Source organism: Staphylococcus massiliensis CCUG 55927, from assembly GCF_000298075.1.
In the GTDB taxonomy this organism is placed as follows: domain Bacteria; phylum Bacillota; class Bacilli; order Staphylococcales; family Staphylococcaceae; genus Staphylococcus; species Staphylococcus massiliensis.
On sequence record NZ_JH815593.1, the window covers coordinates 1 to 99,785 of the forward strand.

General features: G+C 35.8%; 91 protein-coding genes, 33 tRNA genes, 3 pseudogenes and 2 riboswitches. Of the genes and pseudogenes, 95 read left to right on the plus strand and 32 right to left on the minus strand.

What is annotated here, in order from left to right; genetic code table 11:
• The first annotated feature begins 13 nt into the window (after nt 1-13).
• The 37 genes and pseudogenes from A33S_RS0100270 to A33S_RS12390 all read left to right on the plus strand — a co-directional run bounded on the left by A33S_RS0100270 (nt 14) and on the right by A33S_RS12390 (nt 13,450).
• A tRNA-Val gene (locus A33S_RS0100270) sits at nt 14-89 on the plus strand.
• An 11-nt stretch (nt 90-100) separates the two neighbouring features.
• Nucleotides 101-176: transfer RNA gene (locus A33S_RS0100275), tRNA-Thr, on the plus strand.
• A gap of 8 nt (nt 177-184) precedes the next feature.
• A tRNA-Thr gene (locus tag A33S_RS0100280) sits at nt 185-258 on the plus strand.
• A 6-nt stretch (nt 259-264) separates the two neighbouring features.
• Nucleotides 265-340, plus strand: a tRNA-Lys gene (locus A33S_RS0100285).
• Nucleotides 341-345: 5 nt separating this feature from the next.
• Nucleotides 346-427 (plus strand) — tRNA-Leu (locus A33S_RS0100290).
• Between the two features lie 3 nt (nt 428-430).
• Nucleotides 431-505 (plus strand) — tRNA-Gly (locus tag A33S_RS0100295).
• A gap of 7 nt (nt 506-512) precedes the next feature.
• Nucleotides 513-601, plus strand: a tRNA-Leu gene (locus A33S_RS0100300).
• 18 nt (nt 602-619) lie between these two features.
• A tRNA-Arg gene (locus tag A33S_RS0100305) sits at nt 620-693 on the plus strand.
• Between the two features lie 10 nt (nt 694-703).
• A tRNA-Pro gene (locus A33S_RS0100310) sits at nt 704-777 on the plus strand.
• An 18-nt stretch (nt 778-795) separates the two neighbouring features.
• Nucleotides 796-871 (plus strand) — tRNA-Ala (locus tag A33S_RS0100315).
• Between the two features lie 32 nt (nt 872-903).
• Nucleotides 904-977, plus strand: a tRNA-Met gene (locus A33S_RS0100320).
• Nucleotides 978-1,003: 26 nt separating this feature from the next.
• A tRNA-Ile gene (locus A33S_RS0100325) sits at nt 1,004-1,077 on the plus strand.
• Between the two features lie 10 nt (nt 1,078-1,087).
• A tRNA-Ser gene (locus tag A33S_RS0100330) sits at nt 1,088-1,180 on the plus strand.
• Nucleotides 1,181-1,201: 21 nt separating this feature from the next.
• A tRNA-Met gene (locus A33S_RS0100335) sits at nt 1,202-1,275 on the plus strand.
• 11 nt (nt 1,276-1,286) lie between these two features.
• Nucleotides 1,287-1,362, plus strand: a tRNA-Asp gene (locus tag A33S_RS0100340).
• Between the two features lie 10 nt (nt 1,363-1,372).
• Nucleotides 1,373-1,445 (plus strand) — tRNA-Phe (locus tag A33S_RS0100345).
• A gap of 5 nt (nt 1,446-1,450) precedes the next feature.
• Nucleotides 1,451-1,526, plus strand: a tRNA-Thr gene (locus A33S_RS0100350).
• Nucleotides 1,527-1,530: 4 nt separating this feature from the next.
• Nucleotides 1,531-1,611, plus strand: a tRNA-Tyr gene (locus tag A33S_RS0100355).
• 11 nt (nt 1,612-1,622) lie between these two features.
• Nucleotides 1,623-1,696 (plus strand) — tRNA-Trp (locus A33S_RS0100360).
• A gap of 2 nt (nt 1,697-1,698) precedes the next feature.
• Nucleotides 1,699-1,771, plus strand: a tRNA-His gene (locus A33S_RS0100365).
• Nucleotides 1,772-1,783: 12 nt separating this feature from the next.
• A tRNA-Gln gene (locus tag A33S_RS0100375) sits at nt 1,784-1,855 on the plus strand.
• 5 nt (nt 1,856-1,860) lie between these two features.
• A tRNA-Cys gene (locus A33S_RS0100380) sits at nt 1,861-1,935 on the plus strand.
• Nucleotides 1,936-1,946: 11 nt separating this feature from the next.
• Nucleotides 1,947-2,021, plus strand: a tRNA-Gly gene (locus tag A33S_RS12145).
• Between the two features lie 291 nt (nt 2,022-2,312).
• Nucleotides 2,313-2,780, plus strand: coding sequence for a hypothetical protein (locus A33S_RS0100385; RefSeq protein WP_009384174.1), 468 nt, complete (start codon nt 2,313-2,315; stop codon nt 2,778-2,780).
• Nucleotides 2,781-2,952: 172 nt separating this feature from the next.
• Nucleotides 2,953-4,113, plus strand: coding sequence for an MFS transporter (locus tag A33S_RS0100390; protein ID WP_081502227.1), 1,161 nt, complete (start codon nt 2,953-2,955; stop codon nt 4,111-4,113).
• Nucleotides 4,114-4,302: 189 nt separating this feature from the next.
• Complete coding sequence (locus tag A33S_RS0100395; protein ID WP_009384170.1) at nt 4,303-4,566, plus strand: hypothetical protein; 264 nt, start codon at nt 4,303-4,305, stop codon at nt 4,564-4,566.
• 202 nt (nt 4,567-4,768) lie between these two features.
• A complete protein-coding gene (locus tag A33S_RS0100400; protein ID WP_009384169.1) occupies nt 4,769-5,035 on the plus strand; it encodes a hypothetical protein in 267 nt (88 codons plus the stop codon).
• 496 nt (nt 5,036-5,531) lie between these two features.
• Nucleotides 5,532-5,614 (plus strand) — tRNA-Leu (locus A33S_RS0100410).
• A gap of 85 nt (nt 5,615-5,699) precedes the next feature.
• A complete protein-coding gene (locus A33S_RS0100415) occupies nt 5,700-5,963 on the plus strand; it encodes a hypothetical protein (protein ID WP_009384165.1) in 264 nt (87 codons plus the stop codon).
• 100 nt (nt 5,964-6,063) lie between these two features.
• Nucleotides 6,064-7,119, plus strand: coding sequence for a PTS sugar transporter subunit IIC (locus A33S_RS0100420; RefSeq protein ID WP_009384163.1), 1,056 nt, complete (start codon nt 6,064-6,066; stop codon nt 7,117-7,119).
• 191 nt (nt 7,120-7,310) lie between these two features.
• Nucleotides 7,311-8,776, plus strand: a pseudogene (locus A33S_RS11490) (ABC transporter substrate-binding protein/permease).
• A complete protein-coding gene (locus A33S_RS0100430; RefSeq protein ID WP_009384161.1) occupies nt 8,769-9,491 on the plus strand; it encodes an amino acid ABC transporter ATP-binding protein in 723 nt (240 codons plus the stop codon). Before A33S_RS11490 ends, A33S_RS0100430 begins: the two are co-directional and overlap by 8 nt.
• Nucleotides 9,492-9,851: 360 nt before the next feature.
• Entirely contained in the window at nt 9,852-10,979 is a 1,128-nt protein-coding gene (queG, locus tag A33S_RS0100435; RefSeq protein ID WP_017176439.1) for a tRNA epoxyqueuosine(34) reductase QueG, read from the plus strand.
• A gap of 4 nt (nt 10,980-10,983) precedes the next feature.
• Nucleotides 10,984-11,454: a tRNA (uridine(34)/cytosine(34)/5-carboxymethylaminomethyluridine(34)-2'-O)-methyltransferase TrmL gene (gene trmL, locus A33S_RS0100440; protein WP_009384159.1), complete on the plus strand. Its 471-nt coding sequence runs from the start codon at nt 10,984-10,986 to the stop codon at nt 11,452-11,454.
• A 12-nt stretch (nt 11,455-11,466) separates the two neighbouring features.
• Nucleotides 11,467-12,621: an N-acetylglucosamine-6-phosphate deacetylase gene (nagA, locus tag A33S_RS0100445; RefSeq protein ID WP_009384157.1), complete on the plus strand. Its 1,155-nt coding sequence runs from the start codon at nt 11,467-11,469 to the stop codon at nt 12,619-12,621.
• 38 nt (nt 12,622-12,659) lie between these two features.
• Nucleotides 12,660-13,256, plus strand: coding sequence for a 6-phosphogluconolactonase (locus A33S_RS0100450; RefSeq protein ID WP_009384156.1), 597 nt, complete (start codon nt 12,660-12,662; stop codon nt 13,254-13,256).
• 17 nt (nt 13,257-13,273) lie between these two features.
• Nucleotides 13,274-13,450 carry an SAS053 family DNA gyrase inhibitor gene (locus tag A33S_RS12390; RefSeq protein WP_009384155.1) on the plus strand — a complete coding sequence of 59 codons (177 nt, stop codon included), beginning with the start codon at nt 13,274-13,276 and terminating at the stop codon, nt 13,448-13,450.
• A gap of 387 nt (nt 13,451-13,837) precedes the next feature.
• On the opposite strand, the gene A33S_RS0100460 is transcribed toward A33S_RS12390, so the two are convergent.
• Nucleotides 13,838-15,400 carry a M4 family metallopeptidase gene (locus tag A33S_RS0100460; RefSeq protein ID WP_009384154.1) on the minus strand — a complete coding sequence of 521 codons (1,563 nt, stop codon included), beginning with the start codon at nt 15,398-15,400 and terminating at the stop codon, nt 13,838-13,840.
• Between the two features lie 244 nt (nt 15,401-15,644).
• Here A33S_RS0100460 and A33S_RS0100465 point away from each other — a divergent pair, with 244 nt between their 5' ends.
• The 4 genes from A33S_RS0100465 (at nt 15,645) to A33S_RS0100480 (ending at nt 21,351) form a co-directional block, all read left to right on the plus strand.
• The gene (locus tag A33S_RS0100465; RefSeq protein WP_009384152.1) at nt 15,645-16,052 is read left to right on the plus strand and encodes a hypothetical protein; all 408 of its coding nucleotides are present in this window, start codon (nt 15,645-15,647) and stop codon (nt 16,050-16,052) included.
• 108 nt (nt 16,053-16,160) lie between these two features.
• Nucleotides 16,161-17,546 (plus strand): class II fumarate hydratase, encoded by a 1,386-nt coding sequence (gene fumC, locus A33S_RS0100470; RefSeq protein WP_009384150.1) that lies wholly within the window; start codon nt 16,161-16,163, stop codon nt 17,544-17,546.
• A 10-nt stretch (nt 17,547-17,556) separates the two neighbouring features.
• Nucleotides 17,557-19,089 (plus strand): exopolyphosphatase, encoded by a 1,533-nt coding sequence (ppx, locus tag A33S_RS0100475; RefSeq protein WP_009384148.1) that lies wholly within the window; start codon nt 17,557-17,559, stop codon nt 19,087-19,089.
• Nucleotides 19,090-19,173: 84 nt separating this feature from the next.
• The gene (locus A33S_RS0100480) at nt 19,174-21,351 is read left to right on the plus strand and encodes an RNA degradosome polyphosphate kinase (protein WP_009384147.1); all 2,178 of its coding nucleotides are present in this window, start codon (nt 19,174-19,176) and stop codon (nt 21,349-21,351) included.
• A 346-nt stretch (nt 21,352-21,697) separates the two neighbouring features.
• Here the strand turns inward: A33S_RS0100480 and A33S_RS0100485 are convergent, their stop codons facing one another.
• The gene (locus A33S_RS0100485) at nt 21,698-22,528 is read right to left on the minus strand and encodes an RluA family pseudouridine synthase (RefSeq protein WP_017176440.1); all 831 of its coding nucleotides are present in this window, start codon (nt 22,526-22,528) and stop codon (nt 21,698-21,700) included.
• A 137-nt stretch (nt 22,529-22,665) separates the two neighbouring features.
• Between A33S_RS0100485 and A33S_RS0100490 the strand changes: the two genes are divergently transcribed.
• From A33S_RS0100490 to yhaM, 9 genes and pseudogenes are all read left to right on the plus strand, one after another.
• The gene (locus tag A33S_RS0100490) at nt 22,666-23,787 is read left to right on the plus strand and encodes a GAF domain-containing sensor histidine kinase (protein ID WP_009384143.1); all 1,122 of its coding nucleotides are present in this window, start codon (nt 22,666-22,668) and stop codon (nt 23,785-23,787) included.
• A gap of 1 nt (nt 23,788) precedes the next feature.
• The gene (locus A33S_RS0100495) at nt 23,789-24,412 is read left to right on the plus strand and encodes a response regulator (protein ID WP_009384142.1); all 624 of its coding nucleotides are present in this window, start codon (nt 23,789-23,791) and stop codon (nt 24,410-24,412) included.
• 212 nt (nt 24,413-24,624) lie between these two features.
• Nucleotides 24,625-25,896 (plus strand): annotated as a pseudogene (locus tag A33S_RS11495) (dicarboxylate/amino acid:cation symporter).
• 335 nt (nt 25,897-26,231) lie between these two features.
• Complete coding sequence (xdrA, locus tag A33S_RS0100505; protein ID WP_009384141.1) at nt 26,232-26,696, plus strand: XRE family transcriptional regulator XdrA; 465 nt, start codon at nt 26,232-26,234, stop codon at nt 26,694-26,696.
• 174 nt (nt 26,697-26,870) lie between these two features.
• Nucleotides 26,871-28,001 carry a DUF445 domain-containing protein gene (locus tag A33S_RS0100510; protein WP_009384139.1) on the plus strand — a complete coding sequence of 377 codons (1,131 nt, stop codon included), beginning with the start codon at nt 26,871-26,873 and terminating at the stop codon, nt 27,999-28,001.
• 71 nt (nt 28,002-28,072) lie between these two features.
• Complete coding sequence (locus A33S_RS0100515) at nt 28,073-28,417, plus strand: YlbF/YmcA family competence regulator (RefSeq protein ID WP_009384137.1); 345 nt, start codon at nt 28,073-28,075, stop codon at nt 28,415-28,417.
• 679 nt (nt 28,418-29,096) lie between these two features.
• Nucleotides 29,097-30,287, plus strand: coding sequence for a metallophosphoesterase family protein (locus A33S_RS0100520; protein ID WP_009384135.1), 1,191 nt, complete (start codon nt 29,097-29,099; stop codon nt 30,285-30,287).
• On the plus strand, nt 30,284-33,220 hold the full coding sequence (locus A33S_RS0100525; protein ID WP_009384134.1) for an ATP-binding protein: 2,937 nt from the start codon (nt 30,284-30,286) through the stop codon (nt 33,218-33,220). The genes A33S_RS0100520 and A33S_RS0100525 overlap by 4 nt, the downstream gene beginning before the upstream one ends.
• A complete protein-coding gene (yhaM, locus tag A33S_RS0100530; protein ID WP_009384132.1) occupies nt 33,217-34,155 on the plus strand; it encodes a 3'-5' exoribonuclease YhaM in 939 nt (312 codons plus the stop codon). Before A33S_RS0100525 ends, yhaM begins: the two co-directional genes overlap by 4 nt.
• 780 nt (nt 34,156-34,935) lie before the next feature.
• Here yhaM and A33S_RS0100535 read toward each other — a convergent pair.
• From A33S_RS0100535 to A33S_RS0100555, 5 genes are all read right to left on the minus strand, one after another.
• Nucleotides 34,936-35,958, minus strand: coding sequence for a foldase protein PrsA (locus tag A33S_RS0100535; RefSeq protein WP_009384131.1), 1,023 nt, complete (start codon nt 35,956-35,958; stop codon nt 34,936-34,938).
• A gap of 147 nt (nt 35,959-36,105) precedes the next feature.
• Nucleotides 36,106-36,645: a DUF3267 domain-containing protein gene (locus tag A33S_RS0100540; protein WP_009384129.1), complete on the minus strand. Its 540-nt coding sequence runs from the start codon at nt 36,643-36,645 to the stop codon at nt 36,106-36,108.
• Nucleotides 36,646-36,699: 54 nt separating this feature from the next.
• Nucleotides 36,700-37,233: an HTH-type transcriptional regulator Hpr gene (locus A33S_RS0100545; RefSeq protein WP_009384128.1), complete on the minus strand. Its 534-nt coding sequence runs from the start codon at nt 37,231-37,233 to the stop codon at nt 36,700-36,702.
• A gap of 195 nt (nt 37,234-37,428) precedes the next feature.
• Nucleotides 37,429-37,815 (minus strand): hypothetical protein, encoded by a 387-nt coding sequence (locus A33S_RS0100550; RefSeq protein WP_009384127.1) that lies wholly within the window; start codon nt 37,813-37,815, stop codon nt 37,429-37,431.
• 56 nt (nt 37,816-37,871) lie between these two features.
• On the minus strand, nt 37,872-38,294 hold the full coding sequence (locus A33S_RS0100555) for an HIT family protein (RefSeq protein WP_009384126.1): 423 nt from the start codon (nt 38,292-38,294) through the stop codon (nt 37,872-37,874).
• Between the two features lie 127 nt (nt 38,295-38,421).
• Here A33S_RS0100555 and ecsA point away from each other — a divergent pair, with 127 nt between their 5' ends.
• Both ecsA and ecsB read left to right on the plus strand, forming a co-directional pair.
• The gene (ecsA, locus tag A33S_RS0100560; RefSeq protein ID WP_017176443.1) at nt 38,422-39,159 is read left to right on the plus strand and encodes an ABC transporter ATP-binding protein EcsA; all 738 of its coding nucleotides are present in this window, start codon (nt 38,422-38,424) and stop codon (nt 39,157-39,159) included.
• Nucleotides 39,156-40,370 carry an ABC transporter permease EcsB gene (gene ecsB / locus A33S_RS0100565; protein ID WP_009384123.1) on the plus strand — a complete coding sequence of 405 codons (1,215 nt, stop codon included), beginning with the start codon at nt 39,156-39,158 and terminating at the stop codon, nt 40,368-40,370. Before ecsA ends, ecsB begins: the two co-directional genes overlap by 4 nt.
• Before the next feature lie 73 nt (nt 40,371-40,443).
• Here ecsB and A33S_RS0100570 read toward each other — a convergent pair whose 3' ends face one another.
• The gene (locus tag A33S_RS0100570; protein ID WP_009384121.1) at nt 40,444-40,947 is read right to left on the minus strand and encodes a hypothetical protein; all 504 of its coding nucleotides are present in this window, start codon (nt 40,945-40,947) and stop codon (nt 40,444-40,446) included.
• A gap of 260 nt (nt 40,948-41,207) precedes the next feature.
• On the opposite strand from A33S_RS0100570, the gene hemE reads away from it, so the two are divergent.
• From hemE to A33S_RS0100590, 4 genes are read left to right on the plus strand one after another with little or no spacing between them, the layout of a single operon-like run.
• On the plus strand, nt 41,208-42,242 hold the full coding sequence (gene hemE / locus A33S_RS0100575; protein ID WP_009384119.1) for a uroporphyrinogen decarboxylase: 1,035 nt from the start codon (nt 41,208-41,210) through the stop codon (nt 42,240-42,242).
• Nucleotides 42,243-42,266: 24 nt separating this feature from the next.
• Complete coding sequence (gene hemH / locus A33S_RS0100580; RefSeq protein ID WP_009384118.1) at nt 42,267-43,190, plus strand: ferrochelatase; 924 nt, start codon at nt 42,267-42,269, stop codon at nt 43,188-43,190.
• Between the two features lie 16 nt (nt 43,191-43,206).
• Complete coding sequence (gene hemY, locus A33S_RS0100585; protein ID WP_009384116.1) at nt 43,207-44,607, plus strand: protoporphyrinogen oxidase; 1,401 nt, start codon at nt 43,207-43,209, stop codon at nt 44,605-44,607.
• Between the two features lie 59 nt (nt 44,608-44,666).
• Nucleotides 44,667-45,218 (plus strand): RBBP9/YdeN family alpha/beta hydrolase, encoded by a 552-nt coding sequence (locus A33S_RS0100590; protein WP_009384115.1) that lies wholly within the window; start codon nt 44,667-44,669, stop codon nt 45,216-45,218.
• A 42-nt stretch (nt 45,219-45,260) separates the two neighbouring features.
• Here A33S_RS0100590 and A33S_RS0100595 read toward each other — a convergent pair whose 3' ends face one another.
• The 10 genes from A33S_RS0100595 to A33S_RS0100640 all read right to left on the minus strand — a co-directional run bounded on the left by A33S_RS0100595 (nt 45,261) and on the right by A33S_RS0100640 (nt 47,992).
• Nucleotides 45,261-46,565 (minus strand): TrkH family potassium uptake protein, encoded by a 1,305-nt coding sequence (locus A33S_RS0100595; RefSeq protein ID WP_009384114.1) that lies wholly within the window; start codon nt 46,563-46,565, stop codon nt 45,261-45,263.
• Between the two features lie 557 nt (nt 46,566-47,122).
• Nucleotides 47,123-47,212 (minus strand) — tRNA-Ser (locus A33S_RS0100600).
• A gap of 43 nt (nt 47,213-47,255) precedes the next feature.
• Nucleotides 47,256-47,327, minus strand: a tRNA-Glu gene (locus A33S_RS0100605).
• Nucleotide 47,328: 1 nt separating this feature from the next.
• Nucleotides 47,329-47,403, minus strand: a tRNA-Asn gene (locus tag A33S_RS0100610).
• A gap of 11 nt (nt 47,404-47,414) precedes the next feature.
• Nucleotides 47,415-47,488 (minus strand) — tRNA-Gly (locus tag A33S_RS0100615).
• A gap of 17 nt (nt 47,489-47,505) precedes the next feature.
• A tRNA-His gene (locus A33S_RS0100620) sits at nt 47,506-47,581 on the minus strand.
• A 14-nt stretch (nt 47,582-47,595) separates the two neighbouring features.
• Nucleotides 47,596-47,668 (minus strand) — tRNA-Phe (locus tag A33S_RS0100625).
• A gap of 10 nt (nt 47,669-47,678) precedes the next feature.
• Nucleotides 47,679-47,754, minus strand: a tRNA-Asp gene (locus A33S_RS0100630).
• A gap of 10 nt (nt 47,755-47,764) precedes the next feature.
• A tRNA-Met gene (locus A33S_RS0100635) sits at nt 47,765-47,838 on the minus strand.
• 82 nt (nt 47,839-47,920) lie between these two features.
• Nucleotides 47,921-47,992 (minus strand) — tRNA-Glu (locus tag A33S_RS0100640).
• Between the two features lie 223 nt (nt 47,993-48,215).
• On the opposite strand from A33S_RS0100640, the gene menE reads away from it, so the two are divergent.
• Both menE and menC read left to right on the plus strand, forming a co-directional pair.
• A complete protein-coding gene (gene menE, locus A33S_RS0100645; protein WP_009382062.1) occupies nt 48,216-49,619 on the plus strand; it encodes an o-succinylbenzoate--CoA ligase in 1,404 nt (467 codons plus the stop codon).
• Nucleotides 49,609-50,604 (plus strand): o-succinylbenzoate synthase, encoded by a 996-nt coding sequence (gene menC, locus A33S_RS0100650; protein ID WP_017176445.1) that lies wholly within the window; start codon nt 49,609-49,611, stop codon nt 50,602-50,604. Before menE ends, menC begins: the two co-directional genes overlap by 11 nt.
• Here the strand turns inward: menC and yidD are convergent.
• A complete protein-coding gene (gene yidD / locus A33S_RS0100655; RefSeq protein ID WP_009382059.1) occupies nt 50,601-50,834 on the minus strand; it encodes a membrane protein insertion efficiency factor YidD in 234 nt (77 codons plus the stop codon). The genes menC and yidD overlap by 4 nt on opposite strands.
• Nucleotides 50,835-50,898: 64 nt before the next feature.
• Between yidD and ytkD the strand changes: the two genes are divergently transcribed.
• Together ytkD and A33S_RS0100665 are read left to right on the plus strand one after the other, a co-directional pair.
• Nucleotides 50,899-51,366, plus strand: a complete 468-nt coding sequence (gene ytkD / locus A33S_RS0100660; RefSeq protein WP_009382058.1) for an RNA deprotection pyrophosphohydrolase — start codon at nt 50,899-50,901, stop codon at nt 51,364-51,366.
• A complete protein-coding gene (locus A33S_RS0100665; protein WP_009382057.1) occupies nt 51,347-52,117 on the plus strand; it encodes an alpha/beta hydrolase family protein in 771 nt (256 codons plus the stop codon). The genes ytkD and A33S_RS0100665 overlap by 20 nt, the downstream gene beginning before the upstream one ends.
• A gap of 44 nt (nt 52,118-52,161) precedes the next feature.
• Here the strand turns inward: A33S_RS0100665 and pckA are convergent, their stop codons facing one another.
• The gene (gene pckA, locus A33S_RS0100670) at nt 52,162-53,751 is read right to left on the minus strand and encodes a phosphoenolpyruvate carboxykinase (ATP) (protein ID WP_009382056.1); all 1,590 of its coding nucleotides are present in this window, start codon (nt 53,749-53,751) and stop codon (nt 52,162-52,164) included.
• A gap of 157 nt (nt 53,752-53,908) precedes the next feature.
• A riboswitch (SAM riboswitch) is annotated at nt 53,909-54,022 on the plus strand.
• Between the two features lie 111 nt (nt 54,023-54,133).
• Between pckA and metK the strand changes: the two genes are divergently transcribed.
• Together metK and A33S_RS0100680 are read left to right on the plus strand one after the other, a co-directional pair.
• Nucleotides 54,134-55,336, plus strand: a complete 1,203-nt coding sequence (gene metK, locus A33S_RS0100675; RefSeq protein ID WP_009382055.1) for a methionine adenosyltransferase — start codon at nt 54,134-54,136, stop codon at nt 55,334-55,336.
• 176 nt (nt 55,337-55,512) lie between these two features.
• Nucleotides 55,513-56,418: an NERD domain-containing protein gene (locus A33S_RS0100680; RefSeq protein WP_009382054.1), complete on the plus strand. Its 906-nt coding sequence runs from the start codon at nt 55,513-55,515 to the stop codon at nt 56,416-56,418.
• Nucleotides 56,419-56,477: 59 nt separating this feature from the next.
• Here A33S_RS0100680 and A33S_RS0100685 read toward each other — a convergent pair whose 3' ends face one another.
• The 3 genes from A33S_RS0100685 to A33S_RS0100695 form a co-directional block, all read right to left on the minus strand.
• Nucleotides 56,478-56,834 (minus strand): fluoride efflux transporter FluC, encoded by a 357-nt coding sequence (locus A33S_RS0100685; RefSeq protein WP_009382053.1) that lies wholly within the window; start codon nt 56,832-56,834, stop codon nt 56,478-56,480.
• Complete coding sequence (gene crcB / locus A33S_RS0100690; RefSeq protein WP_009382031.1) at nt 56,827-57,198, minus strand: fluoride efflux transporter CrcB; 372 nt, start codon at nt 57,196-57,198, stop codon at nt 56,827-56,829. Before crcB ends, A33S_RS0100685 begins: the two co-directional genes overlap by 8 nt.
• 164 nt (nt 57,199-57,362) lie before the next feature.
• Nucleotides 57,363-57,668, minus strand: coding sequence for a hypothetical protein (locus A33S_RS0100695; protein WP_009382007.1), 306 nt, complete (start codon nt 57,666-57,668; stop codon nt 57,363-57,365).
• A 195-nt stretch (nt 57,669-57,863) separates the two neighbouring features.
• Here A33S_RS0100695 and A33S_RS0100700 point away from each other — a divergent pair, with 195 nt between their 5' ends.
• Nucleotides 57,864-58,574, plus strand: coding sequence for a transaldolase (locus A33S_RS0100700; RefSeq protein ID WP_009382006.1), 711 nt, complete (start codon nt 57,864-57,866; stop codon nt 58,572-58,574).
• Between the two features lie 73 nt (nt 58,575-58,647).
• Here A33S_RS0100700 and A33S_RS0100705 read toward each other — a convergent pair whose 3' ends face one another.
• A complete protein-coding gene (locus A33S_RS0100705) occupies nt 58,648-58,992 on the minus strand; it encodes a hypothetical protein (RefSeq protein ID WP_009382005.1) in 345 nt (114 codons plus the stop codon).
• Nucleotides 58,993-59,125: 133 nt separating this feature from the next.
• Nucleotides 59,126-59,536 (minus strand): YolD-like family protein, encoded by a 411-nt coding sequence (locus A33S_RS0100710; protein ID WP_009382004.1) that lies wholly within the window; start codon nt 59,534-59,536, stop codon nt 59,126-59,128.
• A 147-nt stretch (nt 59,537-59,683) separates the two neighbouring features.
• Between A33S_RS0100710 and A33S_RS0100715 the strand changes: the two genes are divergently transcribed.
• On the plus strand, nt 59,684-60,124 hold the full coding sequence (locus A33S_RS0100715; RefSeq protein WP_009382003.1) for a hypothetical protein: 441 nt from the start codon (nt 59,684-59,686) through the stop codon (nt 60,122-60,124).
• On the opposite strand, the gene A33S_RS0100720 is transcribed toward A33S_RS0100715, so the two are convergent.
• Complete coding sequence (locus A33S_RS0100720; RefSeq protein WP_009382002.1) at nt 60,114-60,557, minus strand: competence protein ComK; 444 nt, start codon at nt 60,555-60,557, stop codon at nt 60,114-60,116. The genes A33S_RS0100715 and A33S_RS0100720 overlap by 11 nt on opposite strands.
• 5 nt (nt 60,558-60,562) lie before the next feature.
• Nucleotides 60,563-61,033: a sigma-70 family RNA polymerase sigma factor gene (locus A33S_RS0100725; protein WP_009382001.1), complete on the minus strand. Its 471-nt coding sequence runs from the start codon at nt 61,031-61,033 to the stop codon at nt 60,563-60,565.
• A gap of 339 nt (nt 61,034-61,372) precedes the next feature.
• On the opposite strand from A33S_RS0100725, the gene A33S_RS0100730 reads away from it, so the two are divergent.
• From A33S_RS0100730 to ribH, 8 genes are all read left to right on the plus strand, one after another.
• Nucleotides 61,373-61,612 (plus strand): hypothetical protein, encoded by a 240-nt coding sequence (locus tag A33S_RS0100730; RefSeq protein ID WP_009382000.1) that lies wholly within the window; start codon nt 61,373-61,375, stop codon nt 61,610-61,612.
• Nucleotides 61,613-61,836: 224 nt separating this feature from the next.
• Nucleotides 61,837-62,058: a hypothetical protein gene (locus A33S_RS0100735; RefSeq protein ID WP_009381999.1), complete on the plus strand. Its 222-nt coding sequence runs from the start codon at nt 61,837-61,839 to the stop codon at nt 62,056-62,058.
• A 183-nt stretch (nt 62,059-62,241) separates the two neighbouring features.
• Nucleotides 62,242-63,120 carry a peptidoglycan release complex glucosaminidase SagB gene (gene sagB / locus A33S_RS0100740; RefSeq protein WP_009381998.1) on the plus strand — a complete coding sequence of 293 codons (879 nt, stop codon included), beginning with the start codon at nt 62,242-62,244 and terminating at the stop codon, nt 63,118-63,120.
• 354 nt (nt 63,121-63,474) lie between these two features.
• Complete coding sequence (locus A33S_RS0100745; RefSeq protein WP_009381997.1) at nt 63,475-65,199, plus strand: FAD/NAD(P)-binding protein; 1,725 nt, start codon at nt 63,475-63,477, stop codon at nt 65,197-65,199.
• 163 nt (nt 65,200-65,362) lie between these two features.
• A riboswitch (FMN riboswitch) is annotated at nt 65,363-65,492 on the plus strand.
• Nucleotides 65,493-65,610: 118 nt separating this feature from the next.
• Nucleotides 65,611-66,654 carry a bifunctional diaminohydroxyphosphoribosylaminopyrimidine deaminase/5-amino-6-(5-phosphoribosylamino)uracil reductase RibD gene (ribD, locus tag A33S_RS0100750; protein ID WP_009381996.1) on the plus strand — a complete coding sequence of 348 codons (1,044 nt, stop codon included), beginning with the start codon at nt 65,611-65,613 and terminating at the stop codon, nt 66,652-66,654.
• Nucleotides 66,655-66,659: 5 nt separating this feature from the next.
• Nucleotides 66,660-67,292 carry a riboflavin synthase gene (gene ribE / locus A33S_RS0100755; protein ID WP_009381995.1) on the plus strand — a complete coding sequence of 211 codons (633 nt, stop codon included), beginning with the start codon at nt 66,660-66,662 and terminating at the stop codon, nt 67,290-67,292.
• Between the two features lie 11 nt (nt 67,293-67,303).
• Nucleotides 67,304-68,485 carry a bifunctional 3,4-dihydroxy-2-butanone-4-phosphate synthase/GTP cyclohydrolase II gene (locus A33S_RS0100760; protein ID WP_009381994.1) on the plus strand — a complete coding sequence of 394 codons (1,182 nt, stop codon included), beginning with the start codon at nt 67,304-67,306 and terminating at the stop codon, nt 68,483-68,485.
• 12 nt (nt 68,486-68,497) lie between these two features.
• Nucleotides 68,498-68,965: a 6,7-dimethyl-8-ribityllumazine synthase gene (gene ribH, locus A33S_RS0100765; protein ID WP_009381993.1), complete on the plus strand. Its 468-nt coding sequence runs from the start codon at nt 68,498-68,500 to the stop codon at nt 68,963-68,965.
• A gap of 429 nt (nt 68,966-69,394) precedes the next feature.
• Here the strand turns inward: ribH and A33S_RS0100770 are convergent, their stop codons facing one another.
• On the minus strand, nt 69,395-70,528 hold the full coding sequence (locus A33S_RS0100770) for a proline dehydrogenase family protein (RefSeq protein ID WP_009381992.1): 1,134 nt from the start codon (nt 70,526-70,528) through the stop codon (nt 69,395-69,397).
• 533 nt (nt 70,529-71,061) lie between these two features.
• On the opposite strand from A33S_RS0100770, the gene A33S_RS0100780 reads away from it, so the two are divergent.
• The 4 genes from A33S_RS0100780 to A33S_RS0100795 all read left to right on the plus strand — a co-directional run bounded on the left by A33S_RS0100780 (nt 71,062) and on the right by A33S_RS0100795 (nt 74,069).
• Nucleotides 71,062-71,397, plus strand: coding sequence for a hypothetical protein (locus A33S_RS0100780; protein WP_009381991.1), 336 nt, complete (start codon nt 71,062-71,064; stop codon nt 71,395-71,397).
• A 212-nt stretch (nt 71,398-71,609) separates the two neighbouring features.
• Nucleotides 71,610-72,425 (plus strand): alpha/beta fold hydrolase, encoded by an 816-nt coding sequence (locus A33S_RS0100785; RefSeq protein WP_009381990.1) that lies wholly within the window; start codon nt 71,610-71,612, stop codon nt 72,423-72,425.
• 156 nt (nt 72,426-72,581) lie between these two features.
• Complete coding sequence (locus tag A33S_RS0100790) at nt 72,582-73,535, plus strand: L-lactate dehydrogenase (protein ID WP_017176447.1); 954 nt, start codon at nt 72,582-72,584, stop codon at nt 73,533-73,535.
• Nucleotides 73,536-73,658: 123 nt separating this feature from the next.
• Nucleotides 73,659-74,069, plus strand: coding sequence for a transcriptional regulator, SarA/Rot family (locus A33S_RS0100795; RefSeq protein WP_009381988.1), 411 nt, complete (start codon nt 73,659-73,661; stop codon nt 74,067-74,069).
• Between the two features lie 65 nt (nt 74,070-74,134).
• Here A33S_RS0100795 and mnmM read toward each other — a convergent pair whose 3' ends face one another.
• Both mnmM and mnmL read right to left on the minus strand, forming a co-directional pair.
• Nucleotides 74,135-74,695, minus strand: a complete 561-nt coding sequence (gene mnmM / locus A33S_RS0100800) for a tRNA 5-(aminomethyl)-2-thiouridylate-methyltransferase MnmM (RefSeq protein ID WP_009381987.1) — start codon at nt 74,693-74,695, stop codon at nt 74,135-74,137.
• Nucleotides 74,692-75,645 carry a tRNA modification radical SAM protein MnmL/YtqA gene (mnmL, locus tag A33S_RS0100805; RefSeq protein WP_009381986.1) on the minus strand — a complete coding sequence of 318 codons (954 nt, stop codon included), beginning with the start codon at nt 75,643-75,645 and terminating at the stop codon, nt 74,692-74,694. The genes mnmM and mnmL overlap by 4 nt, the downstream gene beginning before the upstream one ends.
• 99 nt (nt 75,646-75,744) lie before the next feature.
• On the opposite strand from mnmL, the gene A33S_RS0100810 reads away from it, so the two are divergent.
• The 6 genes from A33S_RS0100810 (at nt 75,745) to A33S_RS0100835 (ending at nt 85,013) form a co-directional block, all read left to right on the plus strand.
• The gene (locus A33S_RS0100810; RefSeq protein WP_009381985.1) at nt 75,745-76,929 is read left to right on the plus strand and encodes an MDR family MFS transporter; all 1,185 of its coding nucleotides are present in this window, start codon (nt 75,745-75,747) and stop codon (nt 76,927-76,929) included.
• A 268-nt stretch (nt 76,930-77,197) separates the two neighbouring features.
• On the plus strand, nt 77,198-79,615 hold the full coding sequence (gene leuS / locus A33S_RS0100815; RefSeq protein WP_026048941.1) for a leucine--tRNA ligase: 2,418 nt from the start codon (nt 77,198-77,200) through the stop codon (nt 79,613-79,615).
• A gap of 18 nt (nt 79,616-79,633) precedes the next feature.
• Nucleotides 79,634-79,945 (plus strand): rhodanese-like domain-containing protein, encoded by a 312-nt coding sequence (locus A33S_RS0100820; RefSeq protein ID WP_009381983.1) that lies wholly within the window; start codon nt 79,634-79,636, stop codon nt 79,943-79,945.
• Between the two features lie 301 nt (nt 79,946-80,246).
• Complete coding sequence (locus A33S_RS0100825) at nt 80,247-81,521, plus strand: putative Ig domain-containing protein (RefSeq protein WP_017176448.1); 1,275 nt, start codon at nt 80,247-80,249, stop codon at nt 81,519-81,521.
• 121 nt (nt 81,522-81,642) lie between these two features.
• Complete coding sequence (locus A33S_RS0100830; protein ID WP_017176449.1) at nt 81,643-83,493, plus strand: Rib/alpha-like domain-containing protein; 1,851 nt, start codon at nt 81,643-81,645, stop codon at nt 83,491-83,493.
• A 341-nt stretch (nt 83,494-83,834) separates the two neighbouring features.
• The gene (locus A33S_RS0100835) at nt 83,835-85,013 is read left to right on the plus strand and encodes a DUF418 domain-containing protein (protein WP_009381980.1); all 1,179 of its coding nucleotides are present in this window, start codon (nt 83,835-83,837) and stop codon (nt 85,011-85,013) included.
• Nucleotides 85,014-85,058: 45 nt separating this feature from the next.
• Here the strand turns inward: A33S_RS0100835 and A33S_RS0100840 are convergent, their stop codons facing one another.
• Nucleotides 85,059-86,318, minus strand: a complete 1,260-nt coding sequence (locus A33S_RS0100840; RefSeq protein ID WP_009381979.1) for a BaiN/RdsA family NAD(P)/FAD-dependent oxidoreductase — start codon at nt 86,316-86,318, stop codon at nt 85,059-85,061.
• Between the two features lie 122 nt (nt 86,319-86,440).
• Between A33S_RS0100840 and A33S_RS0100845 the strand changes: the two genes are divergently transcribed.
• The 8 genes from A33S_RS0100845 to A33S_RS0100880 all read left to right on the plus strand — a co-directional run bounded on the left by A33S_RS0100845 (nt 86,441) and on the right by A33S_RS0100880 (nt 94,635).
• On the plus strand, nt 86,441-88,075 hold the full coding sequence (locus tag A33S_RS0100845) for a putative polysaccharide biosynthesis protein (protein WP_017176450.1): 1,635 nt from the start codon (nt 86,441-86,443) through the stop codon (nt 88,073-88,075).
• Nucleotides 88,075-88,776, plus strand: a complete 702-nt coding sequence (locus tag A33S_RS0100850) for a pseudouridine synthase (RefSeq protein ID WP_009381977.1) — start codon at nt 88,075-88,077, stop codon at nt 88,774-88,776. The genes A33S_RS0100845 and A33S_RS0100850 overlap by 1 nt, the downstream gene beginning before the upstream one ends.
• 192 nt (nt 88,777-88,968) lie before the next feature.
• Nucleotides 88,969-89,379, plus strand: a complete 411-nt coding sequence (locus tag A33S_RS0100855; protein WP_009381976.1) for a YtxH domain-containing protein — start codon at nt 88,969-88,971, stop codon at nt 89,377-89,379.
• A 315-nt stretch (nt 89,380-89,694) separates the two neighbouring features.
• Nucleotides 89,695-91,104 (plus strand): dipeptidase PepV, encoded by a 1,410-nt coding sequence (gene pepV / locus A33S_RS0100860; protein ID WP_009381975.1) that lies wholly within the window; start codon nt 89,695-89,697, stop codon nt 91,102-91,104.
• A 2-nt stretch (nt 91,105-91,106) separates the two neighbouring features.
• The gene (dat, locus tag A33S_RS0100865) at nt 91,107-91,955 is read left to right on the plus strand and encodes a D-amino-acid transaminase (protein WP_009381974.1); all 849 of its coding nucleotides are present in this window, start codon (nt 91,107-91,109) and stop codon (nt 91,953-91,955) included.
• A gap of 227 nt (nt 91,956-92,182) precedes the next feature.
• Complete coding sequence (locus A33S_RS0100870) at nt 92,183-92,974, plus strand: phosphotransferase family protein (protein ID WP_009381973.1); 792 nt, start codon at nt 92,183-92,185, stop codon at nt 92,972-92,974.
• Nucleotides 92,975-92,986: 12 nt separating this feature from the next.
• Complete coding sequence (gene trmB, locus A33S_RS0100875) at nt 92,987-93,628, plus strand: tRNA (guanosine(46)-N7)-methyltransferase TrmB (protein WP_009381972.1); 642 nt, start codon at nt 92,987-92,989, stop codon at nt 93,626-93,628.
• Nucleotides 93,629-93,801: 173 nt separating this feature from the next.
• A complete protein-coding gene (locus A33S_RS0100880) occupies nt 93,802-94,635 on the plus strand; it encodes a YtnP family quorum-quenching lactonase (protein ID WP_017176452.1) in 834 nt (277 codons plus the stop codon).
• Between the two features lie 50 nt (nt 94,636-94,685).
• Here the strand turns inward: A33S_RS0100880 and A33S_RS0100885 are convergent, their stop codons facing one another.
• Complete coding sequence (locus tag A33S_RS0100885) at nt 94,686-95,003, minus strand: hypothetical protein (protein WP_009381970.1); 318 nt, start codon at nt 95,001-95,003, stop codon at nt 94,686-94,688.
• Nucleotides 95,004-95,085: 82 nt separating this feature from the next.
• On the opposite strand from A33S_RS0100885, the gene A33S_RS0100890 reads away from it, so the two are divergent.
• The 5 genes and pseudogenes from A33S_RS0100890 to A33S_RS11500 form a co-directional block, all read left to right on the plus strand.
• On the plus strand, nt 95,086-96,165 hold the full coding sequence (locus tag A33S_RS0100890; protein WP_009381969.1) for a M42 family metallopeptidase: 1,080 nt from the start codon (nt 95,086-95,088) through the stop codon (nt 96,163-96,165).
• An 8-nt stretch (nt 96,166-96,173) separates the two neighbouring features.
• Entirely contained in the window at nt 96,174-96,485 is a 312-nt protein-coding gene (locus tag A33S_RS0100895) for a thioredoxin family protein (protein ID WP_009381968.1), read from the plus strand.
• A gap of 191 nt (nt 96,486-96,676) precedes the next feature.
• Complete coding sequence (locus A33S_RS0100900; protein WP_009381967.1) at nt 96,677-97,543, plus strand: DUF1444 domain-containing protein; 867 nt, start codon at nt 96,677-96,679, stop codon at nt 97,541-97,543.
• A gap of 12 nt (nt 97,544-97,555) precedes the next feature.
• Complete coding sequence (gene ytpR / locus A33S_RS0100905) at nt 97,556-98,155, plus strand: YtpR family tRNA-binding protein (protein WP_017176453.1); 600 nt, start codon at nt 97,556-97,558, stop codon at nt 98,153-98,155.
• Between the two features lie 17 nt (nt 98,156-98,172).
• A pseudogene (locus A33S_RS11500) lies at nt 98,173-99,785 on the plus strand (hypothetical protein); the annotation flags it as partial.

Here is a 99,785-nt window from a genome sequence, read left to right on the forward strand (position 1 = left end):
GCTATTACATATAGGAGAATTAGCTCAGCTGGGAGAGCATCTGCCTTACAAGCAGAGGGTCGGCGGTTCGAACCCGTCATTCTCCACCATTTAAATATTAGCCGGCCTAGCTCAACTGGTAGAGCAACTGACTTGTAATCAGTAGGTTGGGGGTTCAAGTCCTCTGGCCGGCACCATCTCAAGAGCCATTAGCTCAGTTGGTAGAGCAACTGACTTGTAATCAGTAGGTTGGGGGTTCAAGTCCTCTGGCCGGCACCATCTCAAGAGCCATTAGCTCAGTTGGTAGAGCATCTGACTTTTAATCAGAGGGTCAGAGGTTCGAATCCTCTATGGCTCACCATTTAAGCGGGTGTGGCGGAATTGGCAGACGCACTAGACTTAGGATCTAGCGCCTCACGGCGTGGGGGTTCGACTCCCTTCACCCGCATATGCAGAAGTAGTTCAGCGGTAGAATACAACCTTGCCAAGGTTGGGGTCGCGGGTTCGAATCCCGTCTTCTGCTCCATTATTTTGCCGGGGTGGCGGAACTGGCAGACGCACAGGACTTAAAATCCTGCGGTAAGAGATTACCGTACCGGTTCGATTCCGGTCCTCGGCACCATTATTCATTAAAATATATGCGCCCGTAGCTCAACTGGATAGAGCGTTTGACTACGGATCAAAAGGCTATGGGTTCGACTCCTATCGGGCGCGTTCATTTATACGGGAAGTAGCTCAGCTTGGTAGAGCACTTGGTTTGGGACCAAGGGGTCGTAGGTTCGAATCCTGTCTTCCCGACTACTAAGTTTTAGTAATGGGGGATTAGCTCAGCTGGGAGAGCGCCTGCTTTGCACGCAGGAGGTCAGCGGTTCGAACCCGCTATTCTCCACCATTTAAATGAAAATAAAGAGAAATAGATAATAGGGCGGCGTAGCTCAGCTGGCTAGAGCGTACGGTTCATACCCGTGAGGTCGGGGGTTCGATCCCCTCCGCCGCCACTAATATTAATTACGGATTATATTTAGGACCTTTAGCTCAGTTGGTTAGAGCTAACGGCTCATAACCGTTCGGTCGCAGGTTCGAATCCTGCAAGGTCCATATAATTTTTGGAGGAATACCCAAGTCCGGCTGAAGGGATCGGTCTTGAAAACCGACAGGGGCTTAACGGCCCGCGGGGGTTCGAATCCCTCTTCCTCCGCCATTTTTATTTAAATACTATTATCGCGGGATGGAGCAGTTCGGTAGCTCGTCGGGCTCATAACCCGAAGGTCGGTGGTTCGAATCCGCCTCCCGCAATTTTATATTTAGGTCCCGTAGTGTAGCGGTTAACACGCCTGCCTGTCACGCAGGAGATCGCGGGTTCGATTCCCGTCGGGACCGCCATTGTTATTATGGTTCAGTAGCTCAGTCGGTAGAGCAAAGGACTGAAAATCCTTGTGTCGGCAGTTCGATTCTGTCCTGAACCATATTAGCCGGCCTAGCTCAACTGGTAGAGCAACTGACTTGTAATCAGTAGGTTGGGGGTTCAAGTCCTCTGGCCGGCACCATCTTGGAGGGGTAGCGAAGTGGCTAAACGCGGCGGACTGTAAATCCGCTCCTTCGGGTTCGGCAGTTCGAATCTGCCCCCCTCCACTCATATCAATAGGGGCATAGTTCAACGGTAGAATAGAGGTCTCCAAAACCTTTGATGTGGGTTCGATTCCTACTGTCCCTGCCATGGCGGTTGTGGCGAAGTGGTTAACGCACCGGATTGTGGTTCCGGCATTCGTGGGTTCGATTCCCATCAACCGCCCTTTATTATTAATGGGCTATAGCCAAGCGGTAAGGCAACGGACTTTGACTCCGTCACGCGCTGGTTCGAATCCAGCTAGCCCAGTTATTGGCGGCATAGCCAAGTGGTAAGGCCGAGGTCTGCAAAACCTCTATTCACCGGTTCAAATCCGGTTGCCGCCTCCATTGATATTTATGCGGGAGTAGTTCAACTCTTAGAACACATTCCTTCCCGGAATGAGATATAGGTGTAAGTCCTATCTTCCGCTCCAATTATTACTTCCAGAATGGAAGCTTTTTTTATGCCTTTTTTTAGAAATCTACCATTCAAGTTAACAAACCTTCTTTTTCAAATCTCAATAGTTTAATTCAACCAGTTATTTTAAATGTTAAAATTATATGTATCAGTTATAACTATAAATACTCTATATTCAAGATGTTTATTAACTCATAGTTAAATTAATATGAATATTTGATTAAGTGTATTAAATTTCTTCAATTTTACTAATTAAGTATGCTATAATTAATTTGCAAGACAACATAATTGAATAGGAGGGTTATAGATGAAACTTAAAGCGCTGAGCTCTTTAATCTTTTCTGTAATTATAGCCGGCATGTTCTTCTTAATGAGTAATTCATCTGCTCAAGCAGCTGAACTTCCTTATGCCGATTCTATAAATGAGTTGAAAAGTAGTGTAAGTGATCATCAAGTTGTTCAACACATCGATTCAGCAGTGAATTCTAATCAACAACGCGTTGAACTTGTACGCTTAACGAATTCAGTAGACCAAGGTCAACCTACTGACAACTACAGTGTTAAACAGTCTACTAATTTTCAAACTCAAATTTCAGAGCAGCAAAACGCTTCAGGGCAAGTCAGTCAACAAGCTACACACAACAAAGCCAATCCAACTAATTTAAACAAGACTGGACAAGCTAATCCTTCTCAACAACAAGCAGTTAACCACTATGGTGATAACGAAACTGCCGTTACATCTGTTAACGTAACGAATAACAATTATTACTATTAATATCATCATTTAACATAGATTAAAAGCACTGGACATCGCGTCCAGTGCTTTTTGTTTATCCCCTAATTAAAAGAAAATTACTAATATTACATATTTTAGAATATATATTTACAAATATTAACTTTAAAACTAATATAGAGGATATTGAATTCTATAAGAAAGAAGGTTAATCATGTCATTAAGATATAACAGGATAACTACTATCCTTTTCTTTATAGGGCTTTTCGTGATGATTAGTCTTTATTGTGCGATTCCTATAGAGCAACAAGTTGCTGAAGGTTTGCACGTAGACAAGGGTAGTATCGCGCTTTCAAGTGTATGTTTCTCACTGTCATTTGCGATAGGTTGTTTATTCTATGGTATTCTTTCTGATAAATTCGGACGAAAAGTTGTCATTTCAGCTGGTTTACTTATTTTAACTATTATGACGCTCGCGATTACATTCGCGCAATCATTCCAATACTTCATTATTTTAAGATCATTACAAGGACTATTTGCAGCGACATTCTCACCAGTCGCTTTAACATATGTCACAGAGATGTTTCCTGCACGTAAACGTGTTACAGCAATTAGTTTTATTAGTACTGGTTTCCTTTTAGCAGGTGTCATCGGACAAATTTTTAGTGAGCTTATCGCTTCTTCACTAGGTTGGCAATATGTCTTTCTTATTTTAAGTGTAATTTACTTAGTATCATTAATCGCAGTAATCTTTTTTATACCTAAAAGTCCATACAAACAAGCTGACATTGATATCATTAGCTTCTTTAGTAATTTTAAATCAATTAGTAAAAATAAAAGCATCATTTTAGCGTATATTATAGCATTTCTATTATTGATGAGTTTCGTTAATATGTATGCCGTTTTAAATCTTTACTTAAACTCACCTCAGATTAATGCAGGTACTGAAGTCGCATATATCATTAAATTATTAGGTGTCATTGGTATGATACTATCATTAACTTCAGGTAGATTAAGTGACCGTTACAGTGTTAAAACAGTTTTATTCTTTGCCTTATTATTTGGTAGTGTCTTCTTAATTCTACTAGGACTTTCTGAAAACATTCTTATAATAGGGACATTAAGTGTCTTATTCGTTACATGTGTTTCATTCGCTGTTCCAAGCTTAATTTCTAAGATTGGTTTATTAACTAAAGAAAACAAAGGATTCTTCCTTTCAGTTAATACCTTCTTATTATTCTTAGGTACAGCAGTATCTCCAATTATCATTGGTTACATCCAAGCGATTGGCAATTATACAATCATGTTTACGTCGATAGGGGCACTACTATTCATAGGCTTTATCGCGTCAACTTGCTTACCTAAAATTAGATAATAAATTCAAGAACTAGATATGATCTAGTTCTTTTTTATATGCAATTATTTCATAAATTATGTTATCGTATTTAAGTATGCTTATTTACTAAAAGAAACTTATATAAAATATATCATTATGTTATGTTAAATGAAACGTTTTTGGCGTTCTAATCATAGTTTATAAACGAAACGCTCAAGAGATGATTATATGGAACGTATCGTAGGAATTGGTATCAATATACTTAACTACTTACCTTTATTCGTACTCATCATCTTATTTAATAGCTTAAGCAACTTATTCGCTGGAATGTTTGTGTTAGCGATAACGTCAGTCGTTTTACTATTCGTTTCAGTACTTATGCATAGCTATACAACGAACCACAAACGCTTGTGGTTGGTAAGCATGATCCTAAATGGTTTAAATGTCCTAGTTACGCTTACAACTACGTTCGTCATGTTTGCTTTACAATAACGTCTATTCAAATTGAGTGCTTTTTTACATTATTATCAAGACATCACAGTTAAGACCTTTATTTACCTTTGAAAAGCCCTTTAGAAAAGTTTTACGAAATGAGTTGAATTTCGATTAATGCTTAATTGCAAGGCATTTAAAAAAAGTTCAATAAACACTTAAAAACTTACTTAGTTTATCAAATTAGAAAGGAGTGTCGACGATGAAAAACGTAATGCGATTACTGCAAATATTAAATTACATCTTTCTTATACTATTAATTGTCGCAAGTTACAACAAGGTCGTTGATGGCTTTAGCCTTGTGGCTCTATTCGCCGGTACGTCAATCATCATTTTAATTGTAGATGTTATACTTAGACGCGCTAAGAAAATCTCGGATAGTAGCTTTGTAAGAAACATTCTACTTTGTGTATTAAATTTAGTTATTATTATCCCAATTATTTTTTATTTCATGTGGGTAGGCTTTTAAATTTTATAAAGGTTAATTCATACATTCATACTAAGTTAGAAATGTATAGATTAAAGTGGTCACTTTCAACAATGTAAGAGCAAACATTGAATATCTTTAGCAATTGCTTAGGAAGGTGATGTTATGAATCGTCATATATGCTGGATATTAAATATTTTGAATTATACGCAACTCTCGTTTACGATGGTTATTTTTCAAGATGCGTTTTGGCGTTTGATTGGGGTACCGCTATTCGTAGCAACATCCTTCACATTAGCCTTAGTTTCATCGGGTCTATCAAAGACGTTAAAAAGCCATCATAAGATATGGAAAATTAGTGCGATCTTAAATATAGTTAATATCGTATTAGCCTATATACTCGCTCGATTTTTTATCATGTAGTTTGATTACTAAGCAATCGCACCATATTGACGAAACGTCTAACTAATAGTATAATATATTAAATCAATAAAATATTAATCGATACAAGATTAATATTTTGAACTTCTAAAGGTTAGCCAGTGTGGTGGAATTGGCAGACACGCTAGACTCAAAATCTAGTTCTGAATAAGAGTGCCGGTTCGAGCCCGGCCACTGGTATCAAGAGACGTTTCCTCATTTAATGGGGAAACGTCTTTTTTTGTTAAAACTATTATCAATAGCCATAAAGAGAAAGGAAGGCATTATGAAACCGTTTTTCACGATTATCAGTTTGCTTAATTATATTTACTTTATCATTTCACAAAGTACGCACTTTATATTAGATACGCACAAAGCACTCATACCTATGACTATTTTCCCGGCGATATGCTTAATTTTAATCCTTTTAACGTTTATACCTATGCTTCATAATCGTAGCTGGAAACCAATCGTTATGCTTAATGCGATAGGCTTTGCGATACTAACACCGCTTGTATGGATCATCGCTTGGAACGGACTTCCGTTCTAAGTGCAATAAGATACCGAAATATGCAATCTCCTATTGTAGTTTTACCTGCCTTATACTATGATTATAGATATTGTAAACAAATAGAAGGAGATTATTAACAATGGAAGAATCGAAGTTTTCCTTCAAAAGTTTCTTCAACAATTTACTAAACGCCATTGGTGCTGGGGTAGTAATCGCATTATTACCAAATGCTTTGCTAGGTGAATTGCTGAAGTTCTTTAAGGAAGGGCAACCTTTTTTAGAATTAATTTACCAAATCGTTACAGTTATTCAATTCTTTATGTCATTCATTATTGGTGTGCTTGCTGCGAATGCGCTTAAATTCGGTGGTCCAGGTTCAGCAATGGTAGGAACTGCTTGTATGATTGGTTCTGGTGCGCTTCATTTTCAAGATGGGGCGATTGTTTTAAAAGGTATAGGCGATATTATTAACTTAATTATCGTACTTACGATTGCTTGTTTATTATATATGTTCTTAAATGGAAAGTTCGGCTCATTTGATATGATTATCTTGCCTGTCTTAATACCAGTTGTCAGTGCTGTAATAGGGCTGCTTACGTTGCCACATGTTTCAAAGGTAACGAAAGCGCTAGGTCAACTGATCAATGGTTTCACAGAACTTAATCCGTTATTAATGAGTATTCTAATCGCTGTATTCTACTCATTATTTATGGTGACACCGATTTCTTTAGTCGCTATCGCAACTGCGATTAGTTTAACAGGGCTAGGCAGTGGTGCTGCCAATATGGGTATTGTTGCAGCCTGCGTAACGTTTATATTCGGTTCACTACGTATTAATGCTACAGGTATTAACCTGATCCTTATTGTCGGTGCAGCTAAGATGATGATTCCTGTTTACTTTAAACATCCAATTATCGCGGTGCCATTATTTATAAATGGTGTCATCGCCGGTATCATCACCTATTTAATCGGCATTAAAGGAACGCCAATGTCAGCTGGCTTTGGTTATACTGGATTAGTCGGTCCACTCAATGCATTAAATCGCATGGACGGGGATACGATTATGAATATCATCTTACTCATTTTTGGTTATTTCATTATACCTTTCGTGTGCGGCTTTATTGTCCACCAGGTTTGTAAGAAGTGGTTACCAGGCTACGATGACAAGATATTTAAATTCGAAACAGTTAAATAACCTACATGCACCATCGATTTTCCCTTTTGAAAAGCCACGTGCGTTTAATAAGTCTGATTTAGATGACCTGAGATCTTAGCATCTCAGGTCTTTTTCTATATGAAAAGGGAATTTAAAAAAATATGAATTAAATATTGCATAATAATTCATGTGATTGTATAATCATTAATCATAATAGAGGAGGGGCTGCCATGACAACATCACGAATTTACACCAAGATTATGTCAGTCATATTAATGTTACTGCTCATCGTGAGTTCATTAACAAGTCAAGCTTTAGGAAAAGAAACGGACAAAACATGGGAAGATATAAAGAAACGAGGGGTCTTACGTGTCGGATTATCCGCTGATTACGCGCCATATGAATTTGAGAAACAAATTAATGGTAAACGTGAATATGTAGGTATTGATATTGAAGTAGCGAAACGTATCGCAAAGGATTTAGGTGTTGAACTTCAAATCGTGAATATGCAATTCGATACGTTACTCGGCGCACTTAAAACAGGCAAGGTAGATTTATTAATTTCAGCATTAACGCCTACAGCCGAACGTAAGAAGGAAGTGGACTTTTCCATAGATTATATGGAAGTTCCACAGAAGATGATCATGAAAAAGAAAGATAAGGATACGTTCAAAGATATCAAAGACTTTAATGGCAAGAAGGTAGGTGCGCAAAAGCAATCGACCCAAGAAGAACTTGTTAAGAATGAGTTACCTGACTCAGACCTTCAAGCTCTAGCTCGTGTACCTGAACTTATACTGTCATTAAAGACAGGGAAAATTGACGGTTTAGCAATTGAAGGGCCTGTAGCAGAAGCATATTTAATGAAGAATCCAGAATTAACCTTCGCACCAGGGGAATTTGATACGAAAGATAAAGGAACGGCGATCGCGATGCCTAAATCATCTCCAATCTTAATGGCAAAAGTGAATACAGTTCTAAAAGATATTATGGATAAAGGCCTCATTGATCAATATAAGGAAAAGGCTGGTAAAGCAATGTTAGATGATGGTTCGTTCTTGGCGAAGTACGGCGGGTTCTTAGCAACAGGTTTAAAGAACACGATCATCGTTTCTATAATAGGTGTACTTGCAGGTGCAATATTAGGTGGGCTCATTGCCTAATGAAATTAAGTCCTTTCATACCTTTAAAATGGCTAGCAGTCGTATACATCGAATTTATTCGAGGGACACCGTTACTCGTTCAAGTATTCTTAGTGTTCTTCGGAACGACAGCGGTACTTGGTTTAGATATTTCAGCACTCGTATGTGGGATTATCGCATTAATTATCAATAGTGCCGCATATATCGCGGAAATTATACGTGCTGGTATTAACGCAGTTGATAAAGGTCAAATGGAAGCGGCACGTAGTTTAGGGCTCAATTATAAACAATCTATGAAAGCGGTCATCATGCCACAAGCAATCAAGAATATCTTACCTGCACTTGGTAATGAATTCGTCACAGTCATTAAAGAATCATCCATTGTTTCAATTATAGGTGTGAGCGAAATTATGTATAACGCCCAAGTCATTCAAGGTGCCTCGTTTGATCCTTTCACACCACTCATAATTGCGGCATTATTCTACTTTGTACTAACGTTCACACTATCTCGATTACTAGCTTATATTGAAGGGAGAATGAGTGTCAGTGATTAAAATTAACCAATTATACAAATCATTTCAAACGAACGCGATTTTAAAGGGGATTGATTTAGATATTCATCAAGGGGAAGTCGTAGCGATTATAGGACCTTCAGGTAGTGGTAAAAGTACGCTATTACGCTGCATGAATCTACTCGAAACACCGACTAAAGGTCAGGTCATTATAAATGGTCAAGATGTAACGTTAAAGGGGACGAACATCGATAAGCTCCGTCAGAAGCTCGGTATGGTATTCCAGAACTTTAATCTCTTCCCACATAAGACCGTGGTTGAAAATCTTGTATTAGCACCAACATTATTGAATCAGGCTTCAACGTCAGAACTTAAGACGAAGGCACTCGCACTTCTTGAGAAGGTCGGCTTAGAAGATAAGGCGGATAGTTATCCTTCTACACTTTCCGGTGGGCAAAAGCAACGTGTCGCAATCGCACGAGCGTTAATGATGAATCCTGAGGTACTTCTATTTGATGAACCAACTTCAGCACTTGACCCTGAAGTCGTAGGCGAAGTTTTAGCCGTTATGAAGCAACTTGCGAAAGAAGGTATGACGATGGTTATTGTAACCCATGAGATGACATTCGCGCGAGAGGTTAGTGACAAAGTAATCTTTATGGCAGATGGCCAAATTGTTGAAGCGGGTGAACCAGAGTCGCTATTTATGAAACCGAGTCATGAACGAACGAAGCAATTTCTAAATCGCGTTTTATAAGCATATGAAAACCGTTAGGGTAGTTAAACTATTCGAACGGTTCTTCTTTTTGAAAAGGGCTTGAGACTTATTAAACAATTCTCTTAAACAGCATGCTTTCCTGGGGCATGGCCGGAGCCTGTAGTCTCCGGTCTCATGCTATTCCCCTAGGAGTCAGCTGATTTGAGAATTGCAAACAATAAAGTTTAAATGCTCTATTTCACAACTTATGTCTCAAGCTAAACAAATTATTTAGATTCGAAAGGGCATCAATTTCTTAAAGGGCTTTTCAAGTGGGGATGGAGAAAAAGTCTGTAACGATACATACGCTCACTGTAAAATATGATAAAATTAATACGTCAATTTCTACGGAGGGATAAGATGGATACTCGTGTATTGAAGGATGAAATCATTGCATATGCACATGAAATCGGGATCGATGAGATTGGTTTTACGACTGCGGATCCATTTGATGAGCTGAAACAACGGTTAAAGGCATATCATGAAAAAGGGTACGCTTCAGGATTTGAAGCAACGGATGATATTGAGTTAAGAACGAATCCTAAGTTTAGTCTACCAACTGCACGTTCAATTATCGCGATTGCGGTAGGCTATCCGAATAAATTACCGAACGCACCACGTAGTAAGCGTGGTGATCGTCGTGGTATGTTTGCGCGTGCGTCTTGGGGTATGGACTATCATAGTATCATGCGTATTCGCTTAAATAAGTTAGCTGACTTTATTAAAGCGCGCGTGCCTGATGTTGATATTCAGTCTATGGTTGATACGGGTGTGTTATCCGACAGAGCTGTTGCTGAACGTGCTGGACTTGGTTATGCCGCTAAAAATGGTTTCATTCTAAATCAGAAATTAGGTACATGGACGTATCTCGGTGAAATGCTCGTGAGTATTCCGTTTGAACCGGATGATCCTATTATGGATAGTTGCGGTGACTGTACGATTTGTATCGACCGATGTCCGACAGGTGCTTTAGTAGGTGACGGGTCATTAAACAGTCAGAAGTGCATCAGCTTTCTAACGCAAACGAAAGGTTACATGCCTGATGAATATCGTTACAAGATCGGTAACCGTCTTTATGGTTGCGACACGTGTCAGCAAGTGTGTCCGAAGAATAGAGGTATTAATACGACGCAAGAAGATATTGTGCTTGAGCCTGAAACATTGAAACCCCGTCTTGTTCCGTTACTTCAAATGTCTAATCGCGAATTCAAGGAGACGTATGGTCATTTAGCAGGTGCGTGGCGCGGTAAGAAACCGATTCAGCGTAATGCGATCTTAGCGCTCGCGCATTTTAAAGAAGTGGACGCGGTTCCTACTTTAAAGGGCGTGGCAGAAAACGATGCACGTCCAATGATACGCGCTACCGCTTACTGGGCGATTGGACAAATACTAGGTGATGATGCGAAAGGTTACATCGATTCACAGTATGATAATGAAATTGAAGAAGTTCAAACTGAAATGTTAAAAGGATTACAAAAAAGGAGTTAGTTTTATGACAAATCATGTAGTACTCTATCAACCTGAAATTCCAGCGAATACAGGTAATATCGCGAGAACGTGTGCGGCGACGAATACGAAACTACATTTAATTAAGCCACTCGGTTTTAGTACGGATGATAAAATGTTACGTCGTGCAGGGTTAGACTATTGGAAATTTGTTGATATTACGTATTATGATAGTATTGAAGCATTTTTTGAACAAACAGATGGCGACTATTTCTTATTAACGAAATTTGGTTCTAAGCCACATACGACTCAAGACTTTGGTGACGTATCAAAGGATTATTACTTTATCTTTGGTAAGGAAACGACAGGTCTTCCAAGTTGGGTGAAAGAGAAGTATGAAAATACTGCTTTACGTCTACCGATGACAGACAATGTACGAGCATTAAACTTATCGAATACTGCAGCTATTCTAATCTATGAAGCTTTACGCCAACAAGACTATCCAGAAATTCAATAAGGAGTCCTATTTATGAATCATTATGTCATTGCCAATGCGCGTATTTACACAGAATATAAGACGATCCATCACGGTTACATCGAAATTGCACAAGGTACTATTAAACGTATCGCAGAAGGTGACTACAACGGTGACTTAGAGGTCGTGGATGCTAAAGGTCACCACGTGTTGCCTGGCTTTATCGATATTCATATTCATGGTGGCTATGGTCACGATGCGATGGATGCCGACGCGGCTGGTTTAAAGCATTTGTCTCAACAGTTACTTTCAGAAGGGACAACAAGTTATTTACCGACTACCATGACGCAATCGTTTGATGCCATTGAAAAGGCCTTAACGGCCATTGCTAGTTATCACGAGCAAGCACCAGTGGATCATGCAGAAATATTAGGTGTTCACTTAGAAGGTCCGTTCATTTCAGAACATAAAGTTGGTGCACAAAATCCTAAATTCGTCAGACGACCAAGTGTTAATGATTTAGAACATTTATATGATGTGTCGAAACAAATGATTAAGATTGTAACGATTGCACCTGAGGTTGAAGGTGCGATTGAAACGATTGAACATTTAAGTGATCGTATCATCTTTTCATTAGGACATTCTGTAGCGACGTTTGAAGAGACGAATACTGCGATTGCGAAAGGTGCAAGACATATCACGCATTTATACAATGCAGGCCAAGGATTCAATCATAGAGCGCCAGGGCTTTTCGGGGCGGCTTGGACGAATCCTCTAGCACATACGGAATTAATCGTTGATGGTGTACATTCCCATCCTGAAGCGGTGAACATTGCGTATCAAATGAAAACGAACCGTCGCTTTTATTTAATTACCGATGCGATGCGCGCAAAAGGCATGCCAGATGGAGAATATGACTTAGGCGGTCAAAACGTGATCGTGAAAAATAACGAAGCACGCTTAGAAAGCGGTTCATTAGCCGGTAGTATCTTAAAGATGAATGAAGGATTAGCGAATTTAATGCGTTTCACACATGCATCTTTAGAAGATTTATGGCGCGTAACAAGTTATAATCAAGCCAAGGCATTAAATATTCATCATCAAAAGGGTAGTATTGAAGTAGGTAAAGATGCAGACCTTGTCATATTAGATGATGAGATTAATGTTTTAAAAACTATTAAAAATGGGTATATAGCTTATAATAAGTGACAAAACTGAAACTGATTGAAATAAGAGGAGTGTATATCATGGCAATGAACTTTAAAGTCTTTGGAAACAAAGAATTAACAACAGCATACGTAGCTGACATTATGAGAAAACAATTTAATAATAATCCAACTTCTATCGTAGGTGTGCACATTCAAGAAGAAGATATGCATATTTTAGACGAATTAAAAAAAGATGTTGATAGACATCCAGTTGATTTCAGCCAAATCGAAATTTTAGATTACGACAATAATGGTTCATTCTACAAAGCACTAGGTGTACCGAATAAACAAATTCACTCACTTCAATATAATGAAAACGTTGAAAATTATATTAAGGACAAAGTTAAGACTAAAGACAACAAAGGTAAATTAATATTTCAAGTTGTTTCAGTTGATGCAAAAGGCAGTTTAAACCTAAAAGTTGATTCTAACTTAATGAATGCGCGCGAGGTTATGGTTGTTGCAACTGGTGCAAACAAAGCTGACTTCATTAAGAAATTATATGAAGAGAATGGTAGTAGCTTCGAACCAGCTGGCCTTAATAACCACCGTATGGTTAATGTTATTTTAGACGAAGAAGCAGCACGCGGCTTACCTGAAGATGTGAAAACATACTTTACGCAACACTTTGCTTAATTAAGGAGATGACCTTCATGTCAGAGAAGGATAAACATATTAACCATGAGAATGAAATGGTTGATGGTTACGATGAAGTCGTAGAACTAGGAAAAGAAATGGAACAAATTTCTGAAGAGAACGATGAAGCGAAATATGATAAAGAGCATGAAGAAGCGGTTCGTTCAGACTTAGATGAAAACGACGAACAATAATACGTATTGAACTCAATCACGAAAGTGGTTGAGTTTTTTTGTGTTTTTGAGGCATTAGTGTAAGCGGGGGAATCGAGGGATTTTCAAAGGTTAGGGGAGGAAAGTGATCTCTAAGGTGACCATGAATACTTCTTGAAAAGCCCTATAGACGTAATTGTTGAAATTTTACTTATAAAGCTCAACTCGAATTTTCAATTCGTTAGTTGAACTTACAAAGAAGTATGAGCTTCTTTGTTCTTTTATATGTGCCGGGGACCCCACCCCTAGGATTCAGCTATTAGGGGATTATTATAAGGCTAAGCCAATTTTTTAGCTATTTAATGAATTGTAGGCATTAAAAAAGCTAGGAACATTAAGTTCCCAGCTTTTTGAGCATTTTAGCTCTAATTAGTTAACGCCAACTTGGTTCCAAGCTTGTTCAACTGCTTGAGCTTCAGTTGGACCATAAAGGTCTTCAGCAGATTGAATTAATGCTTGTTTAGCGTCTGTAAATTGAGAGTTACCAGTTAAATATTGAGTTAATGCACGGTAGTAAATCTTTTCTGATTTCTCTTTACCGATTTCATTGATTGTATTATAAGCAGCTTTGTTAGGGATACCACTGTTGATATGAACGCCGCCGTTATCTTGAGAAGTATATTGGTACATATCCATGTGATCTGGTTGGTTAAATTGACGAGGGTTAGACATGCTACGTAAAGCATCGCCTTCTTGACCAGGTGTATAAGAATCTTCACCCATTAACCAATCTTCATCGTCAACGAAGTAACCAAATACGTCAGAGAATGACTCATTTAAAGCACCTGGTTGGTTTTGATAAACAAGTTTAGCTGTTTTATCAGTTACAGCGTGTGTTAATTCGTGAGCAATTACGTCATCAGAAGCTGCTAAGCTAGTGAAACGTTGACCATCACCGTCACCAAAGATCATGTATTGACCATTCCAATACGCATTGTTTAAGTTGTATTGGTAATGAACAATTGATTCCATTGGAGCAGCATTGTTGTCATAGCTTTCACGATTAAATGTATCTTTATAGTATTTGTAAGTTTTATCTACATTGTAATGCGCATCTACACCAGCACGGTGGTTCTCTTTAGTAAAGTTAGGAGAATCATTTGTAATTTTAGATTGGATACCGTTAGTATTTTGAGCGTCGAACGTTTCGATTACTGTTGGTTTAGTTGTATCTTTAAGTTCATAAGTACCATTGTTGTTGAATACGTTTAATGGTTCTTTAGTGTCACCTTTAACACCAGTACCTGAACCTTGAACGTTTTCTTCTTTAAGGTTGTTTGCTTTAGAAAGAACTTCACCAGTTTCAGCGTCTACTTTAACTTCCCAGCTCTTTAAATTAGGTTTAATGTAATTAATTTTAACATTGTAAACTAATTTATTTTTGTCTGAGTCGATTTGTAATTTAGCCTCATCAACAACTTTATGGCCGTTGATATTTTTTACTTCGCTTTGTTTTTTTCCGATACCTTTAAAAGCACTTTTGATTGCTTGTTGCTTAGAAACTTTTTGTTGATTAGATACAGTAACGTTTTTCTTGTCTACTGAACCGTTAATCATTTCAACTTTATTACTTTTGTTCGTATGTAGCTTGATTTCGTTATCAGCTTCAACACCGTTTACTTTTGGTTTAAGTGTGTAGTGAGTGAAACCTTGTTCGTCTTTTTTAGATTCTGTTACTTCATAGTTTTTGTAGCCAGCAACACTTGAAGTTTTAGAACGTGAGCTTGTGCCACCACCGTTATTACCAATTGATTGAAGTGCTTTTTTAGCATCAGCATTAGATGTAACTGTTTTTTGTTCTACATCTTTATTAGCTGATTGTAATAATGATGTACGTTCTTTAGTGTCCTCTTTGGCATGTAATGCTTGAGTAGAAAGCGGCGCAGAAACTAATGTCGCTACCCCTAAAGTTAAAATAAGTTTCTTGTTCATTAAATGTCCTCCTACATAAAAATAATTTTAAATAAAATTGATAATTAATAAAAATTAAAAACCAAAATCATTCAGTAATGATTGTATTATGTAATCAAAACTATTTCAATAACCAAAACAAAATATTTAAAATTTTTTAGAAATTTTAACAATTGCGCTTTTTCTCAGATATATCAAGCTTGATGTAATTTCAAAACCAAGTTGTGATAAAATACTTACTAACAAGAATTAAAAGGAGTTTATTATGAAACTAAAACGTTTTTGGATACATCTGATGATTCTAACGGTCATTGTGAGTCTGCTATCTATTAAGGGATTTCCGATTGCTTTAGGCGCATTATATCTACCGGTGTTCTTTAAAGTTGTCGAGCTTCAAATGAACTTATCTAAAGGGCTTACTAAAGAAGATGTTCCTGCACATACTTTTATTAAAAGTAACCAAACGGGTGTTGTAGTGAGCGTTGTATGTATCTTTATCATTACAGCGATACTATTTAATGTATTAGGTTCGTTTTATAATGGGCTGAACGGTCTATTAGGAACATTAGTAACACTTAGTCCAATTACTTTAATAATCGCTGCCATTCTTTACATACTTACTGCAATTGCGGTTATTCAACGTGCTAAAGATAAGTTTTCATTAAAAGAATAAACTGTGAAATTTAATGAAGCATACACGTTTTTCGTACATTGAAGGTTGAATTTAATTAATGGTATAATTAAAGTAAGCAATTTATTAATTAAAAAGGGGAGCTTTATGATGTCAGTAAGAATTGAACATGATACATTTGGTGAAATCGAAGTACCTGCAGACAAGTATTGGGGTGCTCAAACAGAAAGAAGTAAACGTAACTTTCCAGTAGGTAAAGAACGTATGCCTTTAGAAGTTGTTTATGGCTTCGCACAATTAAAACGTGCAGCAGCAAAAGCAAACAATGAATTAGGTAAACTTAGCGATGATAAAAAAGATGCGATTGTACAAGCATGTGATCGTATTATCAATAAAGAGCTAGATGAGCACTTTCCATTAGTAGTTTGGCAAACAGGTAGTGGTACTCAAAGTAACATGAACGTTAACGAAGTTGTGAGCTATGTTGCGAATGAATACCTAAAAGAAAAAGGTAGCGACGAAACGGTTCATCCTAATGATGACGTGAATAAGTCACAAAGTTCTAACGATACTTTCCCAACAGCAATGCATGTTGCTTTATATCACGAAGTAGAAGCAAAACTACTACCTGCGATTAATAAATTACGCAACACTTTAAAAGAAAAAGAAGACAAATTCCAAGATATTATTAAAATTGGTAGAACGCACTTACAAGATGCTACGCCAGTTACATTAGGTCAAGAAATCAGTGGTTGGCGCTATATGTTAGATAAGTGTGAAACACTACTTAACGAATCAAGAAAGCACATCTTAAACCTTGCAATTGGTGGTACTGCCGTTGGTACAGGTATTAACGCGCACCCAGAATTTGGGGATAAAGTTGCTGCTTATATCAAAGAAAACACTGGTTACCCATTCGTTTCTTCTGAGAACAAATTCCACGCTTTAACAGCGCATGATGAAGTAGTTCAATTACATGGTAGCTTATCTGCATTAGCAGGTGATTTAATGAAGATTGCGAATGACATTAGATGGTTAGCTTCAGGTCCACGTGCTGGTTTAGGTGAAATTTCTATTCCTGAAAATGAACCAGGTTCATCTATCATGCCAGGTAAAGTTAACCCAACACAATGTGAAATGTTAACTATGGTAGCTGTTCAAGTTATGGGTAACGAAACAGTAGTGAACTTCTCAAGTTCTCAAGGTAACTTCGAATTAAACGTATTCAAGCCAGTTATCTTACACAACACATTACAATCTATCTATTTATTAGCTGATGGTATGAACACATTTAATGACAATTGTGCAGTTGGTATTGAGCCAATTGAAGAACACATTGATGAATTCTTAAACCGTTCATTAATGTTAGTAACAGCATTAAACCCTCACATCGGTTATGAAAAAGCAGCTTCTATTGCTAAAAAAGCACATAAAGAAGGCTTAACATTAAAAGAAGCAGCAGTAGCTTCAGGTCATTTAACAGAAGAACAATTCAATGAATGGATCAATCCTGAAGACATGGTACACCCAAAATAAGGAGGCAGTTATGGAACGCATTGCTTTAATTGATATCGGTTCCAATACGATTCGTTTAGTAATATTTGAATACAATCGCATGATTGGATTAAATGAAATACAAAATATTAAAACGCCTGCAAGGTTAAGTCAGTATCTCACAGATGATCAACAAATGACTGATGAAGGTATTGATGTATTAACAGACACTTTAAAAAGCTTTAAAAAGGTATCAGATAAATATAAAGTCGATGCGCTTTATCCAATTGCAACTGCAGCAATCCGTCAATCTGCTAACCAAGATGTCATTCTTCAAAGGGTTAAAGATGCGATTGATGTTGATATTCAAATCGTACCTGAAGAAGATGAAGCTTACTACGGTTATTATGCTGTAACCCACACAACTAGTGTACCTGATGGGGTTACAGTAGATATTGGCGGTGGTTCTACTGAAATTACTCTTTTCAAAGATAAAAAGCTAATTCACGCACATAGTTTTCCATTTGGTGTCGTGACGTTAAAACGTAAATTCTTCAACGGTGAACCTCATAATGATAAGAATAGTATTAAAAAGATGGAAAAATTCCTATCTGAACAATTTAAGTCATTAGACTGGATTCAAGATCAAGACATTCCATTAGTAGGGATTGGTGGGTCTGCGCGTAACGTTGCGCGCATCCATCAGTCAAATTTAAGTTACCCAATTGCGGGGGTACATGGCTACACGATGGATAAAAAGGACATCCAAAAAGTTTATGATATGATCCGTAAAAGTTCTCGAGATGACTTAACGAATTTAGATGGTTTAAGTCAAGACCGCGTGGATATTATCCTTCCAGCTGTTAGCGTATTTAAAACGTTGTATGAAGAAATTGATGCTACTCAATTCACGTTTTCTCGAAAAGGATTGAGGGAAGGGTATGTAATGAGCGAGTTGAGTAAAACGTATAAGGATGAATTCGATTCTAAAAAGGTCAGACAAGATGCGCTATTTCATTTAGCTAATGAATATAAAATTGAGAGTAAGGGCGCTGAGCAACGTGTTCGATTAGCAGAAATGCTTTTTAATCAGTTGCATGATCTTGGGAAACTTAAAGTTTCAGATAATCTTAAAGAGCTTTTCCTAAAGGGTGCATACTTATACTATTTAGGGTCCTTTATAGATGCTGATTCAAGTTCTCAACATACGTTCTATATTATCTCTAATTCAAGCATCAATGGCTTTACTCATAAGAATCGTGTTACGCTCGCGTTGTTAGCAAGCTTCAAGAACAAGACATTACTTAAGTTTTATAGTCATGAAATCGGCTGGTTTGACAGTAAGGAAATTGATGAAATTCAAGCATTAGGCGGTATTATTAAGTTCGTTAATGCGATGAATGTTTCTAATATTAATTCTGTAAGTCAACTTGATTTACAGCCTGCTAAGAAGAAAGGCTTTAATTTGTTTGTTCACTACAAAGGTGAACCAGTTGCTGAGGAGTATCAAGCTAATAGACAAAAAAAACACATTGAACGTATTTTAAAAGAAGACATGAATATAACCTTTACAAAAACTTTATAATTGGGCAATTAATAAGTTGAATGCATTTATGATATTCTGTAATTATACAGAGCTAAATATAAGTATGATAAGGTGGGGAATATAGTGAAAGATGCATCAAATAACAATTCTGTAGATATTAATAATCCTAAATACTATAACAACCGTGAATTAAGTTGGTTAGATTTTAACTATCGTGTTTTACAAGAGGCTTACGATGAATCAAATCCTCTATTAGAACAATTAAACTTCATTTCTATTGTAAGTTCTAACTTAGACGAATTCTTTATGGTTCGTGTCGCTGGTTTAAAAGACCAAGTTAAACTTGGATATGACAAACCTGAAAATAAAGCTCAGTTAACGCCAGAGGAGCAATTAACTGAAATCGAGAAAAAGAATCGTGTAAACGTTACAAAACAATATGAAAGATACAATGAATTATTAGATGAATTACGTAACTACCAGGTTGAAATGGTGCGCCCGGAAGAACTTTCTGAAGCACAGCTTCAACAATTAGAAGAAATTTTCAAGAATGATATTTTACCTACTTTAACACCATTAGGTATTGATGCATATCGTCCATTCCCAAAATTAAACAATAAAACGTTAAATATTTTCGTGGATATCGATACAGATGAAGAAATTAACTCTGCTATCGTTCAAATTCCTACATTATTAGACCGTTTTATTCCAATCAATGATGATAACAAGCAGTATATCGTCTTAATTGAAGATGTCATTACGCATTTCATTGAATATTTATTTAGAGGTTTTGACATCTTAAGTACTTATACATTCCGCATTACGCGTAATGCAGATTTAACTATCCATGAAGATGGTGCCGAAGACTTATTAATTGAAATCGAACGATTCTTAAAAGAACGTAAAAGTGGTGCTGCTGTACGTCTTGAAATCGATAATAGACGTCAAAACGATAACCAAACAAGCATTGATTGGTTAATCGACACATTAGAAGTTTCTGATGAAGATGTGTATTATGTAGATGGCCCATTAGACTTAACTATGGTATCTGATTTAGTTGGTCATTTATCTAATAAACTTAAACATCTTAAATACGAAAAATACATTCCACAACCACCACAATCATTAGGCAATGAAAATGTTTATGATTTATCATTACAACGCGATATTTTCTTCCATCACCCATATGAATCTTTTGAACCAATCGTTGATTTCATTCGTGAAGCTTCAGAAGATCCTAACACGATGGCGATTAAACAAACACTATATCGTGTAAGTAGTGATTCACCAATTATCGAAGCATTAAAAAATGCAGCTGAAAATGGTAAACAGGTAACAGTTTTAGTTGAGTTAAAAGCGCGTTTCGATGAAGAAAATAACGTACACTGGGCTAAAATGTTAGAAGATGCAGGTTGCCACGTTATGTATGGTATGACGCATCTTAAAACACACAGTAAAATTACGCTTGTAGTTAAACGTATGAACGGTAAGATGGTACCTTATGTACATCTTGGTACTGGTAACTACAATGATAAAACGGCTAAGTTATACACTGATATGGGTATTATCACTACAAATGAACAAATCGGTGAAGATGCGATGAACTTCTTTAACTACTTAAGTGGTTATTCAGTTAAACCTGATTACAACGAATTAATCGTAGCACCATTTGATATTCGTGATAAATTCATTGAACGCATCGATAAAGAAATCGAAAGTCATAGACAACATGGTAATGGTAAAATGATGATGAAAATGAATTCATTAACTGATAAAGCTATTATCTTAAAATTATTTGAAGCATCTCAAGCAGGTGTTAAAGTACAGCTTGTTGTCCGTGGTATCTGTTGTTTAAAACCAGGTATCCCTGGTGTAAGTGAGAACATTGAAGTAGTAAGTGTAGTAGGTCGTCTACTTGAACACTCTCGTATCTACTACTTCCATAACAACGGTGACTCAAGAATGTACTTATCTTCAGCGGATATTATGACACGTAACATGATTAAACGTGTTGAAATTTTATTCCCTGTACATGATCCTAAAATTGCGAATCGCTTAAAAGAATTCTTAGAGTTACAACTTTCTGATAACCAAAAAGGTCGTTACATGGACAAAGAAGGTAAGTATCATTACAATAAGAATGACCGTCAGCCATTAAACTCTCAACTTTATTTAATGAATGAAGCTATGGAGTATGGTGAAAAGTTAAGAAATAAAGGTACGACTTCTGTAGGTCAACCTGTGAAACCTAAGCGTTCTTCTTGGGTACACAAGCTTAAAAGCCGTTTCAATCGTAAATAAGACATTATATCTATGACCATAGTTCTTCTTTCGACTTGAATAGTGTTAAATAAGTTAATTTCCTTAACAGCATGCTTTCCTGGGGCGTGGCTGGAGCCTGTAGTCTCCAGACTCACGCTACTCCCCTGGGAGTCAGCTGTTAGGAAATTACTTTATTATTAAACAAGAACTCATAAGATAAGCTCACCTTAATCACATGATGTGGTTAAGGTGAGCTTTTTAATTTAGGTCTAAAATATGGTTCTCTAACAAATTCGTTTACGATGCTATCGAGTACGAGATTGCTTCACGTAAAATAGGTTTATGTGCGTTCATAAATCTCATCTCGCTATTCCTAGCTTCAAATTTATTTTTTCGTATCGTCTAACGAAACGGATATGCGTTCTTTAGTTAAAGGATGTGTAAAATCGATTTGATGACTGTTAAGTTTAAGCTTTCTTAGCGTTGAGTCGCCATATAAAGGGTCACCAAGGACCGGATAACCTAAGTCGGCTAGATGTACACGTATTTGGTGTGTTCGTCCTGTATCAAGCTTTAAATCAACCTCACAAACACCTTCTTTAATCATCTTAGAATCAAGGATATGAGTGATGGCTGCTTGACCCGTAGTTGAAATACGTCTCTTATTTGGATGGAATTTATCTTTACCAATCGGTTTATTGATTGTTTGAGGTTTTATTGGTAATAGACTTTTCACATGCGCCTTATAAATACGATTAATATGGTTATCTTCTAGCATGCGGTCAAGAATCTTCTTCATAATCGGATTTTTAGCGACGATAAGTAAGCCAACTGTTTCCTGGTCTAGACGATGGATAGGCTCAACATAATCCGTATCCATTGTATAGATAAGATGGTTCATGAGCGTATTACTTTCTTTTAAATCATTCGGATGTGTTTTAACACCTTTAGGTTTCTTAACAATGGCTAAGTCATCGTCTTCATACATAATATTCGCTAGTCGGTAACTTGGTAAATAATTACTTTTATCCTCTGGGTTTGGTACAAATACGTTGTCGCCAGTTTCAACTTTATCTGTAAGTTTAGCGGCGTTATCATTAATTGTTATGTCTTTAGACATATTTAATTCATGCAATGCCTTTTTAGGAAGTTTTAATTCTTGGAAAATTTCTCTAATTGTATAGTTATTGTAAGACTCTGGTACTTTAAACTTCATAATAGCCTCCTTATCACTCACATATTTTATCATATTCACTATCTTGAAAGTGAGATTACTTTAAATTCCTACGATTTCATTAAATATATTTTAATTGTATAATGAAGGAATAGAACTTATCTATTAGGAGCATGGTTATGGAGAAACCAACACGTTTAGCCTTATTAAAGGAAATTGCTGAATTTTTAAATGAAGAAACTGAAATATATAGTATGTTGCATGGCGCTCTAGAACTTCTTGTCGATGGCAGTGATTTCACGACAGGTTGGGTTTTCTTTATAGATGATCAGGGACATCACGAACTCGTATCAGATGTGCATTTACCGGGTGCTCTTTTGAAAAAGGACTGCCAGTATATGAAAGAGGGTTCTTGTTGGTGTGTTCAGGCCTATCATAAAAAGAAACTTACGAAAGCGTCTAATATTATCAATTGTTCACGTATCAATCTTGCGAATAAGAAATATGTGGATGAAACGGATGATATTACTCACCATGCGACCGTTCCACTCCGCTCAGGAAATGAACAATTTGGATTATTAAATGTTGCGACGCCTGAAACGAAGCGTTATTCTGAGGAAGATTTAGAGTTACTTGAGTCGGTGGCTTTTCAAATTGGGTCAGCCATTAAACGTATTTATTTAACCGATCAGGAAAAGGAAGCTGCGCGAATTAGCGAACGCAACCGTTTAGCACGTGATTTACATGATTCCGTCAATCAAATGTTATTCTCATTGAAGGTCACTGCTCACGCTGCGCAAAATTTAACTCAAGAAGAGATGAGTTTAAAAGCATTCAAAACGATTGAATCAACGAGCCAACAAGCCGTTAATGAAATGCGTGCGTTAATTTGGCAATTAAAACCAATCGGACTTGAACATGGTCTAGTTCAGGCGTTAAAGCAATATGCGAAGATGCTCGATATGTCGCTAGATGTTGAGGTGAGCGGGTTAATCGATGTGTCGCACAGTATTGAAGAAAATATTTATCGCATTATACAAGAGGCTATGAACAACACGCGTAAACATACGAACACCAACCATATTAAGCTTAAATTGGAACAAACTGAAACCGAATTAATCGTTGACATTATCGACCAAGGTGAAGGATTCGATGTTTCAAGCAAGAATTTATACGAGTCGCACGGTATTAATAATATGAAACAGCGTGCGCACATGATTCATGGTCAAATGAAACTCGCTTCGACTAAGCAAGAAGGTACTTCAATTCATCTTAAGATTCCATTGAAAGAGGAGGGATAATATGCATCGCATTATACTTGTTGATGATCATTATATTGTTCGACAAGGGCTCGAATTTCTATTATCAACTAAAGAGAGTTTTAAGGTCTTAGAGGGCTTTTCAAATGGGGAAGACTTTATTGAATATCTTAAAACGAATGAACCACCTGACATCGTCCTCTTGGACTTAGTGATGCCGAAATTAAATGGCATTGATACGACGCGTTATCTGAAAAAGTACTATCCGGATATTAAGGTTTTAGTACTAACGAGTTATGTCGATGATGAGCATGTTATTTCTGCAATTAATAATGGTGCTGATGGTTATGAAATGAAAGATGTTGAACCCGATCAGTTGATTGAAACGATAGAACGTGTGTTAAATGATGAGAAAATGATCCACCCAGAAGCTCAAAAAATATTAGACGATGACATGAATAAGCCGCACCAAGTGAATAAATTGTCTAAGCGTGAAATTGAAGTATTGACGGAAGTTGTTAAAGGTAAGACGAATAAAGAAATCGCGGAAACGCTTTTCGTGTCGGAAAAAACAGTTAAAACACATGTCAGTCATATCTTTCATAAGCTACAAGTGACGGATCGTACGAAGGCAGCCATTTACGCGATGGAAAATCGACTCATTTAAAAGTTCATTACACACTAGAGGCCTCGAGCATTGATAGCTCGGGGTTTTTGTTTGGAAGTTTTAGTTGTAAATTCTAAATACTTCAAAATAAAGTTACATGATTGGACGTTAATTCGCGTTTAGATATCTGAATTTTCAAAATTGTTATTTACAAATCGCAACCTTTAAGATTATAATGAATTGAATGTTCAAACAAAGGGGGAAAATTTAATATGAAATCTAAAAGTTTAACGATAAAAATAGTTGTCGCTTTAATATTAGGTATTGTTATTGGTTCAATCTTTAATATGTTTGCGAAAGAAGCTTTTGTAGGATTTATTGATCAATATATCTTCAATGTGATTGGACAAATCTTCTTAAATCTTATTTTCATGCTAGTGGTACCAGTCGTTTTTGTATCGATTGTACTTGGGGTAATTGGTGTAGGCGATCCTAAGTTATTAGGGGGCATTGGTGCAAAAACATTAGCATTCTTCTTAACAACTACAGCAATCGCGATTACAGTTGCGATGTTACTTGCTTTAGTTGTGAAACATGGTGCTGGTCACTCTGACTTATTGAATAGTAAAGAAGTGACTGCTTATGAAAAGACTTTAAAAGATCAAAATGCGGCTGAGGATGCACCAGCAAAGCAAACGTTTGATCAAACATTAATCAATCTATTTCCTAAAAATCCAATTATGTCGATGACTGAAGGTAACATGTTACAAGTCATTACCTTTGCAATCTTTATAGGTATCGGTATAATGGTCGTCGGTAAAAAGGCAGAAGTGGTACATAAATTCTTCGAGCAGACCAATGAGGTCTTGATGTATATTATTTCGATGATTATGAACGTATTCGCGCCGATAGGTACGTTCGGTCTCGTTGCACACGCGTTCACTGGAGCTGGTTTCAGTGCGATTAAACAATTAGGACTCTACTTTATCGTCGTTCTCGTAGCGTTATTCATTCACTTCTTCGTGGTATATGGTGGCGCTGTTAAGTTTTTAGCGAAAGAAAGTCCAATCAAGTTCTTCAAAGGATTTATTCCAGCGATTACAGTTGGTTTCGGTGGCTCAAGTTCAAGTGCTGCACTTCCCGTTTCGATGGAATGTACGAAGAAGATGGGCGTTTAACCAGCTGTAGCATCTTTCGTTCAACCTTTAGGTGCGACAATTAACATGGATGGAACAGCGATCATGCAAGGTGTGGCGACTATATTCATCGCACAAATCTCAGGCGCTGATTTAAGTGTACTTCAGTTAGTTACGGTAGTAGTGGTTGCGGTAATTGCATCGATCGGTACAGCAGGGGTTCCTGGTGTCGGTCTCATCATGCTTGCGATGGTATTAACTGCAGTTGGTTTAAATCCAGCAGCTATTGGTATTATCTTAGGTATCGACCGTTTACTTGATATGACGCGTACAGCGGTAAACATCACAGGCGACGCGGCATGTGCACTTATTATCTCTAACCAAGAAACACGTAAAGCACGCTTATAAATTGTAATTAATTCGGCCAAGACGACTAAGCTGTCTTGGTCTTTTTCATTATGAAAAGTCCTCTAAGAAAGAAACGCGTAATTGTGGGGTTATATGGTCAAACTTGCATACGCGTTATTCCGTCATATTGATATACTTTTACCAATTATTTCGATAAAAACATGTTTTTAGATAATTATGACTATTATGGCTTTTGATAAATACGCATAAAAGTAAGATTCGCTCTTTTAATTTTGCCCATTTTATATTAAGATGTTATTTGTGTTTCAAGAAATGTGTATATTTGCAATTTCTTGTGTACTGGAAATTACTATGCAAGGAAGGTAGATCATAGAATGGATAAACAAGAATTTACAGACGTGATTCAAACTAAATTTAAAATGGTAAGAATTGAAGCGGGCTTTACTCAAGATACAATGGCTCAAACAATTGGCTTATCAAAGAAGACACTTGTTCAAATTGAAAAAGAACGTGTATTACCTAACTGGACAACATGTATTGCTATTTGTTCATTGTTCAGAGATTCAGATGTATTAAACAGCATGTTTGGATGCGATCCACTTGAAATCGTTCAAACAATTTCTAGAAGTCATTGTGCTTACCCAAATTATCCTACAACTAGTGATATCTATTGGCATGTTATTAGCACTAAGAATGGCTACATGTTACAAAGCAATAAAGTTAGTGAAATCTACCGCGTATTAGACCAAGATAAACAACCTATCTTTGGTACTGCTAAATTAAGAGAGGCAGAAACATATTTCAGCCGTATCTCTAAAGATGAACCGATTCATGCGTAATTGAATTATATCGCTACTTTAAAGAACATATCTTTATGTAACCGACCGTTGATACAAACATATTGGGTTAGGTTAGATGAAAGTGATGTGCACATCAAGAATTGCAAATATGCAAGGATGCACGTTCGAACTCAGATCTAACCTAGCCCTTTTTTTAAAAAAAGGGGACATTTCATGAAAATTGTACTGACACTTTTATTTATGATGATTCTAGGGTCAATTATTGGTGGTATCACAAATATCATTGCAATACGCATGCTTTTTCACCCTTATAAACCGATGTATCTTTTCGGAAAGAAATTGCCCTTTACGCCAGGGTTAATTCCAAAGCGTCGTGGTGAAATCGCGACTAAAATTGGTCAAGTTATTGAAGAGCACTTACTGACACCTTCATTACTTGAAGAAAAGATCCAGTCTCAGGAAGTTTATGACATCATTCATGATGAAATCAAATTTCAAATCGCTAAATTACAGAAAGACCATGTAACGCCTCAATATCTAGGCAATAAATTCAATTTTGACGTTACAACGTTTTTACACGCTAAGAGCACGCATTTTGTTAAAGACAAGATTGAGACGTACTATGAAACCCATCAGAACGATACTTTAGAATCATTGCTTCCTCGTGTTGCTTTAGAAGAAATGGACACTCAAGTTGATAAGATTTCACCGCTTTTAAGAAAGCGTGTCGAGGATTACTTATCCTCATCAAAAGGAAGTGAAGACATCAATGAGATGCTGGATACTTTCTTTTTAGAAAAGGGCAAAATCGTAGGCTTGTTACAAATGTTCATGACGAGAGAAGCTATTGCAGAGCGTGTCCAAACTGAATTAATACGATTAACGCATCATCCTAAAGCGATTCATATTCTAAACGAGCAAATTGAAACGACGTACGAGATGATTAAAGCTAAAAAGTTAGGTGAAGTCGTTTCTCATGAACAAAAAAGTGCTTATACGAATCAGTTGATTACGTCGTTATTAAGTAAGGCTCAATTATCTAAGTTCACACATCGACCTTTAAACGCTTTAATACCGAATGAGTTAGCGCATCTTGAATCAAAGGGAAGTATCCAATTAACCGATACGATTGTTCAAGAGGCGACGAACCATATTTCAACGGTCTTAGCGCACTTCGATATTAAATCGCTAATTGAAACTCAAATTAACCGATTTGAATTAGATTACATTGAAAAACTTATCATCGATATCGCGAATAAAGAGTTGAAATTAATTACCTTACTAGGCTTCTTATTAGGTGGCATAATAGGCTTATTCCAAGGTATAATTGCAATCTTTGTTTAATGAAATAAAATGTGGTAGAGTATGGTTGATGTGGTTTCGACCATAATTTACATGAAGGAGCGTATTATAAAATGGCAGTAAATTTACATGATTATGCAAACAAATTAGAACAAGCTTTAAGAGAAAGTGATGAATACCAAGCTATTAAAGATGCTTACGCTAAAGTAAAAGAAAACGAAGAATCTAAAAAATTATTCGATGAGTTCCGTGAAACTCAATTAAACTTCCAACAAAAACAAATGCAAGGTGAAGAAATCCCTGAGGAAGACTTACAAAAAGCTCAAGAACAAGCTCAAAAAATCGAAAACGATCAAAATATCGCTGACTTAATGAATGCTGAGCAAAAAATGAGCCAAGTATTCCAAGAAATCAACCAAATCATCGTTAAACCATTAGATGAAATCTACGCTGAATAATTTAGTAAGCGTTATATAGAGTAGGACGTGCGTTACAAGCGCACGTCCTATTTTTTGTGCTCGTGGTACGGCTGGGTTACGAGGGTCTGGCTGAACATGAACAATGTTGTAACATTGTTTGGTTGCGTTTTTGTAATAAGAAGCCCATGTTACATTGTTTGGTTGCGTCTTTGTAATAAGGAGCCCTTGTCACATTGTTTGGGTAGGTCTTTGTAACAAGGGAGCTATGTTACATTGTTTGAGTAGGTCTTAGTAATAAGGAGCCCTTGTCACATTGTTTACCTCAGTTTTTATGATAAGGCTACCGAGTCTACTTGCTTGAGCACGTTTTAGAGGTAAGGGTACCAGGTCAAGAAATCTCTATAACTCACATAGGGCTAGGTACCGATTCTTATCAATTTCGTATGCCTTTAATAAAGGGCTTTTCAAGGAGGGGCGCTTAAAAAAGCTGAACTTTAATACATCTTTCTTAAAATCAATTTAATTCTGCAATTAATATATTAACTTTCGACGTCTCAACTGCCAATATGGTAAGATAAAGGTGGAAAAATTTATCACTTCAAGTAAATTACTTAAGATAATGTTACATATGTAAAATCTCGATTTATACGAGTTTTACTCTAATAGATATCGAATTACAACATTTCCAATAAAACCTTGTTAATAAGGAGTCATGTTTATGGTTAAATTTATTCATTGTGCAGACTTGCATTTAGATAGCCCATTTAAATCGCGTAAGTATTTAAGTCCTGCCATTTTTAAAGATGTTGAAAATAGTACGTTTGATAGTTTTAAGCGTATTATTGATTTAGCGCTTAAGGAAGAAGTAGACTTCCTAATTATTTCGGGTGATTTATTTGATAATGAGAACCGTACACTTCGCGCTGAGGTATTCTTAAAGCAGCAATTTGAGCGCTTGGAAAAGGAACAAATCTTTGTATATATTATTCACGGCAATCATGACCCATTATCAGAGTCGGTTTCAACTTCTTGGCCTAAGAATGTAACGGTCTTTAATAGTGAGGTTGAGACGTATCAATCGATTAATAAGAATGGGGAAGTTGTTTACTTACATGGCTTTAGTTATCAAAATAGTGAGAGCTATGAGAATAAGATTGATCAATATCCCGCTAGTGAATTCAACAAAGGTATACATATTGGGATACTTCATGGGACATATAGTAAATCTCAAACCAAAGATCGTTATACAGAATTTCGAATTGAAGATTTAAATCGTAAACTTTATCATTACTGGGCGCTTGGACATATTCATGAACGTACACAACTTAGTGATTTACCTCATATTCACTATCCAGGTAACATTCAAGGGCGTCATTTCAAAGAACAAGGTGATAAAGGGTGCTTACTTGTTGAAGGTGATGCGACTGAATTATATACACGCTTCTTCCCAACGCACTCGATTCGTTTTGATGAAGCGGTTATTGAAATTGATTCAGTTAATAAACAAGCTTTATATGAAGCGATTCATCAGTTTAAAGAACATAAGCGTAAGTTCGGACGTGCCTTTTACAAATTGAAAGTGAACGTGACAAGTGACGAATGCTTTGACACACAAGATGTTATTCAGGTTGAGGATCTGCTCATGCAAAATGAGGAGAATGAACTGAACTTCATTGTGATTGAACAAATCACGTTTGATTATGTAAATGATGATAGTCGTGCGATTATCAATGAATTTCCTAATGAATTAATTAAGGACGACAAAGTGTTTTATGATGCTGTCCAAGATTTATACTTAAATCCTGAAATTACAAGATTCTTAGATTCTTATAAAGAATTTGATCGCAAGACATTGATTGACCATGCTGAGTCCTTACTTAAGTCAGAGTTACGAGGTGAATCTAAATGAAGATAAAATCACTTGAAATCTATGGTTACGGTCAGTTTACGCATCGTAAAATTGAATTTGGTCCGCATTTCACTGAAATCTTTGGTGAAAATGAGGCGGGTAAATCAACGATCCAAGCATTTATTCATTCGATATTATTCGGTTTTCCTACTAAGAAGGAGAATGAACCAAGACTTGAACCACGACTTGGTAATCAATATGGTGGCAATTTAACGCTTATTCTTGATGATGGCTCAGAGGCTGTTGTAGAGCGTGTCAAAGGAGCTTCGAAAGGTGACGTCAAGGTTTACCTTCAAAATGGTTTGATTAAGGATGAAAGCTGGCTAAATGACCGTTTGAATTACATTACGAAGCGTACATACCAAGGTATCTTTTCATTTAGTGTACTTGGTCTACAAGATATTCATCGTCATTTAGACGAAGCGCAACTTCAGAATTATTTATTACAAGCAGGTGCGCTAGGTTCGACTGAGTTTACTGGCATGCGTGATGTACTTCATGCGAAGAAACGTGAGTACTATAAGCGTAATGGTAAATATCCTTTAATTAATCAGCAGGTCGATCAACTAAAAGATATAGAAACACGTATTCGCCAAGAGGAAGCACAACTTGAATCTTACCATCGTTTAGTCGATGACCGCGATAAAGCTGAGCGTCGTTTAGATCACTTTAAAAATAACCTCGCACAGTTATCTAATATGAGTGCCTCTAAACAAAAAGAATTATCATTACATTCTACTGTGCAGGAATGGAAACAGCTTGAAACATCACTAAATGTTGAACCACTTGAGTTCCCTGAACAAGGTATTAATCGCTATGAATCGGCTAAGTTACAAACAGGTCAATTGCAGCGCGATATCGGTTTACGTACTGAAAAGCTCAATCAACTTCAACGTGAAAATAAAATGTATAACATTCCGTCAGCGGATACGGTGAATGCTTTCGAATCAATTAGTAAGAAAGAGGATGGCATTAAGCAAAAGGAATTTGAGCTTAAGAATGTGAAACGTGATATTGATGACCGAGAGAGAGAAATTGAAGGACTTAAATCAAATATTGGCTGGCAAGACGAACACTTAGATGTGGATTCATCTGAAGGTATGAAGAGTTACATTAGTGATCATACAACTAAGAAAGAAGATCAAGCGTTATACGTGCAACAACTTGAGCGAAACATCAATGAAAATGAGATTGAGCAACAATCATATGACGAAGAACAAACTGCGTTAGAACAACATATTGTACCTGAAGAGACGTTTGAGAAGAAGAAAGTTCACGAGCGACAAGCTTTTGAACTTAAGGAAAAGAAAAATCTGTATCAGAAGATGAAAGATGCTTTTGATAAAGAGCAACGTGATAAAGAGAAGCGTCAAAATATTGTACGTGTGAGTATGGTTATTCTTGCGTTGATTACAATTGTTTGTGCAGTATTCTCATTCATGTTGAAGATATTACCATTTACCATTGCTTTTGGCTTATTAGCATTATTCTTTATCATCGGAATCTTCTTTGTGAAATCAAAAGAGGTAGGGCACGATGAGGCCTTTTCAGATGAGATCAGTCAACTTGAACATGATGTTAATCATCTTGAAAGTAATTATGACTTAGACTTTGATTTAGATGAGCAATATCGTTTACGTGAACAACTTCAAAATAGCTTTAAGAATAAAGAAGTTCTCTCGACAAAGCATCAACATTTAACTGAGACTTTAGTAACTACGAAAGATGGTTACAACCAATCGTATCAAGCTATTGAAGACGTTAAGAAGGAATTAAATATCTCACCTAAGATGTCTGATGGCTTATTAATTGATGCTGTTTCAACAATTCAAAAGATCAAAGAAACACGTAGTTATTTAAATCAATTAAAAGCCCGTCATGAAGAACTGAGTCTAGAGCTTGCGCATTTCTATGACGAAGCACGTACGCTTGTTAAAGATGAACTTGGTCAATATGAAGATATTTCACTTTTCCATGATGTGAGACAATGGATTAAAGAGAATGATGCGATGACGACGAAGTATAATCGTAATCAAGAACAAATTGAGCTAATCAATAATGAGGTTAAGCAACTTAAAGGTAGATTAACGCATAATAATGAAGTGATTGAAAAGTTATTTGGATTTATTGGTGTGCTTAATGAAGAAAGCTACTACAGACATTTCGATCGTTACCAAACATACCATAAGAATTTAAATCGCTTTAATGATTTAACACATTTCCTAGAAAATCAAGATTATAACTATGAAAATTCTTCACGATTAAGCGACAAATCTGAAGCACAGCTTAATACTGAAGCGGATCGGTTATCTCAACAAGTTGATGAATATAATGACCGTTATCTTGAAATGCAAAGTGAAGTGAGTGAATTAAATGCTCAAATCAATCATCTTGAAACAGATAGCACGCTAACAGACTTAAGACATCGTTATCACATGCTTAAGAATCAGCTTAATGAAAATGCGAAAAACTGGGCGAGCTTAAGTTATTTAGAGACGCTCGTTCATGCGCATATTAAGCAAATTAAAGATGAACGTTTACCTCAGGTTGTCAATGAAGCAACATCCATTTACAATGAATTAACAAATGGCGATTACATTCAAGTGACGTATGCGAATGAAAATGTTATGGTTAAACATCGAAGCGGTCAAATGTTCCATCCAATCGAGCTCAGTCAGTCAACTAAAGAATTATTATACTTTGCTTTACGTTTAAGTTTAATCAAGACGTTAAAACCTTATTATCCATTCCCAATCATTATTGATGATGCGTTTGTACATCTTGATAAATTCCGTAAAGAAAGAATACTTAAGTATTTAAGAAATATGTCTAATGTATATCAAATTCTATACTTTACTTGTACGAAGGATCAGACTATTCCGCAAAAACAATTACTCGTATTAAATAAAGTTGAGGAAGGCGTTAAGAAATGAGAAATGTAGAAAAATTCAATCCTGGTGATTCGGTGGATCATTTCTTCTTAATCCACCGTGCCACTCAGGGTGTCACTGCTCAAGGTAAAGATTATATGACGCTTTACCTTCAAGACAAAAGTGGTGATTTAGAGGCTAAGTTTTGGACAGTTACCAAGGAAGATATGGAAGTCCTAAAACCTGAAATCATTATTCGAGCTAAAGGTGATATCATTAATTACCGTGGCCGTAAACAAATGAAGATGAATGGTTTTGAATTAGCCACTGAACAAGATGGCGTTCAAACTGAGGACTTTGTTGATGGTGCACCAATACCTGTTAGCCAAATTAAAGAGGAAATCTCGCATTATGTACTTGAGATTGAGAATGCGAACTTACAACGTATAACACGCCAAATTTTAAAGAAATATCATGAAGCATTCTTTTCTTATCCGGCAGCGAGTTCGCATCACCACAACTTCGTAAATGGCCTAAGTTATCATGTTCTTACAATGCTTGAAGTAGCGAAGAACTTATGCGATATCTATAGTTCTTTAAACCGAAGCTTGTTATATAGTGCGATTATTTTACACGATATGGGAAAAGTCAAAGAGTTATCAGGTCCGATTGCGACTTCATACACGGTCGAAGGTAACTTACTTGGTCACATCTCAATCGCGAGCGATGAAATCGCGCAAACTGCACGAGAGTTAGGTATTGATGGCGAAGAAGTGATGCTTTTAAGACATATGATTCTCGCGCATCATGGTAAAATGGAGTTCGGTTCTCCAAAATTACCTCAATTAAAAGAAGCAGAAATTCTGTTCTTTATTGATAATATTGATGCTCGTATGAATATGTTTGATAAAGCCTTTAAGAAAACGGATAAAGGTCAATATACAGAGCGTGTATTTGGCTTAGAAGGCCGTCAATTTTACAATCCTGAAAATTTATAATTTGCGTGAAAGCTAGGTAGTATGTACGAGATACTATCTAGCTTTTTTAATTTAGTGGGGGATTACGGTATGTGACGAGGTTGTGCGAGGGTGTGGCGTTGTATGAGGCGGATGTAGGTAGTAAGGAAATATATGAAAATCGGGCAGCTAGGGTTAGTAGCAGTAGTTAGAGTGTTGGTAGAGCCAAGTGGAGGAGCGACATGGCTCTTACGGAGGAATAGTAGCCAAGTGAAGAGGTGACATGGCTCTTATGAAGAATTAGTAGCCAAGTGAAGAGGTGACATGGCTCTTATGTTGGATTAGTAGCCAAGTGGGGAGGTGACATGGCTCTTGTGAGGGATTAGTAGCCAAGTGAGATGCCGACATGGCTCTTATGGTGGAATAGTAGCCAAGTGGAGGGATGACATGGCTCTTACGGTGGAATAGTAGCCAAGTGGAGAGGTGACATGGCTCTTAGCGCCGTTTAACAGCCAAGTGAGGTTATGACATGGCTCTTATGAAGGATTAGTAGCCAAGTGAAGAGGTGACATGGCTCTTACAAAGGTTTAACAGCCAAGTGGAGGAGCGACATGGCTCTTATGTTGGATTAGTAGCCAAGTGGAGAGGTGACATGGCTCTTAGCGCCGTTTAACAGCCAAGTGAGGTGACGACATGGCTCTTATAGATGGAATGAGACCATGTGGTGTTTTAAAACCAAAAAACCCCTGAAAGTTAAATAATTTAAATTTAACTGCCAGGGGTAGGCATAACACCTATATTAAAATATCAACTAAAGCTATATTACATGCCGCCTTGAGCGCCGCCAGACATACCGCCTTGCATAGCTTGTTGTTGTTGCTGCTGTTGCTGTTGTTCTTTAATTTTCTTAGGATCTAAGAATGATTCATCAATTGCTTTTTTAAGATCACGATCTTTGTAATCAACTTTATATTCTTTCAGTAAATCTTTAAATGCATCAGTCATTAATTTAGGGTCTTTTTGAACTTTTTCTTGAATGATTTGATATTTTAAGTCATCTTTCTTCTTATCAAAGTCATCAGCTTTGTCCGCTTTGATAATGTGGTAGCCGAATTCAGTCTTAACTACATCAGAAACTTCGCCTTCTTTAAGTTTGAATAAAGGTTTTTCGAAGTCTTCTACCATTTGACCTTTAATAACATAGTCTAAGCTACCGCCTTTTTTCTTACTAGCGTCGTCCATAGATTCTTTTTTAGCGATATCTGCGAATTTATCTGGATTCTTTTCGACTTTCTTATGAATCTCTTCAGCTTTTTTCTTAGCTTCTTTATCGCTTAATTTCTTGCCTTTATCTTCTTTACCTTTTTGGCCTTCTGAACCTTTACCATCATCAACTTTGATTAAGATATGAGATGCTTTTTTCGTTTTTTCTTTAACTTCTTTATCGCTAATATCTACTTTATCTTTAAGCATTTCTTTTTGGTAGGCTTGAGTTTTCTTTTGTTCTTTAAAGTCGTCTATAGACATACCTTGTTGTTCAGCCATTTTTTTGAACTGCTTTTCGCCGCCATATTTTTCCATTTCTTTTTTAGTTTCTTCTTCGATCTTCTTAGTATCGACTTTATCTTCATATTTATCTTTTAATATTTTATCTAAAAGAATTTTAAAAGAAGCATTTGCAACTTTATCGTCGCCTAATTCTTTCATAACATCTTGGACTTTAACGTCGCCGGCTTTTGATGTAATAAGACTGCTATCTTTTGAAGATGATGAATCATTGCCACATGCTCCTAATAAAAGTGCACTTGCTGTTACTGGAATAATTATTTTTTTAATTGATTTCATGAACTTAGCTCCTTTTTAGAAAATAACAAGGATAATATAACATAAATATGCATTTCCACCAATTAGAAAGGGTAAATATAGAACCAAGGTATGAGACATAAAAGAACTCGCGACTCTTAAAATAAAGAATCGCGAGTTCAATTTACGTTATACTTTTTTTAATAAGTTGAAACCAGTGATATGTTCTTCAACATACTTACCTTTGTTATAAGCCAATATAACCTTTAAATATAAAATATCTAGCGCTGAATATCCTGCATTTAAGGCTAGTAAAAATACGAAATAATGACCATAAGTAGGGAACATTAATGATAACCAAATATTAAGGATAGTTAGTATGACGAGTGGCAAGATTAAAGCTAAACAAAAGTAGTACTTATTAACTGGCGTATCAACGAAGATATTATAATAGGGTAGCCATTTCTTCTTTACGAGTCGATAAACTTTAAAATACTTATAATAAGGAATTAGTATTATAAGATGTAATAACTTATGCAAAGGATATAATAAGATTGTAAAAATAATTAAAGCCCAAAAGAATTGATCTGAGAAATTTGCATGCGTGAAGTATCTGAATATCTCAAAACCTATTAAAAATGTAACAATTGTTGTTACTACACTAATAAAAGCTATACGTGGTAACCCGAATCGAGCATGAATATCTATAGTACGTAAGCACAAAAACATATCAGAAACTCCTTTAAAAGTTTACAAACTACTATAGTATTATGTGACCGAATGTTATTTTTTGTCAAGAAGATGTTTTCTGATTTGATTATGACTCTTTTCAATAGAGTCTAAGAAAGGTTTACCGTGTATCTTTCCAACAAGATACGTTAGGTCGTTGTAGGAAGGGTAGCTATATAGTTCTTCTTTATAAGATTCAGCGGCATTGTAAATAAGGTTTGTCTCAATTTCATAAAGCGACAGGATTTCATCAATGAGTTCGAGCCCTTTATCCGTAATATATAAGTATGTATTACGTTTATCGCTCGGATCCTTTTCAAGTTTGATGAGTTCTTTCTTTTCTAAGTTTTTAGCGAAATTGTACACGGTCGACACATGCATGATTCCAAATCGTGAAACATCTGAGATGGTCGTTTTACCTAGAGACTGTATGGTCATCAAGATTAAATGTTCATTAATACTGATATTGTAGTCTGTTATCCAGTCAGCCCATTCTTTTTCAGCAGTCTTCCAAGCCGCTTTAGATAACAAGGCTATGCGGTGAGTATAGAGCAAACTGTCGATTTTTTTTATCTTATCATTAGTCATAAAAAACGCTCCTATAACAATTCTATTTTAATTACTTTAAACCTTTGTGGCTTTTTGAAAAGTAATTATTTAGTATTTACATAATTTGCAATTGGTAATTTTATGCAAAAAAGTAAAGCATGACACTCTTAATAGTATCATGCTTTACGATAATATTCATTCAGTTACGCTTAATTTAATATCATGTAATTAAATTTATTTCTTTTTCTTATTCGTAATATCAGAAACTTCTTCTTGAATGACTTCGCCACGACTCTTCAAGTCTTCAACGTGAGTTTTAAGATTATTAATGTTAGGATCGATATCTGATTTAAACGCTTCAATCATAGTCTTAACTTCTTCGCCTAAAGTAGAACCTAAAGTTTTACCTTCAGTTTGAATTTTGTTTACGTTATCAACGATATTGTTGACATTAGCTTTAATGAAGTCAAATTCTTTTTCAGTTTCAGATGGTTGCTGGTTAGAAGTAGTTGGCGCGTTAGCAGCATTAGTATATGGTAGGTAATCTCTTTTCATTAAAGAAACACCTAATCCAGTGGCTAATCCAGCACCAAGGCCTAATAAAATGCGCACTGCTTTCATCGTTTTCCTCCTCATGAATACATTATTATATAATTATATACCCAAAAATTGATTTATTATGCATTAATGTGCTTGTTAATTTGTTGTGCAATTTTTTCTTTTTCAGCATCGTCTACATCGTGTGTTTCCCATTTATAACCGAAACCATCCATGTCATTTTCATAGCGTGGAATAAAGTGGAAATGAATATGAAATACCGATTGAGATGCATATTCGCCATTATTTTGAATAATGTTTAAACCGTCTGGATTAAATGCTTCTTTAATCGCGTTCGCAACGATTGGTAAGGCTTCACCAATGTGTTTCATTGTTTCAGGATCAGTTTCGTAGATATTTGCTGATGGCTTTTTAGGGATAAGTAATGTATGACCTTTAGAGACCTGAGAAATATCTAAGAATGCATAAACGTAATCATTTTCATATATTTTGAAGCTCGGGATATCTCCTGATAAAATTTTACTGAAAATTGTTTCAGACATGCATATCGCTCCTTTATAGGTATTTAGCTTCATTATAGCACTTTGCTTTTACAATCGTCATCTGAGAAAAGTTTATTAGGGGAGTGTGCTATGAAAATCTGATACAATATCAATACGGAGGTGCAATATGACAGTTAATGTTAAGAATTTAACGGGTGGTTACGGCCGTAATCCGATTATTAAAGATGTAAGTTTTGAATTGCAGCCCGGTGAAATTGTAGGATTAATCGGGTTAAATGGTGCTGGTAAAAGTACCACGATTAAACATATTTTAGGGTTATTAAATCCGATGTCAGGTGACATGTCGATTTCTGGAATTAACATTAAAGAAGATATTGAAGCATACCGCAGAAAGTTATCGTATATTCCAGAAGCGCCAGTCATTTATGAAGAACTCACACTTGAAGAACATATACATATGACCGCAATGGCTTATGATATTGATAGAGATACAGCGATGAATCGTGCGAAACCACTACTTAAAACGTTCCGTCTAACAAGTGAACTGAAGACTTTTCCAAGTCACTTTTCAAAAGGGATGAAACAAAAAGTGATGATTATTTGTGCATTCATTGTCGAACCAGATCTTTATATCATTGATGAACCATTCTTAGGTCTTGATCCACTTGGTATTCAATCTATGCTTGATTTAATGGTTGAAAAGAAAAATGAAGATAAGACAGTTCTCATGAGTACGCATATCTTATCAACAGCAGAACGTTATTGTGACCGTTTTATTATCCTAGATAAAGGTCAAATCGTCGCATTCGGTGATTTAGAGTCATTGCAACAACAAACGAACATGCCTGGTCAAACGCTTGATGATATCTACATCCACGTTACTCAAGGTAGGGTAAACTCATGAATGCAGTAAAGTTATTTAAAGAGAGACGTCGAAAAATTCAACAAGAGCAAATGTACTACAATAAGTTCATCTTTAACGGACATTTCTTAATGTTTCTGATGATTTTATTTGGTGCTTTCATACTAGGTTACGGCGAATGGTTGAAAGACATCCCGAAAGGCATTCATTACGCGTTGTATTCAAGTATCGCATTAGCCATAACGTCATTGTTCCCGATTCGTTCTTTATTAAAGGATGCGGATAAGCTCTTTTTACTACCTTATGAAAAGCACATGATGCAATATATGAGACAAAGTTTAATGTATAGCTACTTGATGCGAATACCGCTACAACTCATTGTGTTGCTTATTATATTTCCGTTGTTTAACAAGCTTCAAGGCATATCAGCTAGCTTTATCACAGTGATTGTACTAGCGTTTATTTATCCATTTTTAGGGCTTTTAATTAAGTGGTTATGGTATAAATATGGGTTAAATACATGGTCTATTCATATATTATTATTTATTATCTTCGTGGCCGGTTATCAAATGACGCTCAAATTAAATCTTTTCTATGGTTTATCTATGGTCGTCATCTTAGCTGGTTTAACGATTTTACTTTCAATGATTACGAAGAAACATCTATTCCCATGGGAACGTATGATTAAGAAAGAACAACAACATCATATGAACTATTACAAGTTCGTGAACATGTTTGTTGATGTGAAGCATCTTAAGACACAGGCGGTTAGAAGACGTTATCTGGATCCATTTTTAAAAGTCCCATCGCCAAGTAAATTCAATTCTAAGCAAGTATACCTTTACTTATTCAAACGAAGCTTTGTACGAGGTAAAGATGCCTTTCACTTAATCCTACGATTATTACTTATCGCCGTATTATTAATCGTTTGGTTAAATCATCCAATCGTTGGCGCTGTAATTGGTTCACTAAGTATGTATATTATCATCTTACAGATGTCTCAATTCTACACACAACAGGCTTATGGTTTATGGCCGCAAGTTTGGCCGACACCTGAGATGGATGTAATTGAAGGGTATAAGAAATTCTTACTAAGACTGATGATTGTAGTTGGCATCATTCTAACTATCACATATAGTATTGTGAATTTAAAAATGGCTTTCCTAGCAATTATCTTCTTTATAGTAGGCTATTTAACTATTCAGTCTACAATTAAGAAGCTTAAATATCATGAGACATTACTTAAAGATTAATGACACTCAAAAGTATTTATAATAAAAAAATAGCCTGGATACGTGACTCAAATCGCGTACCAGGCTATTTTTATTACTTATCGTCGATTGGATATAAGTACTGTTCTACATAACTTGAATGTTGCGTACTACCACCAAAGAACTGTTTTAACGCATCTTTACTTAAGTTATCTCGGAATAAAGAAGACTTCTTGAAATCTTCATAGTCTGTACGGTCAGTGAAACCAAGATAAACTTTATAAGTGGCACCGTGTTTTGGTTTTAATAAGAATGCTGAAGAGAAACCTTCATATTTTTCTAAATCAAACGGAGTATTCGCAAGTTTCTTTTCAAGTTGATATTGGTGATCTTCCGAAGTAGGAATCTTGATAATTGCGATAAATTCTTCGCCTGTTAAGTCGCCTTTTTGTTCGATGATGTCGTATGCCATTGGCGCGGCGAAAACAGTATCTTCATTAGTAATTTCAATTAAAGCTGAACTATCTGTAGTTGAATACTGTAATAAGTTGCGTTCTGAATATTTCTCTTTTAAAGAGCTTAAATATCCGAACGTACCAAATGTTGCATATAAATTCATATTAGACCCCTCCATTTAATTAAATAGCATGTCGTTTCGACGCTCATTATGATTTAAATATTATCATAATCGAATGTTGAATCCTAATATATCCCGTTATGTATATTTATAACCTTTAAGCGTACCTATCTAACATAAAAAGGGCGTCACAAAACATAGTGAGAGGGTTTGTCATTTTTGTGAAGAATAAGCATGTCAAAAGCCTATGAAACCTTTGTATGATATTATTGTTAAGAATGATTATAATCTAGGAGGATATAATGAGAACGATTAAGAATACTACAATCTTAGATACGATTAAAGGTAAAGAAACGTCTCACACACCTGTATGGTTTATGAGACAAGCAGGACGCTCTCAACCGGAATATCGTAAACTAAAGGAAAAATACTCATTATTTGATATAACGCATCAACCAGAACTCGCTGCTTATGTAACGCATTTACCAGTTGATCAATACAACACCGACGCAGCAGTATTATATAAAGATATTATGACACCTTTAAAGCCGATAGGTGTTGACGTTGAAATTAAATCAGGTATAGGACCTGTTATTTCAAATCCAATTACATGCTATCAAGACGTTGAAAAGCTTGCACATATTGATCCTAAGCGTGATGTGCCGTACGTCTTAGACACGATAGAGCTTTTAACTAAAGAGAAGCTCGACGTGCCATTAATCGGATTCACGGGCGCACCCTTTACTTTAGCAAGTTACATGATTGAAGGTGGCCCTTCTAAGAATTATAACCAAACGAAAGCAATGATGTATCGTGACGAGGCAACGTGGTTCAAACTTATGGATCATCTTGTAGACGTTTCAATTAATTATACGAAAGCTCAAATTGAAGCAGGGGCATCCATCATTCAAATCTTTGATTCATGGGTAGGTGCCTTAAGTGAAAAGGACTACGCGTACTACATCAAACCGTCTATGGATAAACTAGTAAGAGGCATTAAAGAAAATGATGTGCCTGTTATCTTATTTGGCGTTGGTGCGCATCATTTAATTCACCAATGGAACGAACTGCCTATAGATGTATTAGGTTTAGATTTTAGAACACCAATCACAAAAGCACGCCAAATGGGTGTAAATAAGACACTTCAAGGGAATTTAGAACCTGCAGTACTTTTAGCGCCATGGCCTGTGATCGAAGAAAGATTAAAAGAAGTTTTAGACCAAGGTCTTGCAGAAGGTCCACATATCTTTAACTTAGGTCACGGTGTCTTCCCAGAAGTTAAACCAGAAACGTTACGTAAAGTCGCATCATTCGTACATGAATACACGAAGCAATAATTTAAATAAAGGTAGGTTTTTAAATTGACTAAGACAATGGGACTACTTGTAATGGCATATGGTACGCCTTATAAGGAAAGTGATATTGAACCATATTACACGGACATCAGACGCGGTAAAAAGCCATCAGAAGCTGAAATTCAGGACCTTAAAGATAGATATGAAGCAATTGGTGGCTTATCCCCTTTAGCTGGCGTGACTCAAGATCAAGCTAAAGCGATCCAAACACGACTCAATGAAGTTTATGACGATATTGAATTTAAATTATACATTGGTTTAAAACACATCCATCCATTTATCGAGGATGCTGTTGAAGATATGCATCAAGATGGCATTGAAGAAGCGGTTACAGTCGTGCTTGCGCCGCACTATTCTAACTTCTCTGTAGGTTCTTATAACAAGCGTGCTCAAGAAAAAGCCAAATCGTTCGGTATTTCATTAACACACGTAGAACACTACTACCATCAAGATAAATTTATTCAGTACTGGAAAGAACAAGTTAACGAAACGTTAACTGAAATTCCTGAATCTGAACATGAGGACACTGTACTTATTGTTTCAGCACATAGCTTACCTGAACGTATGATTATGGAAAGCAATGATCCATATCCTAGTGAACTTGAGTCATCAGCAAATATGTTAGAACAAGCTTCTAACATTAAAAATGTTGCGATAGGTTGGCAATCAGAAGGTAACACAGGTACACCATGGCTTGGACCAGATGTTCAAGACCTAACACGTTCATTATATGAATCTCAAGGGTATAAACATTATATATACACACCTTTAGGTTTTGTGTGTAACCATTTAGAAGTTTTATACGACAATGATGTTGAATGTAAAGATGTATGTGATGATTTAGGTGTTAACTATTATCGTCCAAATATGCCAAATACGAATCCATTATTCATCGAAGCAATTGTTGATGAAATTAAAAGTCTTTTATAAAAAGTGAGTGAATGTTATGACACAATCAATCGCAATTATTGGTGCAGGTATTTCAGGGCTTACAAGTGCATATTATCTTAAGAAAAACTTTCCAGAGTATGATGTAACGATCTATGAAGCATCTGTTCATACTGGAGGTAAAATTCATACTGTTCGACGCAATGGTTTTACGATTGAACTAGGACCAGAATCGTATCTTGGTCGTAAACACATCATGACAGACATCGCTAAAGAATTAGGCATGGAAGATGAGATTGTTACGAATGAAACCGGCCAAGCTTATATTTACGCTAACAACGAATTATACAAAATCCCAGGCGGTTCTATCTTAGGTATTCCAACAGATTGGAAACCGTTTTACCAATCTAAACTCATTTCTCGTAAAGGTAAAATGCGTGCTGGTCGTGAACTTTTCATTAGACCGCTCGCTATGGATAAAGATATGTCAGTTGGAACATTCTTTAGAAAGCGTTTAGGCGATGAAGTACTCGAAAATCTTGTTGAACCACTCATGGGTGGTATTTATGGAGCGAATATCGACGAGTTAAGCTTAATGAGTACTTTTCCCAACTTTAAAGAACAAGAAGAACGTTACGGCAGCCTAATTAAAGGTATGCGTCAGGTTAAAAAAGAACGTGAAAAGAATAAGGAAGAGGGCGCTCCTAAAGGTCAATTCAATCAATTTAAGAATGGTTTAGGTTCGTTTATTGATAAACTCGTTGAATACCTTAGAAAGGAAGGCGTCAACTTCATGTTTGGTACGAAAGTCGAGAAGCTTAACCATACGGAAGAGGGCGTAGATTTAACTCTAAATAACAGTGATGTACAATCATTTGAGGGTACGATTATCACGACGCCTCATCAAGCATTTATTGATTGGTTTAAAGATGATCCTAAGATGGATTACTTCAAGACAATGCCTTCTACAAGCGTTGCGACAGTTGTATTGGCCTTTGATGAAAAGGACATTGAGAATACGTACGACGGCACGGGATTTGTAATTGCGCGCTCTAGTAATACGAACATTACGGCTTGTACATGGACGTCAAAAAAATGGCCGCATACAACACCAGAAGGCAAAGTTTTAGTACGTGCTTATGTAGGTAAACCTGGCGAAACTATTATTGAAGATTCTTCTAAAGCTGAGTTAGTTGAACTCGTTCTAGAAGACCTTTCTAAAATGATGAATATTAAAGGCAGACCTGTTTTAGAACTCGTTACGAAGATGCCTAACAGCATGCCTCAATATCTAGTAGGGCATCGAGATGAAATTAAAGCAATTAAGCATCACGTTAAAGAGACATATCCTAATATTGAAATGACAGGTGCTTCCTTTGAAGCAGTAGGCTTACCTGATTGTATATCACAAGCAAGTCAAGCTGTACAAAGTTTAATGATGACACTAAAAACGAAATAGTAGCTATCCTATGACATAATAAGGAAATCGCATAAATAGAAAAGAGGTTCTTTTAGGTCATGTCACACGTATACATTGTACATGGATATCAAGCTACGGCAGATGACCATTGGTTCCAATGGCTAAAAAGAAGTCTCACCTTAGAAGGTTACGAAGTAGAAGTACTTTCATTACCGAACTCGTCACAACCTGACTTGAATGAATGGCTCGATTACATGGAAGTACATATTAAACATTTTAATAATGAGACGATATTCATTGGACATAGTTTAGGGTGCATCACCATTCTTCAGTTTATTCAACGTCATCAAAAGCAAGTGTATGGCGCTTATTTAGTGTCAGGCTTCTGCGAAAAGCTACCCGATCTTAAAGACCTTGATGGCTTTGTAGAACCTAAGCTTGATTACGACGAATTAAAGAGATTAATTCCTCAAATCAAAGGATTAACAGCTAAAGATGATAACGTCGTACCCTGGACGTTTACTGAAACATTATGTAAAAAACTCGATGCACCTTATCTGTTATTAGATAAAGGTGGACACTTTCTAGGCCGAGATGGTTATACGACCTTCTTAGCGCTTAAAAAAGATCTCGTTTTATCTATTATATAGAACAAAGGACTGAGCGATGATGCTCAGTCCTTTTTATATTGATTAGAGATGTAATTTACCTTCAGAATAATAATATTGATTATTCTGTGGTTCTTTTAATAAATTTAAAAACGTTAAGATACCTATCTTACCGATAATCATTAAAATAATAATTAATATTTTAGAAGGTAAAGTAAGATCTGGTGTAATACCAGTTGATAAACCAACAGTACCAAATGCGGAAACGATTTCGAACATAATCTGCATGAGATTAAATTTAGGTTCGAAGGATGCGACGAGTATGGTCATTGTAAAGATTAAAAATAGTGACGACATACCGATTAACAATGCCTTATTAATGACGTTTTGATTAATCGTTCTTTTAAACATATGCGGACGTTTTGTACCATTAATTGTCGACCACATGAATAAGAGAATTAAAGCAAACGATGTAACTTTAATACCACCTGCTGAACTGATTGGTGCTGCCCCGATAAACATTAAAATAAACGTTATGAGATAAGTAGGGGAGTTTAGAGCACCCATGTCAATCGTGTTAAAGCCAGCTGTACGCGTTGATACCGATTGGAACAATGACGCTAATAACTTTTCAGGTAAACCCATGCCTTCTAATGTATTTGAATATTTAAGCACGAAGTAGAAGAACGTGCCAATAAGAATGAGCACACCTGTCATCGTTAACACGACTTTCGTGTGTAATGTTAATTTCGAAAAGCGTTTAGTTGTAGCTAAATTAAATACAACTAAAGGGCCTAAGCCACCTAGAATAATTAGTAAGCTTACGACGATATTAACAATAGGATCGCTTACAAACGGCATTAAACTATCTGAAAACAGCGAAAACCCTGCATTATTGAACGCTGAAACTGACGTAAATAAACTGATAAAGCTCCCTTTAGCTAAACCATATTCAGGCACAAACGTTAACATAAGAAATAAAAATCCAAAAAATTCAACAACCAAACTATAAATGATCAATTGATACAGCATTCTAACCACGCCACCAGATTGATCTTCATTCCAAGTAATCATGAGCAAGCTTCGGGACTGCAATGAAATGTGCCTTTGTGTAATCGCGAAAGCAAACAACATAACGGTTATAATTCCTAAGCCACCAATTTGAATGAGTATAAGAATGACCATTTCTCCTAAGCCATTAAACGTTTGAGGCATATCTACAGTTGATAATCCCGTTACAGTAAAAGCACTAGTCGCTAAGAAAAACGAATCAATAAAGGAAATATGTGTTTTACCAGACCATGGTATATAAAGCAATATACTGCCAATAAGTGTTGTAATTAGAAAAACAGATAAATAAATAATAATTAACCTCTTAAAACCTTTCATAGCCTAACCTTCTCATTTAGAAATTAGTTTTAAATCCAAATTACTAAAAGTTTTAATTGAATTGACTATTGTATCTTAAAACTTTTCAAGGCAATATACAAGTTTAAGAGAGGTAAAATTTTACAACACGAAAGAAGTATTACTGAGTTCAAGGTGGTTAGTAGAAATATCACTCATTACACGTTTCGCTAAAACAATGAACACCACAGCAAACTTAAATTAATCGTATATAGGTTGAAGAGCAAGACTATCTTAAATATGATATGTATAAACATTAGTACACTAAAAAATATAAATAAGTACGTAATAGTCAGATTGAACGCATTGAAGTGAAGTATTATTAATATTGTTAGAGAATAATACATAAAAAAAGAACTCCGAATTAACGGGGTTCTCATTTTTATGCATAGATAAATATGTGAAGTTCTGGTGCAGTTCTGGTGCAGTAAAAATATTTTACGATAAGTAACGGAAAATAACGACATCTCACAAACCGCGTCGTTATGGGGTTTTAGTTTACGGTAAATAACGAAAACAATTAAAAAAACCCTATGAAACGGAGAGTGAGGGATTCGAACCCTCGAGACGCATGATGACGCCTACACACTTTCCAGGCGTGCTCCTTCGGCCAACTCGGACAACTCTCCACATAATAAAAAAATCAGAAGCGATATTTCACTTCTGATTGTATGACTCCTACGGGACTCGAACCCGTGTTACCGCCGTGAAAGGGCGGTGTCTTAACCGCTTGACCAAGGAGCCATGGCTCCACAGGTAGGACTCGAACCTACGACCGATCGGTTAACAGCCGATAGCTCTACCACTGAGCTACTGTGGATTAATAATAAATGGAGCGGGTGATGGGAATCGAACCCACAACATCAGCTTGGAAGGCTGAGGTTTTGCCATTAAACTACACCCGCATATAGTTCAATCGATATGGGGCGGTTGATGGGAATCGAACCCACGAATGCCGGAACCACAATCCGGTGCGTTAACCACTTCGCCACAACCGCCTCAATGGTTGTAATGGTTCAGGACAGAATCGAACTGCCGACACAAGGATTTTCAGTCCTTTGCTCTACCGACTGAGCTACTGAACCATATTAATAATGGCGGTCCCGACGGGAATCGAACCCGCGATCTCCTGCGTGACAGGCAGGCGTGTTAACCGCTACACTACGGGACCTAATATGTAATTGCGGGAGGCGGATTCGAACCACCGACCTTCGGGTTATGAGCCCGACGAGCTACCGAACTGCTCCATCCCGCGCTAATACTATTTTTTTCGGCTACCATTCTAATATATCATAATTGACTATATCAGGTCAACCATTAATTAAAAGAAAAGTAAGTGACTCCTACGGGACTCGAACCCGTGTTACCGCCGTGAAAGGGCGGTGTCTTAACCGCTTGACCAAGGAGCCATTTATTAAATGATTATTAACGACTTGTTTAGTATATAAATATTTTGTGAAAAGGTCAATACGTTTATTAAAATTTATCCGTGTAATTTTAATATATTGATAACTAAATAAACATAAATTGACTTTCTTTAGTAAATTGTAAATCATAGCAGCACTTTTATCGCTATTTCTACTGATTATACGCGTTATTCAAGTTATAATAGATGAGAACGGAGGGAGTATTTTGGAACATTGGCTTAAATTACAAAGTGAGAAAAATCCGCATAATACAGCAATATATCATAAAGATATTCAATTAACATTTAAAGAATTGTACCAAAAAGCTTCTCAACTCGCTTATGTTTTAAAACAATTACATACAAAACGCATTGGTTTACATATCAACAATTCAGTAGAATCGGTTGTTTTATTACATGCATCTATTCTTACTGGTATCGAAGTTGCGTTAATCAATAACCGTTTAACGGAATATGAAATTATCAATCAAATGCATTCAATTGACGTAACAACAATTGTCACAACAAACGACTTTTCAATAGAAGAAATTGACGTCATTCATTATCGTACTTTAATTAAGAAAATAAATGAACATACTTATATAAGTGGCTTTTCAGAAGGGGACATAGCATCGATAATGTTCACATCTGGCACGACAGGACCTCAAAAGGCAGTGCCGCAAACTTTCAAGAACCATAAAGCAAGTGCAATAGGTTGTAAAGAGAGTTTAGGGTTCGAACAAGATAGTGTTTGGTTAGCGGTATTACCGATCTATCATATATCAGGGCTAAGTATTCTGTTACGTAGTGTGTTATATGGATTCGCTGTCCAAATAGAACCTAAATTCGACGTTCACCACATCTTAAACGAAATTAAGTCGAAACGCATTACACACATTTCGTTGGTACCGCAAACGCTACAATGGCTTATGGATGCAGGGTTAACTGAACCTTATCGACTTGAAAAAATTCTGCTTGGTGGTGCTAAGTTATCGCAACACCTTGTTGATAAAGCGCTAGCATATCATTTGCCTATTTATAATTCGTTTGGGATGACTGAAACCTGTTCACAATTCTTAACTGCCTCACCGGCATTACTTAAAGAAGATAACGAAACTGTTGGTAAACCTAGTGAGAACGTAGAGGTGAAAATTTATCAACCGAATGAACAAGGGCATGGCGAGTTGCTCATTAAAGGCGACAACGTGATCGACCTCTATCTCTACCCGAATGATTATCAAGCGGTTTCTGAGGATGGATACTTTCATACTGGAGATATCGCGCGTATCTCTTATGATAAAGCTGTGTATATTTATGATCGTCGAAAGGATTTAATTATCAGTGGCGGCGAGAATATTTATCCAAATGAACTGGAACATGTGCTGAAATTACATGCAGACGTTGATGATGCGATGTGTATTGGTATCAATGACGACACCTGGGGACAAGTACCGATGATGTACTATATTTCTGAAAAGGATTTAAGTGAGGAAGCGTTACGTTCTTTCTTAAGTCACTATCTCGCTAAATATAAATGCCCTAAACAATTTAAGCGGGTTCGTCAATTACCTTATACCTCTACAGGTAAACTGATTCGTAAGCGCTTGGAGGATACGATTCATGAAGATTAAAAGCTTTCAATTTCACACGGTTTCACCTCAATTTAAGCATCAAATACGTACTCGTAAAGTTGAAATGACGCATCGAAAGACGCTCATACTTGAAGTAATCACGACTGACGATAAGGTGTATTATGGTGAATGTAATGCCTTTGAAACGGATTGGTATTTAAATGAAACGATTGAGGATGTTCGCTCTAAATTAACGGAATGGCTTAATAAAAATCAGCACCTGACATTTGATTCGTTTCAAGATGTGCAGCAAGCGTTAGTATCTTTAGAAGCTTTTCCAGCAGCGCGCGCAACACTTGTAATGGCGTTATATCAAGCATTTCATGAGATGCCTACGTTTAAAGTGCCTTTTGGTGCAACGGTAAGTGGAAATTTAGAGGAACACGTTTCTACAATTAAGAAGCTTAAATCGCAACGACTTAAATTGAAGTGGCATGATGACATACAAGACGATTTAACGTTACTTGATCACCATCACATCCATTGTCCAATCATTCTAGATGCGAACCAAACGCTTTCAATCAGCAACTTTCACACAATCGACCGAATCAATCGAGAGATATTATATATAGAAGAACCTTTCAAGCATTTAGATGACTTAAATCATATCTCGAAAGATTACAACATTGCGATAGATGAACATGCTTCAAGCTATAAAGATATAATGAACTATTTAAAGTACCCGCAAGTTAATACGGTGATCATCAAACCTTTTCGAGTTGGCGGCAATGATATTGCACTTGAACTTATTCAAACACTTCAACAAAAGGGCGTTCAAGTTGTAGTAGGTGGCATGTACGAACTAGGTTTAAGCCGCTATTTCACAGCGTTTCTCGCAAGTCATACAAAATACCCAGGTGACATTACGCCAGCTGGGTATTACTTTAAAGAAGATATCGTACATGAATCAGGCGTGCTTTCTAACGGTAACATCCAATTTCAGCCACCAAAGGTCGATGCACGCACATTAAACGATGAAGTCTAATGGTGATGTTTCTTTTTATTCGGAGGTACTGGGTCAAAGCCACCCTTATGAAATGGGTGACATTTACCAATTCGTTTAATACCTAACCAAGTGCCTTTAATCGCACCATGTTCTACGATTGCTTGGCGCGTGTACTCTGAACATGTGGGATAGAAACGACATGTAGGCGGCGTTAATGGTGAAATATAGTGTTGATAGATATAAACTAGAAATAAGAATACACGTTTCATATTATGCCTCCATGAATTATAATCAAACCAATCATACCATAAAATTATTTTAGGAGGTGCTGATGTGATTTTTAAAGACAAAGACAATACGCCAGTTCATGTGACATTTAAGTCCGATTCCGAGCCTTCAGACGGTGATCACGTCTTAGCATTTCCAATTTATCAGAATCAACTTTTGTTTACGAAACATCTTGAACGCGGCATTGAATTTCCAGGCGGTAAACGTGAGGCGGGTGAATCAAGCATTGAAGCTTTGAAGCGGGAACTGTTTGAGGAAACCGGTGCGACTATTGAGGCACATTATTTTATCGCACAGTATGAGGTCCTCGCTGAAAAGCCCTTTAAAAAAGATGTCTATGTAGTGCTGGTATCTGAGATCGTAGACAAAGCGGATTATTTAGAAACGTCCGGTCCAATTTTATTTAAGTCACCTGACGACGTACCCCATGAAGAACGCAGTTTCTTAATAGAAGATAAAGCGATTCTAAAATGTTTAGAAAGAGTGATTGAGCTTGGCTTTTACAAAATATAAGAAAATGCCAATCGCATTATCTACGCATGAAGCATACGAAGTTACATATGAGGTCGATGGGTTTCACGTCAAAGGTTTATTATTCAAGCCTTTAAAGGAAGCGCGTCGTATCGTAATGTATTTGCGGGGTGGTAAAGGTCAGGTTGGTAGAGTTCGACCTGCGCGCATGATGCAATTTATGAATGCTTCAACGGTTGTATTTGCGCCTTACTATAGAGGTAATAATGGTAGCGAAGGGCATGACGCCTTTGCTGGCGCGGACTTAAATGACGTTATAGAAGCGGCACATATTTTAAAGGAGATGTATCCCGAAACGCCACTACATTTAATCGGATTCTCAAGAGGCGGTATTCAAGGCTTATTAACATTTCAAGAAGTCGGTGCAACAAGCTATATCATATGGGGAGGCGTGTCGGACCTACGTTTAATGTACGAAGAGCGCGTTGATTTGCGAGGTATGATGAGACGCATGATTGGTCACCCTAAGAAGCAAAGCTCAGTTTATGATGAGCGTGAAGCTCTGAACGCAATAACACAGATGAGCCCTCCGATATTAATCGTACATGGTGGTGCGGATGAACAAGTGGGGATTCATCAAGCCTATCATTTGGAAAAGCACTTAAAACAAGTAGGCGCTACTTATGATACGTTATATCAATTGGAAGAAGGACATGTGCCTCGTCCAAGCGCTTTAAAAGATGTACTCAATTACATACAAGATTGGATGGCACAAACAGAATCAGAAATTTAAAAAAACCGAGACGCATAACGCGCCTCGGTTTAATTATGATTGAATTATTTAAAGCCACCGTCTTTTTCAAGATCAGCAGTTTCTTCACCGAATTTCTTGAAGTTTTCTTTGAAACGGTTTACTAAGTCTTTAGCTTGCTCATCATAAGCTTCTGCATCTGACCAAGCGTTCTTAGGCATTAAGATTTTAGATGGAACGTCTTCGATTTCTTTTGGAATATTTAAACCAAAGATGTCGTCTTGTTCATATTCAGCGTCTTTAAGTTCACCGCTAATAGCTTGGTTAACCATTTGACGTGTATATTTTAAGTCGATACGTTTACCATCGCCATACTTACCACCAGTCCAACCAGTGTTTACTAAGTAAACATCAACTTCGTGTTCGTCGATTAATTTACCTAATAAGTCAGCGTAAACTTTCGCGTTTAATGGTAAGAATGGAGCGCCGAAACAAGTAGAGAATGATGGTTCTGGTTCAGTAATACCACGTTCAGTACCAGCTAATTTAGAAGTGAAACCACTTAAGAAGTGATACATAGCTTGGCTCTTAGTTAATTTAGAGATAGGTGGTAACACACCGAATGCATCTGCAGTTAAGAAGATGATTGTGTTAGGGTGTGCAGCTTTTGATGGTACCACAATATTATCAATATGGTGGATAGGGTAAGCAGCACGTGTATTTTCAGTGTACTTATTATCATCAAAGTCAACGTCACCATGTTCATCAACTACAACGTTTTCTAAAACTGTACCATATTTTAAAGCACTATAAATTTGTGGCTCTTTATCTTTTGAAAGATTAATTGCTTTAGCGTAGCAACCACCTTCGATATTGAATACACCGTTTTCGTTCCAACCGTGCTCATCGTCACCGATTAATTTACGATCTGGATCAGCTGAAAGTGTTGTTTTACCAGTACCTGATAAACCGAAGAATAAAGCAACATCGCCTTTATCTCCAACGTTAGCTGAACAGTGCATACTCATGATATCGTTTTGTGGTAATAAGTAATTCATTACTGAGAAGATACCTTTTTTCATTTCACCAGCGTACTCAGTACCGCCGATCAAGATTGTTTTATGTTTGAATGATGTAATAATGAAAGTTTCTGATTTCGTGCCGTCTACTTCAGGGTCTGCTTTAAAAGTAGGGGCAGAAATAATTGTAAATTCAGGATTAATAGATTCTGCTTCCTCTACGCTTTCTGGGCGAATGAACATTGTTTTTGCAAATAAATTATGCCAAGCAAGTTCATTAACAACAGTTAATTTTAGCTCAGAGTCTTTGTCACTACCTGCATAACCATTGAAAACAAATAATTCATCTTTTTCATCTAGGTAATTAACGACTTTATCATAAAGATTTAAGAAAACTTCTTCAGAGATAGGTTGGTTAATATCTCCCCAATCTACTTCGTCAGCGATTTCAGGATCATCTACAATGAATTTGTCTTTAGGTGAACGACCAGTATATTTACCAGTTTTCATGTTGATAGCACCAAGTTCTGTTAATTCACCTTCATCTCTTTCTAAAATTTTGTTATATAATTCCGTTGTGCTTAATTGAAAATGAGACGTGTCTTTTGCTATAATGTCATCAATCTTCGTGTTATTCGTCCCCATGTCAATTGTCATATAGAATCCCTCCAATAGTTATTACGGTAATGTAAGCATTTACATGAAATTAGTATAACACATTTGTATTATTATTCCATGCTATTACTAGAGATTTTAAAGATTTTCATAAAATTGACAAGCTTAATAAACTTAGGTAGTATGTAGCTAACGGATTCTCTTATCCTGAGTGGTGGAGGGACATGGACCCAACGAAGCCCAGCAACCTCTTTTATCCTATATAAAAGAAAGGTGCCAAACCGTTTGCAGACAATAGTCTGAACGATAAGAGCGAATGGACGGATTAAGCCTTCTCTCTATCTTAATAGTGAAGAAGGTTTTTTTATTTAGCTCTATAAAATCAAAGAGAATTTTCGTAATATAAATTTTAAAGGAGTATAAAATGACTACTAACAGAAGATTATTCACGTCAGAATCTGTTACTGAAGGACATCCTGATAAAATTGCTGACCAAATTTCCGATGCAGTTTTAGATGAAATTTTAAAAGGCGATAAGAATGCGCGTGTTGCCTGTGAAACGACAGTAACAACAGGAATGGCGCTAATCGCAGGAGAAATTTCTACATCAACGTACGTCGATATCCCTAAAGTTGTACGCGAAACAGTTAAAGGCATTGGTTATACACGTGCTAAGTATGGATATGACTACAAAACAATGTCTGTATTAACTGCAATTGATGAGCAATCACCTGATATTGCTCAAGGTGTTGATCGCGCATTAGAATACCGTGATGACGATAAAGAACAAGAAATTGAAGCAACTGGTGCTGGTGACCAAGGTTTAATGTTCGGTTTCGCGACGAATGAAACTGAAACATACATGCCTTTACCTATCTATTTATCACACCAATTATCTAAACGTTTAAGCGATGTACGTAAGGATGGTACTTTAGCTTACTTACGTCCAGATGGTAAAGTACAAGTTACTGTTGAATATGATGAAAATCATAAACCAGTTCGTGTAGATACGATTGTTGTGTCATCTCAACACCATGAAGATATTGAGTTAAGTAAAATTGAAAATGATATAAAAGAACATGTTATTTATCCTGTCGTTGCTGAAAACTTAATTGATGCAGAAACGAAATTCTACATTAATCCTACTGGCCGTTTCGTAATTGGTGGGCCACAAGGTGATGCAGGTTTAACAGGTAGAAAGATTATTGTAGACACTTATGGTGGTTATGCGCGACACGGCGGCGGTGCTTTCAGTGGTAAAGATCCAACTAAAGTTGACCGTTCTGCTTCATATGCAGCACGTTATGTAGCTAAGAATATCGTTGCAGCAGGTTTAAGTGATAAGTGTGAAGTTCAACTCGCTTATGCAATTGGTAAGGCCGAGCCTGTATCTATTTCAATTGATACATTCAACACTAACAAAGTTCCTGAGCCGTTACTTGTTGAAGCGGTTCGAGATATCTTTGATTTACGACCAGCAGGTATCATTGAAATGTTAAATTTACGTCAACCAATCTATAAGCAGACTGCAGCATATGGTCATTTTGGACGTACTGACATCCAATTACCATGGGAAGAAATTGATAAAGTTGATGCATTAAATGCTTTTATAGAAAAAGTTAAATAGTTTTAACAAAAAATCATACGAAACTATCGAATGATAAGCTATATTCTATTATAATAGGGTATAGCTTATTTTAAATCAGATTGAGCCGTTAAAAATAGAAACATCATACATAGTTTACTTTGTAAATTGAATATTTCTGTTTGTCTGATTGTAGAAGAAAGGGAGCGTTTTATCATATGGCTTTAGATGCAATAAGCATTAGTTTAATTGTAGCAACACTACTTGCAATTATATTCTTTATCCTATTTCTCGTTGCGCTTAGCAGCAAAAAGAAAGCAAAACAAAAATTAGAGGATCAATATAACTCTAAACATTCAGAATTACATCAGAATCATGAAGAAGCTCTAGAGAAAGAAAGAATAGAAAATAAGAAAACGATTACGAAACAAAAAGAAGATTACGAAGCTACGGTAAATTCAAAAGATAGAGAAATTGATGCTTTAAAATTATTCTCTAAAAATAAAAGTGAGTATATCACTGACATGCGTCTTTTAGGTATTCGTGAACGCTTAGTAAATGAAAAGCGTATCCGTCCTGAAGATATGCATATTATGGCAAACATCTTTTTACCAAAGCAAAACTTTGAAGATGTTTCTAGAATCAGTCACTTAGTACTTACACGTACGGGTCTTTATTTAATCGATTCTCAACTTTTAAAAGGACATGTGTATTACGGTGTTAATCAGTCTCAATTTGGAAAGCTTCCAGTTATGGAACAAGTTTTCAACACGCTTGATTTAGAAATAACTGCACCACATACGATTGTTTTAGATCAAAATGATGATAAACATTCTTTATCTGTAGTTGATTACACAACACATATTACGAAAGTTGAACGTTTAGCTGAAACGTTAAAACGTGAATTAGATTTAAAATACCTACCAACAACGCTTTTATACTTTAACCCTAAATATGATGGCGCAGTAACAATCTCTAATTTCCAAGAGACGTCTCATACTCGCGCGTTAGTTGGACCTGAACAACTTAATGAATACTTTAATAAGTTCGTCTTCCACGGACGTATTCAATACAATGTTGAAGAACTGCAAGAAATTATGGATAAAATTGAAAGCTTCAATTAAATTGAAAGCACTATAGCGATACCGAATAGGTACGCTATAGTGCTTTTTTTAAACCTTATTTACACGTAGTATCCCAATAGACAACATAATAATCCTAGGACAAATTGCACCAAAGCATAGATATAAAAGTAAGGTGAAGGTTTATTATCGTCATTTAACATTTGAATCAATTCGTACATCATTGTAGAAAATGTTGTTAAACCACCTAACATGCCTGTGACAATTAAAGTTTTTAATGAATCATTTAAATCGAACTGCGATATATATCCAATTAAAAAACATCCCACTAAATTAACAACAGTTGTTGCTAAAGGAAAGGTTACTTTAGGGAAGGACTTTTTAAAAAGATTCGTAATCAATCCTCTTAAAACAGCTCCGACGCCACCACCTAGTAGCACGAGTAAGATTTTAATCATGTTTAACCTTACCTCCTAACGCAAAACCCTTCATGCAAAATGTAAGTCCCGCTAAAAAGCTTAAAATTGCGTATGAAAGTGCGAGCCAAATTTGATGATGATTAAGCATTTGAACGATTTCAAATTGAAAGGTTGAAAAGGTTGTTAGTGCGCCGACAAACCCTGTCGTAACGCCTTTCTTTACATTAGGATGATCTTGAAATAGTTGTATCGCAGCATGGGACAGGTATCCCACTAAGAAAGCACCGATTATATTTGCGATAAAGGTACCAACTGGAAGGTCTGTAGGCTCGTGGAGAAATGAAAGAAGGTAGCGAAGCAAGGCACCAATCGCGCCTCCTATAAAAATATATACATATTGCATATTGTCACCTCATTAAAAAAAGAGTGAGGCAGAAACCCGATGTGGTTCAAAGATTTCTTAATCTCACTCTGGCAATTTGCCTTAATCGAACTAAATTAAATTGAATCCATAAATCATCTTAATAACACTAAAGTCGTGCTAATTTCGTTTGATTGAATACGTAATTAATTAAATATACCGAATGTGTATAAAGCTGCTAAAATATGTAAGGCAATTACAATCATGATTATGAAAGGTAATATACGTGACGCACCGCGTACCCATCCACTATGAGAATGTAGTGATTTAATCGATTTATCGTTAAAATGTATGGCAAGTAGTATGATAATCGTATTCACGATACTACATATTAATATAAGTAAAATGATTGATTTAAAGTGAAAATCTAATAGTGGATTTAACGTATTAAAGTAACAACTAATTAAAATTAATATTAAGGATAGAAAAAAGTATTTTTTAGATGTATTCATAATATCCTCCTATAATTCTCAACATACATCATAGCACAAATAATTTCTTTTTATCTAATATTCATGAATAAATTTCTAGATAGCCCCTTAAAATAGCTATCATATACGAAAAATGGTATAACTTATTTATATACATACCTAGTGTAAATCAACTTTAAACAGTAACACGATTCATATAGGATAGGAGGAATAAGTATGTCTAATTTAAATGTTGAAGTATTTGCGGATGGTGCAGACATCGAGCAAATGAAACAAGCTTACCAAAACAAAGAGGTAGATGGCTTTACGACTAACCCTAGTTTAATGGCTAAAGCTGGTGTTACGGACTATAAGGCTTTTGCGAGTGAAGTTGTTCAAGCAATCCCTGATGCTTCGATTTCATTTGAAGTGTTCGCGAATGACATGGAAACAATGGAGAAAGAAGCTGAGATTTTAAAGGAATATGGTGACAACGTGTTCGTAAAAATTCCTGTTGTGAATACGAATGGTGAATCCATGATTCCACTTATTGAAAAGCTCTCACACAAAGATGTAAAACTTAATGTCACTGCGGTTTACACGATTGAACAAGTGAAAGCTATCACTGAAGCGGTTAAAGAAGGTGTACCTACATACGTCTCAGTATTTGCGGGACGTATCGCAGACACAGGTGTTGATCCGCTACCTTTAATGAAAGAATCGGTTAAAGTGACGCATGAAAAAGAAGGCGTTAAGTTATTATGGGCGAGTTGCCGAGAATTATTTAACGTCATTCAAGCTGATGAAATCGGCGCTGACATTATCACTTGCCCAGCTGACGTTGTTAAAAAGATCCCGAACATTGGTCGTAATATCGATGAACTGTCAGTTGATACAGTTAAAGGGTTTGAAAAAGATATTCAAAAGAGTGATTTAAGTATTTTATAAAAAACTAAAAAAATTAGCCTTGAATGATGGTTGAGGTACCGTCATTCAAGGCTTTTATCATTTAACCATGCACTTAAATATATTGTTTGGCTATATTACGACTCTCGCAATATTTATGATATGCCGCATTCAAAGTATCTAAATTCTTATTATTATCTATGATCAAATGTTCTAATTCTTCATGAATCGCATAAATACGTGTGACTAAGTGCTCTAAGTTCTTTTCAGCAAACTCTTCGCTTGTAAATATAAAGAATTCAATGTGTAAGTTTAATGTATAAATTTTTTGAACATCGTTTAAATCTTTATAGTTAAAAGGGTTTTCTTTGGTGTTTCTTACTTTCTTCATTAAAAAAGAGATATGCTCATCCACTTGGGAGAATTTGCGTCTCAAAAAGATTGTTTTACGATTGCTCATAGTTAGTCGGCACCTCCAATGTAAGTAAGCATTAACAATTACATTATAGCCTAATTTAGATAAAAAATGTAAATATTTTACATTTGTTGTTGAATTGCTTGCGATTATCACTTTTTTAATCGTATATGAGGTGTCATATTATTTCTAAAATATCTGTTATGCGGAGTTTCTGTGTTTGGTTGTTCACTTTCACGATAATTAAATTTTCGTGATGATACACTTTAGAAAGTGATCCTTCAAGTTGGTTGACTTCTCCCTCGCTAAAATATTTAATTTTACATCTAGGTTCGTGGAAAAGCTTAAAACATAACATATGATTTAACTCTGCTAACTGATCTTCACTTAGAAGCGGCTTTGTAATCTTACTTTGATCGTCGATGTGGTTTTGGATAGCATCAAACTGTTCTGGTATCGTGGCGAACGGTGCCCATTTAACCATACCGCGTCCTTTAGGAATTCTAGGGTTTAAATATTGCCTTGGAATATTGCGATAATCCGTTTCATCTTTATATGCATCTGGTAGATTTTGGAAAGTAGTATGCATGATTGATCACCTCGTCATCACTTATTATAAGAACATATGTTCTGTTTGTCTATATCTTTCATGTAAAAATTAAATTAAGATTGTTTAAACCAACCAAAAACTATAAAATATGAACATAATGATTGTTTAATAAAAAAGGGTGACGTAATGGAAAAGGAAGCATTTTATAAGCACGTGCAAAAACAATTATGGTTTTTAAATTTTAAAGAAAAGCAAAAGCTTAAAACTGTCATTCAGCATGACAAAACTGGTGAAAAGGTGGAGCATCAAAATCCGAATGCTTATGCTCAGAACTTTCTCAAGACATATATATTTAAAGATAAACCAGTTACAAAAGGGAATTTGATTTCCGCGTTAGTTGGACTGTTTATTTCTAATATATTAGGACTTGGTTTATTCTTGTTCGGATTAATAACATTGTTAAATAGCGTGCACCATTTTATAAGACCGATGAATGATTTAAGTGTTATGAACAATACGTTGATTCTGCTCGGGTCGGTCATCATCATGTTGGTTAGTATCTTTTTCTTAAAAGTTACGATTGGTTATTTTACGAAAAAGCTATTAATGTATAAGTTTAATCAATAGCATAACTTAAAAAATATAACATTAAGCCTTCTTTCCACTTTTTAGACAATAATTGGTAGGGAAGATTAACACTTAACTGAACATTACCTTTAAAATGAATCGTAGTTTCATTTGTAGATTGTTGTGATAAACCTACAACGTTACATAAATTGATATAGGTATTGATAGGTGAACGCTTAGCAAATAAAGGAAGTAACAAAAGGTCATTGTGTACAAATATTGGAAGTAGTTTATTAATATTCAATATTTGTTTAGCGATGGCTTTTTGTGTTTTTAAAGACTTTTGATGTTTGTGGAGGAGCATGTTTAAAAGGTTTACATGTGTCATATCGACTTGAACAGGCTGAGGTTGTTGCATGTAGTATAGATCAAATTGGAAGTCTTGACTGTATGAAGTAGTGAAGTACAACAAAGAATGAGTTGGAACATGCATAGGAATCAAGTCCTTTCATTGAAGAATGCCTGGTATTTAAGTTGAGAGAGGCGCTTGTATTTACGTAGGGTATTTGGAGATTTGTGCATGAATTTAGCAATCTCGTGTAGCTTATAGCCTTGTGACCTTAAGATAAGCCATTGTTTTTCCTCTATAGAGAGTTGGTCGATAAATGCATTAAATTCAGCATGATTAAAGGAGTAGGGTTCTGGAAGGTTTAAAGTAGAATCATAGATATCTTCTAATAAAGGTTCACGATATTGTTTGCGTAGTAAATCAATGAGATAGAAGTTTAGGAAGTGGTAGTAGTAACGTGCTTCGTTATCATTTTTAGAAGGATCATAGTTTTGATAAAGTTGCCAAAGCTTGATAGAGAGTAATTGTTCATATTCATCATAATTATACCTTATATGATACTTATGGAGAAGATGATGTATCATTTTATTATATTTATTGTAAATTTGGTTGAAATTCATAGAGCGTTTGTCCTTTTATTGTGAGCCACAATTCGTATTTCCGGATTAACCAAATTATAGATAAAACAGAATTTGGTGTCATATTGCGAATTGATATTATTCATGTTCGATAGTAAAGTTAAACATCATTTATGATTCAATATGAACGTTTAAAAGGACTTAAGTAATAGATAAGGTTTTTCAAAAGAATAAATTAAAATTAATAAAAGAGGTTTTTCAAATTAAATCGAATTATTAGAAGAAAAAGAGTATTGTGACTATTTATAAAAAGATTTAAAGGCACCATGCCTCATGATAATCTATAAGCAGTTAAATAAAATAAAAGGAGATCGAAATGCAATGCGTATGAACACTATTTTTAGTCACTTCAAGCAAAAGACTTGGTATTTAGAGGACTTCATATTTTTAATTTATTGCATGTTTATTACTGCGTTGGTATTAAGCTTATTTACACCAATCGTTGTTGCGGTTATTGCAGGTCTAATTATTGGTAGCCTTGTGTACGCTGTTGTATTTGAATTAGATATATTTGATTTTGATTCGTTTTTAAAAAATCGAAAGACAAATCAAAAACAATAGATCTAAAGGTTGAGGTTGAGGGTAACTCAACCTCATTTTAGTTCAGAGAAAAGTTGAGCTACATGCGTTAAATCTTTAGCACTAACATGCTTTTGAAGTAACAAAGCATTTGCGAAAACACGCAAATTGGTGTTAAATAAGGGTGTAGAAGAATCGTAAAAATTAACATTTTTGTAGCATATAATCCATCATTTATATAGAGGTTCAGATATGAGGAGGTTTCAATGGATTACGAACACTTAAATTTAGAACATTTCTTCGCGCGTAATGACGAATTAGACAGAATTAAAGATAAATCAGATTTTGTAATGATTAATAATCTAACGAATGAAATGCAATACCGTGATGGTCAAGTCGAAGGTTCCATAGATTTAAATCGTTACTATTATAAAAATCGCTCACAAGCTATGAGTTTCATCATGATGGATTATAAAAGAGAAGAGTAACGAAGTGACGATAAAACTTTAAATAGGATTAAGTTTTATCGTTTTTTTATTGAAATATTTCCGTTTGTTTACAATGAAATGTTAAATTAAGTAATAAATTGATGATTCAATAGTAGAGTGATAAAATTAAGCTCTATCATACATATTTTGAAAGTTGGATTTCAGTATTTGAGAGGTGTAGATATGAAACAAGAGAAATCAGGCTCAAAGTTGGCAATCGTCGGATTGTTACTTGCAGTATTAATAGCAGGTATTATCTTTTTCATGATGATTGCAGATCAAATCTTCTTTGAAGATGTTGAAGAGGTCGTTAAAGTTGAGCAGTTAGATACAACATTAGATAAAGTAGCGAAGAAACAAATCAATAATCACACAAGTCAACAAACATCTGATGATAAAAACAAAACTTGGCGAGATGCTGATAGTGAAGAAATAAAAGAAATGCTTGATACCGAACGTATTGCTGATGATAAAGAGCAAAAGTATCAGTTTTTAAATCTCTCAAAATACCAAGGGATTAAAGAAAATAGAATCAAGCGTATGTTACGTGACCGTGAAATGCTTAGAAATCATACGGATGATTTTGTAAAAGCCTCAAAGAAATACAATATTAATGAAGTTTACTTAATTTCTCATGCAATCTTAGAAACAGGCGATAATAAAAGTGAACTTTCTAAAGGTATTGAAATTGATGGTAAAAAATACTATAACTTCTTTGGCGTAGGCGCTAGAGACGAAGCACCAATTAAGACTGGTTCAGAGTACGCTAAGAAAAAAGGTTGGGACACACCTGAAAAAGCTATCGAAGGTGGCGCAGAATTCATTCACAAACATTTCCTATCACGTACTGGTCAAAATACGTTATATAGTATGAGATGGAACCCTAAAAATCCTGGGGAACATCAATACGCTACGGATATTAAATGGGCAGAAAGTAATGCTTCTTTAATCTCAGAATTCTATGAAGATATTAATACAGAAGGTAAGTACTTCACAGTCTTTCATTATAAATCTGGCGATGGTGATGGTGAAAAAGAGAAAGCATCTATTAAAGACAACTAGATATAAAGAGAAGGTAGTTCAGGTCAATAAGACGTCTGAACTACCTTTTCTATACGTTCTAACTTTACGATTAAAGGGTAATTTATTTAGCAACGTTTTTGCGAGATAAGAAAGCAAAAATGACGATCATCACTGAGATAACTTTTAGTATAAATTTCAAGATTATCACTCCGTTTGTTGTCAGGATTTATAATAGTTTGTAATTTTACTATATCTTAAATTCAGAATCAATGTAAGATATTTGAAATTCTGAATTTGAATGCTTTTGAAAAGGGTATAAATAATGTGAATGAACGTTTGGTATTATAATAAACGTAAATAAAAAACGAAAAAGCTTATAAAGGAATGATATATATGAAGGTAGCCGTTATTGGGACAGGTACTGCAGGCGTCAGTATTCTTAGAGAAATGGTGAAGTACGATAAATTTGAAGATATAGAAATTGATGTTTATGATAATTCTCGCAATATGGGGCAGGGTGTGCCTTTCCAAAATGATAGCGAAGAACTTTTAATTAATTTACCGGCTGACCAAATGTCTTTAAACTTAGAGAACCCGTACGAATTTCGCGAATGGTACGAAAATAAAACCGAACAAAAATATGGGGATGCCACTTACTTACCACGCTATTTATTCGGTCAATATATGAGACATTATTTAAGCGAAATAACTGAAACTTACAAAAATATTAATATAGTAGAAGAAGAAGTCACTCAAATATTTATTGAAGAAGATAAATCGCTAAAGGCAATTATTTATAATGTTTGTACGAATAACGATCACAGTTTATGTAAGCAATACGATTATGTGTTCTTTACGGTTGGTTCACTATCATACAAAGATCCTTACAATTTAAAAGGGAAAAAAGGTTTTATTCCGTCGCCATATCCAACAATCTCAACGCTTGATGACGTTAAAGATAGAGACCGTGTAGCTGTAATTGGAACTGGTTTAGCGAGTATTGACGTTGTACGTTATGTGTTAAAGCATCATGACAAAATGCCAGTTACGATTGCGAGTCGCGGAGGTAAATTACCTAGTGTACGTGGAACAAAATATGATATTGAATTACAACATTTAACACAAGACAACTTCCAAAAACTTAAACTTAAGAACTTTGGCGTCGTACCTTTAAATGAAGTTTTAGATTTATTTAAGAAAGAATGTGATACATTAGGTATTCCGCTTAAAAAATTACTACACCGTAAACAGGGTAATCCAGTGCGTGACTTAAACTACGACTTAAGACACGCAGATGAGGTAGGGCTTTTCCAAAGCTTGATTGAAGAAATTAAAGAAAATATGAATTGGATTTGGAATAGTTTATCGAAAGAGGATCAAAAATTATTTCACACTGAATATAATGGTTATTTAAAAGACAATGCGAACCCTATGCCTACGTCTACAGCTAAGTTATTAATCGATGAAATTCAAATGGGTCGACTGTCTATTAAAAAAGGTGTCGAGAATGTAAGACATTATTATGGTAAGTTTAGAATCAAATATAAAGGCGTTCGAGATGAAGTTCGCTATGATGTCTTAATTAATGCGACGGGTCCAAAGACGCATTTAGATGAGTTAGATAGTGATGACGCGCTCGTTCAAGACATTTATAACCGCCAAATTGTTCAACCACATCCAATGGGCGGTGTACAAATTGTACCAGCTACGAATGAGGTCATTAGTTCTAAATACGGAACGCTAAGTGACTTTAGAGTGATTGGTCAGTTAACGAATGGTGTGAACTACCAACGTAATAGTGTGACAATGATCCTACAACAAGTAAGAACCGCTGTTGAATCCTTATACAAAACAGTAGACGTTAAAGAGAAAGTTTCTGAGTCAAAATCTAAAGATGACAAATCTAAGAAAAAAGAGAAAAAGAAAGCTAAAAAGAAAAAATCTGAAAAAGACGAAAAAGTGAAAAGTAAAAAGTCGCGTAAAGATGACGACTTAGAACAAGACAAGAAAGACAAGAAGAAAGATAAGAAACACAAAAAGAAAAAAGAGAAATCAAAAGACGATAAGAAGAAAGCGTCTAAGAAAGACAGTAAAAAGAAAGATAAGAAAAAGAAATAAGATAAATAATTTTAAAAGGTTGCGGCGGTTACAATCGTCGTAACCTTTTTATTGTTTAACGTGATGATATTTTAGAATTGTAAATAACCTATGAATAAGGTATGATATTGATATCAGAATATTTCTGATTTATCACCTAATAGGGTTTAAATATAATTGAATAGAATTCTTTCGGGGCAAGGTGAAATTCCTAACCGGCAGTAAGTTAAGCCTGCGACCTGCATAATCTTTATGTGGCTGATCTAGTGAGAATCTAGAGCCGACAGTTAAAGTCTGGATGGGAGAAAGAATGAAGATGCTCATTGTAGCATTGTATTAAGTGTGCCTTTTTATAGAATGAAAGGCTTACTTTGTTATACTTTTCAAACCATCACCTGTTATACGTCGGGTGTTTTTTTATGAGGTGATAACATGACGAATTATTTAGAATATGCGATTTCATTGGCAGAAATGGTAGACGGTCAAACAGGTCAAAATCCACCTGTAGGCGCGGTTGTTGTTAAAGATGGCAATATTGTCGGAATCGGTAGCCATTTGAAACAAGGTGAAGCCCATGCTGAAGTTCAAGCGATACATATGGCCTCTGAACGCTGTAAAGGTGCGACGATATATGTGTCTTTAGAGCCTTGTTCACACTATGGTAGTACGCCTCCATGTGCGCTTAAGATTATCGAGGCTGGTATTACAAAGGTCGTTTATGCGACCAAAGACGTTTCTCTTGAGAAAACAGGTCACGATGTACTTGAGGACCACGGGATTGATGTGACGTATCGTCCAAGTGATCGAGCGCATCGATTGTATGACAGTTTCTTCAAATCTAAATCTCAACAAAAGCCAATTGTTACGGTAAAAGTGTCATGCTCGCTAGACGGTAAACAAGCGAATGACCATGGTGAGAGTAAGTGGATTACGAACAAGAAAGTTAAACAAGATGTCTTTAGATTACGTCATGAACATGATGCGATATTAACAGGTCACCAAACTGTCTTAGCGGATGACCCAACTTTAACGACACGTATTGAAGAGGGTAAAAATCCTAAGCGATTTATTTTATCGCGTAAAGGTGATATCCAATTCGACCAGCAAATTTACCAAGATCCAACTCATCCAGTAACTATTATTACTGAGAATGAAAACTTGAAATCGCCATATGAACATATAGAAATTATATATTTACCTAAATGTGAAGTAGAACAGATCTTGAATGTGCTTTTCGAAAGAGGCATTGGTCGTGTGCTTGTTGAAGCGGGCCCTAATGTATCCTCACAATTTCTTACTTCTTCATTTACCAATCAATTCATTCTTTATTATGCCCCGAAACTCATAGGTGGAACTGGTCAATATCAGTTTTATCAGACTGATAATGTGAATCCACTTGACCAAACACCTCAATTTCAAATTATGAATACCCAAATGTTGGATGATAATGTCAAACTCACTTTAAAAAGGAAGTGATACGTATGTTTACCGGTATTATCGAAGAAGTCGGTGAAATAAAACGTATGAATAAAAGTGGTCCTGTCGTTGAGATAACAATAGGCTGTGATAAAATCCTTGAAGATATGCATATCGGTGATTCTATTAGTGTAAATGGGACGTGCTTAACTGTGACGTCTTTTACAAATGAAAGTTTTACTGTCGATATGATTCAAGGTACAGAATCGATTACGTATATCGCCAAATTGAAACAAGGTGACCGCGTGAACCTAGAGCGTGCGCTACTTGCGACCGGACGCTTAGGTGGTCATTTTGTTCAAGGACACGTTGATGGACAAGGGACGATTGCAAGTATTAAAGCGTCAGAGAACGAATGGATTTACACCATTAAATGCGATGAGAAACTTTTAAATCAGATGGTGCAACAAGGTGCCATAGCGGTCGATGGTATAAGTTTAACAATCTTTAAATTAACTCAAACTTATTTTGAAATTCATTTAATTCCTGAAACGCGTAAAGCCACTATTTTAAAAGACAAATCAACTGGCGATCCTGTGCATTTAGAAACGGATATGCTTTTCAAGTATGTAGAAAAGTTATCTCAACAAAAAGGTTCAGAACTAACTAAAGAAAAATTATTAAAATATGGTTTCTGAGGTGTATGAGAATGAAATTTGACACAATAGACGAAGCGATTGCTTCCTTGAAAGCGGGCAACATGGTTATCGTTCTTGATAATGAAGATCGTGAAAATGAAGGTGACTTACTTGCTGTCACTGAATATATGAAAGACGATACGATTAATTTTATGGCTAAAAATGGTAGAGGATTAATTTGCACACCGATATCACGTAAAATAGCTGAGTCACTTCATTTAAATCCAATGGTACAAAATAACAGGGATGTATATGGGACTAACTTTACAGCTAGTATAGACCATAAATCTACGACTACAGGTATCAGTGCACACGAACGCACATTAACAGCTCGAGCATTAATTGATGATGCATCCGAAGCTGTAGACTTTCATCAACCTGGTCACTTATTTCCATTGATTGCAAAAGACCGTGGTGTGATTGAAAGAGAAGGTCATACCGAGGCATGTGTAGATTTAGCGCGTTTATCAGGTGCTAAGCCAGCAGGTGTTATTTGTGAAATCATGAATGAGGATGGCACGATGGCTAAAGGCGAGGACCTACAAAAGTTTAAAGAAACGCATCAGTTAAAAATGATTACCATCACAGACTTAATTAAGTATCGTAAAAAATATGACGCTTTAATTCAAGAAGAAGCTAAAGTTAAAATGCCTACTAAATTTGGCGAATTTGAAATGTATGGCTTTACTTCTATAATTGATAATCAAGAACATGTTGTCATTAGTAAAGGGGATTTAAGAGAAGTTGAAAATGTCCGTATTCATTCGTCTTGCGTAACGGGAGATATCTTCCATAGTGAACGCTGTGATTGCGGCGACCAACTTGAAGCAGCGATGTCGTATATTAATGAACACGGAGGCGCCATCATTTATCTCTCTCAAGAAGGCCGTGGCATTGGTTTAATGAATAAACTTAAAGCATACAAGCTCATCGAAGAAGGACATGATACAGTGTCAGCTAATGAAGCTTTAGGCTTTGAAGCGGATTTAAGAGAATACGGTGTAGCTGCCCAAATCCTTCGTCACTTAGGTATTAAATCGGTTAATTTATTAAGTAACAATCCTGATAAGTTTACTGGTTTAGAAGCCTATGACATAAATATTAATTCGAGAATTGAATTAGTAACAAAGCACAATGAACATAATCATGAGTATTTAATTACAAAAAAAGAAAAAATGGGACATTTAATTTAGGAGGTCATTTAGATGAATTTTGAAGGTAAATTAACAGGTAGTGGATTAAAAGTAGCAATCGTGGTTAGCCGTTTTAACGATTTTATTACGGGGCGCTTACTTGATGGTGCTAAAGATACATTAGTGCGTCATGATGTTAAAGAAGATGACATTGATGTCGCTTATGTACCAGGTGCATTCGAAATTCCACTCGTAGCGAAAAAATTAGCTAAAAGTAATAAATATGATGCAGTAATTACGTTAGGCTGTGTCATTCGTGGTGCAACAACGCATTACGACTACGTATGTAATGAAGTTGCGAAAGGTGTTTCTCATGCGAACCAATCAACTGATACGCCAGTTATCTTCGGTGTTATTACAACTGAGACAATTGAACAAGCAGTAGAACGCGCAGGTACGAAAGCTGGTAATAAAGGTGCTGAAGCTGCAACAGGTGCTATTGAAATGGCAAACTTATTAAAAAGTTTACCTGAAGCATAAGTTGTAATTTGAAATAACGATAGTTGAAATAATGAACCCCCCAAGGGAGAAAGCGTGCTCCCTTGGGGGGGTTTTTGTAATTTCTATATGTGATGGATTTAGTGGACTAGGTATATCCTGGATTAAGTATGATGAGGGGAGTAGGGTGCAAGACTTGATTAGATATTCGTCATCAAGTTTGAAACGGTCTGAGACTTGATTAGATATTCGTCATCAAGTTTGAAACGGTCTGAGACTTGATTAGATATTCGCCATCAAGTTTGAAACGGTCTGAAACTTGATAAGCATTTACGCATCAAGTTTAAATCGGTCTGAGACTTGATTAGGATCACGTCATCAAGTTTCAAGTGCACCCTAAAGCTTGAAATATCTCAAAATTTCTAAAAATGAAAAAAACTAGGGATGCACGCATCCCTAGTTATCATCTAATTAGCTTGATTTTTGATTGTTATCAAAATCAGGTGTTACAAATAACTCGCCATTCACTTGTTCGTGAGCTTGGTTTGATTTGTTGTAACCTTCGTATTTATGAAGTTGTTCGTCTTTATTGTCTTTTTTCTTATTCTTACCGAATAATGAAGCAACACCAGCGATTAAACCACCAACGGCCACTGCACCTGCAACTGCTGAACCAACGACAGTTAAAGTTTTAGGTGTTACAAATTCTTTGAATGCTAAGTTAATGTTTTGAGGTCTTTCAGCTAAGCGTCTCATGAAGTATGCAAACCAATCGTCACCGTATGGCACATAAATCGTGAAATTATAGCCTTCTCTAGCAATAGATTCAGCTAACTCGCTTCTGAAACCGTATAACATTTGGAATTCAAAGTGATCTTTATTAACGTTATTATCTTTAGCAAATTGTTTCACATGATTGATAATATCGTGGTCATGTGTTGCGATTGACGTTAAGTTAGTCGCAGTTAATAAGCGTTTCTCGATAATACGGATATAGTTTTGATCGATTTCTTCTTTAGTTTGATATGCAATAGAAGGTAATTCTTTATAAGCACCTTTTACGATACGTAAACGTAAGTCAGGATATTTATCTGCAATTGCTTCAGCGTCATATAAATATGTTTGAATTACTGTTCCTACATTCTTGAACTCGCCGCGTAAGCGATCTAATGTTTCAAGGATGTGATGTAAGCTTGCAAATTTTTCAGTATCAATATTGATGTGGATGTTACCACATTTGTGTGCTTCTAATAAAATTTCTCTTAAATTTTCATATGCAAGTTCTTTGTCGAATTCACTACCTAGTTGGCTAATCTTTAAAGAAATATGTGCATCTACATTGTGTTCATGAATCGCGTGAATCACTTCAATGATTTTGTTTTTAGATTCAATAGTACCCGCTTTGGTATTAACAAACTCCCCTAAGCTATCTACAGATACAGAGATATTCTTTTGATTTAACTCCTTGATAGTTTCAATAACAGACTCGATAGTCTCTCCAGCAACTACTTTGTTTGCCCCCAAACTCGGGCCAAACTTTCTAGCTAACTCGTTTAACGCGGTACTGTTAGAAAGACCAATAAAAAAGCTCTTAAATAAGCCCATGAAAATTCCTCCCATTTCTTTTCTTTTTACTAGTGTATCACGATTCAGAAATGAGGAAAACGTTTTCACATACTTTATTTCAAATTATTGATAATTTTTAGACAATTACTTAACATTTACCGCGTTTGCCTTCGCATCAATAGGTTGCTGCAATACACTGTTTACAACAGGTGCACCACATAATAATAAGATTATGAAAATACATTTTAAGATAAATTTCATAGTTAACTCCTATTAATCGTATTCGTATTCAATTCCAACTTATCATGTATATGTGAATGCCATGATAATCTATTGTAAATTTATATTGATTTATTTTAAAAGTCCTTTTAACCATTATGACAGTGTTTAAGAATCGTTCACTTATTATAAGAAACAATATGTAAATACATCTAACTGTTCCAGTAAATAACGCCTTAGTAATGTAAATTTAGTGTAAATAACACCTTGTAAAATTTACTATATCTTTAAAATTAAATCGTGTTAACCATGGTAAAATATGAATGTAGATTGGAAAAAGGAGTTTTGAGGTTATGTTTAGAGATTTAGGTTTCTACATATTCGGTCATCAACTGGATAAATTTATTCAATATTTTATTTTCGAACTTCTTATTATTACGCTATTAGCAGTTATTGCTACAATCTTTCTTAAGAAGGCATGGGTTATCTTTGCAGTAGTTATCGTATTAAACTTAATCGATATCACGATCATTGCTAACTTTGACGCAGGTGGCCAAGGAATCGGCGCATTCTTCAAAAATTGGTTCACTTTATTCTTAGCAAAATTATTCCCAATGTTCTATGAAATTTTATTAGCAATGTTAATTACAAATTTACCGTTTATGCGTAAGAAATTTAATTTAGCTTAAAAATAAGGGACTTTAAAACCACAGTGAATGCTGTGGTTTTTTATTTGGCTTTTCAAAAAGGGGAAATGTGAAGAATCCTTATCTAATGATGAGTTTTAGACCAGTAAATTTGTGATAATAATAGTAAAGTACCTAAACTTTAAAATGGTTTTTAACATATAAATTTTGATACAATAAAAATGTATGAATTTCTTATAGAAGGGGCTTTAGAGATGTGGAAATGGGAAGCTGAAAAAGAAGCTAAAGGCGTAATCGTCATTACACATAATATGTTAGAGCATACTGGGCGCTATGCTTATTTAATTACGAAATTACGTAGAAATGGCTTTCACGTGATTATGGGAGATTTACCAGGACAAGGCCAAACTTCTCGTATGAATAAAGGGCAAATTGAAAAGTTCGAAGTGTATCACGAACGCGTGCTTGATTGGGTTCGAATCGCTGAAGAATATGAATTACCAGTGTTTGTATTAGGGGTTGGATTAGGCGGTTTAATCTTACTTAATTTATTAGAACGCGTTAAATTAAACCTTGAGGGCGTTATTTTAATATCACCACTTGTTTCATTTAACCAAAGTAACAAGTTCCGAAAGAAAGCACTTGCATCAAATTTTGGAAGTTTAAATAAAGATGCTAAATTTGATATAGGTATTGAATTACACGATTTAACACGTAATTTAGATGTCATTGAAGATGCGAAAGATGATAGCTTAATGATTCGTAAGGTAAGTTATCATTGGTTTAAAGAAGTTATTCACAAGATGAAAGACACGATGGATCATTTAAAAGACGTCCCGCCAATTCCAATGTGTATCATGTATGGTAGTGAAGATGAAATCTCTGATGTTAAAGCGATGGCGCGCCTTCCTAAAGTCTTAAAAACGAACGAAATGTACTTCAAAGTTTGGGAAGGGTTATTCCATGAAATACATAACGAACCAGAAAGGGATTATGTCCTAAGATACATCCTATCATTCTTAAATAATCGTATTTATTCAATTGGCTTTTCAGCGGAAGAAGTTAAATAAAGTATGTCATGAATAGGTGAGAATTTAATGTTCTCGCCTATTTTTTTATGTTTTAAAATTTTATTTGAATAGCATTGAAAAAGCAAAAGATACTTGTTATAATTAGTTTGTGAAATAAATCACATAACTATATGTAAATGGGAGAGGAAAGTAAGTATGGAGTCACAAAAAAGTAAAAAAGTTGTATTAGTAGGTAATGGTGCTGTTGGATCAAGTTATGCATTTGCGATGGTCAACCAAGGTGTTGCAGATGAGTTTGTTATCATTGATTTAAACAAAGAGAAAGTATTAGGGGATGTAATGGATTTAAATCATGGTGCACCTTACGGCATGTCACCTGTGAAAGTTAAAGCGGGTGACTATAAAGACTGTCAGGATGCAGATTTAGTAGTCATTTGTGCAGGGGTAGCTCAAAAGCCTGGTGAAACACGCCTTCAATTAGTAGAAAAAAATACTAAGATCTTTAAATCAATCGTTTCTGAAATCATGGCAAGCGGATTTGATGGTATCTTTTTAATCGCTACAAACCCGGTAGATGTGTTATCTTACGTAACTTTAAAAACATCAGGACTACCTAAAGAACGTGTTATTGGTTCAGGAACTATTCTTGATACAGCGAGATTTAAGTATTTATTAAGTGAGACATTTAACGTATCACCATCAAGTATTCACGCGCAAATTATTGGTGAGCATGGTGACTCAGAATTACCAGTTTGGTCAAATGCGAATATCGCTGGCCAACCACTATATGATATCTTAAAGAAAGATCCAGAGAAATCTCAACTCATTGATGAAATTTTTGTTAAGACGCGCGATGCAGCTTATGACATCATTAAAGCAAAAGGCGCGACGTACTACGGCGTAGCTATGGGCTTAATGCACATCACTAAAGCAATCTTACGTAACCAAAATCACGTATTAACGGTTTCAAGTTATTTAGAAGGTGAATATGGAGAAGAAGATGTTTATGTAGGTGTTCCAGCTGTCGTTAACAAAAATGGTGCGCGTAATATTATTGAGGTACCACTTAATGAAAAAGAAACAGAACAATTCAATCACTCTGTAAGTGTGTTAAAAGAAATTCAAGATTCAGTTTCACACCTTGTATAAAAGCTTACTTAGTATAATTTACTAAAATGTAGCCTAAAATTAATTATTTAAATAAATATCATGGTTAAAAAATATTATTTTGGGGTATAAACCTATATATATACTTTATAGGGAGGGCTAAGTATGGCAAGTACACCAAAATATAACGTAAGTGATGTCGTATTACTTGACGAATTACAAAAAGATATCGATACAATCTTTGAGAGTATTGAAAAAGAATATAAATTAACTAAAGACGAATTCTTAATACTTATAACATTATGGCACAAGGGTTCAATGACACTAAAAGAAATGGATAAGTATGTTAAGGTTAAATCATATAAACGTACACGCACTTTTAATGATTTAGTAGAAAAGAAATGGATTTATAAAGAACGCCCTGAAAACGACGAGCGTACAGTTATTATTCATTTCAATGAAGACTTTAAAGATAAAAAAGATGCCCTTGTTACGTATACTTGTGAAGAGATTAAATCTCAAGAAGATGCCTTAGTCAATAACTTAAAAGCAATTATCGATACTTGTAAAATATAAGCCATACAAATAGGGTCGTTGATGATTTGGAATATGACATCCAAACCGTCAACGACCCTGTTTTTTTATGCTCTCTTTTCAATGGCGCAAACAAATGGCGGGTTATTTTTCTGATTAATAAATGCGTACTTAAGTACGTGTGCCTTATCTTGTGGTAATGACTCAAGGTACTGAAGTACATCATCCTTTTCAATTTTACCTTCGTCGTGCCCTGGGTAGATCACGATAACTATGATGCCTTCTACCGTTAAGATATCAAAAATGTTTTTAATCGCCTCTATAGTTGAATGGCTCTTAGTCGTAATGGATTTGTCGCCCTTAGGTAAATAACCTAAGTTAAAGATAGCAGCGTTAATTTGGTGATCGTGATGCGGAATACATGATTTTACGTGCTCGTGACTCTCTTGGAATAGGGTAACGTTTTCAAATGAGGATACTTTGACTTGAGTTGACTTTATCGCAACTTCTTGCACATCAAAGCCGTAAACATGTCCTTCAGGAACCTGTTGAGCTAAAAAATGTGTATCCAAACCATTACCACAAGTTGCATCGATAACAATACTATCTTCAGAAATATGTGATGTGATTAAAGATTTAGCAAAGGGAAGAATGCGTTCAACAATCATTGGATTACCTTTTTCTCGAATTTAGCACCTTGAGCTGAATCACGGTTTGCTAATTCTTTATCAATATCGTTTAGTACTTCCCATTTATTGACACTCCACATTGGTCCGACCATTAAATCGATTGGTCCATCACCTGTAATACGATGTACGATCATTTCTTTAGGTAAAACTTCAAGTTGATCACATACTAAGTTCGTATATTCATCTTGAGTCATAAATTGTAGCATGCCTTTTTCATATTGTTTGACCATTGGCGTGCCTTTTAAAAGATGAAGAAGGTGAATCTTAATGCCTTGGACATCCATTTGCGCAACTTCTTTAGCAGTCTCCATCATCATATCGTAGTCCTCGCCAGGTAGACCGTTGATGATATGTGTACATATATTGATGTTATGTTTGCGTAACTTGGCGATACCTTCGTAATAACAATCCATATCGTGGGCGCGATTAATTAAATCTGATGTTTCTTGGTGCACTGTTTGTAAGCCGAGTTCAACCCATAGATACGTACGCTCATTAAGTTCTGCTAAATATTCAACAACATCATCTGGTAAGCAGTCAGGACGAGTTGCGATAGATAAGCCGATTACGCCTTCTTCACTTAAAGCGGCTTCATATTTTTCACGAAGTACTTCTACAGGTGCGTGCGTATTCGTAAATGCTTGGAAATAAGCAATATACTGACCTTCGTGCCACTTTTCATGCATACGAGACTTAATTTCTTTAAATTGAACTTCGATTGGATCTGCACGATTACCTGCAAAGTCACCACTACCTGCAGCTGAACAGAATGTACAACCACCGTGGGCAACAGTACCATCTCTATTAGGGCAATCGAAACCGCCATCTAAAGCTACTTTAAATATCTTTTGACCGAATTTATTTTTTAAGTGATAATTCCATGTATGATAGCGTTTATCTTCAAAAGCATAAGGAAAATGATTTCCCATAATTTGATATTCCTTTCTGTGATATACTATTTCAAGATTTTAACATATATTATGGTATAGTGGGGATGAATCGACAAAAAAGAGAAAGGAGTCATACACATGAATATGCCTAAGAGTGTTTGGTGGCTCGTAATTGGTATGGCCATTAATATCACTGGTGCAAGCTTTCTATGGCCATTAAATACCATATACATGAAAGAAGAACTCGGTAAGAGTTTAAGTACAGCTGGTGTTGTATTGATGGTCAATTCATTAGGAATGGTCGTTGGTAATCTACTTGGTGGCACGCTTTTCGACAAAATAGGTGGTTTCTTTACCATTATGTTAGGAACCAGTTTAAGTTTGATGAGTACGATATTGCTTAATCTATTCCACGGTTGGCCATGGTATGCGATATGGCTGATTATACTTGGCTTTGGTGGCGGTATGATTGTTCCAGCAATATTCGCTTTAGCTGCAGCTTCTTGGCCAAGAGGTGGACGGACAACGTTTAATGCGATTTACCTCGCGCAGAACATCGGCGTTGCATTAGGTGCAGCACTCGGAGGTATCGTAGCAGAGCTTAGCTTTAACTATATCTTTATGGCTAACTTGCTCATGTATGTAACTTTCTTTTTTATCGCTTTATTTAAATTTAGAATTAAGTACAACGCCACTGTCAAGCAGAATGAAACGTTTGAAGGAATGACGCACGTACAAAACAAAAAGCGTTTTAATGCCTTGATTACATTGTGTGTCATGTTCGTATTATGTTGGATTTGTTATGTACAATGGCAAACAACAATTGCATCATTTACACAATCGCTAAATATATCAATGAGTCAATATAGTTTATTATGGACGATTAATGGTGGCTTAATTTTACTAGGGCAACCGATTATTGCACCGGTCGTTTCAAGATTGAAACATCGACTGAAATTACAAATGACGATTGGTATCTTCATCTTTATTCTGTCGTTTATCGTAACAAGTTTTGCTCAGCAATTTAGTATCTTCGTTGTCGGTATGGTGATCATGACGTTTGCTGAAATGTTTGTTTGGCCAGCAGTACCTACGATTGCGAACTATTTAGCGCCTAAAGGTCGTGAGGGTGTTTATCAAGGTATCACGAACTCGGCTTCTACTATAGGAAAAGCATTCGGACCACTAATTGGCGGTGTCTTAGTTGATGCATTTAACATGCAAATCATGTTCTTTAGTATGATTGGGTTATTGCTTATCTCATTTATATTCATACAAATATTCGACAGAAAACTTTCACCTTCAGACTTTAAATCATCTTAAACCAATTTCAATACTTGAAATATGAAATGTTTTAAAATAAGATATTAATTGTATAGGAGTAGTAACTTAAAGAGAATTCTTTAGAGAGTTAGTGGTGGTGTAAACTAGCGTATTCTTTTAGGTGAACTTACCAATCGAAATAAAATGTCGAAAATCATCTTAAACGTTTGAGTGCACATATGTGAAAAAGGGTGGTACCGCGGTGTTTCATCGTCCCTTTGAATACTTAAATAGTTTGAGGTGATTTTTTTATTGAATAGGAGGACAAGTGGTGAATTACAACCATAATGAAATTGAAAAGAAATGGCAAGACTATTGGGAAAAGCATCAAACTTTCAAAGCGGAAGATAACTTAGGTCAAAAGAAATTTTATGCCTTAGATATGTTCCCTTATCCATCAGGTGCTGGATTACACGTTGGACATCCTGAAGGTTACACAGCGACAGATATCGTTTCAAGATATAAACGTATGCAAGGCTATAACGTGTTACATCCTATGGGTTGGGATGCATTTGGTTTACCAGCTGAACAATATGCGCTAGATACTGGTAACGATCCAAGTGAATTTACGAAAGAAAATATTAAAACGTTTAAGCGTCAAATCCAAGAGCTAGGTTTTAGTTATGATTGGAGTCGTGAAGTAAGTACCACTGATCCTAACTACTATAAATGGACGCAATGGATTTTCATCCAACTTTATAAAAAAGGTTTAGCCTACGTAGACGAGATTCCAGTTAACTGGTGTCCAGAACTTGGTACAGTGTTATCTAACGAGGAAGTCATTGATGGCGTTTCTGAGCGAGGCGGTCATCCTGTAATTCGTCGTCCAATGAAACAATGGGTACTTAAAATTACAGAATACGCTGACCGTTTACTTGAAGATTTAGAAGATCTTGATTGGCCAGAATCTATTAAAGATATGCAACGTAATTGGATTGGTCGTTCTGAAGGTGCGAAAGTCGTATATGATGTAGATGGCCATGATGAAAATATTGAAGTCTTTACGACACGTCCTGATACGATTTATGGTGCATCATTCTTAGTATTAAGTCCTGAACATCAACTTGTAAATAAAATTACGAGTGAAGATCAAATGGATAAAGTACAAGCGTACCGTGATGAAGCGGCTAAAAAATCAGATTTAGAACGTACGGATTTAGCTAAAGAGAAGACTGGCGTCTTTACTGGTGCTTATGGTATTAATCCACTATCTGGTGAGAAGTTACCTATTTGGATTGCTGATTATGTATTAGCGTCATATGGTACAGGCGCTGTAATGGCGGTTCCAGGACATGATGAACGTGACCACGAATTTGCGACAACATTCGACTTACCTATTAAGGAAGTCATTGAAGGTGGAGACGTTTCTAAAGAAGCTTACCAAGGTGATGGTAAACACGTTAACTCTGGTGATTTAGACGGTTTAGAAAATGAATCGGCTATTTCTAAAGCAATTACTTTACTTGAAGAAAAAGGTAAAGGCGAGAAGAAAGTTAACTATAAATTACGAGATTGGTTATTCAGCCGTCAGCGTTATTGGGGTGAACCAATTCCGATTATCCACTGGGAAGATGGTTCTATGACAACAGTTCCTGAAAATGAATTACCATTGATACTACCTAAGACAGATCATATCGCGCCATCAGGTACAGGTGAGTCACCACTTGCGAACATTGATGAATTTATCAACGTGGAAGATCCTGAAACAGGTATGAAAGGTCGTCGCGAAACAAATACAATGCCACAATGGGCGGGTAGTTGTTGGTACTACCTACGTTTCATCGACCCTGATAATGATGAAATGTTAGCTGATCCTGAAAAACTTAAACACTGGTTACCAGTTGACTTATATATTGGTGGTGTCGAACACGCTGTATTACACTTATTGTATGCACGTTTCTGGCACAAAGTGCTTTATGATATTGGTGTTGTACCTACTAAAGAACCATTCCAAAAATTATTTAACCAAGGTATGATTCTTGGTGAAGGTAACGAGAAAATGAGTAAATCTAAAGGTAACGTTGTAAACCCTGATGATATTATTAAGTCTCATGGTGCAGACACGTTACGTCTTTATGAAATGTTTATGGGTCCTTTAGATGCTTCAATCGCTTGGAGTGAAAAAGGATTAGATGGTTCAAGACGTTTCTTAGACCGTGTATGGCGTCTTTTCGTAAAAGAAGATGGCACACTTTCAGATAAGATTGTTACAAATGGTGGAAAAGAGTTAGAAAAAACGTACCATCAAACAGTTAAAAAAGTAACGTCTGACTTCGATCAACTTCAGTTTAATACGGCAATCAGTCAATTAATGGTGTTCGTGAACGAGGGCAATAAAGCGAACGAAATTAACAAGGATTTCGCTGAAGGTTTCATTAAAATGCTTGCACCAATCGCGCCGCACATTGGTGAAGAAATATGGTCATTACTTGGCCATAGTGAAACAATTGCTTATGAACCATGGCCTTCATTTGATGAAAACTTACTTGTAGATAATGAAGTAGAAATTGTTGTTCAAGTTAATGGTAAAGTCCGTGCGAAATTACAAATTGCCAAAGATCTTTCTAAAGATGATATGGAACAAGTTGCTTTAGAAAATGAGAATGTGAAACAAGCTATAGAGGGTAAAGATATTAAGAAGGTTATTGCAGTTCCTCAAAAACTTGTCAATATTGTAGCAAAATAATAGAAAGGATGTTTATTTATGAAATCTATTACTGCAGATGAACTTAAAGATAAAATCATCAATAACGCTCCAGTTAATATTGTAGATGTACGTGAGGATGAGGAAGTTCAAATGGGTATGATTCCAGATGCTAAGCATATTAAGATGGGTGAGATTCCTGACAACCTAAACGAATTTAATGAAAAGGACACTTATTATATCGTATGTGCTGGCGGTGTGCGTAGTGCTAAAGTCGTTGACTACCTTAACGATAAAGGTATCGATGCTGTTAACGTTGAAGGTGGCATGAAGGCATACGGTGATGAAGGCCTTGAAGTAAAAGGCGTTTAATATTTGATTATATTATAGAGGACACATTGCAAATCATTGCAGTGTGTTCTTTTTTTTGGCGTGAATACTGTGGCTTCATTTGTAAAGTTGTTAAATTTTTAGCACAAATAATCATTTCTAAAATAAATGCTTGATTTATTTCATAACATAATATACTATTGTTATATAATTTGATTGCGGTGAAAATTAATTTTGATACGTATTTAATTTCTATAGCCATTCATCCCTTTATACTGCTGTAAATCAATTTTTACGCATCAGTTATACCTAGAATCAACATCTTAAGAGTGAGGAGATCAACATGAAAGGTAAACAAAACATTAACACTTTTGGAATTCGTAAGTACAAAATCGGCACTTTCTCAACTGTATTAGCGTCAGTATTATTTATTGGAGGATTAGGTGTGGCTAACGATGCACAAGCGGCAGAAGATAACCCTACTGTTAAACAAACGGATACTGAAAAACCAGTCGTACAAGCTATTGGTGAGCAAACTGGTAAAGTGGGAGAAGATCTTAAACCAATTAACGTTGTAGCTACAGACAATGTAGGGGTTGAAGGCATTGCAGTAAGTGGTCTACCAAGTGGTGTCGTTTATAACAATGAAAATGCTACGATCGTAGGTACACCAGTAGTTCAAGGTGATTTCACGGTTTCTGTCGAGGTGAATGATAAAGCTGGTAATAAATCAGATGTTCACCAATTTCTTTTAAAGGTTGCTCCAGAAAGTAAGAGTGTATCTAAACTTGCTGATATTCCATTTATGAAAGTTAACAAAGGTGAGCCAATTAAGTTAGTAAACATTTATAAAGAAGGCGTAAATCTTAAAAAGATTCTATCTGCTAAAGTAACAGGTTTACCTAAAGGTGTGACGTTTACTGAAGCTACAGGCATCATTGAAGGTACACCAACTGAAGAAGGTTTATTTACAGTACAAGTAACTGCGTCTTTAACTAAGGATAGATTGCAAGGTAAATCATTCTTAATCCAAGTCGGAGATGGTAAAATTGACGCGCCTAAAATTACAGATGTCGTTTTCAAAGATAAAGAAGGACTTGCTGATATAGCTGTTTCAGGAGTACCTGAAGCTTATGTAGTTATCTTCAATCAGGATGACGTCGTAATTGCCGAAGGTTTACTAGATACAGAAGGCAAAGCTAAGTTTGAAGTTACTTTACTCGGAAATGACAAAGAAATTACAGCCGTTACTTACGATAAGGATGGCTTAGAATCTAAACCATCTACAGCTGTTAAAGTAGACAAAGAAAAACTTATGAAGTATGACGACATCGAAGACGGTACGTTCAAAGATATGAAAGACTCTACAAGAACAGACAGTATTTACGAAGCACAAGTTAAAAAAGAAGCTCAGTCTGGTAAAGGTTCTGTAACAGATAAATCGACTAAAGAAGCTAAGAAAGAATCTAAAGACATGAAGAAAGATTCTAAAGAAGAAAAAGCTAAGAAAATGTTACCTAAGACAGGTTTAGAAACTTCTTCAAATGCTACGGTATTTGGAATTGCAGCTTTAGTAGCGGGTGCAGTATTTTTATCTAAACGTCGTAAAGAGAACTAATCCATACACTTTAAAGCTAGAGGGTCTATGTTAGCCTTCTAGCTTTTTTATTAAGCACGTACATCCTAATCCAACTAAGGGATATGTATGTACGACTAAGGATGTGGTAGCTATAAACAACATGAAACCATTGAATGAATCTATAAAAATACATTATTCAAATCCTTTGCCAGTAGGGAGTTTACACCATTTTCAAGAACATGATTTAGACCACGTTCTTGCCTGTTTTAAACATGCTAATCCGCATTTTCCTAATGGAACCAAAACTGTCATTTCTGAGAAGGGTATTATTACGATAACGTTTCCTGACTTCTCTACAATAACAATTAGTGCTGAGAAATTATTTATCAAGAAGACACATGCTGAATTAGTTCATCTTAATATGCCTACAGAAGTAAAAGTGCAAAATATTAATTATCTGTCTCAAGAAGAACGTAACATGGTTCACACAGCTTTCTTAAGTCGAAATGAACACCTGCCAGAAGGCTCTACAGTTTATGTTGAACGAGATGGCTCATTATTAGTTAAATTTAAAGATATGTCTTATAAGTATTTAAAGAATAAGAGCTATATTAAAGCCATTACTATGGCGGAGTCGATAGATTTTACTTTTCCAGAAGTATTAAAAGTAGAAGATATTAATCACTTATCTGTAAAAGATATTGATGATGTTAGAGCGCGATTTATTGAGGAGAACCCTCATTTGCTTCATAAGGGTGAACTCATCTTTCATATGAACGGTAATTTAAGTATTAAGTTCCATGACCAATCGACTATCAATTTAGGGCATCAAAGACTGTTCAAAGCTAAATCGATAGCGGAAATGACGACGATCCGAATACCTCCTAAGATAAAAGTTAAGCAACTAGGGGATCTTTCGCTTCAAGAAAAACATGACATCTTGCATCATTTCTTAGCGTTAAATCATCATTTAGATGAAAGTCAGGTTATCGTAGAAGTTGATGGTAGTATTACGGTTTCGTTTAATGATGATTCAATATTAAATATTGAGCATAATAAGTTAATTCAAGCGATGACGTTAGCTGAAAGTACGCCACTCAAAATACCAACAAAAACAATCGTTGATAATTTAGAAATTCTAACGGTTAGCGAACAGCAGCAAGTAGTAAAACACTTTTTATCTGAGAATCCTGAATTACGTCATAAAGCTACTTTAGAAATAGATGACGATTTGAACTTAAACATTCAATATCATGATGATTCCATGACGACGATTAATAAATCTTTGCTTATTAAGGAAGGGCTTTTAAGTGAGAAAATAAAAATTAAATTTGAAGATCATATCACATCTCATATAAGTAATGAGCTTGATGTGAGATGGTTTATATTTAATTCTGAGGTCTTGCCTTATGGTACTGAAGCTCGCATTAATAACGTGGTTGATGTAACGACGCCAGGTGATAAATTGGTTGAAGTAAAAGTTGTATTTCCAGATCATAGTGAACGCTATCATAAAGCGACAGTTACCATCATACCTTACAATAAGATTTATCACATCTTGAAACCAGAACGGTCATACTTAGTTCAATCTCGCTCGTCATTAAAACAAGATGAAATCAATCGTATTCTTAAAGATGTGGCTTATTTAAATCCCTACTTACCTCAGGGCACGACCTTTGACTTCAAAGATGATTTAAAGGTTGTTGTAAATTATCCAGATTGCTCGATAGATAAAATAGACGTTTCAGAACTCATTCAAGAACCAGAGTCTAAGACCTATTTAAAACCGATTTTTAAAGAGGGGATGATGCTTTATCAAGGTGATAGATTAAAGATTGAAGATGTCGTTGAAAATTTTAAGGCATTTAATGATCGTTATCATTTTGAATTCTTGGTAGATACAGAAACAATGGCTATTGGTCTTCACTGTCTAGGTATTGATGTAACCTTTCCAAATGGTAGCGTTGAGACACATTATATATACGTTAAAGTTTTACCATTCGATCGTTAATCGTGAATTGGTCAATTCATTACGCCCAAATGTATTAAATAGCTTTATTAAGTGCAGTGCATCAGCACGCATTTAATAAGGCTTTTTTTTGTTTTGTGCAATGTTTTATTTTGGAAAAAAAGGAACAAAATATTATTAGCATGTAAGTGTTAGTATTTGAACTTAACAAAATCTTCATATTCAGTATAGAAAGCCTAAAAGTTAGCGTGTTAGAGTGATTGGAGGAAGATTTAATTTCAAATACACATACATAGCCCAAATATTTTTTTTATTTAAATATTTGAAATTTCCAACATATTACAACTGAATAATAAAATCTTTTGTGAAAGAGGAGAAAAGCCTTGACTACTTCTGAAAAGAACTTAAAGAAAAACAAGCGCATTCATGGGCTTGATTTAGCAAGAGGTACCATGTTGCTTTTTATCATACTTGCGCATGTTCCTATTTATGTTTTAAATCCATATGCTATAGGTTTAGCAGCTAACCACAATGTGGTTGAAAATTTCGTTGATTTATTTATGTATGCATTTGTTACAAACCGTTCGCGAAATTTATTTGCTTGCTTATTTGGTTATGGTTTAATTCTAAGTTACAACAAAAGGCATAAAGACCGATTAGATGGTCATATGCTTAATGCGAAAGGTATCCAAATTAGATCGTACATCCTAATTGTAATGGGTATTTTATTAATCACTTTCGTTGGTGGTCTAGATATTTTAATGTCTTACGGAATCGCTGGTTTAATCTTACTTGGTGTATTAAAAATGAGTCCGAAACAAATTAAGAAATTAATTATTTGGACAACTGTTATATCAGCGATTTATGTACCTATCATTTGGAGTTTCTACGTTCATCTAGCAGGAAACTTTAAATTAAATATTGATTTCGCACCAGAAGATACATATTTCACAACATTTGGTATGCGTTTATTAGCAGTACCAATGACTCCGATTGTTATTCATGTTTTATTACCAGTCATTCCACCGATTTTAATAGGGATGTGGATGGCTAAAGAAAAATTATTAGTTTACTCTAAAGAGAACCAATCACGTCTTAAAAAGTACATGCTTATCGGTTTAGCGATTACTGTTATAGGTGCTTTACCACTGGTATTTGTTGAGCGCGCTACAGATTCTAGTTTATATTATGTTGGTTTCTTATTTGGACTCCAAGTCGTAACGGGTTATGCGTGTGGGTTATTCTTTATTTCATTATTCGGACTTATAGGTCCTAAGGTGAATATGTCTAAAGTTATCCCAACTGCAATCGCAGCCATGGGTAAACGTTCTCTAACGTTCTATATCTTACATGAAACGATTATCGTTATTTTACTATCACCTCTAGGCTTAAACTTAAGCCAATACTTAAATAAAATCACGCTATTACCTTTTAGCTTTTTAATGTGGTGTTGTACAATTGCACTCGCTTACTTTATGGAGAAAAAGGGTATCAAAGGTCCATTTGAAACATTTACGCGTAAACTCATGAAGAAGGGCGTCGACAAATATAAGCAAGCATAAAAAGAAGGGTCTGCGACTTAAACTTAAGTCACTGACCCTTTTCATTTAATCTTCATATAAACCTGCGAAATAACCGGCTACATGACCAGTCACGAGCGCACTCGTAATATTATAGCCGCCTGTGTAACCATGAATATCTAATACTTCACCACATAAGAATAAGCCAGGTGTGATTTTAGACATCATCGTATGAGGTTCAATTTCTTTAATTGAAACACCACCGCCAGTTACAAAGGCTTTTTCAATAGATAAGGTACCATTCACTGTAAAGGTAAAGCCCTTAAACATTTTCGAAAGGTCCTCGATTTTACGAGGGGAAAGGTGATGGTACGTAGTATTTGGATCAATATCAGCTTGCTCGAGCATAAACATTAAATAGCGTTCTTCGATAAATCCTTTAAGGCTATTTTTAATGTATTTGTCTTTATCATTCTTAAGGCGTTTCGTAATTTCTTCTTGTAATTGACCAAGGTTCATTTCTGGAAAAGCATCGATCTGCATATTAATGTCTTGTTTCTTTTGATTCTTTTGTTCCTTATAAACAAACTGGCTACATCTTAATGCAGCGGGACCACTAATTCCAAAGTGTGTAAAAATCATATCCATTTGATGTGTGATTCGCTTTTTACCATTTTTCTTGAGGACGGATACGCCAACATCTTTGAGACTTAATCCTTTAAGACGTTTGTCTTTAATAAAAGGCTCGCTCGATGTTATCGGCACTTCAGTTGGGAAAAGCTCAGTAATCGTATGACCAAGTGATTGAGCAAATTGATAACCATCACCAGTTGAACCGGTATGGGGGACACTGGTACCACCAGTTGCTATAATGACAGTGCGACATTCGAATAACTGACCATCTATAGTTTCTATACCTTGGATTTGACCTTCATGGTGTTTTATTTTCGCAACGGTGCATTCTTCAATCACTTCAACATTTTGAAGTTTTAGAGTTTGAATCAGCGTATCTACAACATCTTGAGATTTGTTTGAAACTGGAAACATACGACCATGATCTTCTTCTTTTAGCTTTACACCACGAGATTCGAAAAAGTCGATGATTGAATGATTGTCAAAAATGGAAAAGGGACTATAGAGAAACTTTCCATTTCCAGGGATATGGCGAATAATTTCATCATAAGGTAAACGATTGGTTACGTTGCAACGACCACCACCAGAAATTTTCAGTTTACGACCAAGTCCTTTTTTCTTTTCTAAAAGCAAGACACTTTGACCGCTTGAACTTGCAGCTATAGCTGCCATAAGTCCACTGGGTCCGCCACCTATGACTATAGTTTGATACATTTTTTGTCCTCCATTCTATATAATGTTATTTTATAGTAATGTGATATGGAAAAAAAGTAGTATCTAAATACATATCGGTGTTATGATTAAATAAAATATAAAATTGAGGTAGGAAGATAACTATGAGTGAAAGCAAAGAATTAGTAAGAGGAACGTTTTTATTAACGTTTAGTGTACTGATTACCAAGTTACTAGGTGTGTTCTTCATTATTCCATTCTACGCCATCATGGGTGATGAAAAGAACTTAGCGCCTTTTAACTATGCCTATGCACCATACAATATCGCAATAGCCGTAGCGACGGCAGGTGTGCCACTTGCTGCATCAAAATACGTCGCGAAGTATAATGCGCTCGGTGCTTATAAGGTTAGTGAAAAATTATATCGATCAAGTTTTATTGTGATGAGTATTACAGGTATTTTAGGATTTCTAATACTCTTTTTCTTATCTCCAACTATCGCAGGTGTTACTTTAGCAAGTGGTTCTAAAGGTGAAGGTGGTTGGACAGTTGAAGATATCACTTGGATTATCCGTATTATTAGTTTTGTTGTTATTTTCATACCTTTACTTGCGACGTGGAGAGGTGTGTTCCAAGGTTATCAATCAATGGGACCAACAGCAGTTTCAGAAGTAACTGAACAAATTGCGCGTATTGCTTTTATATTAGGTGGTAGTTATCTTGTATTAAAAGTATTTAATTGTTCATTATTATTAGCTAACGGTATCGCAACTTTTGCAGCAGCTATAGGTGCCATTGTCGGTTTACTTACTTTATGGTGGTACTGGCGTAAGCGTAAACCATTTATGCAAGAAATGATTCAACAAGATAAAACTGATATACATGTACCATATACAAACATGTATAAGGAATTAATCGCTTATAGTATTCCTTTTGTTATTGTAAGTTTAAATTTTCCACTGTTTAATATCGTCGACCAGTTCACACATAACAAAGCTTTAAGTATGGTTAATGTCGACAGGGAAGTTCAAGATAGTTTATTTACGATGTTAAATATGACGACTAATAAAATCGTTATGATACCTACGTCACTAGCTGCAGGGTTTGCAATCAGCTTAATTCCATACATAACGAAAACGTATGAACGTGGTAATCATGTTGAAATGCATAATCAAATTCGTACGGCATTAGGTGTCTTAATGTTTATCACGGTGCCAGCAAGTTTAGGCATTATGGCATTATCAACACCGCTTTACACAGCATTCTACGAATACCGTTTTGATGGTATCGTACTCTTATTCTTATATGCACCTGTAGCTATATTAATCTCATTATTAAGTGTTACGGCATCTATGCTTCAAGGTATTAACAAGCAAAAACGTACAGTGTTTATTATTATTGGTGCAGTACTACTTAAATTGTTATTAAATATTCCATTAATTATGTTATTCCATACAGCAGGTGCCATCCTAAGTACTTCAATTGCTTTACTCGCAGCCATCATTTGTAACTTTGCGATTCTGAAACGTCATGCTGGCTTTAACTTTGAAGAAACGTGGATGCAGTTTAGTAAAATCTTTATTTATGGCTTTTTAATGATGTTAGGTGTAGAGTTAGCATACTTCCTACTTAAATTTATAATTGATCCTAAGACAACAATTGGTGCCATGATTATGTTAGCAATTTGTGTCCCAGTTGGTGGACTTATCTACGGTATCATTACAATGAAGACTGGACTTGCAGATAAGTTCTTAGGTGATATACCAAATAAAATTAGAAGAAAAGTTAGGTTTTTATAATGCGAATTGATAAATTTTTAGGCAACATGGGTATTGGCACACGAAGTGAAGTTAAACAATTCATTAAAAAAGGGCTTGTTAAGTTAAATGGTGACAAAGTTAAAACGCCCAAAACGCAAGTCCGACCTGAACAAGATGATATACGTGTTAACGATGAAAGGGTTCTTTACGAACCCTTTGTTTATATCATGCTTCATAAACCAAAGGGCTATGTGTCCGCAACTGAAGATGATGTACATCCAACCGTTATTGATTTAATTCCTGAATATCAGCATTTGGATATTTTTCCAGTAGGTCGACTTGATAAAGATACTACTGGATTATTGTTTATTACAAATGACGGTAAGTTTAACCATCATCTAATGAATCCAAAGCAACATGTTGAAAAAGTATACAAAGTTGAAGCGGCACAACCTGTTCGTGATCAAGACGTGGAGGCTTTTAAAGCAGGGATCACGTTAAAGGAAGGTAAGCTTAAGCCTGCTAAATTAACAATAGGTGACGATTCTAATTTAGCTTATGTCACGCTTACTGAAGGTAAGTATCATCAAGTTAAGCGCATGTTTCACGCTATAGACAATGAAGTAGAAGCATTACATCGTGAGCGAATAGGTGAACTCGAACTCGATGCATCGCTTGAAGAAGGTGCATACCGTAAGCTTACTGATAAAGAAATGAATCTACTAAATTACAAAATTTAAGGAACATTAAAAAAGATGTCAATCAAGTTACAATCTCTAAATACGCGTTTAAGGACACGTAATTAGGTGTAAGTATAAGTAATGTAAATGTGAACGATGTGCACACGGTTTTTAAGCTCATTTGAAGTATGAAGTGTGTTTAAATTATATTTAGTAGGGTATTACATTTATAAATTAACAGAGGTGATTATAATGGCTAAGAAAAATACAAACTTATTAGGTTTATTAATTGGAGTAGGTGGCGCAGTAGCTGCTACAGTACTTTCTAAAAAAGAAAACAGAGACATGTTAAAAAACGAATATAATAAATACAAAGAAAATCCAGAAAGCTATAAACAAGATGCTAAGAAGAAAGCAACTGACTTAAGCTCTAAAGCTACAGAAGAATTTAACCGTGTTAAACAAGACCCTAAAACGTATATGGAAGAAGTTAAGAAAGATCCTAAAGCTTTTGTGAACCAAAAGAAAGGTGAATTCACTCAAGCAACTAAGAAACAAGAAACGACTGAAGAACGTACTGGTCAATTTGTAGATGAAGGTGGCGGCGACCCATCTAAGAATTTACATGTTGTAACTGAAGAAGAACTAAAAAACAAGAAGTAACTCTAACTTAAAATAACGTTAATACACATTTAACGTACCTATTATATGAAGAGGGCAATTTTATGCCCTCTTTTTTATTCGAAAAGAAGTGCTAAATTCAATCTTGAAGGGGTATAAGAGCGAGACTAAAACTAGGTAAATTCGCTTATAAAAGCGTGTACAATTCATTTTGAGGTCAAGAAAGCTTGATATGACAAACCTTTGTTACAATATACGAAATTTTAAAAAAATTAACACTCATCTCACTGTAGTTTATCCAAAATTTGATGTAAAATATAAAACATAATGACTAATTAAGAAAGAAGTTGATCACCAATGTGGAGAGACAAAGTTAAGGAATATGAAAGTCAAATTATAGAAGACCTAAACGGATTATTAGAGATAAAAAGTGTACGTGAGGATTCTAAAAGCGACGCATCGAATCCCGTTGGACCAGGACCTAAAGAAGCTTTAAATTACATGTACAAGCTTGCTGAACGTGATGGTTTTGATACATATGATGTCGACAATATTGCAGGTCGCATCGAAGTTGGTTCTGGTGATGATTTATTCGGTATTTTATGTCACGTTGATGTCGTACCAGCTGGTGATGATTGGGATCAAGACCCGTTCAAACCTGTCGTTACTAACGACCGTATTATTGCGCGTGGTACGCTTGATGACAAAGGGCCAACAATTGCTGCCTATTATGCCGTTAAAATCTTAAACGATATGAACGTTAATTGGAAGAAACGTTTACATATTATTATTGGTACTGATGAAGAATCAGATTGGTTATGTACAGATAGATACTTTAATACTGAAGAAATGCCTCAACTAGGCTTCGCTCCTGATGCTGAGTTCCCACTTATTCATGGTGAAAAGGGCATCACGACATTTGATTTAATTCAGGAAAAGTCTTTTGAAGATGAAGACGAACCAGAATTCGAATTAAAATCATTTAAATCAGGTGAACGCTATAACATGGTACCTGATGTAGCCATTGCGCATTTACTTGTAAAAGAGAATATGACAGACTGCATCCAACGTTTCGAATCATTCTTAAATGATTATCAGCTTGAAGGCGAAACGCTCATTGACAATGGTATCTTAGAACTCAAAGTCTATGGTAAAGCTGTACACGGTATGGATCCATCTATTGGTGTAAATGCTGGATTACATTTAATGCATTTCTTAAGCGGCTTGAATTTAGATCAAACAGCTTTAAATATGGTTAACTTCAGTGAAAAGTACCTCTATCAATCAGACTTTGGTGAGAAGATGGGTATGAAGTTCCATAGTGAAGTTATGGGTGACGTAACAACTAATATTGGTACAATGCAGTATGACAAAAATAAAAAAGCACGTTTTGGAGTTAACCTTCGATTCCCTGAAGGATTTGATTTTGACGCGGCTATCAAACAATTCGAAGATGAAATTAAGCCATTAGGTTATGCTATTGAAGTTAAGAAAGTGCAACAACCGCATTATGTAGACAAAAACGACCCGTTTGTGAACCAATTACTGTCAGCTTATCGTAACCAAACTGGAGATATGTCTGAACCATTCACAATTGGCGGCGGTACGTATGCACGTAATTTAGATAAAGGTGTTGCATTTGGTGCAATGTTCGAAGATTCTGAGGACTTAATGCATCAAAAGGGTGAATATATTACGAAGAAACAATTATTTGACGCTACAAGTATTTATTTAGAAGCAATACATGCAGTATGTGTGGAGGACTAAGTATGGCTAAAGTTCTTATTAACGAACAATTAATCGATGAACAAGACGCTAAAGTATCTTACGAAGACCGTGGCTATGTATTTGGAGACGGCGTTTATGAATATATCCGCGTTTATGACAATAAGTTATTTACGGTAAAAGAGCATTTTGAACGCTTTTTAAGAAGTGCAACTGAAATTGGGTTAGATTTGGAATATTCTGTTGATGCCTTAATCGAATTATGTCGTGAACTTGTTGCTTGTAATGACATCAAAAATGGTGGTGTTTATATTCAAGCGACAAGAGGTGTTGCGCCTAGAGACCATGCATTTCCTAATAGTGATGTAAAACCTGTTATCATGGCTTTCACTAAGTCATATGATCGACCTTATCAAGATTTAGAAAATGGTATCAACGCCATTACTACTGAAGATATTAGATGGTTACGTTGTGATATTAAAAGTTTGAATTTGTTAGGAAACGTGTTAGCTAAAGAAGCAGCTGTAAAATATAACGCTAAAGAAGCCATTCAACATCGTGGAGACACTGTGACAGAAGGTGCTTCAACGAATGTATTAGTAGTTAAAGATGGCAAAATATATACGCATCCTGTAAACAACTATATCTTAAATGGTATTACAAGACGTGTCATCAAATGGGTAGCTGAAGATGAAGGTATCCCGTTTGTTGAAGAAGCTATCACTACAGACTTCTTAAAAGAAGCGGACGAAGTGATCGTTTCAAGTACTTCAGTAGAAGTGATGCCTGTTATTAAAGTAGACGGTGAAAGCGTTAATGATGGCAAAGTAGGCCCGATTACGAAGCAATTACAAGAAGGTTTCGACCGTTATATTCGTTCACACAGCATTTAAATTTTTCGTTCAAAAAATTATTTATTAAAGAGCCTGTTAATCTGTTCATTTTAAGAAAAATGACACTTTTAGTTTCTGATTTTTGGTTGAAAAGAAACCCCAAAAATTATAAAATCGTAATTAAGTCTTTAAAAGTGAACGGATTAAATAACTATAGAAAATTTTGAAATATGGCTCTTGAATCTTATTTCTAGAGCCATTTTCTATTGGAAAGCGAGGTGAACGAGTTGGAGCAGTTTTATCAGCTGGGATGGACATTAGATTCAGCAGGGGGTGCTTCTGGAGAAGCATATATGGCTGAACAAAATGGGCAAAAGTTATTTTTAAAACGTAATTCTAACCCATTTATCGCTGCGTTATCAGCAGAGGATATCGTACCAAAACTAGTTTGGACGAAACGTATTGAAACAGGTGAAGTTGTTACAGCACAACATTGGAAAAATGGTCGCGAACTTGAGTCTCATGAAATGAAACAACCTCGTGTGGCACGACTTTTAAAACGTATTCATCAATCTAAAACGTTACTCAACATGTTAAAACGTATGGAAATGGAACCTATTACACCGCATATTATGTTACGTAAGATTAATGCTTCTTTATCAAGAGATGTCTTAACACATCACATTATTCGTAAAGCACTCACGTATTTAGAAGATAATAAACCAGAACTTGATAAAGGATTCTTTACTGTTGTACATGGCGACGTGAATCACAACAACTGGTTACTTTCTGATCAAGATGAACTTTATTTAGTCGATTGGGAAGGCGCTATGATTGCTGATCCAGCTATCGATATTGGTATGCTGCTTTACAACTACGTTCATGAATCACAATGGGAAGCATGGTTTGAGACATACGGCGTTGATGCATCGTTAAATCTTCAAAAGAGAATGAAGTGGTATACGGTCATTCAATCCATCGGTATGGTTCAATGGTATGAGGAACAAAAACGTTTTAAAGATATGAATACTTGGCTTCAATTTTTAGACGACGTCATGAAGCGTAACGTATTTATTTAAGGAGAAGTTTCAATGAGAATGCGAAATAAGCCTTGGGCGCTTGATTATTTAAATGAGCACAGTGACATTGTAGATACAGATGGTCAACGTGTCGGTCAAATCGGTGAATGGTTTGATGACGATAAACCGATTCACATCGAAATCGGTTCAGGTATGGGTAAATTTATTACAACTTTAGCTGAACAAAACCCTGATATTAACTACGTTTCAATCGAACGTGATAAAAACGTGATGATTCGTATACTAGATAAAGTACGTGATAAATCGCTGACAAATATCAAATTGATTTGTAATGACGCCGTTGATTTAAAAGATTACTTTAAGCAACATGAAGTTGAACGTATCTATTTAAACTTTTCAGATCCTTGGCCTAAGAAGAGACATACCAAACGTCGTTTAACATACAAGACATTCCTAGAAATTTACCAATATATTTTAGAAGAAGATGGCGAAATTCATTTCAAGACAGATAATAGAGGTCTATTTTCATATAGTTTAGAAAGCATGTCTCAGTACGGCATGTATTTTACAAAGCTACATTTAAACTTACACGAGGACGAACCAAGTGATAATGTGCATACAGAGTATGAGCAGAAGTTCTCCGATAAAGGTTCACGCATCTATAGAATGGAAGCACGTTTTCATAAGAAGTAAATCGCTACACTTTGAGAGCTAGGACGTTATGTCTTAGCTCTTTTTTACTTTTCATGAAAAGGACTTTAGAAACTAAGCACATTCATTTAGCGTCGTGCGATTTCATAACGATAGACGGCAAAGTTTGTTAAAATGAATGTAATGACAAAGTATTTATCGAAAGGGGATATACGATGAAATTAGGTCAATTTTCGATTAACCCGTTAAATGGGGGCGCTACAATGATGGACGGCGGTGCAATGTTTGGTGTTGTACCAAAGCCGCTTTGGACGAAAAAATATGACGTAAATGACAAAAACCAAGTTCATTTACCTACGCACCCGATTTTAATTCAAACGCCTGATCATAATATTGTGATTGATGCAGGTATGGGTAATGACAAACTTACTGAAAAAGAAATCAAAATTTTCGGTGTTGAGGAAAGTCGTATTCATCAAAGTCTTGAACATTACGGACTCACAGTAGATGACATTGATATTGTTATTATGACTCACTTACACTTTGATCACGCAGTAGGTTTAACAAATACTAACGGAGAACCCATCTTTAAAAATGCGACACATTTCATTCAGCAAGATGAATGGCATGAATTTTTAAGTCCAAATATACGTAGTAAAGCAACATATTGGGAGAAGAATCAAGGAGATTTTAAAGACCACATGATTCTATTCGATCAAGCAATTGACATTATCGAAGGTATTCGTCTAGTGCATACAGGCGGCCATAGTTATGGACATAGTATGGTAATGATTGAAAGTGATGGTGAGAAAGCGGTTCATATGGCAGACATTTTTCCAACCGTTGCACATTTAAATCCACTTTGGGTTACCGCTTACGATGATTATCCAATGCAATCGATTCGTGAGAAGGAACGCTTGATTCGTAACTTTATTCAACAAGATTATTGGTTCTTATATTATCATGATGAAAGTTATTTTGCGGCTAAGTTCCAAGTTGACTTTAAGACAGTGAAAGAGGCTATTAAGCGTCAAGACGCGCTCAAATGAATTAACCCTACTTCAAAAGGACTTTTGAAATAGGGAAATTAAGAAGAGCTTTAAATTTCTTTAATATCGATGAGTTGTCCGCTATAGGCGTCTGCGATGAACTCGTAATGCGTGAGTTTGTTATTAAGTCTAGCTGTGATACCGCCTTGGAAAACTTCATATTCGATGCCGAATTTAGAGTATGTGGAAGGCTGTTTGACGATGTATGATGCTTCAACATCATGAAATGTCGACTTTACTTCTTTAATAATTTTATCAGGATTATACATTTGATAATTCTTTTCACGTAAAAGGATTAAGGAAGTAATTGCACCACCTGCTACAACGACAGATAGACCGGATAATAGCATGATGTTACGTTTAATCATGTTTAGAATTCTCCTCCAATAATGAATTAATTTAAGTTTACCACAATCACGTTTAGATACTAAATCAGAAGGAGCGACAGTTATGGAGATTCGTAATGAAACAACGATAGCACGTATTAAAATTTTAACCGAATTACATGGTGCACCTAACTTTGAAGATAAAGTTAGAGCTTATTTAAAGAAAGAAATGGAACCGTATGTAGATGAATTTGTAGATAACCGTATGGGTGGCTTCTTCGGTGTGAAAAAGTCCAATAAGCCTAGTGCGAAACGTGTCATGATCGCAGCTCATATGGATGAAATTGGCTTTATGGTCACTGAAATTACGAAAGAAGGCCTACTTAAGTTTACGAACTTAGGTGGTGTTGCGAATGATATATGGCAAGGTCAACGTCTGCGTGTACGTACGCGAGATGATAAGGAGCTTACTGGTGTTGTTTCAAACATTCCTAAGCACTATCGTACTGGAAAGGAAGGGGCACCTGCAATTTCAGATTTAATGCTTGATATAGGTTGTGCTAGCCCAGAAGAGGTACGTGAGATGGGTGTAGAAATCGGTGACTCGATTGTACCTGATACGACGTTTAAACAATTGACCGAGCATCGCTACCTCGCAAAGGCTTGGGATAACCGCTATGGTTGTGTACTTGCATTAGAAATCTTAGATTTATTAAAGGATGTCGACTTAGACGTAGACCTTTACGTAGGCGCTAATGTTCAAGAAGAACTAGGATTAAGAGGCGCGCGTGCTTCTAGTGAACTAATCGATCCAGATGTATCATTTGTGGTTGATTGTTCGCCTGCAAATGATATGAAAGGTAAAAGTGGACTTTCTGGCGCGCTAGGAGAGGGGACTTTAATCCGTATTAAAGATGGAACAATGATGCTTAAACCAGAGTTCCGTGACTATTTACTTGATATCGCAAACAACGAAAATATTCCGCATCAGTATTATATGTCACCAGGTGGTACAGACGGCGGAGAAATTCATAAATCTAATATTGGTGTCTCAACAGCTGTAATAGGTGTATGTGCACGTTACATTCATAGTACAGATGCTTTATTTGATTTAAGAGATTACTTTGCTGCGAGACAACTCTTGCAACATGCCATTTTAAACTTAAATGATGATACAATTAAAACATTACAATATGGAAAGTAGGAAAAAGTATGAAAGCTTTAGAATCAGAACAACAATTTGAAACGTTAAAAAATGAACAAACGGTATTTATGTTCACGGCAGGATGGTGTCCAGATTGTCGTGTTATCGAACCTGAACTTCCAAATTTAGAAAGCAAATACCCGGAATATAATTTTATTTCAGTCGATCGCGATCAGTTCATTGATTTAGCAGTTGAGCATGATATCATGGGAATCCCTAGCTTTTTACTTTTCAAAGATGGAAAGCTACAAGGGAGCTACATTGGTAAGGAACGTAAATCCATTGAACAAATTGATGCATTTATGCAAAAGTACGTGTGATTAAAGGCATGACTTAGTGTTTAATCACATTTAAACGAAGTTTGAATTAATTTATTCGAGAAATTGGTTTATAATTATTAATATTGATAATATTTCATAAAAAATACCCTTAGGAATTATGTTTTTTTCTAGTCCTAAGGGTATAATTATTGTAAACTAAAATAAGGCATGGAATAGTAGGAGTGTTAATTATGAATGTCTTTTCAATGCGCGATATGTTAAAGGAAAGATTAAATCACTTAGATGTTAACTTTTCTTATAATAGAGATGAAGAAAGCTTAAGAATTGCAAGAACAGACAACAATAAAGGTGTAACCGTAAAACTCACACCGATTGTTGCTAAATATAAAGAACAAAAAGATCAAATTGTTGACGAAATTGTTTATTATGTAGAAGAAACCATTTATCAAATGGGTGATCATGCATTAAATAAGCTCGCAGGTAATGATGTTAAATTAATGCCTGTTATTCGTGCAGCGAGCTTTGATACGAAGACTAAAGAGGGCATTCCTTTCGTTACTGACGAACATACTGCAGAGACGCGAATTTACTATGCAGTTGATTTAGGTAAATCATATAAGTTATTAGATGAAGACATGCTAAAATCTTTAAATGTAACGAAACAACAAGTTAAGGAAATGGCGCTCTTTAATGTACGTAAACTTGAAAATGCGTACAAAACAGATGAAGTAAAAGGTAATTTATTCTATTTTATTAATACTAATGACGGTTATGATGCAAGCCGTATCACGAATACGTTATTCTTAAATGAATTTGAAGCGCAGTGTGAAGGTGAAATGCTTGTAGCAGTGCCACACCAAGATGTACTTATTGTTGCAGATATTCGCAATAATACAGGTTATGACGTGATGGCTCACTTAACAATGGAATTCTTCACAAAAGGCTTAGTACCGATTACAAGTCTGTCATTTGGCTATCAAAAAGGCCACTTAGAGCCTATCTTTATACTTGGTAAAAATAACAAGCAAAAACGTAATCCTGAAGTGATTAAACGTTTAGAAGAAAATCGTAAAAAATTTGAAAATGAAGATAAATAAGGAGTTATTTAAATGAATATTTTCTACAATAAAGAAGCGGTTGGAGACGTCTTATTTCTACAAATTGAACCTGTAGAAGGTCCTTTTGACTATGAGAAAAAGGGCAATGTTGTAAAAATTACTAAAGATAACGACGTAGTAGGCTTTAATATTTTTGACGCTTCAAACACGATGACGATTGAAGGCAATGGTCATATTAAAGTGACGAGCGATTTAGTTGATGCTAGCCGTAAAGCCATTAAAGATGCTGGGTTTGACTACGAGCTTGATGTTGATTTATCACCTAAATTCGTCGTGGGTTATGTCATGGAAAAGGACAAACATCCAAACGCGGATAAATTAAGTGTCTTAAAAATTGATGTTGAAACTGAGCAGTTACAGATCGTATGTGGCGCACCTAACGTTGACCAAGGTCAAAAGGTCGTTATCGCAAAAGTAGGCGCAATGATGCCAAGCGGTATGGTGATCAAAGAGGCTGAACTTAGAGGTGTACCTTCATACGGTATGGTTTGTTCAATGAAAGAATTAGATCTACCTAATGCACCTAAAGAAAAAGGAATCATGGTACTTTCTGACGACTACACTGTAGGACAACCATTTTTTGAAGAATAAAGAAAGGTAGTGTATATATGAATTGGTTTGATAAGTTATTTGGAGAAGATGACAATTCAAATGAACCATCGCCTAATCGCCGTCGTAAAATGAGACGTCAATCACAACATGATCACACACTACTTCCTCAACATAATGATGTGTACCAACGTCCAAAAGGGAAGTTTCGCTTCCCTGTAGAGATGAAAGAACTTGAAAAGAAACAACAAGAACCAGAAACGTTTAAACCAAAGCAAGATGAACGTGCACCAAGACAACAACAGTTTGAGAAACCATCTTTTCAAAGACGAGATGAAATTAACAGTCGTCGAAACAGAAGACGCGATAAGGTTGATTCTAATCAGCAGAAGCATGAAACTACTGAAACGTACGTACCTAGCAATGATAAGAAGACTTCAAAGCCTCAAACTAAAGAGCGCTATAAGTCACAACGTTATACACCTCAACCATCATCACCAATTGCGCCATATGGTACATCAAGTAAGCAGAAAAAATATTCTCAGCCTGTAAAAGCAAACTTTCATGAAAGAGAGTTTAAGGCGAGTGAAGTACCTTCAGCAATCTTCGGTACGAAGACGCGTCGAGAATTTATCAATTCAGGATTAAATCGACCTAAGTACCAACATGATGATGAAGAACAAGATACGATGACGAACCAATCTCAAAATCATGAACCTTCAAAGGAATCAACTACTAAGCGTGAACACACGTCGCAATCAGCAGAGAACGTAGAACAGAAGTCATCGAAACCAAATAATACAATCAATATCGATAACATTTATGCTTCTCAAATTGTTGCTGAAATTAGACGTGAGCGCGAGAAAAAAGTGCAACAAAAGCGTCGCTATAAAGCTCAACTTGAAGAGAAGCGTCAACAAAATAAAGATTCTGATGATGCGATTCAGCGTGCTATTGATGAAATGCATCGCGCACAAGCAAAGCGTTATTTAGGTGAATCATCTGATGACTATGAACCTTTAGAGTCAGTTGAAATTGACAACGAAGATTCAGATGGTAAGGATCAAGTGAATGCTTCAGACTCTGAAGCATTAGACCTAAATGATACATATACGTATCAAGAAATTGATCTTGATGCGGATGTTTCAGAATCAACTCATGAAGCTGACAGCGAAGAAACGAAACATGATACTACTTACGCTCATTCTAGTGAAGAAGCGGAAACAATTCCTAATAAGGAAGTTACTGAGGAAATGGACAATGAAACGATTACGTATCAGGACGTGAATCAAGAAGAAGGTCAAACACAACTAGATGATGAGACTCAAAGTGAAGCTGGTTTAGAACATGCGTCTTCTCATAATGATACATTGTCAGATGACGATGAAGCTGAAAGCGATCGTGAAGCGAGCACTGAGACGCCTGAAGAACACGATTCTAATCAAACTCAAGAAAGTCACTTTAATGAGGCAGAAGCGTCTCACGATGATACGTTATCCGATGTTCAAATGATGTATGAACAGTCGGCGGACTCAAGACCAGAGGTTTCTTCTGAGGATTACGACGAAGCAGACGACACTGAAAATGTACCAGAGTATGAATCTGAGTCAGAGTCTGAGGTTAATGTAACGCCACCTCCAGCTTCAGATGCATCTGATTTACAAGGTGCGAC

Bases quoted from the DNA above. Each gene is read 5' to 3' on its own strand.
- A33S_RS0100385 (WP_009384174.1), top strand. From the start codon at position 2,313: ATGAAACTTAAAGCGCTGAGCTCTTTAATCTTTTCTGTAATTATAGCC.
- A33S_RS0100390 (WP_081502227.1), top strand. From the start codon at position 2,953: ATGTCATTAAGATATAACAGGATAACTACTATCCTTTTCTTTATAGGG.
- A33S_RS0100395 (WP_009384170.1), top strand. From the start codon at position 4,303: ATGGAACGTATCGTAGGAATTGGTATCAATATACTTAACTACTTACCT.
- A33S_RS0100400 (WP_009384169.1), top strand. From the start codon at position 4,769: ATGAAAAACGTAATGCGATTACTGCAAATATTAAATTACATCTTTCTT.
- A33S_RS0100415 (WP_009384165.1), top strand. From the start codon at position 5,700: ATGAAACCGTTTTTCACGATTATCAGTTTGCTTAATTATATTTACTTT.
- A33S_RS0100420 (WP_009384163.1), top strand. From the start codon at position 6,064: ATGGAAGAATCGAAGTTTTCCTTCAAAAGTTTCTTCAACAATTTACTA.
- queG (WP_017176439.1), top strand. From the start codon at position 9,852: ATGGATACTCGTGTATTGAAGGATGAAATCATTGCATATGCACATGAA.
- trmL (WP_009384159.1), top strand. From the start codon at position 10,984: ATGACAAATCATGTAGTACTCTATCAACCTGAAATTCCAGCGAATACA.
- nagA (WP_009384157.1), top strand. From the start codon at position 11,467: ATGAATCATTATGTCATTGCCAATGCGCGTATTTACACAGAATATAAG.
- A33S_RS0100450 (WP_009384156.1), top strand. From the start codon at position 12,660: ATGGCAATGAACTTTAAAGTCTTTGGAAACAAAGAATTAACAACAGCA.
- A33S_RS12390 (WP_009384155.1), top strand. From the start codon at position 13,274: ATGTCAGAGAAGGATAAACATATTAACCATGAGAATGAAATGGTTGAT.
- A33S_RS0100460 (WP_009384154.1), bottom strand. From the start codon at position 15,400: ATGAACAAGAAACTTATTTTAACTTTAGGGGTAGCGACATTAGTTTCT.
- A33S_RS0100465 (WP_009384152.1), top strand. From the start codon at position 15,645: ATGAAACTAAAACGTTTTTGGATACATCTGATGATTCTAACGGTCATT.
- fumC (WP_009384150.1), top strand. From the start codon at position 16,161: ATGTCAGTAAGAATTGAACATGATACATTTGGTGAAATCGAAGTACCT.
- ppx (WP_009384148.1), top strand. From the start codon at position 17,557: ATGGAACGCATTGCTTTAATTGATATCGGTTCCAATACGATTCGTTTA.
- A33S_RS0100485 (WP_017176440.1), bottom strand. From the start codon at position 22,528: ATGAAGTTTAAAGTACCAGAGTCTTACAATAACTATACAATTAGAGAA.
- A33S_RS0100490 (WP_009384143.1), top strand. From the start codon at position 22,666: ATGGAGAAACCAACACGTTTAGCCTTATTAAAGGAAATTGCTGAATTT.
- A33S_RS0100495 (WP_009384142.1), top strand. From the start codon at position 23,789: ATGCATCGCATTATACTTGTTGATGATCATTATATTGTTCGACAAGGG.
- xdrA (WP_009384141.1), top strand. From the start codon at position 26,232: ATGGATAAACAAGAATTTACAGACGTGATTCAAACTAAATTTAAAATG.
- A33S_RS0100510 (WP_009384139.1), top strand. From the start codon at position 26,871: ATGAAAATTGTACTGACACTTTTATTTATGATGATTCTAGGGTCAATT.
- A33S_RS0100515 (WP_009384137.1), top strand. From the start codon at position 28,073: ATGGCAGTAAATTTACATGATTATGCAAACAAATTAGAACAAGCTTTA.
- A33S_RS0100520 (WP_009384135.1), top strand. From the start codon at position 29,097: ATGGTTAAATTTATTCATTGTGCAGACTTGCATTTAGATAGCCCATTT.
- A33S_RS0100525 (WP_009384134.1), top strand. From the start codon at position 30,284: ATGAAGATAAAATCACTTGAAATCTATGGTTACGGTCAGTTTACGCAT.
- yhaM (WP_009384132.1), top strand. From the start codon at position 33,217: ATGAGAAATGTAGAAAAATTCAATCCTGGTGATTCGGTGGATCATTTC.
- A33S_RS0100535 (WP_009384131.1), bottom strand. From the start codon at position 35,958: ATGAAATCAATTAAAAAAATAATTATTCCAGTAACAGCAAGTGCACTT.
- A33S_RS0100540 (WP_009384129.1), bottom strand. From the start codon at position 36,645: ATGTTTTTGTGCTTACGTACTATAGATATTCATGCTCGATTCGGGTTA.
- A33S_RS0100545 (WP_009384128.1), bottom strand. From the start codon at position 37,233: ATGACTAATGATAAGATAAAAAAAATCGACAGTTTGCTCTATACTCAC.
- A33S_RS0100550 (WP_009384127.1), bottom strand. From the start codon at position 37,815: ATGAAAGCAGTGCGCATTTTATTAGGCCTTGGTGCTGGATTAGCCACT.
- A33S_RS0100555 (WP_009384126.1), bottom strand. From the start codon at position 38,294: ATGTCTGAAACAATTTTCAGTAAAATTTTATCAGGAGATATCCCGAGC.
- ecsA (WP_017176443.1), top strand. From the start codon at position 38,422: ATGACAGTTAATGTTAAGAATTTAACGGGTGGTTACGGCCGTAATCCG.
- ecsB (WP_009384123.1), top strand. From the start codon at position 39,156: ATGAATGCAGTAAAGTTATTTAAAGAGAGACGTCGAAAAATTCAACAA.
- A33S_RS0100570 (WP_009384121.1), bottom strand. From the start codon at position 40,947: ATGAATTTATATGCAACATTTGGTACGTTCGGATATTTAAGCTCTTTA.
- hemE (WP_009384119.1), top strand. From the start codon at position 41,208: ATGAGAACGATTAAGAATACTACAATCTTAGATACGATTAAAGGTAAA.
- hemY (WP_009384116.1), top strand. From the start codon at position 43,207: ATGACACAATCAATCGCAATTATTGGTGCAGGTATTTCAGGGCTTACA.
- A33S_RS0100590 (WP_009384115.1), top strand. From the start codon at position 44,667: ATGTCACACGTATACATTGTACATGGATATCAAGCTACGGCAGATGAC.
- A33S_RS0100595 (WP_009384114.1), bottom strand. From the start codon at position 46,565: ATGAAAGGTTTTAAGAGGTTAATTATTATTTATTTATCTGTTTTTCTA.
- menC (WP_017176445.1), top strand. From the start codon at position 49,609: ATGAAGATTAAAAGCTTTCAATTTCACACGGTTTCACCTCAATTTAAG.
- yidD (WP_009382059.1), bottom strand. From the start codon at position 50,834: ATGAAACGTGTATTCTTATTTCTAGTTTATATCTATCAACACTATATT.
- pckA (WP_009382056.1), bottom strand. From the start codon at position 53,751: ATGACAATTGACATGGGGACGAATAACACGAAGATTGATGACATTATA.
- metK (WP_009382055.1), top strand. From the start codon at position 54,134: ATGACTACTAACAGAAGATTATTCACGTCAGAATCTGTTACTGAAGGA.
- A33S_RS0100680 (WP_009382054.1), top strand. From the start codon at position 55,513: ATGGCTTTAGATGCAATAAGCATTAGTTTAATTGTAGCAACACTACTT.
- A33S_RS0100685 (WP_009382053.1), bottom strand. From the start codon at position 56,834: ATGATTAAAATCTTACTCGTGCTACTAGGTGGTGGCGTCGGAGCTGTT.
- crcB (WP_009382031.1), bottom strand. From the start codon at position 57,198: ATGCAATATGTATATATTTTTATAGGAGGCGCGATTGGTGCCTTGCTT.
- A33S_RS0100695 (WP_009382007.1), bottom strand. From the start codon at position 57,668: ATGAATACATCTAAAAAATACTTTTTTCTATCCTTAATATTAATTTTA.
- A33S_RS0100700 (WP_009382006.1), top strand. From the start codon at position 57,864: ATGTCTAATTTAAATGTTGAAGTATTTGCGGATGGTGCAGACATCGAG.
- A33S_RS0100705 (WP_009382005.1), bottom strand. From the start codon at position 58,992: ATGAGCAATCGTAAAACAATCTTTTTGAGACGCAAATTCTCCCAAGTG.
- A33S_RS0100710 (WP_009382004.1), bottom strand. From the start codon at position 59,536: ATGCATACTACTTTCCAAAATCTACCAGATGCATATAAAGATGAAACG.
- A33S_RS0100715 (WP_009382003.1), top strand. From the start codon at position 59,684: ATGGAAAAGGAAGCATTTTATAAGCACGTGCAAAAACAATTATGGTTT.
- A33S_RS0100720 (WP_009382002.1), bottom strand. From the start codon at position 60,557: ATGCATGTTCCAACTCATTCTTTGTTGTACTTCACTACTTCATACAGT.
- A33S_RS0100725 (WP_009382001.1), bottom strand. From the start codon at position 61,033: ATGAATTTCAACCAAATTTACAATAAATATAATAAAATGATACATCAT.
- A33S_RS0100730 (WP_009382000.1), top strand. From the start codon at position 61,373: ATGCGTATGAACACTATTTTTAGTCACTTCAAGCAAAAGACTTGGTAT.
- A33S_RS0100735 (WP_009381999.1), top strand. From the start codon at position 61,837: ATGGATTACGAACACTTAAATTTAGAACATTTCTTCGCGCGTAATGAC.
- sagB (WP_009381998.1), top strand. From the start codon at position 62,242: ATGAAACAAGAGAAATCAGGCTCAAAGTTGGCAATCGTCGGATTGTTA.
- A33S_RS0100745 (WP_009381997.1), top strand. From the start codon at position 63,475: ATGAAGGTAGCCGTTATTGGGACAGGTACTGCAGGCGTCAGTATTCTT.
- ribD (WP_009381996.1), top strand. From the start codon at position 65,611: ATGACGAATTATTTAGAATATGCGATTTCATTGGCAGAAATGGTAGAC.
- ribE (WP_009381995.1), top strand. From the start codon at position 66,660: ATGTTTACCGGTATTATCGAAGAAGTCGGTGAAATAAAACGTATGAAT.
- A33S_RS0100760 (WP_009381994.1), top strand. From the start codon at position 67,304: ATGAAATTTGACACAATAGACGAAGCGATTGCTTCCTTGAAAGCGGGC.
- ribH (WP_009381993.1), top strand. From the start codon at position 68,498: ATGAATTTTGAAGGTAAATTAACAGGTAGTGGATTAAAAGTAGCAATC.
- A33S_RS0100770 (WP_009381992.1), bottom strand. From the start codon at position 70,528: ATGGGCTTATTTAAGAGCTTTTTTATTGGTCTTTCTAACAGTACCGCG.
- A33S_RS0100780 (WP_009381991.1), top strand. From the start codon at position 71,062: ATGTTTAGAGATTTAGGTTTCTACATATTCGGTCATCAACTGGATAAA.
- A33S_RS0100785 (WP_009381990.1), top strand. From the start codon at position 71,610: ATGTGGAAATGGGAAGCTGAAAAAGAAGCTAAAGGCGTAATCGTCATT.
- A33S_RS0100790 (WP_017176447.1), top strand. From the start codon at position 72,582: ATGGAGTCACAAAAAAGTAAAAAAGTTGTATTAGTAGGTAATGGTGCT.
- A33S_RS0100795 (WP_009381988.1), top strand. From the start codon at position 73,659: ATGGCAAGTACACCAAAATATAACGTAAGTGATGTCGTATTACTTGAC.
- mnmM (WP_009381987.1), bottom strand. From the start codon at position 74,695: ATGATTGTTGAACGCATTCTTCCCTTTGCTAAATCTTTAATCACATCA.
- mnmL (WP_009381986.1), bottom strand. From the start codon at position 75,645: ATGGGAAATCATTTTCCTTATGCTTTTGAAGATAAACGCTATCATACA.
- A33S_RS0100810 (WP_009381985.1), top strand. From the start codon at position 75,745: ATGAATATGCCTAAGAGTGTTTGGTGGCTCGTAATTGGTATGGCCATT.
- A33S_RS0100820 (WP_009381983.1), top strand. From the start codon at position 79,634: ATGAAATCTATTACTGCAGATGAACTTAAAGATAAAATCATCAATAAC.
- A33S_RS0100825 (WP_017176448.1), top strand. From the start codon at position 80,247: ATGAAAGGTAAACAAAACATTAACACTTTTGGAATTCGTAAGTACAAA.
- A33S_RS0100830 (WP_017176449.1), top strand. From the start codon at position 81,643: ATGAAACCATTGAATGAATCTATAAAAATACATTATTCAAATCCTTTG.
- A33S_RS0100840 (WP_009381979.1), bottom strand. From the start codon at position 86,318: ATGTATCAAACTATAGTCATAGGTGGCGGACCCAGTGGACTTATGGCA.
- A33S_RS0100845 (WP_017176450.1), top strand. From the start codon at position 86,441: ATGAGTGAAAGCAAAGAATTAGTAAGAGGAACGTTTTTATTAACGTTT.
- A33S_RS0100850 (WP_009381977.1), top strand. From the start codon at position 88,075: ATGCGAATTGATAAATTTTTAGGCAACATGGGTATTGGCACACGAAGT.
- A33S_RS0100855 (WP_009381976.1), top strand. From the start codon at position 88,969: ATGGCTAAGAAAAATACAAACTTATTAGGTTTATTAATTGGAGTAGGT.
- pepV (WP_009381975.1), top strand. From the start codon at position 89,695: ATGTGGAGAGACAAAGTTAAGGAATATGAAAGTCAAATTATAGAAGAC.
- dat (WP_009381974.1), top strand. From the start codon at position 91,107: ATGGCTAAAGTTCTTATTAACGAACAATTAATCGATGAACAAGACGCT.
- trmB (WP_009381972.1), top strand. From the start codon at position 92,987: ATGAGAATGCGAAATAAGCCTTGGGCGCTTGATTATTTAAATGAGCAC.
- A33S_RS0100880 (WP_017176452.1), top strand. From the start codon at position 93,802: ATGAAATTAGGTCAATTTTCGATTAACCCGTTAAATGGGGGCGCTACA.
- A33S_RS0100885 (WP_009381970.1), bottom strand. From the start codon at position 95,003: ATGATTAAACGTAACATCATGCTATTATCCGGTCTATCTGTCGTTGTA.
- A33S_RS0100890 (WP_009381969.1), top strand. From the start codon at position 95,086: ATGGAGATTCGTAATGAAACAACGATAGCACGTATTAAAATTTTAACC.
- A33S_RS0100895 (WP_009381968.1), top strand. From the start codon at position 96,174: ATGAAAGCTTTAGAATCAGAACAACAATTTGAAACGTTAAAAAATGAA.
- A33S_RS0100900 (WP_009381967.1), top strand. From the start codon at position 96,677: ATGAATGTCTTTTCAATGCGCGATATGTTAAAGGAAAGATTAAATCAC.
- ytpR (WP_017176453.1), top strand. From the start codon at position 97,556: ATGAATATTTTCTACAATAAAGAAGCGGTTGGAGACGTCTTATTTCTA.